General features: G+C 69.5%; 114 protein-coding genes (2 of these 114 cut by a window edge). 83 read left to right on the forward strand and 31 right to left on the reverse strand.

The window, feature by feature from the left end:
• On the forward strand, positions 1-265 hold the 3' portion of the coding sequence (locus ABZX12_RS09580; protein WP_355691507.1) for a DUF4265 domain-containing protein. 212 nt of this gene lie to the left of the window's left edge; the window shows 265 of its 477 coding nt (coding positions 213-477); its start codon lies beyond the left edge, outside the window; its stop codon occupies positions 263-265.
• 25 nt (positions 266-290) lie between these two features.
• On the forward strand, positions 291-569 hold the full coding sequence (locus tag ABZX12_RS09585) for a hypothetical protein (protein ID WP_355691509.1): 279 nt from the start codon (positions 291-293) through the stop codon (positions 567-569).
• Between the two features lie 32 nt (positions 570-601).
• On the opposite strand, the gene ABZX12_RS09590 is transcribed toward ABZX12_RS09585, so the two are convergent.
• Positions 602-2,257, reverse strand: coding sequence for a bifunctional 3'-5' exonuclease/DNA polymerase (locus ABZX12_RS09590; RefSeq protein ID WP_355691511.1), 1,656 nt, complete (start codon positions 2,255-2,257; stop codon positions 602-604).
• A 136-nt stretch (positions 2,258-2,393) separates the two neighbouring features.
• Between ABZX12_RS09590 and ABZX12_RS09595 the strand changes: the two genes are divergently transcribed.
• From ABZX12_RS09595 to ABZX12_RS09620, 6 genes are all read left to right on the forward strand, one after another.
• Complete coding sequence (locus ABZX12_RS09595) at positions 2,394-3,746, forward strand: PLP-dependent aminotransferase family protein (RefSeq protein ID WP_355691512.1); 1,353 nt, start codon at positions 2,394-2,396, stop codon at positions 3,744-3,746.
• A gap of 73 nt (positions 3,747-3,819) precedes the next feature.
• Positions 3,820-4,710: a pyridoxal 5'-phosphate synthase lyase subunit PdxS gene (gene pdxS, locus ABZX12_RS09600; RefSeq protein WP_355691513.1), complete on the forward strand. Its 891-nt coding sequence runs from the start codon at positions 3,820-3,822 to the stop codon at positions 4,708-4,710.
• Complete coding sequence (locus tag ABZX12_RS09605) at positions 4,707-5,273, forward strand: hypothetical protein (RefSeq protein WP_355691515.1); 567 nt, start codon at positions 4,707-4,709, stop codon at positions 5,271-5,273. The genes pdxS and ABZX12_RS09605 overlap by 4 nt, the downstream gene beginning before the upstream one ends.
• On the forward strand, positions 5,270-5,710 hold the full coding sequence (locus tag ABZX12_RS09610) for a hypothetical protein (RefSeq protein ID WP_355691519.1): 441 nt from the start codon (positions 5,270-5,272) through the stop codon (positions 5,708-5,710). Before ABZX12_RS09605 ends, ABZX12_RS09610 begins: the two co-directional genes overlap by 4 nt.
• Positions 5,707-6,318: a pyridoxal 5'-phosphate synthase glutaminase subunit PdxT gene (gene pdxT, locus ABZX12_RS09615; RefSeq protein ID WP_355691521.1), complete on the forward strand. Its 612-nt coding sequence runs from the start codon at positions 5,707-5,709 to the stop codon at positions 6,316-6,318. Before ABZX12_RS09610 ends, pdxT begins: the two co-directional genes overlap by 4 nt.
• A 43-nt stretch (positions 6,319-6,361) precedes the next feature.
• Positions 6,362-7,123 carry a YebC/PmpR family DNA-binding transcriptional regulator gene (locus ABZX12_RS09620; RefSeq protein ID WP_355691522.1) on the forward strand — a complete coding sequence of 254 codons (762 nt, stop codon included), beginning with the start codon at positions 6,362-6,364 and terminating at the stop codon, positions 7,121-7,123.
• 99 nt (positions 7,124-7,222) lie between these two features.
• On the opposite strand, the gene ABZX12_RS09625 is transcribed toward ABZX12_RS09620, so the two are convergent.
• From ABZX12_RS09625 to ABZX12_RS09685, 13 genes are all read right to left on the reverse strand, one after another.
• Positions 7,223-8,017, reverse strand: coding sequence for a hypothetical protein (locus ABZX12_RS09625; RefSeq protein WP_355691524.1), 795 nt, complete (start codon positions 8,015-8,017; stop codon positions 7,223-7,225).
• Between the two features lie 69 nt (positions 8,018-8,086).
• Complete coding sequence (locus tag ABZX12_RS09630) at positions 8,087-9,085, reverse strand: rhamnogalacturonan acetylesterase (protein ID WP_355691526.1); 999 nt, start codon at positions 9,083-9,085, stop codon at positions 8,087-8,089.
• A gap of 10 nt (positions 9,086-9,095) precedes the next feature.
• On the reverse strand, positions 9,096-11,756 hold the full coding sequence (locus ABZX12_RS09635; RefSeq protein ID WP_355691527.1) for a Tat pathway signal sequence domain protein: 2,661 nt from the start codon (positions 11,754-11,756) through the stop codon (positions 9,096-9,098).
• A 5-nt stretch (positions 11,757-11,761) separates the two neighbouring features.
• Positions 11,762-14,356 (reverse strand): Tat pathway signal sequence domain protein, encoded by a 2,595-nt coding sequence (locus ABZX12_RS09640; RefSeq protein WP_355691529.1) that lies wholly within the window; start codon positions 14,354-14,356, stop codon positions 11,762-11,764.
• Positions 14,353-15,252, reverse strand: coding sequence for a carbohydrate ABC transporter permease (locus ABZX12_RS09645; protein WP_355691531.1), 900 nt, complete (start codon positions 15,250-15,252; stop codon positions 14,353-14,355). The genes ABZX12_RS09640 and ABZX12_RS09645 overlap by 4 nt, the downstream gene beginning before the upstream one ends.
• A 13-nt stretch (positions 15,253-15,265) precedes the next feature.
• The gene (locus ABZX12_RS09650; protein ID WP_355691533.1) at positions 15,266-16,258 is read right to left on the reverse strand and encodes an ABC transporter permease subunit; all 993 of its coding nucleotides are present in this window, start codon (positions 16,256-16,258) and stop codon (positions 15,266-15,268) included.
• A 3-nt stretch (positions 16,259-16,261) separates the two neighbouring features.
• The gene (locus ABZX12_RS09655) at positions 16,262-17,809 is read right to left on the reverse strand and encodes an extracellular solute-binding protein (RefSeq protein ID WP_355691535.1); all 1,548 of its coding nucleotides are present in this window, start codon (positions 17,807-17,809) and stop codon (positions 16,262-16,264) included.
• A 10-nt stretch (positions 17,810-17,819) separates the two neighbouring features.
• Entirely contained in the window at positions 17,820-18,437 is a 618-nt protein-coding gene (locus ABZX12_RS09660; RefSeq protein ID WP_355691537.1) for a DUF624 domain-containing protein, read from the reverse strand.
• Between the two features lie 200 nt (positions 18,438-18,637).
• Positions 18,638-19,273 (reverse strand): DUF1961 family protein, encoded by a 636-nt coding sequence (locus tag ABZX12_RS09665; protein ID WP_355691539.1) that lies wholly within the window; start codon positions 19,271-19,273, stop codon positions 18,638-18,640.
• Complete coding sequence (locus ABZX12_RS09670; RefSeq protein WP_355691541.1) at positions 19,273-20,289, reverse strand: LacI family DNA-binding transcriptional regulator; 1,017 nt, start codon at positions 20,287-20,289, stop codon at positions 19,273-19,275. Before ABZX12_RS09670 ends, ABZX12_RS09665 begins: the two co-directional genes overlap by 1 nt.
• An 82-nt stretch (positions 20,290-20,371) precedes the next feature.
• A complete protein-coding gene (locus tag ABZX12_RS09675; RefSeq protein WP_355691543.1) occupies positions 20,372-21,271 on the reverse strand; it encodes an alpha/beta hydrolase in 900 nt (299 codons plus the stop codon).
• 106 nt (positions 21,272-21,377) lie between these two features.
• The gene (locus ABZX12_RS09680) at positions 21,378-21,764 is read right to left on the reverse strand and encodes a VOC family protein (RefSeq protein ID WP_355691545.1); all 387 of its coding nucleotides are present in this window, start codon (positions 21,762-21,764) and stop codon (positions 21,378-21,380) included.
• A 58-nt stretch (positions 21,765-21,822) separates the two neighbouring features.
• A complete protein-coding gene (locus ABZX12_RS09685; protein ID WP_355691547.1) occupies positions 21,823-22,095 on the reverse strand; it encodes a hypothetical protein in 273 nt (90 codons plus the stop codon).
• A gap of 176 nt (positions 22,096-22,271) precedes the next feature.
• Between ABZX12_RS09685 and ABZX12_RS09690 the strand changes: the two genes are divergently transcribed.
• The 13 genes from ABZX12_RS09690 (at position 22,272) to ABZX12_RS09750 (ending at position 37,164) form a co-directional block, all read left to right on the forward strand.
• Entirely contained in the window at positions 22,272-25,073 is a 2,802-nt protein-coding gene (locus ABZX12_RS09690) for a LuxR C-terminal-related transcriptional regulator (RefSeq protein WP_355691548.1), read from the forward strand.
• Positions 25,074-25,135: 62 nt separating this feature from the next.
• Positions 25,136-25,600: a hotdog fold domain-containing protein gene (locus ABZX12_RS09695; RefSeq protein WP_355691550.1), complete on the forward strand. Its 465-nt coding sequence runs from the start codon at positions 25,136-25,138 to the stop codon at positions 25,598-25,600.
• Between the two features lie 9 nt (positions 25,601-25,609).
• Positions 25,610-26,770, forward strand: coding sequence for a GNAT family N-acetyltransferase (locus ABZX12_RS09700; protein ID WP_355691552.1), 1,161 nt, complete (start codon positions 25,610-25,612; stop codon positions 26,768-26,770).
• Between the two features lie 73 nt (positions 26,771-26,843).
• A complete protein-coding gene (ruvC, locus tag ABZX12_RS09705) occupies positions 26,844-27,440 on the forward strand; it encodes a crossover junction endodeoxyribonuclease RuvC (RefSeq protein ID WP_355691554.1) in 597 nt (198 codons plus the stop codon).
• Between the two features lie 41 nt (positions 27,441-27,481).
• Positions 27,482-28,084, forward strand: coding sequence for a Holliday junction branch migration protein RuvA (ruvA, locus tag ABZX12_RS09710; RefSeq protein ID WP_355691556.1), 603 nt, complete (start codon positions 27,482-27,484; stop codon positions 28,082-28,084).
• A 3-nt stretch (positions 28,085-28,087) separates the two neighbouring features.
• Positions 28,088-29,140 (forward strand): Holliday junction branch migration DNA helicase RuvB, encoded by a 1,053-nt coding sequence (gene ruvB / locus ABZX12_RS09715; RefSeq protein ID WP_355691558.1) that lies wholly within the window; start codon positions 28,088-28,090, stop codon positions 29,138-29,140.
• A gap of 237 nt (positions 29,141-29,377) precedes the next feature.
• Complete coding sequence (gene yajC, locus ABZX12_RS09720; protein ID WP_355691559.1) at positions 29,378-29,872, forward strand: preprotein translocase subunit YajC; 495 nt, start codon at positions 29,378-29,380, stop codon at positions 29,870-29,872.
• An 87-nt stretch (positions 29,873-29,959) separates the two neighbouring features.
• On the forward strand, positions 29,960-31,717 hold the full coding sequence (gene secD / locus ABZX12_RS09725) for a protein translocase subunit SecD (protein ID WP_355691561.1): 1,758 nt from the start codon (positions 29,960-29,962) through the stop codon (positions 31,715-31,717).
• The gene (secF, locus tag ABZX12_RS09730) at positions 31,717-32,889 is read left to right on the forward strand and encodes a protein translocase subunit SecF (protein WP_355691563.1); all 1,173 of its coding nucleotides are present in this window, start codon (positions 31,717-31,719) and stop codon (positions 32,887-32,889) included. Before secD ends, secF begins: the two co-directional genes overlap by 1 nt.
• Entirely contained in the window at positions 32,889-33,428 is a 540-nt protein-coding gene (locus ABZX12_RS09735; RefSeq protein ID WP_355691564.1) for an adenine phosphoribosyltransferase, read from the forward strand. Before secF ends, ABZX12_RS09735 begins: the two co-directional genes overlap by 1 nt.
• A 305-nt stretch (positions 33,429-33,733) precedes the next feature.
• Positions 33,734-35,923: a bifunctional (p)ppGpp synthetase/guanosine-3',5'-bis(diphosphate) 3'-pyrophosphohydrolase gene (locus ABZX12_RS09740; RefSeq protein WP_355692834.1), complete on the forward strand. Its 2,190-nt coding sequence runs from the start codon at positions 33,734-33,736 to the stop codon at positions 35,921-35,923.
• Positions 35,924-35,926: 3 nt separating this feature from the next.
• Positions 35,927-36,169, forward strand: coding sequence for a hypothetical protein (locus tag ABZX12_RS09745; RefSeq protein ID WP_355691566.1), 243 nt, complete (start codon positions 35,927-35,929; stop codon positions 36,167-36,169).
• A gap of 47 nt (positions 36,170-36,216) precedes the next feature.
• Entirely contained in the window at positions 36,217-37,164 is a 948-nt protein-coding gene (locus tag ABZX12_RS09750) for a hypothetical protein (protein WP_355691568.1), read from the forward strand.
• Here ABZX12_RS09750 and ABZX12_RS09755 read toward each other — a convergent pair.
• Positions 37,154-37,900, reverse strand: a complete 747-nt coding sequence (locus ABZX12_RS09755; protein WP_355691570.1) for an alpha/beta hydrolase — start codon at positions 37,898-37,900, stop codon at positions 37,154-37,156. The two genes, ABZX12_RS09750 and ABZX12_RS09755, sit on opposite strands and share 11 nt — an antisense overlap.
• 175 nt (positions 37,901-38,075) lie before the next feature.
• Positions 38,076-38,975: a hypothetical protein gene (locus ABZX12_RS09760; RefSeq protein WP_355691572.1), complete on the reverse strand. Its 900-nt coding sequence runs from the start codon at positions 38,973-38,975 to the stop codon at positions 38,076-38,078.
• Positions 38,976-39,160: 185 nt separating this feature from the next.
• Between ABZX12_RS09760 and ABZX12_RS09765 the strand changes: the two genes are divergently transcribed.
• Positions 39,161-39,742 (forward strand): papain-like cysteine protease family protein, encoded by a 582-nt coding sequence (locus tag ABZX12_RS09765; protein WP_355691573.1) that lies wholly within the window; start codon positions 39,161-39,163, stop codon positions 39,740-39,742.
• 1 nt (position 39,743) lies between these two features.
• Positions 39,744-40,538, forward strand: a complete 795-nt coding sequence (locus ABZX12_RS09770; RefSeq protein WP_355691575.1) for a hypothetical protein — start codon at positions 39,744-39,746, stop codon at positions 40,536-40,538.
• Positions 40,539-40,665: 127 nt separating this feature from the next.
• Here ABZX12_RS09770 and ABZX12_RS09775 read toward each other — a convergent pair whose 3' ends face one another.
• Positions 40,666-41,826, reverse strand: coding sequence for a hypothetical protein (locus ABZX12_RS09775; RefSeq protein WP_355691577.1), 1,161 nt, complete (start codon positions 41,824-41,826; stop codon positions 40,666-40,668).
• 157 nt (positions 41,827-41,983) lie between these two features.
• A complete protein-coding gene (locus tag ABZX12_RS09780) occupies positions 41,984-42,847 on the reverse strand; it encodes a hypothetical protein (RefSeq protein ID WP_355691579.1) in 864 nt (287 codons plus the stop codon).
• A 69-nt stretch (positions 42,848-42,916) separates the two neighbouring features.
• Here ABZX12_RS09780 and ABZX12_RS09785 point away from each other — a divergent pair, with 69 nt between their 5' ends.
• A complete protein-coding gene (locus tag ABZX12_RS09785) occupies positions 42,917-43,591 on the forward strand; it encodes an HNH endonuclease family protein (protein ID WP_355691580.1) in 675 nt (224 codons plus the stop codon).
• 21 nt (positions 43,592-43,612) lie between these two features.
• On the opposite strand, the gene ABZX12_RS09790 is transcribed toward ABZX12_RS09785, so the two are convergent.
• On the reverse strand, positions 43,613-44,839 hold the full coding sequence (locus ABZX12_RS09790; RefSeq protein ID WP_355691582.1) for a DUF349 domain-containing protein: 1,227 nt from the start codon (positions 44,837-44,839) through the stop codon (positions 43,613-43,615).
• Positions 44,840-45,077: 238 nt separating this feature from the next.
• Between ABZX12_RS09790 and ABZX12_RS09795 the strand changes: the two genes are divergently transcribed.
• The 5 genes from ABZX12_RS09795 to ABZX12_RS09815 all read left to right on the forward strand — a co-directional run bounded on the left by ABZX12_RS09795 (position 45,078) and on the right by ABZX12_RS09815 (position 51,199).
• Positions 45,078-45,767 carry an MBL fold metallo-hydrolase gene (locus ABZX12_RS09795; RefSeq protein WP_355691583.1) on the forward strand — a complete coding sequence of 230 codons (690 nt, stop codon included), beginning with the start codon at positions 45,078-45,080 and terminating at the stop codon, positions 45,765-45,767.
• The gene (gene hisS, locus ABZX12_RS09800; protein WP_355691585.1) at positions 45,764-47,095 is read left to right on the forward strand and encodes a histidine--tRNA ligase; all 1,332 of its coding nucleotides are present in this window, start codon (positions 45,764-45,766) and stop codon (positions 47,093-47,095) included. The genes ABZX12_RS09795 and hisS overlap by 4 nt, the downstream gene beginning before the upstream one ends.
• Positions 47,092-48,870 (forward strand): aspartate--tRNA ligase, encoded by a 1,779-nt coding sequence (gene aspS / locus ABZX12_RS09805; protein ID WP_355691586.1) that lies wholly within the window; start codon positions 47,092-47,094, stop codon positions 48,868-48,870. The genes hisS and aspS overlap by 4 nt, the downstream gene beginning before the upstream one ends.
• 123 nt (positions 48,871-48,993) lie before the next feature.
• Positions 48,994-50,436: a DUF2252 domain-containing protein gene (locus ABZX12_RS09810; RefSeq protein ID WP_355691587.1), complete on the forward strand. Its 1,443-nt coding sequence runs from the start codon at positions 48,994-48,996 to the stop codon at positions 50,434-50,436.
• A gap of 34 nt (positions 50,437-50,470) precedes the next feature.
• Positions 50,471-51,199: an ion channel gene (locus tag ABZX12_RS09815; RefSeq protein ID WP_355691589.1), complete on the forward strand. Its 729-nt coding sequence runs from the start codon at positions 50,471-50,473 to the stop codon at positions 51,197-51,199.
• Here the strand turns inward: ABZX12_RS09815 and ABZX12_RS09820 are convergent.
• Together ABZX12_RS09820 and ABZX12_RS09825 are read right to left on the reverse strand one after the other, a co-directional pair.
• Entirely contained in the window at positions 51,193-52,095 is a 903-nt protein-coding gene (locus ABZX12_RS09820) for an MIP/aquaporin family protein (RefSeq protein WP_355691591.1), read from the reverse strand. The two genes, ABZX12_RS09815 and ABZX12_RS09820, sit on opposite strands and share 7 nt — an antisense overlap.
• Before the next feature lie 54 nt (positions 52,096-52,149).
• The gene (locus ABZX12_RS09825) at positions 52,150-53,496 is read right to left on the reverse strand and encodes a chloride channel protein (protein ID WP_355691593.1); all 1,347 of its coding nucleotides are present in this window, start codon (positions 53,494-53,496) and stop codon (positions 52,150-52,152) included.
• 116 nt (positions 53,497-53,612) lie between these two features.
• Between ABZX12_RS09825 and ABZX12_RS09830 the strand changes: the two genes are divergently transcribed.
• From ABZX12_RS09830 to ABZX12_RS09880, 11 genes are all read left to right on the forward strand, one after another.
• Positions 53,613-54,284: a GntR family transcriptional regulator gene (locus ABZX12_RS09830; protein ID WP_355691595.1), complete on the forward strand. Its 672-nt coding sequence runs from the start codon at positions 53,613-53,615 to the stop codon at positions 54,282-54,284.
• A gap of 234 nt (positions 54,285-54,518) precedes the next feature.
• Positions 54,519-56,183 carry an ABC transporter substrate-binding protein gene (locus tag ABZX12_RS09835; protein ID WP_355691596.1) on the forward strand — a complete coding sequence of 555 codons (1,665 nt, stop codon included), beginning with the start codon at positions 54,519-54,521 and terminating at the stop codon, positions 56,181-56,183.
• Positions 56,183-57,115: an ABC transporter permease gene (locus ABZX12_RS09840; protein WP_355691598.1), complete on the forward strand. Its 933-nt coding sequence runs from the start codon at positions 56,183-56,185 to the stop codon at positions 57,113-57,115. Before ABZX12_RS09835 ends, ABZX12_RS09840 begins: the two co-directional genes overlap by 1 nt.
• Positions 57,112-57,990, forward strand: a complete 879-nt coding sequence (locus ABZX12_RS09845) for an ABC transporter permease (protein ID WP_355691600.1) — start codon at positions 57,112-57,114, stop codon at positions 57,988-57,990. Before ABZX12_RS09840 ends, ABZX12_RS09845 begins: the two co-directional genes overlap by 4 nt.
• The gene (locus ABZX12_RS09850; protein WP_355691602.1) at positions 57,977-59,974 is read left to right on the forward strand and encodes a dipeptide ABC transporter ATP-binding protein; all 1,998 of its coding nucleotides are present in this window, start codon (positions 57,977-57,979) and stop codon (positions 59,972-59,974) included. The genes ABZX12_RS09845 and ABZX12_RS09850 overlap by 14 nt, the downstream gene beginning before the upstream one ends.
• A 3-nt stretch (positions 59,975-59,977) precedes the next feature.
• Positions 59,978-60,895 (forward strand): acetamidase/formamidase family protein, encoded by a 918-nt coding sequence (locus ABZX12_RS09855; protein WP_355691604.1) that lies wholly within the window; start codon positions 59,978-59,980, stop codon positions 60,893-60,895.
• Entirely contained in the window at positions 60,892-61,887 is a 996-nt protein-coding gene (locus ABZX12_RS09860) for an alpha/beta fold hydrolase (protein ID WP_355691606.1), read from the forward strand. The genes ABZX12_RS09855 and ABZX12_RS09860 overlap by 4 nt, the downstream gene beginning before the upstream one ends.
• Before the next feature lie 12 nt (positions 61,888-61,899).
• Positions 61,900-62,817, forward strand: coding sequence for a proline iminopeptidase-family hydrolase (locus ABZX12_RS09865; protein WP_355691608.1), 918 nt, complete (start codon positions 61,900-61,902; stop codon positions 62,815-62,817).
• A 20-nt stretch (positions 62,818-62,837) separates the two neighbouring features.
• Positions 62,838-63,266 carry an AraC family transcriptional regulator gene (locus ABZX12_RS09870; protein WP_355691609.1) on the forward strand — a complete coding sequence of 143 codons (429 nt, stop codon included), beginning with the start codon at positions 62,838-62,840 and terminating at the stop codon, positions 63,264-63,266.
• Positions 63,267-63,300: 34 nt separating this feature from the next.
• Positions 63,301-63,726, forward strand: coding sequence for a VOC family protein (locus tag ABZX12_RS09875; protein WP_355691611.1), 426 nt, complete (start codon positions 63,301-63,303; stop codon positions 63,724-63,726).
• Positions 63,727-63,738: 12 nt separating this feature from the next.
• Positions 63,739-64,092, forward strand: coding sequence for a GntR family transcriptional regulator (locus ABZX12_RS09880; protein WP_355691613.1), 354 nt, complete (start codon positions 63,739-63,741; stop codon positions 64,090-64,092).
• Here ABZX12_RS09880 and ABZX12_RS09885 read toward each other — a convergent pair.
• Positions 64,076-64,702 carry a class I SAM-dependent methyltransferase gene (locus ABZX12_RS09885; protein WP_355691615.1) on the reverse strand — a complete coding sequence of 209 codons (627 nt, stop codon included), beginning with the start codon at positions 64,700-64,702 and terminating at the stop codon, positions 64,076-64,078. The genes ABZX12_RS09880 and ABZX12_RS09885 overlap by 17 nt on opposite strands.
• Before the next feature lie 57 nt (positions 64,703-64,759).
• Here ABZX12_RS09885 and ABZX12_RS09890 point away from each other — a divergent pair, with 57 nt between their 5' ends.
• Both ABZX12_RS09890 and ABZX12_RS09895 read left to right on the forward strand, forming a co-directional pair.
• Complete coding sequence (locus ABZX12_RS09890) at positions 64,760-65,320, forward strand: hypothetical protein (protein ID WP_355691617.1); 561 nt, start codon at positions 64,760-64,762, stop codon at positions 65,318-65,320.
• A 77-nt stretch (positions 65,321-65,397) separates the two neighbouring features.
• Positions 65,398-67,419, forward strand: coding sequence for a GxGYxYP domain-containing protein (locus ABZX12_RS09895; RefSeq protein WP_355691619.1), 2,022 nt, complete (start codon positions 65,398-65,400; stop codon positions 67,417-67,419).
• A 51-nt stretch (positions 67,420-67,470) separates the two neighbouring features.
• Here ABZX12_RS09895 and ABZX12_RS09900 read toward each other — a convergent pair whose 3' ends face one another.
• Positions 67,471-68,073, reverse strand: coding sequence for a hypothetical protein (locus tag ABZX12_RS09900; RefSeq protein WP_355691621.1), 603 nt, complete (start codon positions 68,071-68,073; stop codon positions 67,471-67,473).
• 64 nt (positions 68,074-68,137) lie between these two features.
• Here ABZX12_RS09900 and ABZX12_RS09905 point away from each other — a divergent pair, with 64 nt between their 5' ends.
• The 4 genes from ABZX12_RS09905 to ABZX12_RS09920 all read left to right on the forward strand — a co-directional run bounded on the left by ABZX12_RS09905 (position 68,138) and on the right by ABZX12_RS09920 (position 72,617).
• A complete protein-coding gene (locus tag ABZX12_RS09905; protein ID WP_355691623.1) occupies positions 68,138-68,935 on the forward strand; it encodes a GNAT family N-acetyltransferase in 798 nt (265 codons plus the stop codon).
• A 54-nt stretch (positions 68,936-68,989) separates the two neighbouring features.
• On the forward strand, positions 68,990-71,668 hold the full coding sequence (locus ABZX12_RS09910; RefSeq protein WP_355691625.1) for an accessory Sec system translocase SecA2: 2,679 nt from the start codon (positions 68,990-68,992) through the stop codon (positions 71,666-71,668).
• Positions 71,669-71,738: 70 nt separating this feature from the next.
• Complete coding sequence (locus ABZX12_RS09915; RefSeq protein ID WP_355691627.1) at positions 71,739-72,368, forward strand: VC0807 family protein; 630 nt, start codon at positions 71,739-71,741, stop codon at positions 72,366-72,368.
• A complete protein-coding gene (locus ABZX12_RS09920; protein WP_355691629.1) occupies positions 72,369-72,617 on the forward strand; it encodes a hypothetical protein in 249 nt (82 codons plus the stop codon).
• Here ABZX12_RS09920 and ABZX12_RS09925 read toward each other — a convergent pair.
• Complete coding sequence (locus ABZX12_RS09925; protein WP_355691631.1) at positions 72,590-72,970, reverse strand: hypothetical protein; 381 nt, start codon at positions 72,968-72,970, stop codon at positions 72,590-72,592. The two genes, ABZX12_RS09920 and ABZX12_RS09925, sit on opposite strands and share 28 nt — an antisense overlap.
• Here ABZX12_RS09925 and ABZX12_RS09930 point away from each other — a divergent pair.
• The 13 genes from ABZX12_RS09930 (at position 72,957) to ABZX12_RS09990 (ending at position 86,903) form a co-directional block, all read left to right on the forward strand.
• Positions 72,957-73,547 (forward strand): hypothetical protein, encoded by a 591-nt coding sequence (locus tag ABZX12_RS09930; protein ID WP_355691633.1) that lies wholly within the window; start codon positions 72,957-72,959, stop codon positions 73,545-73,547. The genes ABZX12_RS09925 and ABZX12_RS09930 overlap by 14 nt on opposite strands.
• A gap of 50 nt (positions 73,548-73,597) precedes the next feature.
• A complete protein-coding gene (locus ABZX12_RS09935; RefSeq protein WP_355691635.1) occupies positions 73,598-75,034 on the forward strand; it encodes a replication-associated recombination protein A in 1,437 nt (478 codons plus the stop codon).
• Positions 75,035-75,117: 83 nt separating this feature from the next.
• On the forward strand, positions 75,118-75,867 hold the full coding sequence (locus ABZX12_RS09940; protein ID WP_355691637.1) for an excalibur calcium-binding domain-containing protein: 750 nt from the start codon (positions 75,118-75,120) through the stop codon (positions 75,865-75,867).
• A gap of 187 nt (positions 75,868-76,054) precedes the next feature.
• Positions 76,055-76,465, forward strand: coding sequence for a DUF948 domain-containing protein (locus tag ABZX12_RS09945; protein WP_167209706.1), 411 nt, complete (start codon positions 76,055-76,057; stop codon positions 76,463-76,465).
• Complete coding sequence (locus ABZX12_RS09950) at positions 76,462-76,698, forward strand: DUF6167 family protein (RefSeq protein ID WP_355691639.1); 237 nt, start codon at positions 76,462-76,464, stop codon at positions 76,696-76,698. Before ABZX12_RS09945 ends, ABZX12_RS09950 begins: the two co-directional genes overlap by 4 nt.
• A gap of 5 nt (positions 76,699-76,703) precedes the next feature.
• Positions 76,704-79,373, forward strand: coding sequence for an alanine--tRNA ligase (gene alaS, locus ABZX12_RS09955; RefSeq protein ID WP_355691641.1), 2,670 nt, complete (start codon positions 76,704-76,706; stop codon positions 79,371-79,373).
• Between the two features lie 24 nt (positions 79,374-79,397).
• On the forward strand, positions 79,398-79,856 hold the full coding sequence (gene ruvX / locus ABZX12_RS09960; protein WP_355691643.1) for a Holliday junction resolvase RuvX: 459 nt from the start codon (positions 79,398-79,400) through the stop codon (positions 79,854-79,856).
• On the forward strand, positions 79,853-81,046 hold the full coding sequence (mltG, locus tag ABZX12_RS09965; RefSeq protein ID WP_355691645.1) for an endolytic transglycosylase MltG: 1,194 nt from the start codon (positions 79,853-79,855) through the stop codon (positions 81,044-81,046). Before ruvX ends, mltG begins: the two co-directional genes overlap by 4 nt.
• Positions 81,019-81,870 carry a shikimate dehydrogenase gene (locus ABZX12_RS09970; RefSeq protein WP_355691647.1) on the forward strand — a complete coding sequence of 284 codons (852 nt, stop codon included), beginning with the start codon at positions 81,019-81,021 and terminating at the stop codon, positions 81,868-81,870. Before mltG ends, ABZX12_RS09970 begins: the two co-directional genes overlap by 28 nt.
• Entirely contained in the window at positions 81,857-83,437 is a 1,581-nt protein-coding gene (locus ABZX12_RS09975; protein WP_355691649.1) for an FAD-dependent oxidoreductase, read from the forward strand. The genes ABZX12_RS09970 and ABZX12_RS09975 overlap by 14 nt, the downstream gene beginning before the upstream one ends.
• Before the next feature lie 14 nt (positions 83,438-83,451).
• Positions 83,452-84,504 carry a DUF2330 domain-containing protein gene (locus ABZX12_RS09980; protein ID WP_355691651.1) on the forward strand — a complete coding sequence of 351 codons (1,053 nt, stop codon included), beginning with the start codon at positions 83,452-83,454 and terminating at the stop codon, positions 84,502-84,504.
• A 20-nt stretch (positions 84,505-84,524) separates the two neighbouring features.
• Complete coding sequence (locus ABZX12_RS09985) at positions 84,525-85,232, forward strand: A24 family peptidase (RefSeq protein ID WP_355691653.1); 708 nt, start codon at positions 84,525-84,527, stop codon at positions 85,230-85,232.
• A 90-nt stretch (positions 85,233-85,322) separates the two neighbouring features.
• Positions 85,323-86,903: an FAD-binding protein gene (locus tag ABZX12_RS09990; protein ID WP_355691655.1), complete on the forward strand. Its 1,581-nt coding sequence runs from the start codon at positions 85,323-85,325 to the stop codon at positions 86,901-86,903.
• Here the strand turns inward: ABZX12_RS09990 and ABZX12_RS09995 are convergent.
• Positions 86,888-88,015, reverse strand: a complete 1,128-nt coding sequence (locus tag ABZX12_RS09995) for an ADP-ribosylglycohydrolase family protein (protein WP_355691657.1) — start codon at positions 88,013-88,015, stop codon at positions 86,888-86,890. The genes ABZX12_RS09990 and ABZX12_RS09995 overlap by 16 nt on opposite strands.
• Positions 88,016-88,135: 120 nt before the next feature.
• Here ABZX12_RS09995 and ABZX12_RS10000 point away from each other — a divergent pair, with 120 nt between their 5' ends.
• The 7 genes from ABZX12_RS10000 to ABZX12_RS10030 are packed head-to-tail and all read left to right on the forward strand — an operon-like array spanning position 88,136 to position 93,002.
• On the forward strand, positions 88,136-88,336 hold the full coding sequence (locus ABZX12_RS10000) for a hypothetical protein (protein WP_355691658.1): 201 nt from the start codon (positions 88,136-88,138) through the stop codon (positions 88,334-88,336).
• A 50-nt stretch (positions 88,337-88,386) separates the two neighbouring features.
• Positions 88,387-88,653 (forward strand): type II toxin-antitoxin system Phd/YefM family antitoxin, encoded by a 267-nt coding sequence (locus ABZX12_RS10005; RefSeq protein WP_355691660.1) that lies wholly within the window; start codon positions 88,387-88,389, stop codon positions 88,651-88,653.
• Positions 88,650-89,057, forward strand: a complete 408-nt coding sequence (locus tag ABZX12_RS10010) for a type II toxin-antitoxin system VapC family toxin (protein ID WP_355691661.1) — start codon at positions 88,650-88,652, stop codon at positions 89,055-89,057. Before ABZX12_RS10005 ends, ABZX12_RS10010 begins: the two co-directional genes overlap by 4 nt.
• A 43-nt stretch (positions 89,058-89,100) precedes the next feature.
• Entirely contained in the window at positions 89,101-90,300 is a 1,200-nt protein-coding gene (gene aroC / locus ABZX12_RS10015; RefSeq protein ID WP_355691663.1) for a chorismate synthase, read from the forward strand.
• Positions 90,297-90,797 (forward strand): shikimate kinase, encoded by a 501-nt coding sequence (locus tag ABZX12_RS10020; protein WP_355691664.1) that lies wholly within the window; start codon positions 90,297-90,299, stop codon positions 90,795-90,797. The genes aroC and ABZX12_RS10020 overlap by 4 nt, the downstream gene beginning before the upstream one ends.
• Positions 90,794-91,885 carry a 3-dehydroquinate synthase gene (aroB, locus tag ABZX12_RS10025; protein ID WP_355691666.1) on the forward strand — a complete coding sequence of 364 codons (1,092 nt, stop codon included), beginning with the start codon at positions 90,794-90,796 and terminating at the stop codon, positions 91,883-91,885. Before ABZX12_RS10020 ends, aroB begins: the two co-directional genes overlap by 4 nt.
• Positions 91,886-91,916: 31 nt before the next feature.
• Positions 91,917-93,002 (forward strand): Gfo/Idh/MocA family oxidoreductase, encoded by a 1,086-nt coding sequence (locus ABZX12_RS10030; RefSeq protein WP_355691668.1) that lies wholly within the window; start codon positions 91,917-91,919, stop codon positions 93,000-93,002.
• On the opposite strand, the gene ABZX12_RS10035 is transcribed toward ABZX12_RS10030, so the two are convergent.
• The gene (locus tag ABZX12_RS10035; protein WP_355691670.1) at positions 92,999-93,130 is read right to left on the reverse strand and encodes a hypothetical protein; all 132 of its coding nucleotides are present in this window, start codon (positions 93,128-93,130) and stop codon (positions 92,999-93,001) included. The two genes, ABZX12_RS10030 and ABZX12_RS10035, sit on opposite strands and share 4 nt — an antisense overlap.
• Before the next feature lie 86 nt (positions 93,131-93,216).
• Between ABZX12_RS10035 and aroQ the strand changes: the two genes are divergently transcribed.
• Positions 93,217-93,654 (forward strand): type II 3-dehydroquinate dehydratase, encoded by a 438-nt coding sequence (gene aroQ / locus ABZX12_RS10040; RefSeq protein WP_355692836.1) that lies wholly within the window; start codon positions 93,217-93,219, stop codon positions 93,652-93,654.
• A gap of 74 nt (positions 93,655-93,728) precedes the next feature.
• Positions 93,729-94,430, forward strand: a complete 702-nt coding sequence (locus ABZX12_RS10045; RefSeq protein ID WP_355691672.1) for a response regulator transcription factor — start codon at positions 93,729-93,731, stop codon at positions 94,428-94,430.
• Here the strand turns inward: ABZX12_RS10045 and ABZX12_RS10050 are convergent.
• Together ABZX12_RS10050 and ABZX12_RS10055 are read right to left on the reverse strand one after the other, a co-directional pair.
• Entirely contained in the window at positions 94,427-95,035 is a 609-nt protein-coding gene (locus ABZX12_RS10050) for an NAD(P)H-binding protein (RefSeq protein ID WP_355691674.1), read from the reverse strand. The two genes, ABZX12_RS10045 and ABZX12_RS10050, sit on opposite strands and share 4 nt — an antisense overlap.
• A 2-nt stretch (positions 95,036-95,037) precedes the next feature.
• Positions 95,038-95,946: an EamA family transporter gene (locus ABZX12_RS10055; protein WP_355691675.1), complete on the reverse strand. Its 909-nt coding sequence runs from the start codon at positions 95,944-95,946 to the stop codon at positions 95,038-95,040.
• 75 nt (positions 95,947-96,021) lie between these two features.
• Between ABZX12_RS10055 and ABZX12_RS10060 the strand changes: the two genes are divergently transcribed.
• Positions 96,022-96,519 (forward strand): MarR family transcriptional regulator, encoded by a 498-nt coding sequence (locus ABZX12_RS10060; protein ID WP_355691676.1) that lies wholly within the window; start codon positions 96,022-96,024, stop codon positions 96,517-96,519.
• 13 nt (positions 96,520-96,532) lie between these two features.
• Here ABZX12_RS10060 and ABZX12_RS10065 read toward each other — a convergent pair whose 3' ends face one another.
• Positions 96,533-97,336 carry a hypothetical protein gene (locus ABZX12_RS10065; RefSeq protein WP_355691678.1) on the reverse strand — a complete coding sequence of 268 codons (804 nt, stop codon included), beginning with the start codon at positions 97,334-97,336 and terminating at the stop codon, positions 96,533-96,535.
• A gap of 239 nt (positions 97,337-97,575) precedes the next feature.
• Here ABZX12_RS10065 and efp point away from each other — a divergent pair, with 239 nt between their 5' ends.
• Entirely contained in the window at positions 97,576-98,139 is a 564-nt protein-coding gene (efp, locus tag ABZX12_RS10070; RefSeq protein ID WP_355691680.1) for an elongation factor P, read from the forward strand.
• Between the two features lie 33 nt (positions 98,140-98,172).
• On the forward strand, positions 98,173-98,583 hold the full coding sequence (gene nusB / locus ABZX12_RS10075) for a transcription antitermination factor NusB (protein WP_355691682.1): 411 nt from the start codon (positions 98,173-98,175) through the stop codon (positions 98,581-98,583).
• A gap of 229 nt (positions 98,584-98,812) precedes the next feature.
• On the opposite strand, the gene ABZX12_RS10080 is transcribed toward nusB, so the two are convergent.
• Entirely contained in the window at positions 98,813-99,328 is a 516-nt protein-coding gene (locus ABZX12_RS10080) for a transcriptional regulator (protein ID WP_355478378.1), read from the reverse strand.
• Positions 99,329-99,532: 204 nt separating this feature from the next.
• On the opposite strand from ABZX12_RS10080, the gene pyrR reads away from it, so the two are divergent.
• From pyrR to ABZX12_RS10125, 9 genes are all read left to right on the forward strand, one after another.
• Entirely contained in the window at positions 99,533-100,129 is a 597-nt protein-coding gene (gene pyrR, locus ABZX12_RS10085; protein WP_355691684.1) for a bifunctional pyr operon transcriptional regulator/uracil phosphoribosyltransferase PyrR, read from the forward strand.
• Positions 100,126-101,064 carry an aspartate carbamoyltransferase catalytic subunit gene (locus tag ABZX12_RS10090; protein ID WP_355691686.1) on the forward strand — a complete coding sequence of 313 codons (939 nt, stop codon included), beginning with the start codon at positions 100,126-100,128 and terminating at the stop codon, positions 101,062-101,064. The genes pyrR and ABZX12_RS10090 overlap by 4 nt, the downstream gene beginning before the upstream one ends.
• A gap of 76 nt (positions 101,065-101,140) precedes the next feature.
• Positions 101,141-102,466 (forward strand): dihydroorotase, encoded by a 1,326-nt coding sequence (locus ABZX12_RS10095; protein ID WP_355691688.1) that lies wholly within the window; start codon positions 101,141-101,143, stop codon positions 102,464-102,466.
• On the forward strand, positions 102,463-102,948 hold the full coding sequence (locus ABZX12_RS10100; RefSeq protein WP_355691689.1) for a hypothetical protein: 486 nt from the start codon (positions 102,463-102,465) through the stop codon (positions 102,946-102,948). The genes ABZX12_RS10095 and ABZX12_RS10100 overlap by 4 nt, the downstream gene beginning before the upstream one ends.
• The gene (carA, locus tag ABZX12_RS10105) at positions 102,945-104,066 is read left to right on the forward strand and encodes a glutamine-hydrolyzing carbamoyl-phosphate synthase small subunit (protein ID WP_355691691.1); all 1,122 of its coding nucleotides are present in this window, start codon (positions 102,945-102,947) and stop codon (positions 104,064-104,066) included. Before ABZX12_RS10100 ends, carA begins: the two co-directional genes overlap by 4 nt.
• A complete protein-coding gene (gene carB / locus ABZX12_RS10110; protein WP_355691693.1) occupies positions 104,066-107,368 on the forward strand; it encodes a carbamoyl-phosphate synthase large subunit in 3,303 nt (1,100 codons plus the stop codon). The genes carA and carB overlap by 1 nt, the downstream gene beginning before the upstream one ends.
• Positions 107,361-108,407 (forward strand): quinone-dependent dihydroorotate dehydrogenase, encoded by a 1,047-nt coding sequence (locus tag ABZX12_RS10115; protein ID WP_355691695.1) that lies wholly within the window; start codon positions 107,361-107,363, stop codon positions 108,405-108,407. Before carB ends, ABZX12_RS10115 begins: the two co-directional genes overlap by 8 nt.
• Entirely contained in the window at positions 108,404-109,267 is an 864-nt protein-coding gene (pyrF, locus tag ABZX12_RS10120; protein WP_355691697.1) for an orotidine-5'-phosphate decarboxylase, read from the forward strand. The genes ABZX12_RS10115 and pyrF overlap by 4 nt, the downstream gene beginning before the upstream one ends.
• 113 nt (positions 109,268-109,380) lie before the next feature.
• Complete coding sequence (locus ABZX12_RS10125) at positions 109,381-110,340, forward strand: DUF4037 domain-containing protein (protein WP_355691698.1); 960 nt, start codon at positions 109,381-109,383, stop codon at positions 110,338-110,340.
• Here the strand turns inward: ABZX12_RS10125 and ABZX12_RS10130 are convergent.
• Positions 110,310-111,173: a LysR family transcriptional regulator gene (locus tag ABZX12_RS10130; RefSeq protein WP_355691700.1), complete on the reverse strand. Its 864-nt coding sequence runs from the start codon at positions 111,171-111,173 to the stop codon at positions 110,310-110,312. The genes ABZX12_RS10125 and ABZX12_RS10130 overlap by 31 nt on opposite strands.
• A gap of 70 nt (positions 111,174-111,243) precedes the next feature.
• Between ABZX12_RS10130 and ABZX12_RS10135 the strand changes: the two genes are divergently transcribed.
• From ABZX12_RS10135 to ABZX12_RS10145, 3 genes are all read left to right on the forward strand, one after another.
• Positions 111,244-112,233, forward strand: coding sequence for an EamA family transporter (locus ABZX12_RS10135; protein ID WP_355691702.1), 990 nt, complete (start codon positions 111,244-111,246; stop codon positions 112,231-112,233).
• Positions 112,234-112,242: 9 nt separating this feature from the next.
• Positions 112,243-112,620, forward strand: coding sequence for a hypothetical protein (locus tag ABZX12_RS10140; protein ID WP_355691703.1), 378 nt, complete (start codon positions 112,243-112,245; stop codon positions 112,618-112,620).
• Positions 112,621-112,736: 116 nt separating this feature from the next.
• Positions 112,737-113,104, forward strand: partial view of a hypothetical protein gene (locus ABZX12_RS10145; protein WP_355691705.1) — the 5' portion only. 7 nt of this gene lie beyond the right edge of the window; only the first 368 of its 375 coding nucleotides appear in the window; the start codon lies at positions 112,737-112,739; its stop codon lies beyond the right edge, outside the window.

A 113,104-nucleotide genomic window follows, 5' to 3' on the forward strand; every position in this document is an offset into this window, starting at 1 on the left:
GGTCGCCGAGGTGCTCGCCGGATCCGGCCGCCGCGTGCTGCGCGCTCTGGTCGTCGAACCGGCCCTGGCGACGACCGCTCCCGAACTCCGGCGACACATCACCGAGGCGGGCCTACGCTCCGAATGGAGCGGCGACCGGCACGTGGCGATCGATGTCCCACCGCGGGTGGAGCCGTCGGCCCTGCTCGACTGCATGGAAGCCTGCGAGGCGGACGGCAACTTGCACTGGGAGTGGGCAGACGTCGAACCGTTCGCCGTCCGGTGAGCGAGGTCGAGTTCCCACGGATGAGGTGGGACGTGTTGGCCAGTACGACGACTTCGACTACCACGTGCATGTGTTGTACGACGATGCGGCCGTGCTGCCTGACCCGCCGGCGTCGGTGGGGTCGGTGCTTCTTCCGGGAGACGAGCTGGTTCGGCTGGTGAGGTTCGGGAACGTGCTGGACGCATTGCTCGACGACCATGGCGACGTTCATGCAGACGTATTCGTGGCGGACCCTCGTTGGCCTGAGGTGATGCGTCTGGCGGCGCTCGCATTGGCAGCCATGGTTCGGGCCGGCCGTCCTTGACCCAGCGCCTTCGTTCCGCCGCGCAACAGCGACTACTTCGCGTCGGCGTAGGTCTCGACGGTGGCGGTGGTGAAGGCGAAGTTGGTGGGGGTGGGGCCGAAGGTGAGGGTGCCGGCGAGGTCGCTGGCGTTCTGGATGGCGGTGGTGACCTGGTCGGCTTCTTCGGCGGGGCAGTGGACGATGACCTCGTCGTGCTGGAAGAAGACGAGCTCGGCCTTCAGCGGCACCAGCGACTGACGGAGGGCGGCGAGGAGCAGCAGGGCCCAGTCGGCGGCGCTGCCTTGGACTACGAAGTTTCGGGTGAAGCGACCGCGGGCGCGGGCGTGCCGTGGATCGGTGGTGGGAATCTCGGCGGACGGTCCTTCCAGCATGGCCTCGTCGAGAGGATGACCGCTCGGCGGGCAGGTGCGCCCCAGGTACGTCCGTACGAGCCGCCCCTCCTCACCCGCGCGCGCCGCGTCGTCGACGTATGCCACCGCCTGCGGGAACCGTTTGCGCAGCATGGCGAGATTCTTCAGGCCGTCGCCCGACGTCTGCCCGTAGATCGCGCCCAGCACGGCGATCTTCGCCTGCGCGCGGTCGCCGGAGAACGCCTGGTCCGACACGGCCTTGTAAAGGTCCCCGGGGTCCGCGGCGACCTCCATCAGGGCCCGGTCGCGGGAGATGGCGGCGAGCACCCGCGGCTCCAGCTGGGACGCGTCGGCCACGACGAGCCGCCACCCGGGGTCGGCGACCACCGCGCGGCGGATCACCTTCGGGATCTGCAGCCCGCCGCCGCCGTTGGTCACCCAACGACCCGAAACCGTGCCGCCGGGCAGGAACCCGGGCCGGAACCGCCCGTCGTGCACCCAGTCGTTCAGCCAGGTCCATCCGTTCGCCGTGTAGATCCGGTAGAGCTTCTTGTACTCCAGCAGCGGCGCGACCGCCGGATGGTCAAGGTGCTCGAGCTCCCACTTCCGCGTCGACTTCACCTGGTACCCGGCCTGCTTGAACGCCTTCAGTACGTCGGCCGGCAGTTCGGGCCGCACCCGGTGCCCGAACGCCGCGGAGATCTCGTCGGCGAGCTCGGTCAGCCGACGCGGCTCGCCCGAACCGGCGAACCGCTCGCCGAGCAGCTCGCTCAGCACCTCCCGATGCGCGTCCGCGCTCCACGGCAGCCCGGCCAGATCCATCTCGGCGGCGACCAGCATCGCCGACGACTCCGATGCCGTGAGCAACCGCATCCGGTCGGGGTGCTCGGCCAGGGCGTGCCGCCGGAGCTGGTCGGCGTACACCCGCAGGAGCGCCTCGAACGGCACCGGCTCGACGGCAATCTCGAACAGCGACGACTGCTCACCCGGTACGACGGCGCGCAGTGGCGGATCCGGCGGGACCGGGCGACCGCTGAGGCGCGCCCAGGCCGCGGCCGCGGAGCGTGGCTCGCCGAGACGCCCCTCGTGGCCGAGCAGGAGACCCTCCGAGTTCTCGATGTCGTAGCACCGCTCGACCCGCACACCGGCGGCGAGCAGCCGCGGGTAGACCTCCGCCGACGAACGCCACACCCACCGCGTGACCTGCGGCCGCGAGGCGACGGACGCGACCAGATCCGGCTCACGCAGGATCTCCCCAGCCGGCTGCCCGTCCGGATGCAGCGCGACGAGCATCGCCCCGCCGCCCTCCTCCGGAGCGATCAACCACCGTTCATCCACACCCCGAATCCTCACACCCACGACCGACAGTTCCACAGCCAGCACCTTGAGCCTCCACCGACCACTTCGGGCGTGCGAGATTGGTTGGCGGGTGCTCAAAGTCGGACGATGAGGCCAGTTGTGGGAGACTGGACTTATGTGGCGGGCCGGGGATCTGGACGGGGCGGACGGGACCAAGACCGAGCAGGTCGAGGGACTGGTGCTGCGGCGGATCGAGCGCGGCGATCTGTCGATCGGGTCGCGGTTGCCGTCGGAGCGGGTTCTGGCGGAGCGGCTCGAGGTGAGTCGAGTGACCGTCGTCCGCGCGCTGGAGAACCTGCGCCGCGACGGCGTACTGGAGACCAAGCGCGGCTCCGGGACAGTTGTACGGCCGCTGGACCGGCTGCTGGACCCGGTCGCGCCGGCGTCGACGGTGACAGCGGGGGACAGGCCCGTACTGGACTTGCGGTTCGCCACCACGGCCGCGCCGCATGACGTGGCCGAAGCAGCGGCACAGATCGTCCAGGACGGGCTGCCGCAGGCCATGGGAGGCGACGGGCCACCGCCGGGCGGCTCACAGGAGCTCCGCACCGCACTGGCTGAGCGTCTCACCGCAGAGGGTGTCCCGACCGAGCCGGAGCAGTTGACGCTTACAGTCGGCGCAGCAGCCGGTCTGAACGCCGCCCTGGCCGGACTGGACCTCGGACCGGGTGTAGCGATCACGGAGACCCCGACGTATCCGGCTGCCTTTGACTTGCTGCGAAAACACCGCCTGGACGTGGCCGGCTGGCCTGCCGGGGTCTGGGACACCGATCAGCTCGCGCACCTGTGCCGACGGCATCGGCCGAAGGTCATCTATCTACAGGCCGACAACCACAACCCCACAGGTCTCAGCCTGCCTGCGGACCGGCGGCAGGCGGTTGTGGAGATCGCACGCCGGTACGGCGCGGCGCTGATCAGTGACGAGACCATGCGCCCGTTGTGGCTGGCGGCGGGGGACCAGGCCGAGCCTCTGAGCCGATACCCCAGGACCGTGAGTGTGGGTTCGCTCTCCAAGACGGTCTGGGGTGGGCTGCGGGTCGGGTGGGTGCGGACTGGCAAGCAGTTGCGCCGGCGGATCAACACAGCGGCTCAGCTCAGCGTGGCCTCGCCCAGCGCGCTGGACGATCTGCTGGCCCGAGCCATCGTGCCGAAGCTCGACAAGGTGATCGGACGGCGGCGGACCAGGCTGCGGGCCAACCTGAACGCGCTGGAGACCGGACTCCGGACACTCGACGGTGTGGCCTGGCCCACTCCGACAGGCGGTATGACGCTGTGGCTGGAGCTGACCGAGACGCGGGCCCGCCGCGTCCTGGAGGCGGCCCGGGAGCAGGGGCTGCTGCTCGGCGCGGGCGACCTGTTCACGCCGGACGCCACCGACCGGCGGCACATCCGGATCCCGTTCACCGCCCCGCCGGCCACGCTCCGGCTCGTGGTGGCCCGGTTGGGGGAGGCGCTTCAGTCCACTTGATCCACGGTGGACTGAAGTTCGGTGCCCGGTACCTCCTAACCTGGACAGCGAGCCCCACGATCAGGAGGAAGAAGTGACCGAGAACCAGACCGGTACCGCCAAGGTGAAGCGCGGCATGGCCGAGATGCTCAAGGGCGGCGTGATCATGGACGTCGTGACCGCCGAGCAGGCCAAGATCGCCGAGGACGCCGGTGCGGTCGCGGTGATGGCGCTGGAGCGGGTCCCGGCCGACATCCGCGCCCAGGGCGGCGTCTCCCGGATGAGCGACCCGGACATGATCGACGGCATCATCAACGCCGTCTCGATCCCGGTGATGGCCAAGGCCCGGATCGGCCACTTCGTCGAGGCGCAGGTGCTGCAGAGCCTCGGTGTCGACTACATCGACGAGTCCGAGGTGCTCACGCCGGCCGACTACGCCAACCACATCGACAAGTGGCAGTTCACCGTGCCGTTCGTCTGCGGCGCGACCAACCTGGGCGAGGCGCTGCGCCGGATCACCGAGGGTGCGGCGATGATCCGCTCCAAGGGCGAGGCCGGCACCGGTGACGTCTCCAACGCGACCACCCACATGCGCCAGATCCGCCAGGAGATCCGCAAGCTGCAGAGCCTCCCCGAGGACGAGCTGTACGTCGCGGCGAAGGAGTTGCAGGCGCCGTACGAGCTGGTCAAGGAGGTCGCCGCGCTCGGCAAGCTGCCGGTCGTGCTGTTCACCGCGGGCGGGATCGCCACCCCGGCCGACGCCGCGATGATGATGCAGCTCGGCGCCGAGGGCGTGTTCGTCGGCTCCGGCATCTTCAAGTCCGGCAACCCGGCGCAGCGTGCCGAGGCGATCGTCAAGGCCACCACCTTCCACGACGACCCCGACGTGATCGCCAAGGTCTCGCGCGGTCTGGGTGAGGCGATGGTCGGCATCAACGTCGACGAGATCCCGCAGCCGCACCGTCTCGCCGAGCGCGGCTGGTGACGGAAGGCTTGCAGGCGGTCGACGAGCGGACCGCCCGGGAGCTGCGCGGCCTGGCTCGTGTCCTGGTCCGGTCCGGGTACGCCGACCACGCCGCGATCACGGCCGCGCTGACCGAGGCGGTGTCGGAGGACGCGCCGTCGATGGACGCGGCCGCGCTGGTGCCGCTGCTGATCGGTGAGGCGGTGATGGACCTCGACGAGGACGCCTCCGCCTGGCCGGCGACGACGGACACGGACCGCCTGGACGCCGTACTGGCCGAGCTGGAGTCGCTCGGCCTGGTCGTGGTCCGGTACACGTCGGACCACCACGCGGCCCGGCAGGCGCTGGAGTCCGCCGAGCAACCGCAGGGGCTGGTGTTCTTCACCGACACCGACGTCTGGCACGCGGTCGACTTCGGGATGCTGGAGCTGAAGCTCTGGCACCCGGACACTGCCAACGTCGCGCCCGGCGAGCCGTTGCTCGAGGACGTGCTCGCGCTGCTCCGGCACAACGACCTGCCGGCGACGTTCGACGAAGGCCGGATCGAGGTCACGCTGAACTGGCAACGGAGAGTGAACCTATGACCCGCCCGGTGGTCTTCGTCCAGCCGGGTTCGGTGGTGCAGCACGTCGAGTGGGAGACCATGCCGGACAAGTACATGCCGGTGAAGGTCTTCGGCGACTACGACGACGCGGTGAAGTACGCCGAGGAGACCTACGGCTACGTGTCGACTCTGGCCACGTTCCCCGAGGGGGTGGTCCCGCTGGTCGCGGACGTGGTCCCAGGCGATGTGGTGCACCAGGTTCGGTACCGCCTGCAGCCGTGGCAGGGCGTCGCCGTACCCCTCGAGTACGACGACCTGGACGCGGCCGTCGCCGCCGTACCGCCGGGAAGGACGACCACGGTTCAGCAGGTCCTGTGGCTCGGGCAGCCAGGTGCGGAGGGACGCAAGATGAGCGGCCCGAGCACGACGGTGACCGGGAGCGTCGACCGGGTGGAGACCGAAGGAGGAGCACGATGAGCGGGCCTGTGATCGGTGTGTTCGCCCTGCAGGGGAACGTGCGGGAGCACGTCGCGATGCTGCAGCAGGTCGGCGTCGAGGCGATTGCGGTACGGCGGCCCGCGGAGCTCGCCCGGGTCGACGCGATGGTGCTGCCGGGCGGCGAATCGACCACCATGGACAAGCTGGCCCGGGCGTTCGAGCTGTTCGAGCCGCTGCAGAAGCGGATCGCGGACGGGATGCCGGTGTTCGGCACCTGCGCCGGGATGATCATGCTCGCGAACGAGATCACCGGCGGGATCGAGGGCCAGGAGACGCTCGGCGGGCTCGACGTCACGGTCCGGCGGAACGCCTTCGGACGGCAGGTGGACTCGTTCGAGGCCGACCTGGAGTTTCCGTCGTTGGGAGGATGGCTCGACACGCCGTACCACGCGGTATTCATCCGCGCACCGTGGGTGGAGCGCGTCGGGCGGGACGTGGAGGTACTCTCGACAGTGAGGACGGGCCCCGCCGCGGGTAGGATCGTCGCGGTTCGCCACGACCGGCTGCTGGCCACGTCGTTCCATCCGGAGATGACCGGGGACGCCAGGCTGCACGGCTACTTCGCCGAGTTGGTCCGCGGCCTCTGAGTCATCTGCAGTCGGTAGCAGCGGTAGAAGGGTTGGGTTTGCCATGTCAGGCCACTCCAAGTGGGCCACCACGAAGCACAAGAAGGCCGTCATCGACGCGAAGCGCGGCAAGCTCTTCGCGAAGCTGATCAAGAACATCGAGGTGGCCGCCCGGATGGGCGGTGGCGACCCTGGCGGGAACCCGACCCTGTACGACGCCATCCAGAAGGCGAAGAAGTCCTCGGTCCCGAACGACAACATCGACCGCGCGGTCAAGCGCGGCTCCGGTGCCGAGGCCGGCGGCGCGGAGTACCAGACGATCATGTACGAGGGCTACGGCCCGAACGGCGTGGCGATGCTGGTCGAGTGCCTGACCGACAACCGGAACCGGGCCGCCGCGGACGTCCGGACGGCGATGTCGCGCAACGGCGGCTCGCTCGCCGACCCGAACTCGGTCGCGTACCTGTTCAACCGCAAGGGCGTGATCGTGCTGGCCAAGGACCAGGACGGGAAGTCGCTCAGCGAGGACGACGTGATGGAGGCCGTGCTCGAGGCCGGCGCCGAGGAGGTCAACGACCTGGGCGAGTCCTGGGAGGTCGTCACCGAGGCGACCGACCTGGTCCCGGCCCGGACCGCGCTGCAGGACGCCGGTATCGACTACGAGTCGGCCGACGTCCAGTTCGTCCCGTCGATGACGGTCGAGCTGGACGCCGACGGCGCCGGCAAGATCTTCCGCCTGATCGACGCCCTCGAGGACAGCGACGACGTCCAGAACGTCTACGCGAACTTCGACGTCTCGGACGAGATCATGGAAAACGTCGGCTGATCACGCACGTCGAAGTTCGCGCTTCGCGCAGTACTTGACTTCGTCTCCGACGAGGCAGACGTCTCCGACGAGATCATGGAAGCCGCCAACGCCTGACCCTCACATCCCGAGGGCCTTGCCGTCGATCACCTGAGCGGCCGGCGGGGCCTTCGGTGCGGTGACCTGGTCGTACTCGCTGAACGTCAGCGCGTCCTTGCTCGACGACTCCAGCCGGACCGGGCGTCCGGTGGCGGTGTCGACCCAGAGGGTGCCGTCGGTGTCGCGCAGTCCGATCGCGGTGACAGCGCCGATCGTCCGAGGTGCGGTCTTGCGAAGCGTGCCGGTCGGCTCGAACAGCGTGTCGAAGAATTTCGGCTTGCTGGCGAACGCGGCGAGATCGCCGAGGTCCTTGTCGGTCAGTGACGTCTTGATCCAGCGTCCGCCGACCAGGGCGATGACGGCGTCCGCGTCGGCCTTCGACTCGGTCTGCGCGCGCCAGAACTTGTCGCTGATCTTCAGGTAGGCCGTCTTGCCGAGCACGATCAGCGAGAACGGCGCCCCGTTGATACTCATCGTGCCCTGACCGCCGGTCTTCGCAAGCCGGATGTCCAGCACGATCCGGTCCCCGCCGTCGGACAGTGCCCCCTTCATGCGCACGCTGGTCGCGGCCTTCGCGGCGGCCTGCGTCTTGTCCAGGATCTTGCTCGCGGACAGTCCGGCGATGTCGCTCGTCGGCGTACCGGCCGGTGTCGTCGGCGGCGCCTTCGAGGACGGCGCGGCCGACGTTGCCGCCGGTGTGGGCGTCGGCGTGGCTCCCAATGCGTCGCTGGTTGCCGGGTCGGATCCCTTGCAACCAGCGAGAAGGACGACCAGGACGCCCACCATCGCGCCGGCCGTCGTACGACGTGTCACCATCTTGCTCCCCCTCCCGCACTCCCCGTGCAGATATTCAGGGAGATGCCGGGAGGGGGCGAAAAGTTGCGATCAGTTCCAGAAGCGGTCCTCCACCAGCTCCAGCCGGGCGAGCTCGTCCGCGACCAGCCCGGCGTAGACAGTGGCGCCGGAGTCCGACGTGTGGGTGTCGTCGCGCTTCTCCCGGGTCAGGTACAGCGCCTTGGCGTCCTCAGGGCCGAGGGCTTCGACGACGGCCTGTGTCCGGGCGGTGAGGTCGATGAGGCCGACCTGCTGGGCCGCCGCGACCGAGCGCATCTCGGCCGGCAGGTCGACGCCCAGACCGTTGACGATCAGGCCGGTCGAGTTGAGCTTCGTCCCGGTGAACCACCGCCGCACGATCGGCGTCACCAGCACCGGTGTCGCGCCGGCCGAGCGGATGCCGGCGACGATCTCGGTCAGGTTGGCCCGGTACTGCTCGGCGGTCGTCTGCTTGTCGTTGTGGCCGAACTGCACGAGTACGACGTCTCGCGGCCGGAGCTGCGGTCGCAGTGCCGCCCACATCGCCGGCTCGGCGAGGAAGGACACCGTGCTCTCACCGGACCCCGAGTGGTTGACCACCGACAGACCCTGCCCGAACCAGCTGGGCAGCCGTTGGCCCCAGCCCGTGTACGGCGCTGTCTCCTGGTCGGTGACCGTGGAGTCGCCGGCCAGGAACACCCGCCGGGTGCTGACCGGTGCCCGGGTCACGACCACGTTCACCGGAGCTGCCCCGGAGACCCGCAGGGTGAGGCCAGGCGTGCCCGGCCCGCCGAACCCGTTCTGCTGCCCCTCCGGATCCCGCACGTTGACCGTGAACCGCAGCACCGGCTCGGAGCTCCCCGACACCACCAGGCGCCGGGCCTCGGCAACCACGTCGACCGGCTCGTGCTCGCGACCGAACACCACCTTCACGTCGTAGTCGCCGGGCGGTACGTCGTACGTACAGACCATCGGAGCTGAGTCGGTGCACTCCGGCGGGACCGCTGCCGCGGCCGTCATCGGTTGTGCGCCGAGCGCCAGCACGACGCCCGCGGCGAGTAAACGCACCATGGCACCCATCTCACGGGTTCACGATCTGGTCGCCGACGAGTGCGAGGGTCTGAATTGCGGCGAGGCCGTAGAGGGCTGTGGTGTTGGTCGAGACCCATTTGGCGGCCTTGGTCGGGTTGAGGGTGGTGGACACGTCCTCCGCCGTCCACGGCAGGTTCGGCGCGTAGCCGTCGCCGGTGTAGAAGTCCTTCCACGCCCGGGCGGCCAAGTCGTCCCGGTCCAGCCGCACAGCGGCGTACGCCGTCAAGCGGGCATGGCCCTGCCGCAAGATCAGGTTGCCGAAGTACGCACCGCACTCCGCCGTCTGCTCGGCGCGAGTCGCGTTGAACAGCCGGCAGTACTGCAACCAGGCCGCCTCGAACGCGGGCATGTCGACCAGGTCGATCAGTTCGGCGCAGATCTCCACCTGGCCGAACATCGCACTCAGATGCGACACACTGACGATCTTCTCGGTCACCGGCGCGAACCGGCCGGTGTCCAGGTCGTAGAGCCCGCTGCCGGTGACGAACCCGTTCGGCATCGCACCGATCGTCTCCATCGTCCCGAGCAGCTTGGCCTTCGCCACGGCCGCCTTCGGCCCTTGACGCTCCCACTCGGTCAGCCAGGCTGCCGCCAGACCGCTCCAGTCCGTGCCGAGCCCGATGGACAACGCATGCGGGTCAGGCGTGTACGGCTCGGTCCGGATCTTTCGCAGCGGATCCAGCACCAGGAACGTCTTGTCCGAGTCGACCAGCTCCGACAGCAGGTCGCCCGTACGCTCGTCAGCCGTCAGGTAGTAGTAGAACCGCCGGTAGACCGCTGTACTGATCCGCTGCTGCTTCGCGCTGTCTGCCCAGTGCTGTACGCCGTGGCGCGTGCCCAGACCGGCCCACTGACCCAGGTGGTAGACGTCGACCTCACCAGTGTGCCGAGTCATCGCCTCCGCGAACCGGAAGATGTCGGCCCGTCCGGAACGCAGGAACGCGTACCAGAGCCACAGGTCCGGTGACAGCTCCGAGTTGTCCCACGCGTACCCGCCCACGTCGTACCGCCACACCAGCCGGTCCTCGTCGAACGTGTGCATGATGTCGCCGTAGTCCCAGAACCCGTACCAGTGCCGCGACTCGACCTGTCCGCGGTAGTAGTCGAACAGGAAGTCCAGGTGGTCCTCGATGGACTTCTTCGCCGGTACGGACCTGTCCACCGGGGTGAACAGCCCGCCGAACACCCGAGTGCTCACCAGTTGATCCACCGGGTTGATCAGCTGCGGGGGAGTCCGGACCTGGTCGGCCAGGTCACCCAGCCGGGCGGCCGACGGCGTTGCCTCCAGCGCCCAGAACGTCAGCTCCGACGTCCGGGCGATCCCGTACGGCGTCCCGAACGCGGGCTCGTAGTCCTCGTAGGTGATGTTCAGCCCTTCGAGCTGCTCCGGGTACGTGTCCTGGCCCATGCCGTCGTGGTAGAACCGCGTGTCCATCGCCCCGGCCGCCGGCGACCACAACCACACGGTCACCTCGGCTTCCTCGGTCGCGGCGTTCCGGATGTCGAGCTGGGTGGGATGCCGTTGCCAGAAGTCCCTGAGTCCAAAGGCGAATCCGCCGCTGACCCCACCGACGTACCCGAGTCCGGAGGCGCGCTTGCCCTGGTCGACGGAGATCCAGCCGTAGCCCTTCTTCGTGCGTTTGCGGACCGTGAACCCGTCCGCGGTCAACTGGCTCAGCGAGTAGTCGCCCCACTCGGGGATGTACTGCAGCCGGGTCGTCACCCGCTGGTCCCAGGTGGCCGGATCGGGCAGCTTGGTCCCGGCGATCTGCGCGGCGCGGACGGCGGCACCTGGGTCGCGTCGTAGCCCGGTGATGCCCTTCACGGCCTCGGACACCGCCCCGTGTCCTTCGCCGACGAACCGGACGTGCCGGTCGTACGCCGCGTCGCGCATCGGCACCGAGAACCGCACGCCGAGGCCGGCGACGTAGTCCTTCTGCCCGTCGCGGTCGTAGACGAACGTGTGCACCATGCGCACGTTCTCCGCACCTGCCACGAAGTACAGCCGGACCGAGAACGGCAACCAGGTCTGGCCTCTGCGCGACTTGTGCCGGCCCTCGACCTTCACCACCGCGCGCACCGGACCGGCCTGCTCGACGGTGACGTTGTGGATGTCGCTCTCGTACTGCTCCCGGACGGCGCCGCCGATCTCGTCCTCGGCGATCTTGTCCTGTTTCAGGTTGACCAGCACACCCTTGTGGGCGATCAACACGTCACCACGCCAGATCTGGCTGACCACTTCCGAGCCGCTCTTGCGGATGCGGGTGCGGATCACTCCGGTGTCGACGTCGACGAACAGCTTCTCGTCCTTGACGGTGACGGGCCGCGCGGGCGCGGTCGCCGTACCGGGGCCGAGTGTGTACGACTCGGCGGGTGCGTCCACCGCGATGGCGTGTGCGCTCCACTTGAGCGAGCCGTCGGGCCAGTAGGCGGTCGGCCAGCTCTGCAGTGGTACGTCGGCGCCGTCGGCGGACTTGAGGGCGAAGGACTGGTTCGCCGGTACGACGCCTTTCGGCCACGGCGTACCCCAGGTGGTGACAGCCGCTGTGGTGGGCTTGCCTTCGAGCCAGCTGAGTTTGACCTCAGACACTTCGGCAGCCGCGGCCGGTTGGATGTTGTCGAGCAGGGACACCGCAGGTACTGCGGCCATACCCGCTAGGACCGTACGTCGGGAGACCTCCATGCTGCTCCACCTCTGTCATTCTTGGTGTCAGGTCTGTGTTCCGGGATCAGGGACAGGTTCTGGATCGCTGCCAGCGCGTACTGGGACGCGCCGTTGGTGCTGATGAACGCGGCCTCGTCGACCGGCATCAGGGCGCCGTCGACCGGAGTGGTCCGCCACTCGGCCTCGCGTTGCAGGGCGTTGCGGTTGAGCTGATCGCCTTCGTCGACGAAGAACTTGCGCCAGGCCAGCTGGGCCAGCTCTGTGTCACCGGTGCGCGCGGCGGCGTACGCGGCGAGCCGGCTGTGGGCCTGGACGAGGGAGATGCCTTGTAGCGGTTGGCCGACGGCCGCGGCCTGCTCCTCGGGCGAGAGCAGGTACAGCCGGCAGTAGTCGAGCCATGCTTTCTCGAACCCGGGTACGTCGAGGTCCAGGTCGATCAGCTCGGAACAGATCTCCGGCAGCCCGAAGAGTGAGGACAGGTGCGAAACGGCGATGCCTCGGCGGCTGGTGTCGAGCCGGCCGGTGGTGAGGTCCAGCCGTGCGTTGCCGGTCAGGAAGCCGAAGTGCAGGGCGGCGATGTCGGTCATCGTTCCGACCAGCCGGGCACGGGCGCGCTCGTCTCCGTGCCGCTCCCAGCGCGTCAGCCATGCGGCGGCCAGCGCGCCCCAGTCGACACCCAGCTCGATGGACAGTGCACGCGGGTCGGGGGAGTAGACGTCCGGCCGCACCTTCCGCTGCGGGTCGACAGCCAGGAACGCGTCTTCGATGGACACCAGTTCGTCCATCAGGTCGCCGGTCCGCTCGTCTGCGGTCAGGTAGTAGTAGAAGCGCCGGTAGATCGCGCTGGAGATCCGCACCTGCTTGCAGCTACAGCCCCAGTGCTGCACGTTGTGCCGCGACCCGAGGCCTTTCCAGCGACCCAGGTGATGCACGTCGACCTCACCGGTGTGCCGCGTCATCGCCTCGGCGAAGCGGAACACATCAGCGCGGCCGGTCCGGAGGTACTGGTACCAGAGCCACAGGTCCGGTGAGAGCTCGGAGTTGTCCCAGGCGTATCCACCAACGTCGTAACGCCACGTGTGCCGGTCTCGGTCGTAGGTGTGCATGACGTCGCCGTAGTCCCAGAACCCGTACCAGCGGCGCTGCTCGCGCTGACCGACGTAGTACTGGAAGAGGAAGTTCAGGCGCGCCTCGATGTCCTGATGGTCCGCTGTGGGCAGACTCCAGGTGCCGAACACACCTGCCTCCAGCAGACGCGCCGGGGCGACGGTGAGCAGTCCGGGGGAGTTGAGCAGCGCTACGTGCTCTGACAGTTCCTCTGCCGACGGAGTGGTGTTGTGGACGCGCAGGGTCAGCTCATGCGTGCGGGCGATGCCGTGCGCGTTGCCGAAGCCTGGCTCGTAGTCCTCGTAGGTGATCTCGAGCCCTTCGAGCTGCTCCGGGTACGTGTCCTGGTCCATGCCGTCGTGCCAGTAGCGCACGTCCATGGCCGGCGCGCTGGGCGACCACATCCACACGGTGGCCGTCGCCGTCGCCGTGGCCGCGTTGCGGATGTCGAGACGGGTCGGATGCAGTTTCCAGAAGTCGCGCAGTCCGAAGCCCAGCCCGCCGCTGACGCCGCCGACGTACCCGTAGCCCGGGGCTCTGGTGCCCGACGGGATGGTGACCCACGCGTGTCCTTCGCCGGTGCGCTTCCTGAGGGTGAAGCCGTCCGCGCTGGTCTGGTCGAGTGTGTAGTCGTTCCACTGCGGGACGAGGTGCAGGCGGTCGGCCACCTCCGGATTCGGAATCGCTTCGACGGCGCGGCCGGCGACCTGCGTACGGCGTACCTCCTCGCCCGGATCGCGGCGCAGACCGGTCAGGCCGCGCACCGCCTCGGTGAGGAAACCGGACGGACCGGCAAGCCGGATGTGGCGGTTGTGCGGCTCGTCGCTCATCACCACGTCCGCGCTGAGTCCCAGGCCGGCCAGGAAGTCGCGGTCCGGATCGCCGTCCCAGACGAAGCTGTGCACCACCCGTACGTCGCTCGCGCCGGCGTAGAAGTACAGGCGCACCGAGAACGGCAGCCAGTCGCCGTGCTTGCCCTCCAGCCGGATGACGGCGCGCACCGGGCCGTCCTGCTCGACAATGAGATTGTCGACAATCGCCGTGGTCTGCTGCCTGGCCCGGCTCGCGTCGTCGTCCGGCGCGTCCTGCCGCAGGCTGACCAGCCGGACGTCGCGGACGATCTCCCGACCATTGTCGACAATCGACGCGATCAGGCCGGGCTTCCGCACCGTCCAGGTGACCGCACCGGTCGTCACCCGCACCTCGTCGCCGGCCCGCTCGACGTGCACCGGCGCCGCCGGCTCGGCGGGTTCGCCCACGACGAGCTCGTACGACGACTCCGGGCGATCGGACGGCCCGATCGCGTGCGCGGACCATTTGACCGAGCCGTCCGGCCACGTCGCAGTCGTCCAGCTCTGTACCGGCGTACCGTCGGCCACCGCGAACCGGGTGCCGTCGGCAACTGTACCGCGCGGCCAGGGGACGCCCCACGTGACGCCTTGTCCACAAGGGGTCTCGAGCCATTGCAGGGTCGTCATTCCTTCACCGATCCGATCAGCACGCCCTTCGCGAAGTGCTTCTGCAGGAACGGGTAGAAGAAGAGGATCGGCAGCGTCGCGACCACGACCACGGCGAACTTCAGGCCCTGCTCCGGGAACGTGACCGTCTCCAGCTGCTGCAACACGTTCGCGGAGTCCGCGTTCGCCGCGGTCAGCTGCCGGACGATCATCTGCAGCGTCCACTTCTTGCTGTCGTCGATGTAGAGAAGTGGCGACATGTAGTCGTTCCAGATCCCGACCGCGTAGAACAGCGAGAACGTCGCGATGATCGGCTTCGACAACGGCAGCACGATCCGCAGGAACACGTTCAGCTCGTTGCAGCCGTCGATCCGGGCCGCCTCCTCGAGCGCCTCCGGCAGCTCCTGGAAGAAGCTCTTCACCACGATCAGGTAGAACGGGTTGATCGCCAGCGGCAGGATCAGCGCCCAGTAGCTGTCCAGCAGCCCGAGATCCCGCACCACGAGGTACGTCGGGATCATTCCGCCGCTGAACACCAGCGTGAAGATCACCAGGTTCAGCACCAGCGCGCGCCCCGGCAGGAACCGCTTCGCGAGCGGGTAGGCCATGGTCAGTGTCAGGAGCAGCTGGATCACCGTGCCGACCGCGGTCACCGCGACCGTGGTCAGCAACGCGCGGACGAACGTGTCGGTCGAGAAGATGTAGTGGTAGGTGTCGGTGACGAACTTGTGCGGCCACAGGAAGAACGGCCGCGAGCTGATCTCGGACTCGGTCGCGAACGACCCGGCCAGCACGTAGAGCAGCGGCAGCACCGTCACCAGGGCCAGTGCGGTCAGCACCACGACGTTCAGGACGTCGAACACGCGACTGCCGACCGAGTCGTAGTACCGGACTCGCTGCTTCATGACGGGTTTCATCGTGGTCCTCCTCTCAGAACAGACCGCGCTGGCCCATGCGCTTGGCCAGCAGGTTGGAGCCGAAGATCAGCACGACGCCGACCACGCCCTTGAACAGGCCGACGGCCGTCGCATAGCTGAACGAGCCCTGGGTGATGCCGATGTAGTAGACGAACGTGTCGAACACGTCCGCGACGTCGCGGTTCAGCGACGTGGTCATCAGCCAGATCTGCTCGAACCCGGAGTCCATCAGGTGCCCGGACGTGAGGATCGCCATCACCACGATCGTCGGCCGGATCGCCGGCAGCGTGATGTGCCAGAACTGCCGCCACCGGCCGGCGCCGTCCACCCGGGCGGCCTCGTACAGCTGCGAGTCCACCCCGGCCAGCGCGGCCAGGTAGATGATCGTTCCCCAGCCGGTCTGCTTCCAGAGCAGCTGCAGCACGATCAGCGGCCGGAACCAGCCCGCCTGCGCGACGTAGTCGGTCTTCTGCCCGCCGACGATCCCGTGGATCCAGTTCGCGATCACGCCGAAGTCCACCGAGAACAACAGGTAGGTGAGCGAGGCGACGATTGTCCACGACAGGAAGTGCGGAATGTAGACAAGCGACTGCACGGACCGCTTCAGGACGTTGACCCGCAGCTCGTTCAGCAGCAGCGCGACCACGATCGGCGCCGGGAAGACGAAGACGATTGTCAACAATGCGAGCAGCAGAGTGTTGAACAGCAGCCGGCCGAAGTCCGGTCCGGTGAACAGCTCCTGGAAGTGCTTCAGCCCGACCCACTCGCTGCCGGAGTAGCCGAGGAACGGCACATAGTCCTTGAACGCGATCGTCAGCCCGTACATCGGCAGGTACTTGAAGACCACGAAGTACACGAGACCGGGCAGCAGCAACAGGTAGAGCCAGCGGTAGCGGAACAGGTCCCGGGGAAGGTTCCGGGCACGGCGGGTGCGCCTGGCGGCGGGCGCCGGCCGCGAGGAATCCGCGGCCGGCTGCACCACCTCGGGGACGAGGTCGGTCGCCATCCGTCAGCCGCCGGCCTTGGCGGACAGGTCGTTGACCTCCTTGACGATGTCCGTGCCGCCGCTGTCGTACCAGCGCTTGATCTGCGCCTTCAGCTGCTCCTCGGTGATCGCTCCGGACAGGTACTTGATCCGCGCGTCCGGGATGATCGTGTCCAGCGTCTGACCCTTCGCCACCGCGGTCGGCGCGATGATGCTGAGCGCCGGGTTGAACACCGCGGTCTTCAGGTCCTCGTTCATCAGCACGTCGAACTTCTCCCGCATCGCCCGGCTGGCCTCGTCGTTCGGCCGCAGCGCGTACGCACCGAGTCCGACCGAGGCCCGGGTCCCGAGCTGGATGAAGGCCTTGTCGACGTCGTTCTGGATCGCCTTCACCTTCGGGTCGTCCTGGTTGAGCGGTACGGCGTACTGCCCGTCGACCTTGAAGTTGCGGCCCTCGATCCCGTTCGTCAGCAGGATCGAGCCGTCCTTCGACTCCAGCTTGTCGAGCGTCTGCAGGACCTGGTCGAGCTGCTCCTCGGTGCGCACGTGCTGCTTGGAGATCGCCATCACCATGTTGTAACCAGTGAACGGATACGAGTGCTTCTCGCCGTCCGGGCCCGTCAGGTTGCCGACCAGGGTGACCTTGTCGAAGTCCTTCGGGTTCTTCTCCTTGAACAGGTCGAGCAGCTGGGTGGCCCGCACGTTCACGTCGATGATCATGCCGCCCTTGCCCTGCACGAACGGGTCGTTCCAGTTCGCGCTGTCGAGCGTCGCGAAGTCCGGGTTCACCAGGCCTTCCTTCACCCAGCCGCGCAGCCACTCGTTGGCCTTCAGGAACTCCGGGGTGTCGAAGCCCGGGACCAGCTTGCCGTCCCGCTCACCCCATCCGTTCGGTGCGCCGAACCACGTCTCCACCACGTCGTACGGGCTGGCGCTCGCGTAGTTGCCGGGCCACTTCGGGATGATCAGGCCGTAGGTGTCCTTCTTGCCGTTGCCGTCCGGGTCCTTCTCGGTGAACGCCTTCGCGATGGCGTAGAGGTCGTCGGTGGTCTGCGGCTCCTTCAGACCCAGCTTGGCCAGCCAGTCCTTGCGGATCACGATGCCCGAGCGCAGCAGCGGGCGAACCCGGTAGATGCCGTACGTCTTGCCGTTGGTCTGCGAGTTCTTCGCGGTCTGCTCGTTCGACGGCTTCAGGTTCGGGTACTTGTCGAGCTTGCCGGTCAGGTCCCAGAACGCGCCCGCCTCGGCCGCCTTCACGAACGAGGGGCTCTTCTCGTTCACCACCATCACGTCCGGGATCTTGTCCGACGCGAGCGTGACGTTCGACTTGTCGCCGTACTCCGCGTTCGGCACCCAGGTGACCTTGAGCTTCTTGCCGATCAGTTTCTCGACCGCCTGCTGCAGTTCGCCGTTCGGATCCGGTGCGGTGCCGAACAGCGGCGCCATCACGGTCAGCTCGTTACTGGCGGCCTCGCCGCCCTTGTCGTCGCCGCCGCCGGAGCAGGCGGAGGCAGCGAGCAGTGCCGTCGTGACGGCGGCGACGGCGATCCGCCGTCGGGAGAAGATGGTCATCGGTTCCCTTTCAGTTACCACTCGGGTGCAGGCGCGCGTCGTTCTCGGCGAAGAAGCGCAGGCAGAGCCAGGTGTCGAGCTGGATCCAGGCGCCGCCGGCCAGCACGAACCCGAACACCGGGAACTTCACTGACACGAAGGCGACGGACACCGCGACGAACAGCAGGACCAGGGACGACGCCGGCCGCGCGAGCGCGACCAGCGATGCCTTGGGCAACACCATGCGGATCCCGAGGTCGTAGTGCACGGCCATCGGGAGCGCGTAGGCGGCGATCAGCCCGAGTGCGACGAGTGCCGCGAGGCTGGCCAGGCGGGGGAGTGCGGCCCCGAGCGCGGCGAAGTACAGGTAGTTGCCTACGAGAACTACAGCGATCGCGATCAGGGGCAGTACCACGAGCGTGCCGCGCCGGAACTCCCGGCGGAACGCGGTACGGAAGGCAGGAAAGGCGTGAAACGATTCATCGGATGACCTGCGTCTGGCGAGCGAATATGCCGCGAGCGTGGCCGGTCCGATACCCAGAGCAACGCCGCCGGCCAGGGTGAAGAGGATCCACAGGGCGTTCAGCTTGATCACCCAAAGGACCTCGTCCGCAGCGCCGTACAGCCTCACGGCCCAGCCTGTGTCCATGCCGGTTCCTGCCTTGTTTCGGGGCGAAAAGTGATGTGACCGTATGGTTGAATCGTCTCAATGTCAACAGTTCGGAAAGCGTTTGTCAGAGACTGGTCACCGCGTTGCGTCCACCCGCAGTAGGGTTCTCTGCCCATGTGTCGGCGGAGAGTCCCAACGCCCGGGGACAACCACCGGCGTTGGGGAGGGGGCAATGGGGGTCAGGGGCTGGTTACGCGGAGGTTGGCGTATTCGCCGATCAGCGGCGCCATCTGCCGGAAGCCGAGCTTGCCGCCGGACAGCGGGTGCTCGTCGAGCCACGTGAAGCTGACCAGGTCGTTGATCGCGAACGTGATCTCGCCTTGCTGCACGGTGAGACGCAGCCGGTACGGGCCGTCGGCGTCGGCGACGTCCGGGATCGGGTCGGCGCCCTGCGCGACGAGCTGGAAGCCGTAGCTCTTGCGCAGGTTGCAGGTGTGGAAGGCGCGCTCGGCCGGCCAGCGCCGGCGGAAGTACGAGACGTGGTACGTGTCGAGGTCGCCGTGGTGGTACTGCTCGTACGGCCCGGTCCGCGGCCGCAGCTCGAACAGGTCTTCGCCCTGCCGGCCCTTCGCGTGGAAGAACAGGATGCACAGACCGGGCTCGCGGATCGGCCAGAAGTCCCACTCGACGGTGATGTCCGGCGGGAACTCCTCCGGGCACCACAGCACGACGTTCGCGTCCTGGCCGTCGTCCGCGGGCCGTACGCTCTCCAGCCGCAGCCGCCCGAGCGGGTACGACGTCGCGCCGTCGCCTTCGAGCCGGAAACCTTCGAGATCGGCCGGCGAGGCGAGCGGATTCTCGTACAGCACCGTCATCAGCGGCGGCGCTTGAAGTCGCTGGACTCACGCACGATGAGGTCCGGCTGGAAGATCACCTGACGATGCCGGTGCCGCTCGGCCGACTCGACCTCTTCCTGCAGCAACTCCATCGCGGACCGCCCGAGCAGCTCGGCCGGCTGCCGCACCGACGACAGCGGTACGGCGGCGGCGCGGGCGAAGTCGATGTCGTCGTACCCGACGATCGCCATGTCGCGCGGCACCCGCAGACCGGCCACCGCCATCCCCTGCAGGAACCCGAGCGCCAGCAGGTCGTTGGCGAGGAACGCCGCAGTCGGACGGGACCGCGCCGGGAGCGCGGCGATCTGCTCGCCGATCGCTCGACCTTCGACGACACCCATCACGTCGACCTCGTGGTACTGCAGCTCGACGTCGTCGGCTTCTGCCACGACGGCCGTGATGCCGTCCTTGCGATCGGCAACTTGTTGCATCGTGAACGGCCCGCCGATGAAGGCGATCCGGCGATGGCCGGCCTCGATCAGGTGGTTCCCCGCGAGGCGTCCGCCGAGCTGGTCGTCGACCGAGACCGAGCAGAGGCCGCGGTCCGCCGTACGGTCGACGAGCACCACCGGCGTACCGCGGTCGACCAGCGCGGTGAGCCGCGGATCGGTGCTGTCGAACGGCGTGATCAGGATGCCCATCACGCGTTGCTGCTCGAGCTGGTCGAGGTGATGACCTTCGCGCACCGGGTCGGTCTTGCTGTTGCACAACATCACCACGGTGTCGTGCTCGTACGCCAGCGCCTCGGCGCCCTCCGCGAGATCGGTGAAGAACGGGTTCGTCACGTCGAGCACCACCAGCCCCACCGTCCGGCTCTTCCCCGCCCGCAGATGCCGGGCCGCCTCGTTGCGCACGAAGCCGAGCGCGTCGATACTCGCCTGCACCCGCTGCCGCGTCGCCGGCGCCACGATCGCAGGCCGGTTCAAGAAGTTGCTGACCGTCCCCACCGAAACCCCGGCTTGCCGCGCAACCTCCTTGATGCTGGGCGTCCCCATCATCCCCCGTCCAGCAGCGTCATTCGGTCCACCGCAGTCTATCCCGGGAATTGAATCGTCAAAATCCAGCCGTCCCCGAGCGTTACGTGTCGGCTGCCGTCGCGACGTCGAGGACTGCTCGGGCGAACGATCGAGGGTCTTCCTGGGGCGGATTGTGGCCGATGCCGGGGAGTTCGCGTCGGTCGAAGCCGCCGGTGAAGAGTGGTTCCTCGAGGGTCGAGTCGTCGGGGCCCAGACCGTCGGCGAGCGCGTCGAGTACGACGGCCGGCACGGTGATCTCGGGTGTGGTCGCCAGCAGTTCCTCGAGGTGGTCGTAGCGCGGGTCGCCGGGTGCCATGCCGCGACGGTGCCGATAGGAATGAATGACGGTCGCGACGAAGTCCGGATTGTGCAGGCTGGGTGCGCTGGCGGTGAAGGCAGTCGCTGCGCCTTCCCAGGTCGGCGACCATTGCCGCCACAGGAGCCCGCACAGCTCGTCCGTGTATCGCTCCAGTCCGGCACGGCCGCGTTCGGTGAGGAAGTAGTGGGTGTACCAGGCAGCACTCTCGGCTGCGGGAGGCGCGGGCTCGTTCGATCGGGCGATGTCCTGGACGTTGTACCCGCCGACAGTCACCAGGCCGACGACCCGCTCGGGCGCGACGGCGGCGGCGATGCAGGCGGCCCGGCCACCCCAGTCGAAGCCGCCCACGACGGCGCGTTTGATCTCGAGCGCGTCGAGAAGATCCAGCAGATCTTGGCCGAGCGCGCCTTGCTGCCCGGAGCGCATGACGTCTTCGCTGCGGTACCGGGTCGGCCCGTACCCGCGCAGATACGGCACCACCACCCGCATCCCCGCCTCGACGAGCACCGGCACCACGTCGTCGTAGCAACGAACGTCGTACGGGAAGCCATGCAGCAGTACGGCGGTAGGCCCGCCACCCGATCCGGCCGACTCATAGGCGATGTTCAGCACCGGTGTCGACGCAGTCCCCGACTGATCCATCAAGCTCTCCTTGCTTGCAGGCCTGGCCCCTTGACCATGGGGTCCGGCGGGTCGTTGTGGTCGAGACGATGCTCGCAGCTGCGAGGGATCGTGTTGTGCAGCTGGCTCAGGCTGTTGGCGGAGTGCCGTCTGCTGTGTAGAGACCTTTCGAGAGGTCGACGAGTACCAGAACGTTGCCGAATGGGTCCTGTACGACGACGACGCGGCCGACCGGGATGTCTGCCGGGGCACTCAGGACGGTACCGCCAGCTGCCGTGAACGTCGCGACCGCGGCCTGGACGTCGTCGACCAGCCAGTTCGGCTCGTACGAGAGGTGCTCGGTCAGCACCAGTTCACTGTCGCCATCGGGTAGCTCGAGACCCGCTTGGCCGACCGCGTCGTTGCGCCACTTCACCCGATGGCCGAGCCCGTCGACGTAGAACCGAATCCCCTCGTCAAGGCTCGGCACCGGGACCTGTACCGCATCCACGCGCCGCAGAAGTCCGTTGTTCATACCCCAGCGTCTCCCAGACCAGGGTCCGTGGTGCGGCCTTGACGAGGGCGGCCAGTGATCAAACGTTCGACGTCGGCTGGTTCCTCCTGCGCAGCCGGGTGGCGGCGGCGAAGCCCGCGACGCCGACGGCGATCCCGCCGAGCGTTCCGGCGCCGATCTGCGCCAGGTCGAAGTTGTCGTCGTCGCTGGTGGGAGGGGATGCCGGCCGTCCGATCCCACCAGGTTCGGGCTTGTTGATGGCGTCTGCCGGTGCGGCGACGGCCAGCGGTAGGCCGGCGATGCCGATGATGGCGGCGACGGCGGCGAGTCTGGCGAAATGCTTGGCAGCCATGCGAATCCACTCCTCGGTTGGTTGGCTGTGCCAATGACTGTTCGCGATAAGGAGCGCCGCCGGCATCGGGCATCCACTACCGGATCTGCTGTCGTTCGCCTTATGCCGCTGCTTTTGGGATCGATCCCGTCTTATTGGAGTTATGGCCACGCTGCGGTGAGGGCGCATGATGGGGTATGGCCGACTTGCTGGTCGGGCGCGGGGGCGAGGCTGCGGTACTGCGGGAACTGATCGGAGGACTGCCGGAGCGCTCGGCAGCCGTGGTGGTTCGGGGTGAGGCGGGCATCGGTAAGACCGTGCTCGTCCGGTCGATCCTGGACGGGCAGTCCGCGAGCGGTTCACGGATCCTCCGCGGCGCCTGCGCGCCGATGTCCGGTTCGATCGCCTACAGCGGCCTCGGCGCCGCGATGGCAGCCGCGCTCAGCCGATCCGAGACACCACCCGAGTTCCCGTCCGCCGCGGCGGCACGAGCCTGGTCGATACAGACCCTCACCGACGTACTGGACACCGACGCGAGCCAGGGCACAGTGCTACTGGTTGAGGACGTCCACTGGGCAGACTGGTCGACGCTCGACTTCCTTGCCCACCTGACGCGCAACCTGCCGGATCGCCGGTTGCTGGTGTTGCTGACTTGGCGCGACGAGACCGCTCAACCCGATCGCTTGACCTGGCTCGGGGAAATCCTTCGAACTCCGGCTGTCGTCGATCTGCCGTTGCGCCGGCTGACCGAGCGGGAGACGTCGCAGCAAGTGCACGCTCTCCGACCCACTTGTACGGCGGAGACGGTCGCTGCCGTGTACCGGCTCAGCGCGGGCAACCCGTACCTGACCCTCGAACTCGTTCGCGGTGATCTGGCAGTACCGGCATCGTTGCGCCAACTCCTGCTTGCACGTCTGCAAGTGCTTTCGCCGGCGGCCTGTGCTGTGGTCGCGGCCACCGGCACGCTGGCTCGAGCGCTTGATGACGATGATCTGCTGGCGGCGGCGGGTGGTGCCGCAGACGCTGCCGACGCTGTACGCGAGGCGTGTGAGTCCGGGCTGGTGATCCGTGACCCCGTGGTCGGCTGCGTCGCGCGGCACCCGGTGGTCGCCGAGGTCGCTTATCACCAACTGCTGTCCGCAGAACGCCGGGACCTGCATGCGCGACTGGCGAATGACTTGGCCGGCCGCGTTCGCAGAGACGCAGCGGCATCGGAGATCGCCGAGGTCGCTGAGCAGTTCCACCGCGCGAACGAGCGCGACGCTGCGTTCAGTTGGGCCCTGACCGCGGCGCGGGCCGCCGAGAAGGAGTGTGCGTTCGCGGAGGCCGGTCACTGGTTCGCCGTCGCTTCGTCCCTCTGGCGGCCGTCGGAGCTGGCTGCCGACCGGGCACCTCAGCGCCTGGTGCTAGCCGAGAGGGCAGCCTCGCTGCTGAGCGGCGCCAGCCGGCATGAGGAAGCGCTCGCGTTGCTCGACGCAGCGGTCACCGAGGCCGACGACGAGGTGGGTACGCTCGGGGCCTTGCTAATGCGTGGCAGGCTGCGCTCGCTGGTCGACGACCTTGCGGGAGCGATGGTGGACATCGAGCGGGCACGGCGGCTGGTGCCGGCAGATGACGACCGAGCGCTCGGCCAGGTTTGCATCGCGCACGCCCTGATGCTGAGCTCCTATGCCCGTCCGGCCGAGGAGATGGAAGCGGCCCAAGCGGCGCTGCGGCACGCGACGCGGGCCGGCGACACCCGGACGATCGGCCAGGCGCGGAGGGAAATCGGAGCAGTTGCCGCCAACGAAGGCCGGATCGACGAGGCGCTCGACGAGACCCTGGCGGCGCTGGAGATCGCTCGTGAACTCGCCGAGCCGGAGGATCTGGCGGTGGCGGCGATGTCGCTTACGTATGTGCACGGGCTTCGCGGCGACTCCGATCAGGTGCTGAGAGTCGTGGACACGGTCCAATCCGAGCTACGGCGTCTGATGGTCGACGAGCACTGGGCTGAGGGCATCCTCGAGAACAATGCGGTCTGCGAGCTCTATGTCACTGGTCGGTGGGATGAAGCGCTGAACAGGGATGACAGCAAGGGACGGCCGCCGTCCGGACCGGCGTTCAAGGACACCGCTCTGGCCCGGATCCATCTGGACCGAGGGAACCTGCGCATGGTTGTCGACCTGCTGCGCGGACAGGAACTGCTCGCGGTGGACGACCAGCCCATGATGAAGCGCGATTATGCGGGGGTCATGGCCCAACTGCGCCTGGCACAGCAGCGTCCACACGACGCCTTGGCCTATGTGCTGGATGCGGCCGAGCTGAGCCACGACACCGAAGACGAACTCGTGGCCGACGAGTTGCTACGGGTCGGTCTCGAAGCAGCGGTCGCAGCGCACTCGCCCGACGATTTCGATCGACTCGTGGCTCTCCTTGGGCGGGCGGTATCCGGGTTCGGCGCGGCGGCGGTGGCGGCCATCGTTGACGGCGAGCGGTCGCGGATCCGTGGTGCGCCCGATCCCGAGCCGTGGCTCACCGCCGCGCAGGAATGGGCGGTACTTGGTCGGCCGTACTGGGAGGCGCAAGCCCGAGTGCGAGCCGCGGAGGCGCTGCTGGCTCGGCGCGGGCAAGCCGGCAACCGAGGCCGCGCGACGGCCGAGCTGGAAGCGGCCAGACAGATCGCCGAGCAACTCGGTGCGGCGCCGTTGCTCGGGCGGATTCAGGAGTTGGCGAAGGTCGCCCGGATCCATCTCGACGACTCGGTGACCGAACACCACCAGCAGCCCGCGAGCGACACAGACCCTCACCCATTGCTGACCGAGCGGGAGCGGCAGGTGCTCGCTCTGGTCGTGGCCGGACAGACGAACCGCGAGATCGGGGACGCGCTCTACATGAGCCCCAAGACCGCCAGCGTGCACGTCACACACATCCTCGGAAAGCTCGGCGTACGAACCCGCGTCCAGGCCGCCGCCGAGGCAATCCGGCTCGGCCTCGACGACAACCCGGTACCACCCGCCTGAGGACTGCTGCGAGCCCCCAGAACCTCTTCACAGCTGATGTGACTCGTGAGTAACATGACGGCATGACTCAGGTGTTGGGGTTGTGGGAGCGGTTGCGTGGGGTGCCTGGTGGGGAGCGGGTGTTTTCTTGGGGGTTCACCTGGAAGGCGCCTTACTTCCGGTCGGTGCGGCCTCGGTTCGTGCAGGTGAGTCCCAACTACGCGGCCTTGAGATTGCCCAAGCGGCGGGCGGTGCTGAATCACATCGGGACCGTGCATGCGATTGCCGTGTGCAACGGTCTGGAGGCGGCGATGGGGGCGTTGGCCGAGGCGACCGTGCCGGCGGGGAAGCGCTGGCTGCCGAAGGGGATGGAGGTCGCGTACCTCGCCAAGTCGACGTCGGATCTGACCTGCTCGGCGGAGACGGATCCCGCAACCTGGACCGCGGGGCCGGACGTGCCGGTGCGGGTCAAGGCGACGCGTGACGACGGGACGGTGGTCGTCGAGGGGACGATTTATCTCTGGGTGACGGACAAGAAGTCGACGTAGGGTCGCCCCGTGACTGAGCTGCGGGTGGTGGAGGTTGCCGAGGAGTATCTGGACTCGGTGTTCGAGGTGCGGACGCGGTCGTTCGGGCCGGGCGGTGACAAGGACGAGTGGAAGAAGTCGGCGCGGGAGTTCATCGCGGACGGGCGTTATCTCGGAGTCGTCGACGGTGACGAGCTGGTCGCGGCGGCGCGGATCTGGCCGCTGGAGCAGTGGTGGGGCGGGCGACGGGTGGCCAACGGCGGTGTGGCCGGTGTGGTCGTCGCGCCGGAGTACCGCGGGCGCGGCGTCGGCAGTCTGTTGATGCGCGCCGTGCTCGATCGTTGCGCCGAGAAGGGCTATCCGCTGACCTCGTTGTATCCGGCGACGACGGTGCTGTACCGGCGCCTGGGGTACGAGTTCGCGGGCAGCCGGCACCTGTACACCTTCCAGGCGGCCGATCTGCGGACCCTGGGCGGCAACGGTACGGCGGTGCGCAAGGCAGGTCGTGACGATGCCGACCTGTTCCTCGAGCTGGCCGGGAAGGTGCACGAAGCGCGGCGTTCGAACGGTCCGCTGGTCTGGCCCCGCGTGCAGGTCGAGTCCTGGCTGGAGGACGAGAACAGCTTCGCGTACGTCGCCAAGGACGGCTTCGTCGTCTACAAGTGGTCCGACCGCGAGCTCGCCGTCGAGGAGCTCATCGCCGGTTCCGAGGAGACCGCTCGCGCGCTCTGGGCCACCGTCGGCTCGGGTGCGTCGATCGCGAAGACCGTGGAGGCGTGCTGCCCGCCCTTCGACGCGATCCATCTGATGGCCGAGCACGAGGCCACCGGCAAGTCCTGGCAGAACCGCTGGATGCTCCGGCTCGTCGACGCTCCGGCGGCCTTGGCCGGACGAGGCTTTCCCGACGGCGTCCTACTCGAGGCGGACCTGCGGATCGACGACCCCGAACTGCCCGTCAACACCGGGGACTGGCATCTCTCGGTCGGCAACGGAGCGGCTCGGCTCACGGCCGCTCAGCCGTCGAGCGACGCGCTGCGACTCGGCCCGCGAGGACTTGCCGCGCTGTACGCCGGTACGCCGCTGGCAACGCTGCGCGGAGCCGGGCTGGCCGCCGGGGGAGCGGCGCCCGCCGACTCGGCGTTCGACGCGGCCTTCGGCGGACCCGCGCCGTACATGCTCGACGACTTCTGAGCCTCGGCGCGCCGATTTCCAAAGGCCCGTCGCCTCCGTCTAGGGTTGTCGAACAAACGTTCGGAGGTGGTCCATGCGGGTGCTCGGCGTCGACCCGGGACTGACCCGGTGCGGCCTCGGCGTCGTCGAAGGGACGCCGGGGAAGCCGCCGGCGCTGGTGGCCGTCGGGGTGATCCGGACGCCGGCCGACCTGGATGTGGCCAAGCGGCTCGTGCGGATCGAGGAGGAGCTCGACGAGTGGATCGCCCGGCACCAGCCGGACGCGGTCGCGGTCGAGCGGGTGTTCGCCCAGCACAACGTCCGGACGGTGATGGGGACGGCGCAGGCCTCGGGGATCGCGATGGTGGTCGCGGCGCGCCGCGGTCTGCCGGTCGCGCTGCACACGCCGAGCGAGGTGAAGGCCGCGGTCACCGGATCGGGCCGCGCGGACAAGGAGCAGGTGACCACGATGGTCACCCGGATCCTCAAGCTCAGCGAGCGGCCGACGCCCGCGGACGCCGCCGACGCGCTCGCGCTGGCGATCTGCCAGGTGTGGCGCGGCGGGGTGGCGAGCAAGTTGCAGCAGGCGGCCACGAGCCGGATCAACCTCGAGGCGGCGGCGCAGGCGCAGTCGCGGCTGCAGGTGGCGCGGCTGCGGGCCGCGGTGGCCGCTCAGCAGGGCAAGCGGTGATCAAGCAGTGAGCGCGACGTGAGCAGGCTTGGAGGCTGGCGATGATCGCCTTTGTACGGGGCCCGGTGGCGGCCGTCGGAGTGGACAGTGCCGTCGTCGAGGTCGGGGGAGTGGGCCTGCTCGTGTACTGCGACCCGGGCACGCTGGCCGGGTTGCGACCGGGGCAGGAGGCCCGGATCTCCACGTCGATGGTGGTCCGTGAGGACTCGCTGACGCTGTACGGATTCGCGGACGACGATGCGAAGACCACCTTCGAGCTGCTGCAGACCGCGTCCGGGGTCGGGCCGAAGCTGGCCCAGGCGGCGCTCGCGGTGCTGAGCCCCGACCAGCTGCGCCAGGCGGTCGCGACCGAGGACCTCGCCGTCCTGGTGAAGGTTCCGGGCATCGGCAAGAAAGGCGCCCAGCGGATCGTGCTGGAGCTGAAGGACAAGATCGGCGCGCCGTCGAAGACGGTTACCGGCCGGCCGCTGCAGACGCAGGAGGCATGGCGCGACCAGGTGCACGCCGGTCTGGTCGGTCTCGGCTGGTCCGCCCGCGACGCCGAGGACGCCGTCACCGCCGTGTCCCCGCTGGCCGCCGACAACCCGAACCCGTCCGTTCCCGACCTGCTGCGTGCCGCGCTGCGCGTGCTCTCCAAGGCGTAAGAGATGGAAGACAACGTCCGGCCCCTCGTCTCCGCGGACGCGGTGGATCTCGAGGAGCGCAAGATCGAGTCCGCGCTCCGGCCGCGCACGCTCGCCGAGTTCGGCGGGCAGCGACGGGTCAGCGAACAGCTCGAGCTGGTGCTGCACGCGGCCCGCGGCCGCAACCGCGCGCCCGACCACGTGCTCCTGTCGGGTCCGCCCGGGCTGGGCAAGACCACGCTGGCGATGATCATCGCCAGCGAGATGTCCGCGCCGCTGCGGGTGACGAGCGGTCCGGCGATCCAGCACGCCGGCGACCTGGCCGCGATCCTGTCCGGGCTGAGCGAGGGCGAAGTCCTGTTCCTGGACGAGATCCACCGGATGTCCCGGCCCGCCGAAGAGCTGCTCTACATGGCGATGGAGGACTTCCGGGTCGACGTGATCGTCGGCAAGGGCCCGGGCGCCACGGCGATCCCGCTGGAGATCCCGCCGTTCACGCTGGTCGGCGCGACCACCCGGGCCGGTCTGCTGCCGGGACCGTTGCGTGACCGGTTCGGGTTCACCGGTCACCTGGAGTTCTACGAGGCGGCCGAGCTGGAGAAGATCGTGAACCGGTCGGCCGCGCTGCTGGAGGTCGACATCACGCCCGAGGGCGCGACCGAGATCGCGTCCCGGTCCCGGGGGACACCGCGGATCGCGAACCGGCTGCTGCGCCGGGTCCGCGACTACGCCGAGGTCCGGGCGGACGGCATCGTCACGCTCGCGCTGTCCAAGGCGGCCCTGGATCTGTACGAGGTGGACAAGATGGGCCTGGACCGGCTGGACCGCTCGGTTCTGGACGCGTTGTGCCGCCGGTTCGGCGGCGGGCCGGTGGGTCTTTCGACGCTCGCGGTTGCGGTCGGCGAGGAACGTGAGACCGTGGAGGAAGTAGCGGAACCTTTTCTGGTCCGGTCGGGCTATCTGGCCCGTACGCCGCGCGGTCGCGTCGCCACGCCCGCGGCCTGGCGGCACATCGGGCTGAAGGTACCGAAGGGCGCGACGTTCGCGGACACGCTCTTCGACACCGACGAGGACTGAGGAGTTCGGCTCCAACTGAACAAGAGCGGAGTCCGGGGAACACCGACCGGCGCCGGAACGTAGACACTGCGTGACGTCGACGTGGTGAGTAACTCAAACGTGACCCGGTGTCATGAGGTAGTTGTTGACGCTCAGGGTTAGACTCCCCGGTGGCCTGACCTCCAGGCCGTCCGCTCCGACCTGCGCGTTCGTGCAGGGCACTCCGACAACCGACCCGACGAAGGATTCTGAGACCCGATGCAACTCCTCGCCGTACCGATGGCCTCCTCCGGGGGCGGTGGCATCACGCTGCTGCTGCCGCTGATCCTGATCGTCGGAATGATCTGGTTCATGAGCCGGACGCAGAAGAAGCAGCGCCAGCGCCAGGCCGACACGGTCGCCGCGCTCACGCCCGGCACCAAGGTGATCACCACCAGCGGCCTGGTCGGCATCGTCGAGGAGACGGACGACGACTACGTGACGCTGGAGATCTCCGAAGGCGTGCTGGTCCAGGTGGTCAAGGCCGCGATCGGCCGGGTGATCCCGGACGAGGACGCCGCCGCCGACGAGGTCGAGGCGCCCGTGGCCGCCGACGAGGCCCCGGCCGCCACGACGGCCACCACGACGGTGGTCACCGACGAGGCCGACGACGCTGCGAAGGTCGACGTACCGGACGCGGGCAAGGCCGGTGAGAAGGCCGACGGCAAGGTGCAGGACGCCCCGAAGCTGCCGCCGACGCACACCGAGAACTGATCTCCTTCCCCACAACGGCCTGCGGCGCGGCGTTCGGCGTCCACCAGACGGTGCGGCGCGCCCAGAAGTACAAAGGTTGAAACTGACGTGGCAACGACTTCGACATCCCGCCCCGGGCGGAGCCTGATCGGCCTGCTGGTCGTCGTGGTTCTGCTGTTCGGGATCATGGCGCTGACCCAGACCTGGAAGCCCAAGCTCGGGCTGGACCTCCGGGGCGGCACCACCATCACGCTGACCGCCAGCACGATCGACGGCAGCGGCAAGGTGACCGCCGAGCAGCTGAACGAGGCGAAGAACATCATCGGCCAGCGGGTCAACGGTGCGGGTGTCGCCGAGTCCGACATCACCACCTCCGGGGCGAACCACATCAACGTGGCCGTCCCGGGCGCCACGAAGGAATCCCTGGTGTCGCAGGTCGGCCAGACCGCCTTGCTGTACTTCCGGATCGTGTACGACGCGCAGGCCGCGGCGCCGCAGCCGACGCCGTCGACCACCCCGTCGACGACGCCGAAGCCGAGCACCACGCCGAAGGCGACCACGACGCCGAAGCCCAGTGCCACGATCAAGCCGAGCGCCACGCCCAGCTCGCCGAAGGGCCGGGCCTGGAGCAGCGCGCTCGGTGAGGCGACGCCGACGCCGACCCCCAAGGCCAGTACGACGCCGACCGCCAAGCCCAGCAGCACACCGAGCGCGACGCCGTCGACGCCTGCCGCCGGAGGCGACCCGCTGAACTACACGCCGGACGCGGCCACGCAGGCGGCGTTCGCGACCTTCAAGTGCGGTGACAAGCAGGTCGACGACCCGAACAAGCCGATCTTCTCCTGTGACCGCGAGGGCACCTACAAGTACCTGCTCGGCCCGGCGATCATGAAGGGCACCGACCTGTCGGACGCCTCCGCCGGGATCCCGCAGAACGGCCTGCAGTGGCAGGTGAACCTGAAGTTCACCGGCGAGGGCGGCGACAAGTTCCTGAAGGCGACCACCGCGATCTCGAAGCGCGGCCAGGGCCAGAACCTGTTCGCGATCGTGCTCGACGGCGAGACCATCTCGACGCCGAGCGTGGAGAACCCGATCCCGGGCGGCCAGGCGCAGATCACCGGTACCTTCACCGAGGCCGAGGCCCGGGACCTGGCGAACGTGCTGAAGTACGGCGCGCTGCCGGTCAAGTTCGACATCTCCTCGGTCGAGACGGTGTCGCCGCAGCTCGGCGGCGACCAGCTCTCCGCGGGCATCTGGGCCGGTATCGCCGGTCTGGCGCTCGTCGTCGTGTTCTGCTTCCTGTACTACCGCGGTCTCGGCATCGTCGTGGTGTTGTCGCTCGTGGCCGCCGGCGTCCTCACCGGAGCGCTGGTGATCCTGCTCGGCAAGGCGATCGGGTTCACGCTGACGCTGGCCGGTATCGCCGGTCTGATCGTGGCCGTCGGTATCACCGCGGACTCGTTCATCATCTACTTCGAACGACTCCGCGACGAGGTCCGTGAGGGCCGCAGCCTGCGGTCGTCGGTGGAGACCGGCTGGGCCCGGGCCAAGCACACGATCATCGCGGCCGACTCGATCTCGCTGCTCGCCGCGCTGGTGCTGTACGTGCTGGCGATCGGCAGCGTCCGGGGCTTCGCGTTCACGCTCGGCCTGACCACGCTGATCGACCTGGTCGTGGTGTTCCTGTTCACCAAGCCGCTGGTCACGCTGCTCGCCCGGACCGACTTCTTCGGCCACGGGCACAAGCTGTCCGGACTCGATCCGGAGCATCTGGGCGTCGAACGACTGCCCGGACAGACGAAACCGTCGGCCCGGCGGCCGCGGAAGACGCCGTCGACGCGCAAGCCGGTCGGAGGGGAGGTCTGATGTCGAAGCTCGGACAGATCGGTGCCAAGCTGCACCGCGGCGAGGTCTCCTACGACTTCGTCGGTCACCGCAAGTTCTGGTTCAGCCTCTCGGCGGTGCTGGTCATCATCTCGCTGGCCGGCCTGTTCGCCCGCGGCCTGGCGCTCGGGATCGAGTTCAAGGGCGGCGTCGAGTACGAGGCGAAGGTCAAGGTCACCGACAGCACGGTGCAGGACTTCGGCGACGCCGTGAAGGCGACCAACGCCAAGGACCTCGGCGACCCGGTCGTCACCACGATCAACAACGAGAAGGTCCGGGTCCAGACCAAGCCGCTGGCCCAGAACGACATCGGCGTCGTCCGCGCGGCGATCGCCAAGGAGGCCGGGATCCCGGCCGACCAGGTCACCTCGCAGCAGATCGGCGCCTCCTGGGGCAAGCAGATCGCCGACAAGGCGATCCTGGCGCTGGCGGTGTTCCTCGGCCTGGTCTTCTTCGTGATCTGGCTGTACTTCCGGGAACCCAAGGCCTCGATGGCGGCGATCATCGCGCTGGTGCACGACGTCACGATCACGGTCGGCGTGTACGCGATCATCGGTTTCGACGTCACGCCGGCGACCGTGATCGGCGTTCTGACGATCCTCGGTTACTCGCTGTACGACACCGTCGTGGTGTTCGACAAGGTCCGCGAGAACACCCGCGGTATCACCGGGTCGAACCGCTACACCTACTCGGACGCGACCAATCTCGCCGTCAACCAGACCGTGGTCCGCTCGATCAACACCACGGTCACCGCGCTGCTGCCGGTAGGCGCGATCCTGGTCGTCGGTACGTGGGTGCTCGGCACCGGCCCGCTCAAGGACCTGTCGCTGGCGCTGTTCGTCGGTATCGCCGTCGGCGCGTACTCGTCGATCTTCATCGCGCCCTCGCTGCTCGCGGTCTTCAAGGAGCGTGAGCCGGGCATGCAGGCGCTGCGCAAGCGGGTCACCGCGAAGAAGGCGCAGGTCGCCGCCGCGGCCGCCCCGGTGGCCGTGCCGGCAACTGCCGGGGCGGCGCGGTCCGCCGTCCAGGACACGCCGCGGAAGGCGGACCGGGCGACCGGTGCGGTGCCGACGCCGTCGTCGCGGCCGATGAAGGCGGCTGCCGCGGGCCGGCCGCAGCCGACGCGCAAGCCGCGGTCGAAGCGCGGTAAGTGATGCGGTCGCTCGAGCAGGTTCTCACCGACGGCATTCGCGACATCCCGGACTACCCGCAGGCGGGGGTGGTGTTCAAGGACATCACCCCGCTGCTGGCCGACCACACCGGCTTCACCCAGGTGGTGGAGGCGCTGGCGACGGCCGGCAAGGACGGCGACGGCGCCCCGGTGGTCGACAAGGTGGTCGGGATCGAGGCCCGCGGCTTCATCCTGGCCGCGCCGGTCGCGCTCGCGCTCGGCGCCGGGTTCGTGCCGGTGCGGAAGAAGGGCAAGTTGCCGGCGGCGACGTACGAGGAGTCGTACGCGCTGGAGTACGGCGAGGCCACGATCGAGGTGCACCAGGACGCGTTCGCTCCCGGTGACCGCGTGCTGGTCATCGACGACGTCCTGGCCACCGGCGGCACCGTCGAGGCCTGCCTGCGGCTGATCCGGCGCTGCGGCGCCGAGGTCCTCGGGACGGCGGTCCTGCTCGAACTCTCCTTCCTCCCGGGCCGCAAACGCCTCGAGGGCGAGAGCGTCAGCGCCCTCGTGACGGTCTGAATTCGGGCAAACTCTCCGTCGCCGCGAGCTCACCCGGCGTGTTGTCCACAGGCGGTTCGGCCTGGTTGGACGCGGGCCTCTAGACTGGTGCTCTGTCGGCGGAGGGACACAACGTGGGCGAAGACCCGGCGATGACATCTGCGGTACCGAACGCTGTACCGCAGGAGCCTCCGCGCGCGCCGTCACCGGTGCGCCCGGCGCCGGTGCCCCAGCCGCCCGCGACCCAGCCGCCGCGGATCGCCCCGGCCCGGGTCCGTGCCCGGCTCGCCCGCCTCGGCGGCACCCGGCACCCGAACCGGGCGCCGATGCTCGAGCCGCTGTTCCGGGTGGTCCGCGCAACCCACCCGAAGGCCGATCTCGGCATGATCGAGCGCGCCTACCGGACCGCGGAGAAGTACCACACCGGCCAGATGCGCAAGAGCGGCGACGCCTACATCACGCATCCGCTCGCCGTCGCCACCATCCTCGCCGAGCTCGGTATGACCGCGACCACGCTGTGCGCCGCGCTGCTGCACGACACCGTCGAGGACACGCCGTACACGGTGGAGGAGCTGACCCGCGACTTCGGCGAAGAGATCGCCATGCTCGTCGATGGCGTCACCAAGCTGGACAAGGTACGCTACGGCGAGTCGGCGCAGGCCGAGACCATCCGCAAGATGGTCGTCGCGATGTCCAAGGACATCCGGGTGCTGGTGATCAAGCTGTCCGACCGGCTGCACAACATGCGCACGCTCGGCTCGCTGCGCCAGGAGAAGCAGGAGCGGATCGCCCGCGAGACGCTGGAGATCTACGCCCCGCTGGCCCACCGGCTCGGTATGAACACGATCAAGTGGGAGCTCGAGGACCTGGCCTTCTCGACCCTGCACCCGAAGGTGTACGACGAGATCGTCCGGCTGGTCGCCGAGCGCGCACCGTCCCGCGACGAGTACCTGGCGACCGTGATCGACCAGGTGCACGAGGACCTGCGCTCGGCGAAGGTGAAGGCCACCGTCACCGGCCGCCCGAAGCACTACTACTCGATCTACCAGAAGATGATCGTCCGCGGCCGCGAGTTCGGGGACATCTACGACCTGGTCGGCATCCGGGTCCTGGTCGAGTCGGTCCGCGACTGCTACGCGGCGCTCGGCATCATGCACGCGCGGTGGAACCCGGTCCCCGGCCGGTTCAAGGACTACATCGCGATGCCGAAGTTCAACATGTACCAGTCGCTGCACACCACCGTGATCGGCCCGCAGGGCAAGCCGGTGGAGCTGCAGATCCGCTCGTTCGCGATGCACCGCCGCGCGGAGTACGGCATCGCCGCGCACTGGAAGTACAAGGAGGACCCCACCTCCGTCGCGCCGGCCGCGCCGAGCACCGACATCGGCGGGCCGAACGACATGCCCTGGGTGCGGCAGCTGGTCGACTGGCAGCGGGAGACCTCCGACCCGTCGGAGTTCCTCGACTCGCTGCGGTTCGAGATCAACAATGCCGAGGTCTACGTCTTCACCCCGCGCGGTGACGTGATGTCGCTGCCGACCGGATCGTCCCCGGTCGACTTCGCCTATGCCGTGCACACCGAGGTGGGGCACCGCTGCATCGGCGCCCGGGTCAACGGGCGGCTGGTGCCGCTGGAGAGCACCCTGGAGAACGGCGACGTCGTCGAGGTGTTCACCTCGAAGGCGCAGGGCGCGGGGCCGTCGCGCGACTGGTTGACGTTCGTCAAGAGCCCGCGCGCGCGGAACAAGATCAAGCACTGGTTCTCCAAGGAGCGCCGCGACGAGGCGATCGAGCACGGCAAGGACGCGATCGCGAAGCAGCTCCGCAAGGAAGGTCTGCCGCTGCAGCGCCTGCTGTCGCACGAGACCCTGACCGCGGTCGCGAACTCGCTGCGCTACCCGGACGTGACCGGGCTGTATGCCGCCGTCGGCGAGCAGCACGTGAGCGCGCAGGCCGTCGTCCGGCGCCTCATCGAGACGTACGGCGGTGAGGAGGGCGCGGCCGAGGACCTGGCCGAGGGCCTGCGGCTGCCGCAGACCCGCGAGCGCCGGAAGCGGACCGCGCGCGGCGACGCCGGTGTCATCGTCAAGGGCGCGACCGACGTGCTGTCGAAGCTGGCCCGGTGCTGTACACCAGTGCCCGGCGACGAGATCATCGGCTGGATCACCCGCGGCGCAGGCGTCTCGGTGCACCGCGCCGACTGCGCGAACGTGGAGAACCTGAAGACCCAGCCCGAGCGGATCGTCGAGGTCGAGTGGGCGCCGACCGCCCAGTCCGTCTTCCTGGTCGCGATCCAGGTCGAGGCACTGGACCGGGCGCGGCTGTTGTCGGACATCACCCGGGTGCTGTCGGACTATCACGTGAACATCCTGTCCGCGGCGCTGACCACCACCCGCGATCGGATCGCCAAGTCCCGCTTCACCTTCGAAATGGGCGACCCCACCCACCTCGGTCACGTCCTGAAGGCAGTCCGCTCGGTCGAGGGCGTCTTCGACGTCTACCGCGTCACGCAGTAGGCCGTGGGGGACTGGTTCGGCCGGCGGACCGCGGCTGCGGCTGTCGAGCTGGCCAGGACCCGGTTCGAGCGCGGGTTCGCGTTGCTGGTGCGCAATTCGCGGATCGGGTCGGGCAACGACGGCTTCGACCTGGACGAGCTGCCGTGGTCGGCCGAGGGGGAGGACGAGGGGGAGGACGAGCAGGCGTTCTGCTCCGGCGGATGCGGCGTTCGTACGGTGCCCGGACCACGGGTTGTTCCTGGGTGATTACACGGATTGCCGGCTCTGTTTGTGAGGGCGGGCAGACTGCGGGTATGAGCGGTTTCGGGCGGCGTGGGTTGTTGCTTGCCGGCGTGGGGATGCTGGCCGGCTGCAGCGCGTCGTCGGGCAAGCAGGCGAGTGGTACGTCGGTGCCGTCAGGCACCGGCTCGTCGGCGGGCACGCCCAGCGCCCGGACGCCGACCACCCCGACGTCGAGCACCCCAACGCCGAGCGGCCCGTCGAGTGCTCCGGCGTCAGAGACGCCGCGGGAGATTGTGCTTCCGAGGGTGCGGTCCTGGGCGCCTGGTCCCGGGGAGCTCGAGCCTGCGGCGAAGCGGGCGGCGGTCGCGGCGGTGGTTGAGCTGCTGCGGTCCCGCGACACCCGCGGTGTGGTGGAGGTGATCGACGCGCAGTACGGCGGGATCCTGAGCGACACCGCCAGCGTGCTCGTGCCGTGCCGCAGCTTCACGCTCGCGGACAGCCGAGTGGTCACCGGCGGCACAACCGTCGACGTACGGCTCACCAAGACGCAGGGGACCTGGAGGGTGACCGCGATGCATCCCGCACAGCCGGGAAAGGCGACGACGCAGCTGTCGCCAGCCGCGCGACAGGTGCTGAGCAATGCGCGGATCGCGCTACCACCCGCCTCGGCCGCGGACATCCGCTCCGGTCAGGTCCACGAGAGCGTGCTGGCCGCGATGCTCGAGCTCGCCGGGACGTACCGGATCGACGTCAGCGTGATCCGCTCCGGCCATCCGATCAACGTGTTCGGCACCGACCGCCCGAGCGACCATCCGCGCGGCCGCGCCTTCGACACCTGGCAGATCGACGGCCGCGCGGTCGTCGACCCCGCGACGCCGCGCGCACTGGTCACGTCGTACATGCGCGCCACAGAGTCGCTCGGCTCCTACAACGTCGGCGGCCCGTACCAACTCCCCGGTCCGGCGTACTTCTCCGACCGCACCCACCACGACCACATCCACGCCGGCTTCAGGACCTGACCGGGCGCCGGCTCAGGTGCCGGACGAAGAACCGGGCCGCGTCGTCACCCGCGAACTTCGGGACGCCTGTGTGGCCGCCCATATTCGCCTGCAGCGTCTTCTCTTGGGATCCGAAGGCATCGAACAGGTCGAGAGCGTGCTGACGGTCGTTGCCCTCGTCGTCCCATTGCAGCAGGACGTGCAGGGGAACGGTGATGCGCCGGGCCTCGTCGAACATGCCCTCGGGGACGTAACTCCCGGCGAAGAAGCCGGCGGCAGCGATCCGCGGCTCGACAACGGCCAGCCGGATGCCGACGGCAAGGACTCCTCCGGAGTACCCGACTGGGCCGCCGACCTCGGGCAGTGACAGGAGGGCGTCCAGGGCCGCCTGCCACTCGGGGACCGCCTGCTCGACCAGCGGGAAGATCAGCCGGTCGACGATCTCGCCGACCGGCTCGCCGGTCGCCAGCGCCTGCCGCAGGTCGGCACGGGCCTGCTCGACGTCAGCGAGTCGAGGGCGGTCGCCGCTCCCGGGGAGCTCGATGGTCGCCGTGGCGAAGCCGAGCTGCGCGCACTGGCGGGCCCGGTCCATCAGCCGCGGATACATCTTCCGCAGTCCGCCGGGGTGGCCGAGCAGGATCAGGGGGAGCGGAGCGGAGCTGGACCCGGGTACCCAGAGGATGCCCGGTACGTCGTCGAGAGTGAATTCGCGCTCGACGACGCCGTCGTCGAGGTGCCGTTCGGAGGTGAAGTCCATGGGTCGTGCCTTTCGGGAGTGCTCGTGAACGGCGCTCCCGGACGACCTATCGCCCGACCGTGACCTCAGAGAGGAGCACCCATGTCGATGCGTTCACGGGTATCACCTCCTGCTTCGGTCGCACGGCCTCCGGAAGCGTAGCAGCGGCCGTGGCCGGCGACCACGGCATTACCAGTCAGTCCCACTCCCACTCGATGCCGACCGTGCCCGGGTCGGCCGACGCCTCGAGGACGTGGACGCGGCCGTCGGGGGTGAGCATCAGCTCGCGGTGGACGAGATTCGGGCCGGAGGTGTGGCAGCGGCGGATCTCGTGGACGCGGACCGGGAGCGCGGCGCGGTCGAACTGCACCTCCAGCACGTAGTGCATCCCGCCCCACTCGCTGAACCGCTGGTACTCGGTCGCCGGCAACCCGGAGCGGTCCTCGACCTCGTAGTGCACGACGGCCGTCTCACCGACCGCGAGGACCCGGTCGAGCAGCAGCTCGCCCAGCAGCGCGCCGGCCTCGGGGGAGCGCGCGATCCGGCCGGTCCGGCAGCCACTCAGCGCCCGGAGCGTGAGCTGCTCGGCATCGCAGCCCGGCTCACCCTGGTGCGCGATGATGAGTCGGTCCACCGGCTGCACGGCGACCACGCTCTGGGTCACGCGCCGCAGGTGCGCGCTCCGATCCGGGTCGAGCCGGACCTCCTCGAGAACGGTCACGTTGCGCAGCCTGCCGTGGGCGTCGCGGCGGAGCCTGTCCAGCAGCCGGGTGAGGGCCTCGGCGTAGTCGACCACGGCGTACGGCTGCAGCGTCGCCGACGGATCGGTCCGGGACGGCGGGATCCGGACGGTGAGCCAGCCGGGCGGAACCTCCAGCAGGTCCTCGAGCGCCGTCACGATCGCCAGCGAGTCCTCGCGCGGCACCCGCCGGCCGCTCTGCCAGGTGCTCAGAGTGGCGACCCCGACGTTCAGCCCGCGGTCGGCGAGATGGGTGCGGATCCGGTTCAGGGCCAGGCCGCGCCGGGCGATCGCCTGCCGCAGCGCGTCCGCGAACGGCGCCTCCGGCGTCACCACCGGGACAGTGGAATCGATCATGTCCACCCTCCTTTGGGGAAGTGTAAACATTCACAGCACGGTCCGGCACTGGTTCGTCACCCGCTGTTCACGCGGAACTGCCGTTCACACCGCCGTCCGGCCCGCGTCCCAAGTCCTTGCCGCGCGGCGGCGACGTCTCGACGATGGACTCCGCCCACCCCGCAGTACCTCGTGAAGGAGGACTCATGCGCAGGCTCCGCCCCAGCCGCACCTGGTCGTTGCTCCTGGCCACGATCCTCGGCCTGGCGACGCTGGCACCGCTCGCCCCGCCGGCCTCGGCCGCCCCCGGCAGCTACTACCTGAACGTCACCGGCCAGGCCCAGCAGAAGTCGAACTGGTGCTGGGCCGCGAGCGGCAACAGCATCGCCGCGTTCTACGGACGCTCCTACTCGCAGAACCAGTTCTGCAACATGGCCTTCGGGTACGCCGTGAACGCGACCTGCCCGAACAACCAGGCGACGCTCGCGAACGACCAGCGCGCGTTCCGCACGATCGGGATCAGCGCCGGCAGCTACGTCTCGTCCACGCTCAGCTTCAGCACGCTCGTCACCGAGATCGCCGCCGGCCGGCCGGTGATGACCCGGATCGGCTGGACGTCGGGCGGCGGTCACATGATGGACATCATCGGGTACGACGCCTCCGACTCGACGATCGAGTACTACAACCCGTGGCCGGACGACCCCCGGTACAACTACTCGACCTACAACTGGTACCGGTCCAACTCGCAGTTCACGTGGACGCACTCCCTGTACCGGATCGGAGCCTGACATGCGCCGCCCGAAGCACCTCCTGCTCCGCTGCGCCGCCGTCCTCGCGGCCGGTCTCGCGTTCTCGTTCGCGGCCTCCGGCCCGGCCGGCGCGGCGGGTCCGCAGCCGGTGTCGCCGAACGAGTTGTCCAAGGCAACTGATGCCGCCAGGTCGTCGGACGCGCTGAGCCTGCTGGGCAAGGCCGGTGGTACGGCGAAGGCCGCGGCGAGCGTCGCGCGGGACACGCACCCGATCTACGCGCTCGACCCGGCCTTCGTCCGCGACGCGTCGGCGCCCGTGGCAACGTTCTGGTACGCGGCAACCAGTGCCGTACAGGGCGGCCGGACGCTGACCGTCTTCACCGCACCAGACGACCAGGGCGCCTGGCATGCTGTCAATGTGGCCTCCGGCAACACCGAGGCCCGCATGGTGTCCGCCGCGGCCGGCGCCCTCGTGTTCACCGAACCCCAGATCGGCGCCTGGTACGCCGTTTCCGGAACCCAGGTGCGGCCGCTCAACCAGTCGGCCGTCAAGTCGATCGGCGCCAAGCCGATCACGACCACCGCCTACCAAGAACTGGTTGCCCACCGCTACGCCGACAAGCTCCCCGGCACCCAGTACAACGAGTCCGGCACGGCCGGCGGCTACGACACCACTGCCTCGACCACTGCCTCGACCACCGCCTCAGCCACTGCCTCGACCACCGCCTCGACCACTGTCCCGTCCACGAACCACCACGTCGCCGCGGTCGCCGCGGCGGCCGGCATCCTCGCCTTGGTTCTCCTCCTGCTGGCCCGCCGCCGGTACAACGACTGACCGTCGGTACCTGGGCCGATCCCGCCGCCCCGGACTGGTCGCCACCCGGGCACCATGTCCCCGCCGGGGCGCGCACCACCCGGTTCACCGACCATCGGTGGACCGGGTGGTTGGGAGCGAGCGTCGGTCAGGAGATGAGGTTCTGCTCCGTCACGAACGAATGCTCGCCGGTCTCGTCCTTCCAGTAGACGAGGGTCGGCGAGGTGGTGCCGTTCGTCGGCCCCGACGTCTCGAGCGCTTTGCGCGTCGTGCGGGCGGACTCGATGAGCGAATGGAACTCGCTCATGATCTTCCGCTCGCTCTCCATCGTCGCCGTGAAAGCGTCCTTGAGCTTCGCGAGCTCTTTCTCGAGCGTGGCGCCCTCGCCGCCCGGGAGGTTACGTGTCGCCCAGTTCATGTCCTGGAGCTTCGCCTCGCGCTGACCGATCTCGTCCTTGAGCCCTCGTGAGCGGTCCTGCAACTGCTGCCAGAACACGATCCCGTCGTCGATGACCGCCTTCAGGTGTTCCATCGACGAGGTGACCGATTTCGGGTTCTCCTGCATGTCGACACAGACCCGGAGGTAGGAGACCCGGAGCTCCACGAACGAGGCGAGCATCGCGCTGTGGGCGTCGTAGTTCGCCTGCTGAACCTCTCTGAGGTCATCACCGTTCGTGGCGCTGCGCGCTTCGACAAGGCGTCGGAACCTGGCGGCCAGTGCTCGCACGTCGCGTTCCGCGAGCGCGAGGCGCACAAGCATGTCGTTCGAGAAGGAGCCTTCGAGGCTGTACTGCCGGTAGACGTCGTCGACGGTCCTGGAGGCGGCGAGCAGCTCGCCTGCGTGCGTCGCCTCGCTCCGGGCGATCGCCTTGTCCAACGCGCTCTTGATGGTGTCGAGCTTCCGGTCGACCTGCTTGAACTGCTGCATCATCACTGCCGTGTTGAGCGCCAGAACCGCGAGGATCGGCGCCACGACCGGAAGTGAGCTCGCCACGGCGATGAACGGCGCCTGTGCCACGATCCCACCGGCTCCCATCACAGCGCTGCCGACGCCGTTGCCGACGGTCATCAGCGTGGCGGGGTTCGCGGTCGCCATGAAGAGCGTCGACGAGAACGCTGCCGACAGCGCGGTCGCACCCGTCGCCGCGCCTGCGACGGCCAACGACAGCGCACCTTGCGGAGAGACGGCCCGCGCGTCCGGGACGTAGTTCCCCGTGGCCAGATAGCCCTCGCGGAGGCTGGAGATCATCAACTCTCGCAGCTTGCCCTGGAACTCGAAGACGGCGAGCTCCGCTCCCTCCTTGCCCAAGCGCCGAACCTGGACCTCTTGAGGCACTTCTTCAGGCGTATCCACAACTCCCCCTCCAGGCCTCGCCCGCACGGCGACACCATCCACCCCACCCTCGGACCGCTGCGACTTTATCCCAGTCCGCTCGCCCGCTCATACCCGTCGATGTCGTCGCGTCTCACCACCGACGCGGTAGGCGTGGTTCCTGGCAGAGGAAGCTGCCGACGGCGAGTTCCAAGGCTGGGTACGAGCCCCACAGGTCGGTGCGCCGCACGGAGATCACCTGCCAGCCGAGACCTTCGAGCTCGGTGCGGCGGGTTTCGTCCTTCAGCTGTTGCCTGGTCGACGAGTGCCAGGCGTCGCTGTCGTACTCCAGCCCGAGCCGCCGGCCGTCCACCGGCCGATCCGGATACCCGAGGTCGAGCCGGTAGGTGCGCGTCGGTCCGTTGACCGGCACCTGCAGCTTCGGCCGGCCGAAGCCGGCGTCGATCAACCGGAGCCGCAGCCAGGACTCGCCCGGGGACGCCGCGCGCCGGTCGGCCCAGCGCAGCACCTCCTGGCTCTGTCGATAGCCCGACTGCCGTTCGTGGGCCACCGATGCGGCGCGGAGGGCCCAGAGGTCGGCTTTGCCGGTGCGGAGGAACGCGTCGACGGCGGAGAGCGCGAAGGGCCTCGGGAGTCGCATCGCGAGTTGGACGGCGCTCGCGATCGGGCTCAGGACTCGCAGGCCGTGCACCTCGACGGTGTCGGCGGCCGTGCGCGTCCACTGGGCTTCCACGAGCTCGGCAGGCCCGAGCGCGGTCGTGTCTATGCCGTGCAGCCAAGCGGCGGCCGCGCCGCACACGACCGCCTCCGGAGGGGTCAGCAGGCGAAGCGCGTTCGCCCGCAGTTGCTGCGAGTCCGGCACGCGGTGGTCGACGTACACGCCCTTCATCACCGGGCGGATGTCACCAAGACCGAGCAACCACTCGAGCTTTCGCCCCACCTGGTAAGGCCGGAAGGGGAGACCGCAGAAGTAGTACGGGAAGTCCGCAGAAAGCATCCGGACAGGATCTCCGAAACCCCGCGATCCTGCCGGACGTTGTCCACAGCCTTGCCCTAAGGTCGCCTGATGCGCCCGCTGCTCGCCGCCCTTGCAGTCCTGTTTCTGACCGCCTGCACGCTCCCGGTGGAAGGCACCGAATCGACACCGGCCCCGCCCACCACCGGTACGGCGAAGCTGATCACCGCCGAGCTGGCCAAGGTACGAGTCGTCCCGAACCGCCCGAAGGTCCCTGGCTACCAACGCGACCGGTTCGGCCAGACCTGGTCGGACAACCACGCCGGCGTCGGGGGCCACAACGGCTGCGACACCCGCAACGACATGCTGGCCGCACGCCTGACGGCCGTTCAGTATCGCGGCCACACCAAGTGCGTGGTCACCGCCGGGGTCCTGACCTCCGACCCGTACACCGGCCACCGCATCGAGTTCCGCAAGGCCGACGCGTCCAAGCTCCAGATCGACCACATCTACCCACTGGCCCGCGCCTGGGACATGGGCGCATCCACCTGGCCCACCCAACGCCGGGTCGACTTCGCCAACGACGAGGCCGCCAACCTCCTGGTGGTGGACGGCTCCGCCAACGCCTCCAAGAGCGACGAGGGCCCAGGGGAGTGGCTCCCCCTCAACCGCACCTACCGGTGCACCTACGTCCTCGAGTACCTCCGGGTGGCCGCCAAGTACACCCTGCCGATCACCACCACCGAGGCCTCCACCGCCAGGTCCATCACCCACACCTGCCCGTGACGGCTGCGTGGGTTCGGTTGCTCAGCTGAAGTCGGAGAGCGCGTTCTGGGCCTGGGTCAGCCATTCACGGCGGGCGGCGATGGCTTCGCGGGCTTCGGTGGCCTTGCGGGTGTTGCCCTGGGACTCGAACTTGGCCGCCTGCTTCTCCAGGTCCGCGATCAGCGACTGGAGCTGCTTGACGGTCGCCTCGGCGCGGGCGCGTGCCTCGGGGTTGGAGCGGTTCCAGACCTCGTCCTCGGCGGCCTTCACGGCCTGCTCGACAGCCCGCAGGCGCCCGTCGACGGCGCGCATCGAGTCGCGCGGCACCTTGCCGATCTGGTCCCAGCGGTCCAGGTAGTCGCGGAGCTGTTCGCGGGCGACCCGCGCGTCCTCGACCGGGAGGATGGTCTCGATCTCGGTCAGCAGCGCTTCCTTGGCCCGCAGGTTCTCCACCTGCTCGGCGTTCTCCTCCGCCTGGACGGCGTCCCGCGCGCCGAAGAACTGGTCCTGCGCCGCCCGGAACCGGGCCCACAGCTTGTCGTCGACCTCGCGCGGCGCCGGCCCGGCGGCCTTCCACTGCCGCATCAGGTCCCGGAACCGCCCGGACGTCGGGCCCCACTCGGTCGACGAGGCCAGCGTCTCCGCCTCGGCCGCGAGCCGGTCCTTCACCACGGCGGCCTCCTCGCGCTTGGAGGACAGCTCGGCGAAGTGCTGCTTGCGGTGCCGCGTGTACGTCGTGCGCGCGGAGGAGAAGCGGTGCCACAGCTCGTCGTCCGACGACTTGTCGAGCCGGGGGAGTGCCTTCCACTCGTCGAGCAGCTCGCGCAGCCGCGTCACGCCGTGCCGCCAGTCGGTGCCGGCAGCGATCGTCTCGGCCTCGGTGGCGATCTTGGTCTTCGCGGAGCGGGCTTCCTCGACCTTCGCGGCCCGCTCGGCCTTGCGCCGCTCGCGCTGCTGCGCGACCAGCGGGGTGAGCGCCTCGAGCCGCGCGTGCAGGCCGTCCAGGTCGCCGACCGCCTGGGCGTCCTCGATCGCGCCGGTCACCTTCTTGACCGCGGCGCGGGCGTCGTCGGGGGACACCGTGCCCGCCTGGACGCGCTGCTCCAGCAGTTCCACCTCGAACGCCAGCGCGTCGTACCGGCGGGTGTAGAAGGCGAGCGCCTCCTCGGGGTTCGCGTCCGGCCACTGGCCGACCGCCCGTTCACCGTCCTTCGTCCGTACGAAGACCGTTCCGTCCTCGGCTACCCGGCCCCAGTTCTCTCCGGCCACAACTCGCCCCTTCCGGCGGTATGCACTGCGCTCGTGCCCATTCTGGTCAGTCCCCGGTCCAACCGTGCGAACAGGGCCCCGCCTGGGCGCGTCGAGCTGCCTTCTCGACGCTTATCCCTGAACAATCACAAACTCCCAGCTCAGGCGCAACGGTGTTGCGTCACAATCCGGTTCGATCTCGGCGATTGCCGACCGGTAGCCTTGGTGGGTCCCGATCTCAGGTCCAGGAAGGTCAGTCGTGCTCATCGCCGGGTTCCCCGCGGGGTCGTGGGGTACGAACTGCTACGTCGTCGCCACCGGCCAGGGCGCGGAGTGCCTCGTGATCGACCCGGGCATGGACGCCGCCCCGGGCGTCGAGCAGGTGGTCCGGGAAAACAAGCTCAAACCGGTCGCCGTGCTGCTCACGCACGGTCACATCGATCACATGTTCTCGGTCCTCCCGGTCTGCGGGACGTACGACGCGACCGCGTGGATCCACCCCGACGACCGGCACCTGCTGGCCGACCCGATGGCCGGGATCAGCCCGGAGACGGCGCGGATGCTGCTCGGCGGCAACCACGCGTTCGCCGAGCCGGACGACGTCGCCGAGCTGAAGGACGGGCAGTCCCTGGAGCTCGCGGGCCTGGACCTCACCGTCGACCACGCCCCGGGCCACACCCGCGGGTCGGTCACGTTCACCACGCCGTACGACGGGCCGGAGGACGTGCCCGCGGTGCTGTTCTCCGGTGACGTGTTGTTCGCCGGGTCGATCGGCCGGACGGATCTGCCTGGGGGCGACCATCCGGCGATGCTGCATACCTTGGCCACCAAGATCCTGCCGATGCGCGACGAGATCGTCGTCCTGCCGGGTCATGGTGGCCAGACCACGATCGGCCGGGAGAAGGCGACTAACCCCTACTTGCAGGACCTGGAGATTCCCGAATTATGAGCAAGGTGACCCCGCTGAGTGGGTTCCCCGAATTCCTTCCGCAGGACCGGATCGTCGAGCAGGAGTTCCTCGACGTGATCCGGGAGACGTTCGAGCTGCACGGATTCGCGTCGATCGAGACCCGCGCGGTCGAGCCGGTCGAGCGCTTGTCCAACCAGGGCGAGGACGCGGACAAGGAGATCTACGGCGTCCGGCGGCTCGCGGCCGGCGCCGACGAGGACGCGGCTCTCGGGCTGCACTTCGACCTGACCGTGCCGTTCGCCCGCTACGTCCTGGAGCACAGCGGCAAACTGGTGTTCCCGTTCCGGCGCTACCAGATCCAGAAGGTGTGGCGCGGCGAGCGTCCGCAGGAGGGCCGGTACCGCGAGTTCACCCAGGCGGACATCGACATCATCGACAGCGGCGAGCTGCCGTTCCACTACGAGGTGGAGCTGCCGCTGGTGATCGCGGACGCGTTCCGGAAGCTGCCGATCCCGCCGTTCCGGATCCAGGTGAACACCCGGCAGATCCCGGAGGGCTTCTACCGCGGCTTCGGCATCGAGGACGTCACCGGCACGCTCCGGATCGTCGACAAGCTGGACAAGATCGGCCCGGACAAGGTGACCGAGCTGCTGACCGCCGCGGGCCTGTCCGCCGAGACCGCCAAGCAGGTCCTGCGGCTCGCGGAGATCTCGTCGACGGACGCGTCGTTCGCGGACCAGGTGCGGGCGCTCGGGGTGCAGCACGAGATCCTCGACGAGGGACTCGAGCGGCTGTCGCAGATCATGAACGCCGCCAACGAGCACGCGCCGGGGCTGCTGGTCGCGGACCTGAAGATCGCGCGCGGACTGGACTACTACACCGGCACCGTCTACGAGACGCAGCTGATCGGCGACGAGGGGTACGGGTCGATCTGCTCCGGCGGGCGGTACGACTCGCTCGCCTCGGACGGCAAGACGACGTACCCCGGGGTCGGGATCTCGATCGGGGTGTCGCGGCTCGTGCACCGGTTGATCAGCAAGGGTTTGCTGACGGCCAGCCGCCGGACGCCGACCGCTGTGCTGATCGCGCTGAACTCCGAGGAGGACCGGGCCGAGGCCATGCGGACCGCCGTCGCCCTGCGGGCCCGGGGGATCGCGGTCGAGGTGGCGCCGGCCGCGGCCAAGTTCGGCAAGCAGATCAAGTTCGCGGATCGGCGCGGGATCCCGTTCGTCTGGTTCAGCACCGACAACGGTCCTGAGGTGAAGGACATCCGCAGCGGTGAGCAGGTGCCGGCCGACGCCGCGACCTGGACTCCGCCGGCACAGGACCTACGACCAAGCATCAACACGCACAAGGAGAACTCGTGATCCGTACCCATTCCGCAGGCTCGTTGCGTGCCGAGCACGCCGGGCAGACGGTGATTCTGGCGGGCTGGGTGGCGCGGCGACGCGATCACGGCGGCGTGGCGTTCATCGACCTGCGCGACTCGTCCGGCACGGTCCAGGTCGTGATCCGCGACGAGGAGGCCGCGCACGGCCTGCGATCGGAGTACTGCCTGAAGATCGTCGGCGAGGTGTCGCCGCGCCCCGAGGGCAACGCGAACCCGAACCTGCCGACCGGCGAGATCGAGATCATCGCCAGCGAGGTCGAGGTGCTGAACGAGGCGGCCCCGCTGCCGTTCCCGGTCGAGGAGCACCACGCGACCCCGGTGAACGAGGAGATCCGGCTCAAGTACCGCTACCTCGACCTGCGCCGCCAGGGTCCGGGCACGGCGCTGCGCCTGCGCAGCCAGGTGAACAAGGCCGCCCGCGACGTGCTGGCCGCGCACGACTTCGTCGAGATCGAGACGCCGACGCTGACCCGGTCGACGCCGGAAGGCGCCCGCGACTTCGTGGTGCCGGCCCGCCTGCAGCCGGGCAGCTGGTATGCGCTGCCGCAGTCGCCGCAGTTGTTCAAGCAGCTGCTGATGGTGGCCGGTATGGAGCGGTACTACCAGATCGCCCGCTGCTACCGCGACGAGGACTTCCGCGCCGACCGGCAGCCCGAGTTCACCCAGCTCGACATCGAGATGAGCTTCGTCGACCAGGACGACGTCATCGCGCTGTCCGAGGAGATCCTGACCGCGCTGTGGAAGCTCGTCGGGTACGACGTGCAGACGCCGATCCCGCGGATGACGTACGGCGAGGCGATGGCGCGGTTCGGCTCCGACAAGCCGGACCTGCGGATGGGCCTCGAGCTCGTCGAGTGCACCGAGTACTTCAAGAACACGCCGTTCCGGGTGTTCCAGGCGCCGTACGTCGGTGCGGTCGTGATGCCGGGCGGCGCCGACCAGCCGCGCAAGCAGCTCGACGCGTGGCAGGAGTGGGCCAAGCAGCGCGGCGCCCGCGGCCTGGCGTACGTGCTCGTCGGGCAGGACGGCGAGCTCGGGGGACCGGTCGCCAAGAACCTGTCCGAGGAGGAGCGCGCGGGGATCGCCGACCACGTCGGCGCGAAGCCGGGCGACTGCATCTTCTTCGCCGCGGGCCCGATCAAGACGTCGCGGGCGCTGCTCGGCGCCGCCCGCCTGGAGATCGGCCGTCGCGGCGGTCTGATCGACGAGTCGGCCTGGTCGTTCGTCTGGGTCGTGGACGCGCCGCTGTTCGAGCCGGCCGACGACGCGACGGCGGCCGGTGACGTCGCGGTCGGCTCCGGTGCGTGGACCGCCGTGCACCATGCGTTCACGTCGCCGAAGCCGGACTCGCTGGAGACGTTCGACACCGACCCGGGCTCGGCGCTGGCGTACGCGTACGACATCGTCTGCAACGGCAACGAGATCGGCGGCGGCTCGATCCGTATCCACCGCGAGGACGTGCAGAAGCGCGTCTTCAAGGTGATGGGCCTCAGCGACGAGGAGGCGACCGAGAAGTTCGGGTTCCTGCTCGACGCGTTCAAGTTCGGCGCGCCGCCGCACGGCGGGATCGCGTTCGGCTGGGACCGGATCACCGCGCTGCTGGCCGGTACCGAGTCGATCCGCGACGTGATCGCGTTCCCGAAGTCCGGCGGCGGGTTCGACCCGCTGACCTCGGCGCCGGCGCCGATCACGCCGGAGCAGCGCAAGGAAGCCGGTGTCGACGCGAAGCCCGAGGAGAAGAAGGCGGAATAGGCCGCAGCTGTGCCGGCCGGGCCCTGTGGCCCGGCCGGTCCGGTCATCCGGGTGGGGTGATTCCCGGCGACCCCGTCTCAGGTGTCATCGAAGAGCGAGGGACACCAGGGGAGGGTGACTCAGGTGACACCAACTAGGAGCGTTTCGCACCCGAACATCGAAGAACGCCGGGCCCGGGGCAAGGCGGCGCGAGAGCTGGTGCCACGCTCCAGCCACAGCGCCTGGAAGCCGGCCGCTGACCGGCCCGACCCGGTCGGTCTGCTCGAGGAGCAGAACACGACCCGCGAACCCGACCTGGTCCCGGTCCGGCACGGGCGGATGCTGGCGTCGCCGTTCACCTTCTACCGCGGCGCGGCCAAGATCATGGCCGCCGACCTGGACGGCACACCGACGGCCGGTCTCGACGTCCAGCTGTGCGGTGACGCGCACCTGTCGAACTTCGGGGCGTTCGCCTCGCCCGAACGTCATCTGCTGTTCGATCTGAACGACTTCGACGAGACCCTGCCCGGGCCGTTCGAGTACGACGTCAAGCGGATGGCGGCCAGTTTCACCATCGCGGCGCACAACAACGGCTTCAGCGCGGCGGACGCCCGCGCGGTGACGCTGAGGTCGGCGGCGTCGTACCGGAAGGCGATGGCCGACTTCGCGCAGATGGGCACGCTGGACATCTGGTACGCGCGGATGGACGAGCAGGACCTGATGGCCGCGATGCGCAAGGCCGCGGCCAAGGTCGGCAAGCACCCGAAGCGGGCGAAGCTGGCCGAGCGGGCCGAGGCCACGGGCGTGAAAGCGCTCGAGAAGGCCCACTCGCGGGACAGTCTGCAGGCGTTGTCGAAGCTCGGCGAGCTGGTCGACGGACGGTACCGGATCGTCAGCCGGCCGCCGATCGTGGTGCCGATGCGGGAGCTGCAGAGCACCTACGGCCTGTCCGGCGACGAGGTCGAGCGGGCACTCCACGAGCAGTTCCGTGCCTACCGTGGCACGCTGCGCGATGATCAGCGCCAACTGCTGGAGCGGTTCGAGTTGGTCGACGTCGCCCGCAAGGTGGTCGGGGTCGGGAGCGTCGGGACCCGGGCGTTCATCGGTCTGCTGCAGGGCCGCGACCAGGGTGATCCGCTCTTCCTGCAGGTCAAGGAGGCCACGAGGTCCGTCCTGGAGGACCATCTGCCGCGGAGCCGGTACAAACAGCACGGCGAGCGGGTTGTCTACGGCCAGCGGATGATGCAGGCCGCCAGCGACATCTTCCTCGGGTGGACCAAGGGTCTCGACGTCGAACGGCACTTCTACTGGCGGCAACTGCGCGACATGAAGGGCTCGGCCGATGTCGAGGCGATGATCCCGGCCGGTCTCACCCTGTACGCCCGGATCTGCGGGTGGACCCTGGCCCGGGCGCACGCCCGCTCGGGCGATCCGGTCGCGCTGCATGCCTATCTGGGAAAGCGTGACGAGTTCGAGCAGGCGATCGCCGATTTCTCCCAGAGCTACGCCGACCAGAACGAGCAGGACTACCAGGCCTTCGCCGCTGCGGTTCGATCCGGGCGGATCCAGGCGGTCGAAGGCGTCTGAGGACCGTCTGAGTACTGTCTGAGTGCTGAGTGTGATGGCGGACAGCCCCGACCACCAGGTACGGCGATCACGACGCCGCGCCAGACCGCTCCGCGACGTCTTCGGCTCGCCTGACAGTTACGGCCTGGTGCTCCTGCTCATCCTGGTCACCTACACCGTCTCGGCCACGCTCACGGCGACCTGGGCGTTGTCGCTGGTGCTGTTCGTGCAGATCGCGACCATCTGGACGACGCTGCAGGCCTCGCAGGCCCGGCGCCGTCTTCGCGTTGTCGCCAGTGCCGTCCTGCTCGCCTCGACCGGTGTCGCGCTCCTGCATCTGTTCGTCCCTGACGGGCCGTCCGGCAGCGGTCTCATCGCGGTGACCTGCGGCCTGCTGTACCTGATCGCGCCCGGCGTCATCGTCCGGCACCTGGTGCTGCGCCCGACCGTGGACTTCGAGACCCTGCTGGGGGCGATCGCCGCCTACCTGATGCTCGGGATGGCGTTCGCGTTCTCCTACCGGGCCTTGGGAGTCCTGCAGGACGGTTCGTTCTTCGGTCCCCAAGGGGAGGGCAACATCTCCCAGGACCTGTTCTTCTCGTTCACGACGCTGACCACAACGGGCTACGGCAATCTGGTGCCGGCGAGGAACCCGGGCCAGAGCCTCGCCGTCGGCGAGATGGTGCTCGGCCAGTTGTTCCTGGTGACGGCCGTGGCCAAGGTCGTGAACGCCGTCCAGCCCGGCCGGGGCCGGCGGCGCCCGCCCGGCGACGACGCTCAGTGATCGCGTGACCCGGGATCCTGCGCGTCGGCGCGCGGCTGCGTCCCGGTCCGCCACTCCACACCGAGCGTGCCCTGCGCGGCCGCCATCCCGCTCCGGCCGCCGCCACGGCCCCGGAGTACATAGGCCAGACCGACGGCGACGACGGCGCCCGCGGTGGGGCCGACCAGATACGCCCACCACGCGGTCCAGTCGTTGAGCACCAGGGCCGGTCCGAGAGAGCGCGCCGGGTTCATCGACGCGCCGCTGACAGCCGATCCCCACAACCCGGCCAACGCGATGTAGCTGCCCACTCCGAGCGCAGCGAACGGTCCGATCTGCTGGGCACCGGAGGCGGTTCCCAGGATCACGCTCACGAGTCCGGTGGTCAGCACGATCTCCCACAGCATCGCCGTGGTCCCCGAGATCCCCGAACCGGGCAGGGTCAGCCCTGCGCTGCCCTGTTTGCCGATCAGGGCGACCAGGAGGAGCGTGGCGAGTCCGGCGCCCACGAACTGGGCGACGATGTACGCCGGGACCCGCTTCCACGGGAAGTCGCCGCGGAGCGCGAACGCCACACTGACCGCGGGGTTCAGGTGCGCCCCGGACACCGCGCCCATGAACAGGATGATCGCCGCCACCATCAGCGCCGGCGACACCACGCGCGCGCCGTACGGAACCGCGTCGCCGCCGAAGCGCGCATTGACCATGCCGCCGCCGACCGCGACGAGGACCAGGAAGAACGTGCCGAGCAGTTCGGAGAACAACCGCCGGCCCTCGTAACTCCCGTCCCAGAAGTCGAACTCGTGGGCCACCGAGTTCGGCACCCCGAAGGATCGCAGCGCGACCTCGACGTGCGTTCTCCCGCCGACGCGACTCTGCGTCGCGGGCGCGACCTCCCCATCCGGACTGCCGGCCATCTCGCACCTCTTTCCGACGAGCGCCAGCATCCCTAGCGGCACGCCCGAACGGCATCACCCCTCCGGGGTGATCGTGCGGCGTGCCGAGAGCATCAGCGTGCTGATGTAGGCCACGACCACCGACACGATGACGAGCGGCGCGACCCCGCCGCCGGCCCGGGTGATCAGCAGAGCGAGCACGATCGCGGACAGCGGCAGTCTCAGGACGGCGACGACACAGGCCCCGATCAGGACGCCGACGGCCGGCGTCTGCGCGAATCCGGGGAGATCCGCTGCCAGCAGGCCGCCGACCAGCGCGAGGAAGATGGCGGGGAACGTCGGACCGCCACGCGCGGCGCCCAGCGACACGCCCCACGCCAGCGCCTTGGCCACCAGGAGCAGCGCGATCGTGCCCTGCGAGACGGTCGCAGCGTCCTTGAGGGTTGCGGACATCTCGTCCTGGCCCGAGAACAGCACCGCGTTGGCGGTCTGCCCGCTGATCTCGGCGAAGGCGACGGCCAGCAGGCCGACCACCAGGGCGGCGGCCGGAATCAGCAGGAACGGGCGCCGTGTGACCAGCGAGCGCGTGTACCGGGCCAGCGTCATGACCGCGAAGACTCCGGCAGCGGCCACCAGGGCCAGCGGGACCGTCCAGAGGAAGTCGACGAATCGCGGGATCGGGTACGCCGGGAGCGTCAGCGGCGGCAGCGCGAACGCGTTGGTGCTCAGGCCGGTCAGATGACCGATCCCGACGAAGACCAGGGAGCCGATGCCGGACGCGAGCAGACCCGGCAGCAGGATCAGCGGCAGCGTCGGACCACCGAGGCCCGCAGCCTCGATGATGATCACCGCGCCGATGACCGGCGAGCCGAAGATCGTCGCCAGCGCGGCGAACCCGCCCGCCGCGGCGAGGATGAGCTTGGCCTGGTCAGGGACGGGTCGCCGCGCCCGGTCCGCCAGGAACAACGCCACTCCGCCCCCCAAGGCGATCAGGGGCGCCTCCGGTCCGAGGACCAGTCCCAGACCGACCGTGGCGACGGCGGCCAGAATCACGCCGGGCAGTTCGGCAGGAGTGGTCGGCGCGCCGGTCTTCAGCCCCTCGGACGGTTCGTGGCCGCCGTGGCCGGGCAGTCGCACGATGGCGAACGCGATCACCAGTCCGGCCACCGCGAGCACCGGCAGCGGCCACCACCAGGGAGCCGAGTCGAAGCCGAGAGCCTTCGGCAGGTCGGTGTACACCGCCTCCTGCAACCAGTGGGTGGCTTCGAGGAAGCCCCACGACGCGAGCGACACGGCGACGCCGACCAGCGCCGACACGACCAGCAGACCGCGGTACTGCCGGCTTCGCATCAGCACCTGCGGATCGGCGGACCGGCCGCCGGTCGTCGGCTCCCCGCCCGCCTGCTCACTCGCCTGACTCATCGCCCGCCCACCCCCTGCGACGCAGCCTCCCCTCGCACCACCATGCGCGCCGCAGACAGCACCCCACAACCCCTGCAAGGCGTCCTCGCGCAACTGCTTCGTATACGATCAACCGGGTGACCACGGACTCGGTGCTCGTCGGAGACGGCCACCGGCCGTTGCGGGATGTGGTGGCCTCGGAACTACGACGGCTCATCCTGGACGGCTCGCTGGAACCCGGTGAACGCCTGGTTGAGGACCGGTTGGCTCAGCAACTGGGTGTCTCCCGTAACCCGATCCGGGAAGCGATGCGCGTCCTGGAGGCCGAAGGTTTCCTGGACGTCGTGTCGAGGCGGGGTGCCTTCGTCGCCACTCTGTCGGCCCAGCAGGCCGAGGAACTGTTCCAGGTGCGGCTGGCGCTCGAGCCGCTCGGCGCGCGCCTCGCCGCCTCGGCCACGAAGCCCGGCGGTGCGCTGATCGCCCGTGCATGGGCGATTCTGGATCTGGTCCGCGACTCCGGTCCGGAGCAGGATCTGGACACCCTGTCCACGCTGCACACCGAGTTGCACTCATTGATCTTCGAGATGACCGGGAACGACTATTTGATCGCGCTCGCGATCCCGATGGTCAAGCGCGGCCAATGGCTGCTGCGGCAGAGCGCACCGTTGCAGAACCCCTCGGCCTGGGCTGAGCACCACGGTCTGATCGAGGCCATCGCCGCCGGTGACCCGGAGCTGGCCGAGGCCGCCGCACGGCACCACGTGCTCAGCGTCCGCAACGCGCTCCGTCCGCACCTCCAGCAGGACTGATACCGAACGGTATACGAGTGCGAGCTTCGGCTACCGGAGTTCTTCCGGCCGCAGCCCTGTCCTGCCCGCCATCCTGGCGTTCTGTTCGCCGTGATCCCGTTCTTTTACGGCCGGTTGAGGCTGTGAACCCACTGAAGACGAAATCACCTGGTGCCAGTCGCGAAACACGGGCGTAGCACAAACCGTATACAACATACGGAAGAGCTTGCCGTTCCTGCCCGAGGAGCACGTCTCATGGATCTCACCCCTGCCAGCACCGCCTCTTCGTCGTTGTCCCGCCGCCGGCTGCTCGGCTGGGGCGGCGGACTCGCGGCCGCCATCGGCCTCGCGCCGGCACTGACCGCGTGCGGCGACAGCACGGCCGCGACGTCGACCGTCTCGTCGGCCGGCGGCGGCACCCTCACGATGGGGATCAACGCCACTCCGGACACTCTCGACCCGGGCGCCACAGGTCTCGCGCTGACGCTGCTGATCTCGTTCGCCCTGTTCGACCCGCTCGTGTACTGGCTGCCCGACGGCAAGGGCGGCAGCGCCTTCCACCCGGGCCTGGCCGAGTCGTGGACGATCTCGCCGGACGCCTCCGTGTACACGTTCAAGCTGCGCAAGGGCGTGACGTTCCACGACGGGACTCCGTTCGACGCGAAGGCCGTCAAAGCGACGTACGACCATGTCGTCGACCCGCGGACCAAGTCCAAGAGCGGCCTCGGTGCGCTCGGGCCGTACAAAGAGACGAAGATCCTCGACGACTACACCGTGCAGATCGTGTTCACCGCACCGAACGCGTCGTTCCTGCACCAGCAGGCGGCCGGCAACTTCGGCATCTCCTCGCCCACCGCGCTGGCGAAGTACGGGCCGACGGGATTCGGTAACAACCCGGTCGGGACCGGGCCGTTCAGCTTCGAGAGCTATCAGGCCGGCAGTCGCCTCACGCTGCTGAAGAACCCGAAGTACACCTGGGGCCCGAAGGCGCTCGGCGACGGACCGGCCAAGCTGGACAAGCTGGTGTTCCGGATCGTCACCGACGACAGCGGCCGCTACAACGCCTTGCAGAGCGGGCAGTTGCAGATCGCGATGAACCTGCCGCCGAACAACATCTCCGCCGCGGCGAAGTCCGGCAAGTACGAGCAGCTGCTGGTGCCCTCGATCGGTACGCCGCTGGGGATGCCGATCAACGTGACGAAGCCGCCCACCGACGACCCGCTGGTGCGCCAGGCGATCATGTATGCCGTCGACCAGGACGCGCTGGTGAAGAACGTGCTGTACGACGTCTACAAGCCCGCGCACAACGTCCTCACCCCGATCACGCCGGGCTACAGCGAGGCCGCGAGCAAGACCTACAGCTACGACCCGGACAAGGCCGGGCAGCTGCTCGACCAGGCCGGCTGGAAGGCGGGCGACGGTGGCACCCGGACCAAGAACGGGCAGAAGCTGAACCTGGAGATCATCCTGTTCAGCGGCGGCGGGCTCGAGCTGCCGACCCAATTCGTCGTGTCGCAGCTGCAGAAGGTGGGCTTCAGCGCGAACACCAGCGTGCAGCCCTTCGCGACCGCGCAGGCCAGCTTCAACTCCGGTGTGCACAACCTCGGTTCGTTCGGCTACTACGGCGCGGACCCGTACCTACTGAACATCTGGGTCAACTCGAACGCGATCAAGTCCGGGTTCAACTGGTCGCACTACGCCAACCCGGCGATCGACAAGCTGATCGCCGACGCGAACTCGACGGCCGCCGACGCGACCCGCAACAGCCTCTACGAACAGGTTGGCGGCATCCTGATGCGGGACTCGATGTACCTGCCGCTGTGGGACGTGGCAGGCGCCTTCACGCTGTCTCCCAAGGTGAAGAACCTGCACCAGACCCTCAACGGCTACCTGGCGTTCCACAGCGCCACCGTCGGCTGATGGCGCTGTTCGTGCTGCGCCGGCTCGGCGCCGCCGTACCGGTCGTCATCGGCATCACCCTGATCGCGTTCGTGCTCGTCCACGTCGTACCGGGTGATCCGGCGAAGGTGATCCTGTACGGCGCCAACGCCTCGCCGGAGCAGATCGCCGCGTTGCGTCAGCAGCTGGGTCTCGACGATCCGTGGTGGCGGCAGTACGCCGACTTCGCGGTCCAGTTGCTGCACGGCAACCTGGGTACGTCGTTCCTCACCCAGAACTCGGTGGCCTACGAGTTGTTGTCCCGCGCGCCCAGCACGGTGGTTCTGACCGCGGCGTCGATGCTCGTGGCGGTGCTGGTCGGTGTACCGCTCGGGCTGGTCGCGGGGATGCGGCCGGGGTCGGTCCTCGACGCGGTGGCGCGGGCTGTCTCGTTCGCCGGGGTGGCCGTGCCGTACTTCTTCCTGGCGCTCCTGCTCGTCCTGCTGTTCAGCGTGAAGCTGCAGCTGCTGTCCGCGATCGACGACGGCACCGCGAAGAGCCTGATACTGCCTGCTGTCTCGCTCGGCTGGGGGTACGCGGCGATCCTGACTCGGCTGGTCCGGGGCCGGGTGATCGAGGAGATGCGAAGCGACTACGTGAAGTCGGCCCGGGCGCGGGGGAGCGGGGAGTGGCGTGTTCTTTTGCGGCATGTGCTGCGGAACTCGTCGGTGCCTGCGGTGACCACGATCGGCCTGCAGTTCGGCAACATCCTGACTGGTGCGGCGATCACCGAGGTGATCTTCGGCCGGGCCGGACTGGGGAGCTTCCTGGCCACCTCGATCACCAGCAAGAACATCCCGGTCGTGCAGGGGGCGGTGGTGGTGATCGGCCTCGCGTACGTCCTGATCAACCTGGTGGTGGATCTGATCGTCGGCGCCGTCGACCCGCGCACCCGTCAGGAGGCCGCCGCATGAGCCGCGTGAAATGGCTCCCGCTGGGGCTGGCGCTCCTGCTGGTGTTCCTGTTGCTCGTCGCGCCGGGCGTCCTCACGCACGTCGACCCGGTGGCGACCGGCGACGCCCATCTCGAGGGCCCGAGCGGCAGCCACTGGTTCGGAACGGATCTGCTCGGCCGGGATGTCTACAGCCGGACCGTGTACGGCGCTCGTCCGGTGCTGCTCGCCAGCTTCCTCGGCGTGCTGCTCGCGACTGCGTCCGGGGTGGCGATCGGTGTGCTGGGCGGCGTCGCGCCACGGTGGCTCAACGCCGTGGTCATGCGGCTGGTGGACGTCTTCCTGGCGCTGCCGGTGCTGCTCATCGCGCTGATCCTGATCGCCACCGCGGGGTCGGGAGTCCGCAGCATCGTTCTGGCGATCGGGATTGCGTTCACGCCCGGATTCGCGCGCGTGGTCGAGTCCTCGGTTCGCCGGCTGCGCAAGGCGGAGTACGTCGAAGCCGCCCGGGTGTTCGGCTCGACCGCCCTGCGGACCTCGTGGCGGCACCTCCTGCCCAACCTGCTGACCGAAGTCGTCGTGCTGGGCAGCAGCGCGATCGGCTGGGGCGTACTGACGGCGACCACGCTGAGCTTCCTCGGCCTCGGGGTGAAGCTGCCGGCACCCGACTGGGGCAGCGACCTGGCTGCGGGCGCCACCAACCTGGCGGATGCCTGGTGGCTGTCGACGTTCCCCGGCCTGGCCATCATGGCGACCATCCTGCTCGCGAACTTCTCCGGCGACCACCTGATGCGGCTGCTCGATCCGCGAGCCGGGATCCGGCTCGGACGCAGCTTCCGCCGGCTCGCCACCCAGCTCTCCCGTCCTGGAGGTGACACCGCGCATGAGCCTGCTTGAGGTGACCGGCCTGCGGACCGCGATCGACACACCACGAGGCCGGATCCATCCGGTCGACGGGGTCAGCTTCGCCGTCGAGGCGGGCCAGACCCTGGGGGTGGTCGGCGAGTCCGGTTCCGGCAAGACGATGACCGGGATGTCGATCATGCGGCTGCTGCCGCCCGGTGGTGCGATCACGGGCGGCTCGGTCCGGCTGGCCGGCGAGGAGCTGACCACGCTGGACGAACCGGCGATGCGCCGGCTCCGCGGCAGCCGGATCGCGATGATCTTCCAGGACCCGCTGACCTCGTTGAACCCGGTCCGTACGATCGGCAGCCAGCTGCGCGAGGCCTACCGGATCCACGTCGACGGCAGCCGGGCCGCCGCCACGGCCCGCGCCACCGAGGTCCTCGGACTGGTCGGGATGCCGCGGCCCCGCGAGCGGCTCGACGACTACCCGCACCAGCTCTCCGGCGGGATGCGGCAGCGCGTGATGATCGCGCTCGGCCTGATGTGCGACCCGAAGCTGCTGATCGCCGACGAGCCGACCACCGCGCTCGACGTCTCGATCCAGGCCCAGATCCTGACGCTGATCGACGACCTGAAGTCGCAGCTGTCGATGGGGGTCCTGCTGATCACCCACGACATGGGTGTGATCGCCGAGTACGCCGATCGGGTCGCCGTCATGTACGGCGGCCAGGTCGTCGAGCAGGCGCCGGTCCGGGAGCTGTTCGAGGCGCCGCGGCACCGGTACACGCAGGCGCTGCTGGCCGCGATGCCGACCCTGGAACTCGACCGGAACGCGCAGCTCGCCACGATCCCGGGCGCCCCGCCGACGCTGCTGGACCTCGCGCCGGGGTGCCGGTTCGCGCCGCGATGCGCCTTCGCGCAGGACGACTGCCGGGCGACCGACCCTGCCTTGACGGGCAACGAGCACGCACACACCTGTTGCCATCCGGCCGACGGCGGGCTGGTGTCGACCGGTACCGCCCGCGGGCCCGCGCGGGAGCCGCGGGGAGCGGACTCGCTGGTGCAACTGTCCGACGTGCACAAGCGGTTCAGGGTGCGGGCGAACCGCTCCGTGCAGGCGGTCGGCGGTGTGACCCTCACCATCGCGGCCGGCGAGACCCTCGGCATCGTGGGGGAGTCGGGCTGCGGCAAGACCACCCTCGGGCGGATGCTCGTCGGTCTGGAGCGGCCGAGCGACGGATCGGTCAGCTTCGACGGCCGGGATCTGTCGGCACAGACGCGGGCCGGATTCCGGAGGCGGCGGCGCGATCTGCAGATGATGTTCCAGGACTCGGCGGCCGCGCTCGATCCGCGCATGACCGTCGCCGCGCTGATCGCGGAACCCCTGGTGGCGCAAGGCGTCGGTACCCGGCGAGAGCGCCGTCATACGGTCGCCGAACTCCTCGACGCCGTCGGCCTGCCGCCGGACGCGGCGGAACGGTACCCGCACGAGTTCTCCGGTGGTCAGCGGCAACGGATCGCGATGGCCAGGGCGCTGGCGCTGCGGCCGAAGGTGATCGTCGCGGACGAGCCCGTCTCCGCGCTGGACGTGTCGGTCCAGGCTCAGATCCTGAATCTGATGAGGTCCCTGCAGCAGCGGTTCGGGCTCACGTACGTCGTGATCTCGCACGACCTGTCGCTGCTGAAGTACCTGGCCGACCGGATCGGGGTCATGTACCTCGGCCGGCTCGTCGAACTCGGGCCCGGCGAGGAGGTCTACAGCGCGCCCCGCCACCCGTACACGGCGGGGCTGATCAACGCGATCCCCGTGCCGGACACGGCCCGCGCCCGGCACGGCGCACAGCGGTCGACGGGTCTCGGCGGAGAGTTGCCGTCGGCGATCGATCCACCGAGCGGCTGCCATTTCCGAACCCGTTGCCCGCTCGCGACCGAGCGCTGCGGCGCGGAGGTTCCGGTACTGCAGACAGATGAGGGCCCGCACGCCGTCGCCTGTCACCATCCCCTGACCACCCACGTCCTGACGCCGGCGAGGTAGACCATGGACCACAAGCTGGATGCCACCCCCGAGACCACCGTGGACGTGTTCAGCGCCGAACATGCCCCGGTGCTGACGATCGATCCCGGCGACACCGTGATCGTCCATTCGCTGGACGCGTCGGGGTATCTCACGCCGCAGACCACGCCCGGTGAGCAGCAGCCGAGAATGTTCGCCGAGGCACGCGGTCATTGCCTGACCGGGCCGATCGCGGTCCGCGGCGCCGAGCCCGGAGACGTACTGGCGATCACGCTGGAAACCCTCGTCCCGGACCCCTGGGGCTGGACCGTCGCCGGAGCCTTGAAATCGCCGATCACCGAGCGTCTGGGCGTCACCGACCAACCGTCCTGGCTGCTCTGGGACCTGGACCCCGACGCCGCCACCGGCACCTGCAACGGCGGATTCACCCGGGCGCTCGCGCCGTTCCTCGGCGTCATCGGTGTAGTGCCGGAGGCGACCGGTGAGCACTCGACGATCCCGCCGCGCGCCGTCAGCGGCGGCAACATCGACTGCAAGGAACTGGTCGCCGGGTCGTCGCTCTACCTGCCGGTCGCGGTCGCCGGCGCCCTTCTGAGCGTCGGCGACGGTCACGCCGCGCGGGGCGACGGAGAGGTCGGCGGGACGGCGATCGAGTGCCCGATGACGACCACGCTGACTGTAGACGTGGTGCCGGATCGGCCGATCGGGTCGATCCACGCGGAGTCGCCGGCCGGCCGGATCACCTTCGGGTTCGACGCCGATCTGAACGTCGCGACCGGCGATGCCCTGGACGCGATGGTGCGCTGGATGCAGGTCGTCCTCGACGTGGACAAGAGCACCGCCCTGGCCCTTGCCAGCACCGCTGTCGACCTACGCGTCACCCAGGTCGCCAATCAGACCTGGGGCGTGCACGCACTGCTCCCGGCCGGCGTCCTCGCATGACGACCGGTGTCTTCGCGCTCGGAGACCTGCCCGTGGAGCGCGGCGGGGTGATCCGCGACGCGAAGCTCAGCTGGCGGACGTACGGGACGTTGTCACCGGCGCGGGACAACGTCGTCGTCTACCCGTGCAGCTACGGCGCGACGCACCAGACGCAGGACTGGCTGATCGGCCGGGACGGCGTACTGGACCCGGATCGATGGTTCGTGGTGATTCCGAACATGTTCAGCAACGGCCTGTCCTCGAGCGCGTCGACGGACCCCGGGTTTCCGCCGCTCGTGACGATGGCCGACAACGTCCGGGCGCAGTACCGGCTGCTCACCGAGCAGTTCGGGGTCACCCGGGTCGCGGCAGCGTACGGGTTCTCGATGGGCGCCGGTCAGGCGTACCACTGGGCCGCTCTCTACCCGGACTTCGTCGAGCGTGCGATCGTCGTCTGCGGTAGTGCCCGGACGTCCGTGCACAACCGGGTCTTCCTCTCCGGGCTGCTGCGGATCCTCGAAGCTGCTCCCGAGTGCGACGGCCGCGGGCGGTTCAGCGCGGAGCCGGTCGCCGCCAAGCGTGCCTTCGCCCACGTGTACGCCGGGTGGGGCCTGAGCCAGGACTTCTACCGGGCCGGGCTGTTCGAGTCGGTTCTCGGGGCGCCGGATCTCGACACGTACCTGCAGACCGATTGGGTCGACCGCTTCGCCGAGGGGGCCGCGGCGGACCAGTACGCGCAGGCGCTGACCTGGCTCGCCGCGGACATCAGCACGTCGTACGACGGCGACCTGCCCGCGGCGCTCGGCGCGATCACGGCGCGCGTCCTGCTGATGCCGTCGGCGACCGACCTGTACTTCCGGACCGCGGACAACGAGCTGGAACTGGCGTCGCTGCGGAAGGCCGAGCTGGTGGAGATCCCGAGCATCTGGGGACATCGAGCGGGCGCACCGCGCGGCATCCCGGCCGAGCTGGACTTCCTGCGATGGCACGTGCGGGACTGGCTCGAGAACTGAAGGGACCTGTCGATGAGCTACGAAATCCTGCCGCCGGCCCGTGAAGGGCGTGTGCCGTTCTCCGAGGGCCAGACCTGGTACCGGATCACCGGGAACCTCGAGTCCGGCGTCACTCCGCTGGTGGTCGCGCACGGCGGTCCCGGAGCGACGCATCAGTACCTGCTGTCGTTGACCGCGTTCGCGGATCCCGACGGTCCGGCGCGGCCGGTGATCCACTACGACCAGCTCGGCTGCGGGAACTCGACGCATCTGCCCGGCGCGGATCCGTCGTACTGGACCGTCGACCTGTTCCTCGCCGAGCTCGACAACCTGCTCGGTCACCTCGGCGTCGCGGACGACTACCACCTGCTCGGTCAGTCGTGGGGCGGAATGCTGGCAGCGGAGCACGCGGTACGCCGCCCCGCCGGGCTGAAACGGCTCGTCATCTCGAACTCGCCGGCCTCTATGCCGTTGTGGAGCGAGGCTGCGGCAGGACTGCGCGCCGACCTGCCACCCGGTGTCGACACGACGCTCCGGATCCACGAGGACGCGCGGACGACGGACTCACCGGAGTACGCCGCCGCGATGAAGGTGTTCTACGACCGGCACGTCTGCCGAGTGGTGCCGAACCCGCCCGAGGTGGCCGCGGCGTTCGCGTCGATCGAGAAGAATCCGACCGTCTACCACACGATGAACGGGCCGAGCGAGTTCCACGTGGTCGGGAGTCTGCGGAGCTGGTCTGTCGTGGACCGCCTGCCGCGGATCGACGTGCCGGTGCTGGTGATCTCGGGCGCGTACGACGAAGCTCAGCCGGTCTGCGTCGCGCCGTACGCGGAGCTGATCCCCGGCGCCCGCTGGGAGGTCTTCGAGAAGTCCAGCCACCTGCCGAACGTCGAGGAGCCGGACCGCTACGTCGCCGTGGTCGAGTCCTTCCTCCGCGGCGGACGCTGAGGGACGGCTACCCTCGGACTGTGTCTTCTGCCGTGCCGGTCGAGCTGCTCCCGCACCTGCGGCGGGCGCGAGATGTTGCTGACCGCAACTATGCCGAGCCGCTCGACCTGGCCGCGCTGGCGGCCGCGGCCGGTGTCTCGAAGTACCACTTCCTGCGGTGCTTCGCGGCGACGTACGGCGAGACGCCGATGCAGTACGTGACGCGGCGGCGGATCGAGCGCGCGACCGATCTGCTCCGGGCGACCAACCTGACCGTGACCGAGGTCTGCGGGCTGGTCGGGTACAGCAGCCTCGGGTCGTTCTCGCAGCGGTTCACCGAGCTGGTCGGGATGCCGCCGACGCAGTACCAGCGGACCCGGGGCGGCGCGCGGATCCCTGGCTGTTTCGTGTTCATGCTCGGACTGAATTCCGCAATTCCGGAGAAGCCGGCCGGGGAGTCCGGGGCCTAACGTCGTACCGACGCCGGATCTCCAGGAGGAACTTGTGATCACCAACATCAGCCTGATCAGCGTGTTCGTCGACGACATCGACGAGGCGCTGGCGTTCTACACCGGCAAGCTCGGGTTCGTGCTGAACAGCGATGTGAAGCTGCCCGGCTTCCGCTGGTGCACGGTGCACCACGCCGATCATCCCGAGCTGGAGCTGCAGCTCGCGCTGCCGGGTCCGCCGCTCGACGAGGAGTCCACGGCGGCGGTCAAGCGGATGATGGCGAAGGGCACGATGCACGGGTTCGGCATCGCCACCGACGACTGCCGCAAGACGTTCGCCGAGCTGACGGCCAAGGGGGTCGAGTACATCCAGGAGCCGTCGGACCGGCCGTACGGCGTGGAGGCGGTGCTGCGGGACAACTCGGGGAACTGGCTCGTCCTGGTGGAGCAGCGGCCGTACACGGCGGAGGACTTCACCTGAGATGCTGACCGGATGGACATCACAGTCGATCCGGTCGGGCTGACACCGCCCTACGAGCAGGTCCGCTCGCAGATCGAGGCGCTGATCCGGGCCGGCGAACTGGCCCGCGGGACCCGGCTGCCGACCGTACGCCAGTTGTCGCTCGACCTCGGGCTGGCGGTGAACACCGTTGCCCGCGCCTACAAGGAGCTGGAAGCCGACCAGCTGGTCGAGACCCGGGGCCGCAACGGCACCTTCGTCCTGGCCTCGCGCAGCCAGATCAACGACGCGGCCACCCACACTGCCGCCGCCAGCTTCGCCCGCACCGCCCGCGAAGCCGGCCTGTCCCTGGCGGAAGCCACCCAGATCCTCAACCAAGCCTGGTAGCCACCACGTCGCCGCCTTGCCGCGAGACGACGTAGAGACCGGCGCGCTCCAGTTCGGCCTGCAGCGCTTCGGGGCGCAGGTGGCGGCGGTGGGGGAGATACCAGATGCTGTCGAGGTGGACCGCGTCGGCGGTCGGGGCAGTGGTCTTCTGGTAGCAGATGCCGGTCGTGGCGTCGTACCGGAAGTCGTCCTCGTAGAAGCGGTTCGGGTCGTACATGGCGGTCGAGAGGATGTAGCGGCCGTTCGGTTTCAGGCGGTCGTGTACGGCCGCGAGGACGCGGGAGCGGTCCGCGTCCGTGACGATCGACTGGAGACAGTAGCTGTCGAGCACCATGTCGTACTGCTTGGTCGTCGCAGGCATGGCGCAGACGTCCTGTACGGCGAAGTTGACGTCCAGGCCGCGTTCCCGCGCGAAACGCCGGGCCAGCCGGATCGCTTCGGGGATCAGGTCGATCGCGTCGACGCGGAAGCCGCGTTCGAGGAAGGCCCGGTTCGGGAAGACCTCGAAGTCGCCGGTGCGGTCCTCCTCGAAGAGGTCGTTCCACTGGGTCAGGCCTTCGCGTTCGACTCGCCGGTAAGCCGCCAGGTGCTCGGGGTGGTAGTACCGCACCCCGCTTACTATGGCTCGCCGCCGGACGGCGGGCCAGTCGTTTTGGAGGGCGGGCGGATGAGCGAGGAGACCGAGTCGGCGCGGAGCCGCGCAGCCGAGGACGCGGCTGAGAACGCCGCTGTGGAAGCTGCCTACCGGCTCCGGGAGGACGCCGAGGAGACGACGTCCGATCCGGCGGTCCAGCAGGAGTGGATCCGGCAGTCCAACCTGATCTACGGCGGCCTCGGCGCCGCCGGGCTGGTCGTCGTACAACCGTTCCTGACCACGTCCCCACTCGACCTGACCGCGACGATCTGCGTGGTCGCCTTCGCCGTCTCGATCCCGCTGCTCGCGGCCCTCCTGGTCCTGAACAGCCAGGAAGCGTTCCGCCGCCAGGTGACCAGCTCCCGGCTGGTCAGCGTCGCCAAGACCCTGGCGGAGGGCTCCGCCTTCGTAGGCCTCACCGCAGCCTTCTGGCACATCTCCCTCCCCGCCGGCATCACCTTCCTGGCCGCCGGCATCTTCGCCGTCGGCGTCCACTCCGCCGGCTACACCAAGCTCGAGTACGACGGCTCCTTCCGCTCCCGCTTCACCCGTCGCAAGGCGTCTGACGGAAACGATTCCAGAAGTCTGGGCTGAGGTATGTACACGCTCTCCTGGGGTTGCTAGATTCCGGGCTGATTTGACATCGATGTCAACCTCAGGGAGTGGTCGCGATGGTTTCGAGACGTACGTTCCTGGCGGGTGGCGGCGCGGTGGCGGCCGGTGGGTTCGGGGTGGTCCCGATGCTCGCGGGCGAAGCACACGCCGCAGTTTCATCGACGTCCGGCAGCCCCGCTCGGCTGCTGCCGGTGTTCAACCGCCCAAGGCACCTGGATTACGGCGACGTCAGCAAACTCAGCGGGGGAGATCAGACCCTGCTGACAACGTTGCAAGGCATCGTCAACCGTACTGAGCCGGAGTTGTACTTCATCTACGACACCGGAACCGAGAGCGTGCCGGACGCCCGCTGGCTGTCCGACATGCGCCTGCCGAAGAAGGAGTACCAGAACCCGCTCGACCTGGTCGCGAAGTACCGCGGCCGGATCCGCGGCGCGATCGTGCACGACCCGGCCGTACCGGACTCGCTGAACGTGGCGACGACGCTCGCCGGCCTCGAGAACGCGGTCGTCGCCGACGCCGACCAGGCCAAGGCCCACGGGCTGCGGATCGTGAAGGACCTGCGCGGGATGTTCGACGACGACCGCGTGAAGACGTACCGCTGGCAGCTCGACAACCTGTTCGGCAAGGTCACGCACAAGCTGCTCGCCGGCCTCCCGCCGACCCGCGTGGTCGACGTCGAGGGCGTCCAGTGGCTGGAGATCGCCCGCGAGACCCAGCAGATCCGCGACTCGTCGAACCGCGGCACGTACAACCTGGACGTCTCCGCCAAGCTCGGCAAGGAAGCCGTCTACGTCCGGTTCGCCGACTCGTTCACCGACGACGGCTGGGGCGCCTCGGTCCGGCACGTGGTGGTGACGGCCAACGGCGCCGAGATCGCCCGCTTCGAGCCGAACAGCCCGGAGGAGGCGCCGTACCTGTTCGACGGCTCGCACTCGTCGATCGGCGGCGAGGCCAACCGCTTCGCCGACGGCGGCAACTACTGGATCTACCGCTTCGAACCGCCAGCGGGTACGACGTCCCTCATCGTCACCGTGGAGATGTGGAACCAGTACCTGGTGTCCGCGACCGACACGTCGCCGACCCGTGTCGAGCCGTTCCCGTACTTCCGCGACTACGTGGTGGCGACCAAGGCCCTGGTGAGTTGGCTGCCGCCGGGTGGTGCGACGGGCGACCTGCTCATCGAGCACTACGCGAAGTACCCGACGCTGGCGCCGTACATGGGCTGGTTCGCGAACGACGTCTCCGGTGAGTGGGACGGCGTCGATCTCGCGAGCAAGGGCGGTTCGCCGGTGGTCGCGGCCGACTTCTACATGAACGGCACCGTGCACGCCGGCACCGCGGACCCGATCTCCGACAAGCCCCGGCCGATCCGGCGCATCGACAAGCCGAAGAACAAGGTCTACGTGACGCTGACCTTCGGCGAGGGCGACAACATCCAGTACTGCCAGCGCCGGCTGCGGGAGATCTGGGACGACCCGAAGCGCGGCCAGGTGCCGACCAACTGGACGATCAGCCCGCTGCTGGCCGAGTCGGGCCCCAACATCTACAGCTACTTCCAGCGCACCGCGACCGCGAACGACCTGCTGGTCTGCGGCCCGTCCGGCGGCGGGTACACGTACCCCGCCTCGTGGAAGCCCGACGAGCTCACGGAGTACCTGAAGATGACCGGCTCGTTCATGCGCCGGACCGCGCTGGACGTGATCTACGCGTACAGCGGCCGCGAGAACAACACCTGGGTCCCGCTGTCCAAGGAGATCGCCGAGGGGTTCGCCGAGTACACGCCGACCAAAGGGATCATGCAGACCTGGGATGGCGATCCGCTCACCGTCCGGCAGGGCGGCATCCCGATCACCGGCGGCTGGGGCGCGCCCGGCAAGGCGGCGGAGTTCAAGGCTGCGCTGGACCGGCGGATCGCGGACTGGGACGGTGCGAGCCCGCTGTTCGTGTCGGGCCTGATCGGCGCCTGGTCGTGGACGCCGTCCGACATGGCCGAACTCGGGCCGCTGCTCACCGATCCGTACGAGCTGATCCTCGCGAACAGCTTCTACGACCTGCTCAACCGAGTGCTTCCCTAGGCCGGGAGGCGCGGCCGCCCGGGTGGGATCGGGCGGCCGCTGGGAGGGCGGTCACCAGTGGTGGGCGACGTCCACCACGAGCCGGGAGGCCGAGCCCGGCCCCGCGAGCGTGAAGACCCGGAACGGGAGCCGGGCGCGGACGCCCAGCCCGATCGTCGTCTGACCCTCGAAGCTCCCGGCGAACGCAACCTGCCGGAACGTGCCGTACCCGGTCACGTTCGCCAGTTCGCGCCGGTTCGCCGGTGCGTACGTCGTCGTGCCCGACGTGCTGTACGACGGTGCGCGCACGACCACCTGCAGACGGGCGCTGCCGCGCAACGGCACCGCGAAGCCGGATCCGTCCTGGCGCACGGTGCCGACGTACCGGACGTCGTACCCGGCCGCGCGGCCCTTCAGGTCGATGACGAGCCGGTCGAAGCACGCGTGCCGGCCGGTGCGGACGTTCGTCAGCGGGGACTGCACCATCCGGCTGTTGGCCTCGGGCAACGATCCCCAGCCCGTCGGGCAGGAGACGGACGCGGAGGTGGCCTGGGCGGCGGTTCGGGGGGCGGCGGACGATCCGGCGACGGACGGGACCGCGAAGGCCGCGGCCGGGACTGCCAGCAGTGCGACCGCGGTGAGGATCGCCTTGGGGGTGATGTGGTGCATTCTCATGGTGTCCCCCCTTCAAGGACTTACTCGTTGGACGCCCGAAGGCCCTGGTTGGTTGACTTCGCAGATGACGCCTGACGAACTTCTCGACGTGTTCCACCGCCGGATCCGGCTGCCGGACGCGGATGCGATCCCCGGCTGGAAACAGGAGCACGAGGGTCTGGTCCATCGGTCGTACGTCGAGGGGCCGGACGGGGCCGGTTTCGTGGAGGCCCCGCGCGGCCTCGGGGACGATCCGGACGCGGTGATCGCGCGGGAGGTGGCGTTCTTCCGGGAGCGCGGCCTGCCGTTCGAGTGGAAGACGTACGCGTACGACGAGCCGGCCGACCTCGGTGAGCGGCTGGTTCGTGCGGGGTTCGTGCCGGGGGATCCGGAGACGCTGATCCTCGGCGAGGTGGACCGGATCCTGGAGCGGCCGTCGGCGTTGCCGTCGAAGGTCCGGCTGCGCGAGGCCGACGGGCCGCAGGACTACCAGCGGATCGCCGAACTCACCCACAGCCTGTGGGACAGCGGGCTGGCGCGGATCGTGGAGCAGTTGCAGGGTGAGGCGCGGATGTTCCCGGACCGGCTGTCGGTCTTCCTGGTCGAAGACGCGCTGAAAGGTGCGCAAGGCTCGGCCGTCTCCGCCGCGTGGGTGCGGTTCCACCCGGGGACCGGGTTCGCCAGTCTGTGGGGCGGCGGCACCCTGCCGCAGTGGCGGCGTCAGGGCCTGTATTCGGCTCTGCTCGTGCACCGCGCGCGGCTGGCGAAGGACCGTGGCTACGAGTTCCTCCGGGTCGACGCCTCCGAGGACTCCCGCCCGATCCTCCAGAAACTCGGCCTGCACGCGGTCACCCGAACCACGCCGTACGAATGGACGCCGTAACACACCGGACCTGACGCGCGGAACGACCGGCCGAGGCTGTACGTTGCCTGCATCATGGCCCTGAAAATCGCTTCCCGCTTCCGCCGGCTGCTGCAGCGCCCCGGCTCGATCGATCTCGGCCCGTACGAACGGCTCACCCAGCTGGTCGGCGAGGCGGAGGAATCGGTCCTCTCCCTGACCGACGAAGAGCTCACCGAGGCGGTCGCGGAGCTGCGGACCACCGGCGGGCTGCACGAGGACGAGCAGATCGAGTTCCTCGCGCTGGCGCGGGACGCGGGCAAGCGGGCGATCGGCGAGCGCGCGTTCGACGGCCAGGTCGTCGGCGCGCTCGCGATGCTGCAGGGCCGGATCGTCGAGATGGCCACCGGTGAGGGCAAGACGCTGGCCGGCGCGATCGCCGCGGCCGGGTATGCCGTCGGCGGTCGTCGGGTCCACGTGCTGGCGGTCAACGACTACCTGGCCAAGCGCGACGCCGAGTGGATGGGCCCGGTGTACGAGCTGCTCGGCGTCACCGTGTCGCACGTCGGCCAGGCGTCCACTCCGCAGGAGCGCCGCGAGGCGTACCAGGCGGAGGTCTGCTATGTCCCGGTCAGCGAGATCGGCTTCGACGTGCTGCGGGACCGTCTCGTCACCGACGTGGCGGACCGGGTCACCGTCGAGCCGGACGTGGCGCTCGTCGACGAGGCCGACTCGGTGCTGATCGACGAGGCCCGGGTGCCGATGGTGCTGGCCGGCGCGACCCGCAACGAGGCCCTCGACGACGACGTCGTCCAGCTGGTCCGGACGCTGCGCGCGGGTGTCGACTACGAGATCGACGGCGACGGCCGCACCGTGGCCCTCACCGACCGCGGCACGGACAAGGTCGAGTCGGCCCTCGGCGAACGCGCAGCCGCAGCAGCAACCGAGCCGGCGACCGAGACAGCTGAGGCAGCCGAGGCAGTCGAGGCAGTTGAGGCCGACGAGACAGCTGAGGCCGACGAGGCAGCTGAGGCCGACGAGGCAGCTGAAGGCGACGAGCCGGCTGAGGACGTGGACGGCGAGGCTGAGGTTGCGGCCGAGCCCGAGCGTCCGAAGTACAACCTGTACGACGACGAGAACCTCGACCGGCTGACCCAGATCAACGTCGCGCTGCACGCCGAGGTGCTGCTGCGCAAGGACGTCGACTACCTGGTCCGCGACGGCAAGGTCAGCCTGATCAACAACAACCGCGGCCGGATCGCGAAGCTGCAGCGCTGGCCCGACGGTCTGCAGGCCGCCGTCGAGGCGAAGGAAGCGGTGCCGGTCAGCGACTCCGGCGAGGTGCTCGACAGCATCACCGTGCAGGCGCTGATCAAGCGTTACAAGTCGCTGTGCGGCATGACCGGTACGGCCGTCGTGGTCGGGGAGTCGCTGCAGGAGTTCTACGACGTCGAGGTCGCCGTCGTCCCGCCGAACAAGCCGAACATCCGCAAGGACGACCCGGACCGGCTGTACCTGACCGTCGCCCAGAAGAACGAGGCACTGGTCAAGCACATCGGCGAGGTGCACGAGACCGGCCGGCCGATCCTGATCGGGACGCACAGCGTCGAGGAGTCCGAGCAGCTCAGCGACCAGCTCGCGGCGGCCGATATCGAGCACGTCGTCCTGAACGCGAAGAACGACGCCGAGGAGGCGGCGATCATCGCGGAGGCCGGCGTGCCGGGCACGGTGACCGTGTCGACCCAGATGGCCGGCCGCGGTACCGACATCCGGCTCGGCGGCAAGGACGAGACGCACGACAAGGACAAGGCCATCGAGCTCGGCGGCCTGTACGTGATCGGTACCGGTCTGCACGCGTCGCGACGGCTGGACGACCAGCTGCGCGGTCGCGCCGGGCGGCAGGGCGACCCGGGCGGATCGCTGTTCTTCGCGTCGCTCGCCGACGAGCTGGTGACGCGGTACTCGGTCTCGTCCGGTCTCCGGCCGCACCCGGACGAGACCGGGCGACTGACCGACCGCAAGTCGATCGGGATGCTGGAGCACGCGCAGCGGGTCGCGGACGGAGCCAATGCCGAGCTGCACCGGACCACGTGGCAGTACAACCGGCTGACGGGGCAGCAGCGCGCGATCCTGCTCGAGACCCGCGAGAAGGTGCTGACCGAGGATCTGGCCGCGACCGAGCTGGCCGAGCGTGCCAAGGAGCGGTACGACGAGCTGGTCGACGAGGTCGGCGAGGACGTGGTGAAGAGCGCGGCGCGGCGGATCGCGCTGCGGCACCTGGACCGGCGCTGGACCGACCACCTGGCCTACCTCGCGGACCTGCGCGAGGGCATCCACCTGCGCTCGCTGGCCGGCGGCATCGTGCACCTGAAGCCGATCGACGAGTTCAACAAGTCGGCGATCGCGTCGTTCGACACGCTGATCGAGGACGCCTGGAAGGACGCGGCCGAGACGTTCGCGGACGCCGAGATCGGCTCCGACGGCCTGAACGAGGAGGCCAGCGGGATCCCGCGGCCGACCGCGACCTGGACGTACCTGGTCAACGACAACCCGTTCGGCACCGAGGCCGACCGGATCCTCGGCCGCCTCCGGAACGCGATCAAGCCGGAGTCGGGCGCCGAGCCCGAGGAGATCCTCGCCGAGGAGTTCGACGCGGACGAGCTCCCCGAGGAACTGCGCGACCTCGACGACGAGGACCTCCCCGAGGAGCTCCGCGGGGCCGAAAGCGACGATGACGACGCTGACGACGACGAGGCTGCGAAGAAGAAGGACTGAGACTTTGGTCTAGGGGTGAACAGCCGTCGGCTCGATGCCGGCCGGCGGCAGCCTCGGCGAAGCTCGCTGCATGCCCACGCACAGAGGCCCCTGGCTGCTCGTCGTCGACATCGCCCTCCCGCTCGCGCTGTTCTACGGTCTCAAGGCGCTCGGAGCGAGTGACCTGACCGCACTGGTCGTCGGTGTGGTCCCAGGGCTGATCAGTTCGGCGGTCTCGCTGGCGCGCACCCGGCGTACCGACCTGCTCGGGATGGCCGTGGTGATCAGCATGGCGGCGAGCACGGTCGTCGCGGTGATGGGTGGGGACGCACGCCTGCTGCTGGTCCGCAACGCGTGGATCAGCCTGCCGTTCGCGGGCATCACCTTGTGGTCGCTGCGGCACCCGCAACCGATGACGTACGTCGTGACCCGGGCGCTGTTCGCGCGCCGGGCCGCGGTGCTGGACCGGCTCTGGGAGACGAACGCGCGGTTCCGCGACGCGTGGAAGTGGATCACGGTGTGGTGGGGGATCGCCACGATCATCGACGGGATCGTGCGCGTCGTGGTGGCCTACACGCTCCCGATCTCCGTGGTCCCGGCGACCGACCCGGTGATCACCGTCGCGACGATCGTCGTCCTGCAGGTCCCGACGCTGGTCCTGCTGCGACGCAGCGGAACATGGCACCTCGTGTTCGCCCCTCGGCGTCCTACAGTCGGGTAGGTGACCGACTACGTTACGCAAGACCGCATGCGTGAACTGCTCGACTCCGGCGAGGCGACGCCGATGCTCGCGGAGATGGAGGTCGGTCCGACCTGGTACGCCGGGCGCTGGTGGTACATCCCGGTCGAGGCGGCGGAGGACGCCGACTACCAGCCGGCCGACCCGGAGAAGTCCGAGCGGTTCGACCGGCTCAAACGCCGCGCGGAGGCGGTCGAGCGAGTTCAGGCCGAGCTGGACGGCCGGCAGTGATCCCGCGGGCCGAACGGCGGGAACCCACCCGGGACGAGCTGGCCGCCGCCCAGCAGGTGGTGGACCTGTTCGCCGCTGAGGCCCTTCTGGCCCTCGATCGGTACGAGCGGTCGTACCCGGCGCGGGCGAGCGACCAGGCGCGCAGAACCGCGGACCGGCTCGCGTATTGGTGGCTCCGGCTGGACCTGGACGACGTACGCCTGGATCCGGAGGGGTCCGACGCCGAACAGATCCTGGCCGCGGCGGCCGATCTGTCGCGACCCCGACAACCAATGGGGACTCAGTCTCGAGGAGGCGTCCGCCCAGGCGGTCAACCGGGCCGCGACGGACGGCCGGACGATGCCGACCACCACCGTCGCAGACCTCCGCAAGGAGTTCGAGGACGCGTACGGCGGGCGAGCGGCTGTGCCTGCCCGCGACGACGAGTGGCTCGGGCAGTCCCTGACCCGGCTGGGCCGCGCCTGCGTGCTGCGGGACGTGATCGCCGAGGGGGCGCAGGTCAGGGTCAGTGAGCCGCTGCGGCGGGCTGCCGACGACCTGGTCCGCCAGGGGCAGCAGTTCATGGACGATCGCCGTTACCTCGCCCGGAAGCAGGAGGCGCCGATCGACCGGCGTCCGACGCTCCTTCGGCAGGCGAGGATCACCGGGGCGTTCTTCGCCTACAGCGCGGGAGTGGGGCTGACCGGTGCGCCGCTCTGGGCCGAGGTGGCGATGCGGGTGCCGGCGATCGCGCTGTACGTCAAAGGAACCACCGATGCCTGGCGGGACCACGACCAGGCTGTCGCGACCCGGCTCGATCCCGCGCAGGCCCAACTGCGTTCCGTACGCAAGGGCATCGCCGATTCGCTCGACACCCCGCCGCCGGCGACTCGCCGTGACGCCCGCAGCCTTCGCAGCTCGCACAACCGACCCGGCGGGCCCAGCCGGTAGCCGCGTCGCCGGATGGGAGATCTGTCGGCGGGCCTGGTTAGGCTTCTGGCGTGAGTGATGGGTTGTTCGATCTTCCTGGTGCGCCGGCGCCTGCCCGCGGTGGCGGCAGTCTGGCGGACATGGACCACACGGCGGCGCCGCTGGCGGTGCGGATGCGGCCGCGGAGCCTCGACGAGCTGGTCGGTCAGCAGCACCTGCTGGCGCCGGGCTCGCCGTTGCGGCGGCTCGTGGAGGGCGACCAGCCGATGTCGCTGCTGCTGTGGGGTCCCCCGGGGACCGGGAAGACCACGATCGCGGCGGTCGTGTCGCATCAGACCAACCGGAAGTTCGTCGAGCTGTCGGCGGTCACCGCGGGGGTGAAGGACGTGCGGCAGGTGATCGACGGCGCGCGCCGGGACCTGTCCCGCGCATCCGGCGCGGTCGAGACCGTGCTGTTCATCGACGAGGTCCATCGCTTCACCAAGGCCCAGCAGGACGCGTTGCTTCCCGGTGTGGAGAACCGCTGGGTCACCCTGGTCGCGGCCACGACCGAGAACCCCTTCTTCAGCGTCATCTCACCGCTGCTGTCCCGCAGTCTGCTGCTCACGCTCGAGTCGCTCACGGACGACGACATCTCCACCCTGCTCGACCGCGCGCTCGTCGACGAACGCGGGCTGGACGACGAGTTCGAGCTCGCGGCCGACGCCCGCGACCACCTGCTCCGGATGGCCGGCGGCGACGCCCGCCGCGCCCTCACCTACCTGGAGGCCGCGGCCGGCGGAGCCCGCGCCAAGCACGAGCAAGCGCTGAAGTACGCCTCGGCCGAGCAGGACGAGCAGGACGAGCCGGCCGAGCAGGACACTGCCGAGCGGGCGGTGATCGATCTCGTCACGTTGGAGACGGCCGTCGACCGGGCCGCCGTGCGGTACGACCGGGCCGGAGACCAGCACTACGACGTGGCATCGGCGCTGATCAAGTCGATCCGGGGATCCGACGTCGACGCCGCGATGCACTACCTGGCCCGGATGATCGAGGCGGGGGAGGACCCGCGGTTCATCGCCCGCCGGCTGGTGATCTCGGCCAGCGAGGACATCGGCATGGGCGACCCGACCGCGCTCGGCGTCGCCGTCGCGGCCGCGGAGGCGGTCCAGCTGATCGGGATGCCGGAAGCCCGCATCAACCTCGCGCAGGCGGTCGTCGCGCTCGCGCTCGCGCCCAAGTCCAACGCCGTGATCACGGCCGTCGACGCCGCGATCGCGGACGTGAAGGCCGGCAAGGTCGGCCCGGTGCCGCCGCATCTGCGGGACGCGCACTACGCCGGCGCGAAGAAGCTCGGCCACGGCTCGTCGTACCAGTACTCGCACGACGACCCGCGCGGCATCGTCCCGCAGCAGTACGCGCCGGACGTGATCGACGGCACCGACTACTACAAGCCCACCCGCCGCGGCGGCGAGGCGTCGTACGCCGACCGGGTGGCGGCGATCCGGAAGATCCTGCGGGACCGTTAGCGAGTCACCACACACCGTGAGCTTCGATTGAAGCGTATGAATTGGGTAGGCTGCCTCTCGGCCTGGGGGTGAAGGGTTTTCTCGTGAGGCAGTTCCGCCTAGGTCGACATGCACGGAAGTTCGGAGCACGGCACAGCCGTCGGCAGCTACCGCTCCTGAAGCTCGGCGTTCTCGCGGCAGTCGTGGTCGCGGCCGCCGGCGCCTGGTTCTTCGTCCCGACCGGATCGCACAACACCGCCGAGTCGCAGCCGCCGTCCTCTGTCGGCGCCTCGACCCCGCCGGACGGCCGGTCGGAAGGTACGTCGCGGTCGAGCGCCCGGCCGTCGCTCCCGGTCGGCAAACCCCTGCAAGCCGGTACGCCGTGGAGCACGGCCTGGACCCCGGCCACCCCGTGGACAGCGGCCGCGCCGGACAGCTCGACCGCCGGTACGACGACGCCCGGCTCTCCGACCGGGACGACCGGCACCCCGAGCGACCCGGCGACGACAACCCCGACCACCGGCACGACGGGAACCCCGGCGGCGCCGACGACCGCCGCTGCCACGGGCACTCCGTCCACAGGTACCCCGGCAACGGCCGCCCCGAGCACCACCAGCGCCACGCCGAGCACCACCCCGACCACCCCGGCCGTGCCGAGCACGAGCCCGCCGACGTCCGGTACGACGACCGCCACCCCGTCGGCGACCCCGAGCAGCACCCCGGCCGTGGTCTACAAGAACTGCGCCGAGGTCCGCGCCGCCGGCAAGGCGCCGCTGTACCGCGGCGACCCCGGCTACACCGCGGCCCTGGACCGCAACGGCGACGGAATCGCCTGCGAGAACGGGAACTCCTAGGAACTCGCACGTCCCCGGTGCTGCGGTTTGGTGGGGGACTGTGATGTGAGGGATGGTGTCCTGGAGCGGAGTGTGACAGCGCCGCGCGATAAGGTCAGGCGGTCCACAGTGACGCGGAGAGTCGCGCAGAGTCGCGGAGAGTTCGCGTCAGGTCGCATGAGGTCGCTACGGAAGGTGGATCGTTTCCATGAGCGTCGGTGAAGTCGCGGGGCTGATAGCCGCCTGCGCGCTGCTCATCCTGGTGGGTCTGCTGGCCTATCCGATCCTGAAGCTCGGCAAGGTGTTCGACGAGACCCGGATCATGGTGAAGGGCGTCTCCGACTCCAGTGTCCCGCTGCTCGGCGAGGTGACCACCACGGTGGCGACCACCAACGCCCAGCTGGCGAAGGTGGACACGATCACCGACAACGCCACCACCGTGACCACCAACGCGGCCGCGCTGATGTCGCTGTTCTCGGCCACCGCCGGCGGCCCGCTGGTGAAGGCGGCCGCGTTCACGTACGGCGTACGGCGGGCACTCGGTGAGCAACAGCGCAAGGACGTCGCCAAGCGCGTCAAGGACGAGATGAAGGCCGAGCGGAAGGCACGGAAGCGGTGAAGCGGATCTTCTGGCTGATCGTCGGGATCGCCGTCGGCGTCTACGCCGTCACCCGGCTGAAGAAGCGCGCTCAGATCCTCGCGCCGGAGAGCGTCCAGGAGTCCGCGGCCAAGCTGGCCGCCGCGGTCCGGCACTTCGGCGACCAGGTCCGCGAGGGCATGGCCGAGCGGGAGACCGAGCTGCGCGACGCGCTGGGCATCGAGAACACCAACGATCGTGAGGACTACCGGTAACACCCATGGAAACCAGTGAGATCAGGCGGCGGTTCCTGCAGTACTTCGAGGACCGCGGCCACACCGTGGTGCCGAGCGCGCCGCTGCCGTCGCCGGACCCGAACCTGCTGTTCAACGTCGCCGGCATGGCCCAGTTCGTGCCGTACTTCGTCGGCCAGCAGACCCCGCCGTACCCGCGGGCGACCAGCGTGCAGAAGTGCGTGCGGACCCTCGACATCGACGAGGTCGGCAAGACCACCCGGCACGGCACGTTCTTCCAGATGAACGGGAACTTCTCCTTCGGCGACTACTTCAAGGACAAGGCCATCGAGTACGCCTGGGAGCTGGTCACCAAGCCCCAGAACGAGGGCGGCTACGGGTTCGACGAGTCGGTCCTCTACGCCTCGGTGTACTACGAGGACGACGAGGCGATCGACATCTGGAAGCGGGTCGCCGGCCTGCCCGACGACCGGATCGTCCGGCTCGGCATGAAGGACAACTTCTGGTCGATGGGCATCCCCGGCCCGTGCGGCCCGTGCTCGGAGATCCTGATCGACCGCGGCCCCGAGTTCGGCGCCGACCGGGACTGGGAGGCGGGCGACCGCTACCTGGAGTTCTGGAACCTGGTCTTCATGCAGAACATCCGCGGTGAGGGCGGCGGCAAGGACGGCTACCCGATCCTCGGCGAGCTGCCGAAGAAGAACATCGACACCGGTCTCGGCCTGGAGCGGGTGGCCTACCTGCTGCAGGGCGTCGACAACATGTACGAGATCGACGAGATCTACCCGGTGATCGAGAAGGCGACCGAGCTGACCGGCCGCAAGTACGGCGCGGTGCACGAGGACGACGTCCGGTTCCGGGTCGTCGCGGACCACGTCCGCAGCGCGCTGATGCTGATCGGCGACGGCGTCACGCCGGGCAACGAGCAGGGCGGGTATGTACTCCGCCGCCTGCTGCGCCGGGCGATCCGCTCGATGCGCCTGCTCGGCTACGAGGACCCGAGCCTGGTCGAGCTGCTCCCGGTGAGCCTGGAGCAGATGCAGAAGTCGTACCCGGAGCTGGTCACCGACTTCGGCCGGATCAGCCAGGTCGCGTACGCCGAGGAGGAGGCGTTCCGCCGCACCCTCACGGCCGGTACGACGATCTTCGACGTCGCCGTCAAGGCGACCAAGGAGAGCGGCGCGCACCAACTGGAGGGTGCGAAGGCGTTCCAGCTGCACGACACGTACGGCTTCCCGATCGACCTGACGATCGAGATGGCGGCCGAGCAGGGCCTGAACGTCGACACCGAGGGCTTCCGCTCGCTGATGAAGGAGCAGCGCGAGCGGGCCAAGGCCGACGCGCGCGCGAAGAAGGCCGGCCACGCGGACACGTCGGGCTACCGGGAGCTGCGGGAGAAGGGCGTCACCGAGTTCACCGGGTACCAAGAGCTCTCGTCGGACTCGCAGGTCCGCGGGCTGCTCCGGGACGGCGCGGTCGCGCAGTTCGCCGAGCAGGGCGAGACCGTCGAGGTCGTGCTCGAGAAGACCCCGTTCTACGCCGAGTCCGGCGGCCAGATCGCCGACGAGGGCCTGATCACCGGTGACGGCCTGAAGCTGAAGGTGCTCGACGTGCAGCGGCCGGTCAAGGGCCTGATCGTGCACAAGGTCGAGATCCTCGAGGGCGTCCTGCGTCCGGGCGAGGACGTGCACGCGGCCGTCGACCACGAGTGGCGGGTCTCGGCCTGCCAGGCGCACTCCGGCACGCACGTCGTGCACGCCGCGCTGCGCCAGGTGCTCGGCCCGAACGCGCTGCAGAGCGGTTCGTACAACAAGCCCGGCTATCTGCGACTCGACTTCGCATGGTCGTCGGCGCTGGACGCGGCGACCCGGTCGGAGATCGAGGAGGTCGCGAACCTCGCGGTCCGGCAGGACCTCCCGGTGTCGGCGCAGTACATGTCGCTGCCCGAGGCCCGGGAATGGGGTGCGCTGGCGCTGTTCGGCGAGACGTACGACGAGCAGGTCCGCGTGGTCGAGATCGGCGGGCCGTGGTCGCGTGAGCTCTGCGGCGGCACGCACGTGAAGCACTCGTCGCAGGTCGGCGCGCTGACCGTCACCGGCGAGTCGTCGGTCGGCGCCGGGGTCCGGCGGATCGAGGCGTTCGTCGGCATGGAGGCGCTGCACTACCTCGGCCGCGAGCGGGCGCTGGTCCGGCTGCTGAGCGAGAACCTGAAGGCCCGTCCGGAGGAGTTGCCCGCCAAGGTCGCCGACCTGGCCGAGCGGCTGCGGGTGGCCGAGAAGGAGCTCGAACGGGTCCGCGCCGCGCGGGTGCTGGAGGCCGCGGCCGAGCTCGCGAAGGACCCGAAGGACGTCTTCGGCGTCCAGTACGTCGGCCACCGCGCACCCGACGGCGTCAACGGCGGCGACCTGCGCAAGCTGGCGCTGGACGTCCGCGGCCGGATGGGCAACGACAAGCCGGCCGTTGTCGCCGTGCTGAGCGTGAACGACGGCAAGCCCGGCGTGGTGATCGCGCTCAACGACACCGCTCGCGAGTGGCGGCTGAAGGCCGGCGACCTCGTCCGGGTCGCGGCCGAGAAGCTCGGCGGCCGGGGCGGCGGCAAGGACGATGTCGCGCAGGGTGGCGGCACGGACGCGGCCGGTGCCGACGACGCGCTGAGCGCCGTCGAGCACGCCATCGGTCACCAGGTGACCGGCTGAGAGACGGCTGAAAGAGATGGCCAGATGAGACGTGGCGTGCGGATCGCGCTGGACATCGGGGACGCCCGGATCGGCGTCGCCAGCAGCGATCCACACGGGATCTTGGCGACGCCTGTGGAGACCGTCCGGCGTGGTCCCGGCGATCTGGATAGGATCGCGGCACTCGCCGCCGAACTGGAGGCGTTCGAGATCGTGGTCGGGCTGCCGCGTTCCCTGTCCGGGGGCGAGGGGCCGGCCGCGGTGAAGATCCGGGAGACGGCGGAGCAGGTGCGGGACAAGGTGCACGAGAAGGACACCGGAACGACGGTGCGGCTGGTGGACGAGCGGTTCACCACCGTCACCGCCGAGCGGATGTTGCGGGAACGGGGAAAGAAGGGCTCGAAGCGACGGGCCGTGGTCGACCAGGCCGCGGCGGTCGTGATTCTCCAGCACGCGCTCGACCTCGAGCGCGAGACCGGCAACCCACCCGGGAGGCCCCTGTGAACGGACCGTCGGTAGACGAACACACCAGCGAGGGCGAGGACCTCGGCAGCGGGCTCGGGCTGCGCGCCGAGTCCCGCGTGGAGCGGCGCGCCAACCGGCGCCGCGCCCGCGGCCGGCGCGCGTTCGGCTGCTTCGCCGGCCTGGTCTCGCTGCTCGTCGTCGGTGCCCTGGTGGCCGGCGCGGTGGTCGGCTTCGGCAAGGGTAAGGACGCGCTCGAGGGGCTGTTCTCCGCGCCCGACTACGAGGGCGCCGGCACCGGCACGGTGGTCGTCGAGATCAGCAAGGGCCAGGCGACCGCGTCGATCGCCGACACCCTGGAGAAGAAGGAGGTCGTGAAGAGCGCCCGCGCCTTCGAGCGGGTGGCCCGCGACGACCCGCGCTCACTGCAGATCCAGGCGGCGACGTACACGCTGCGCAAGCACATGTCGGCCAAGGCCGCACTGGATCTGATGCTGAACACGGCCGAGTCGGTCAGGGTGGCCCGCATCAGTGTCCCGCCCGGCAAGACCAAGGCCGAGGTCGCGCTGATCCTGCAGGGCTCGAAGCTCAAGCTGCCGGCCGGCGCCGCCGCGGGCGCGATCGCCAAGCCGGCCACGCTCGGCCTCCCGGCATACGCGCACAACAACGTCGAGGGCTTCCTGGCCCCAGGGACGTACGACGTGCCGAAGAACGCCACCGCGACCACGATGCTCAAGCTGATGACCGCGGAGTACGCGAAGAACGCGGCCTCGCTGGACCTGGTGAACACGGCGTCGCGGAAGAAGCTCGACCCGTACCAGGCGGTCATCGTGGCCAGCATCATCGGCGCGGAGACGAACAAGCCGCAGGACTACGCCAAGGTCGCCCGGGTGATCTACAACCGGCTGGCGGCCGGGATGAAGCTGCAGATGGACTCGACGGTGCACTACGTGGTCGGCAAGGACGGCGGCGTCTACACCACGCCCGAGCAGCGCCGGACGGACTCGCCTTACAACACCTACCTGTACAAGGGTCTGCCGCCGACGCCGATCAACTCGCCGACCCGGGACGAACTGCGGGCCGCGATCAACCCGGCCCAGGGCTCCTGGCTGTACTTCACGCTGATCAACCTCGACACCGGTGAGACCGCCTTCGCGAACTCGGCCGAGGAGCACGAGGTGAACGTGAAGAAGTTCCAGACCTGGTGCCAGGCGCACAAGGGCCGGTGCTGATGACGCGGTGCGCGGTGCTCGGTTCGCCGATCGCGCACTCGCTGTCGCCGGCGATGCACCGGGCCGCGTACGCCGCCCTCGGCCTGGACTGGCGGTACGACGCGTACGAGGTGGAGGAAGCCGAGCTCGCCGGTTTCGTGGCGGGCCTCGGTCAGGACGTCCGTGGGCTGTCGCTGACGATGCCTTTGAAACGCGTTGCGCTCGACCTCGTGGACACGGTGGACCCGGTCGCGGAGCTGATCGGCGCGGCGAACACGATGCTGCTCGAGCCGGACGGATCTCGGTCGGCGCACAACACCGACGTACCGGGGCTGGTGAACGCGTTCGCCGAGCGCGGCATCACCGCCGCGGACTCCGCGGTCGTGCTGGGCGGCGGAGCGACGGCAGCCTCGACCCTGGCCGCGCTGCGCGGTCTGCGGGTCAGCGAGGTCACCCTCGTCGTCCGTGACGTCGCCAAGGCCGAGCGCCTGCGCGACCTGGCCGCGGAGCTCGGGCTCCGGACGGCGGTCGCGGACTTCTCGCAGGTCGAGCAGATCGGCGGCTTCGACCTGTGCGTGTCGACACTGCCCGGCGGCGCGGCCGACCCGTGGGCCGAGCACTTCGCCGGCGTCGCGCCGGTGGTGTTCGACGTGGCTTACCACCCGTGGCCGACCCGGCTCGCGATCGCGGCGCACCGGGTCGGTACGGAGTTGTTGAACGGACTTGATCTGCTCGTGCATCAGGCGACCCTCCAGGTGGAGATGATGACGGGTAGGTCGCCGGCTCCTCTGGCGGCCATGAGGGCTGCCGCGCGTGAGGAGCTCGGGGATCGTGAGCCTGCTTGACCGTCGCACCGTTCTGAAAGCCGGCGGCGCCGTTTGGGTCGGCGGAGCCGTGGGCACAGTGGCCGGCTGCGGCGACTCGACGAACGACACCGGAGGTACGGCGAGCCCGTCGCAGACCCCGAGCGCCACCCGTTCGACGACAGCTCCGCCGAGCACCAATTCTTCCGCGACGCCGAGCACAACCCCGAGCACGACACCGGGCGGCAGCCCCGGCACGTCGGCGCCGACGCAGACGGCGGCCGGGCCGAACTGGAACACCTTCGCCAGGTCACTGAAGGGCCGCCTCTACCTGCCCTCCACCTCGGGGTACGCCGCCGCGCACCAGCTCTTCAACCCCCGCTGGGACAGCGTCCGCCCGACTGCGGTGGTGAAGGCGGCGAACCCGGCCGACGTGCAGAAGGCGATCGACTTCGCCCGCACCAACAAGCTCGTCCTCGTCGCGAAGAGCGGCGGCCACTCGTACGTCGGCGCGTCGACGATCGCCAACGGCCTGCAGCTCGACGTCGGCGGCCTGAAGACCATGAGCTACGCGAACGGGGTCCTCACGGTCGGCGCCGGAGCCCGCCTGTACGACGTCCACGCGTTCCTCGACCGCTACGGCCGGTCGCTGCCGACCGGCACCTGCCCGACCGTCGGCGTGGCCGGCCTGACCCTCGGCGGCGGGATGGGGATCCACACGAGGACCTACGGTCTGACCTGTGACCGGGTCGTGTCGATGGGTGTGGTCACCGCGGACGGCAAGGCGCACACCGTCAGCGCCGGCTCCGAGCCCGAGCTGTTCGCCGCGCTGCGCGGCAGCGGCGGCGGCAACCTGGGGGTGGTGACGTCGTTCCAGTTCGCCACGATCCCGGCGACGAGGCTCGGGTTCTTCCGGCTGACCTGGCCGGAGTCGCAGGCCGCGGCCGTCGTCCGTGGTTGGCAGAGGTTCGCCCAGAGCGCTCCCACCACGGTCTGGGGCAACCTGCACATCGATGCCAAGAGCAACGGAACGCTGTTGGTCCGGGTGCTCGGCGTGTCCACGACCGGCGACGCGACCGCGGCGGCCGCGCAACTGGAGTCGTTCGTCGGCGCGAAGGCGTCCGCGCGGACACTGTCGGTCAAGTCGCACCTGGAAGCGGTCAAGTACCTCGGCGGCGGTACGACGAGTCCGCGCCAGGGATTCCTCGCCGGTTCCGACGTGCTCAAGGGCCCGATGGACGCCGCGACGATCACCGGGCTCCTCGGCGTGGTGAAGTCCGCCGCACGGGCCGGGACTCCGGCGTCGGCGATCCTCGACCCGCTCGGCGGACAGGCCGCGAAGACGCCGGCCGGCGGATCGTCGTGGCCGTGGCGGAGCGCCCTGGCCGTCATCCAGTGGTACTCCTCGGCGCAGAACACTGGCGCGCAGACCTTCATCGCGAACGGTCACCGGGCCGTGCGCGGGTTCTCCGCCGGCGGCTACGTGAACTACGTCGAGACCGGCCGGGCGGTCAGTTCGTACTACGGCGCGAGCGCGGCGAAACTGGATGCCGCGAAGAAGAAGTACGACCCGTCGAACTTCTTCCACACGCCGTACACCTTCGGCTAGCTAGTGTTCGGCCCGTGAAGCTCTGGCGGGTGGTCGCGGGTGTGCTGGCTGTCGGGTTCGTCGCGGCCGGGGTGACTCCGGCCTGGGCGTGCGCCTGCGGCGGGTACCTGCCGGACGCGCAGTCGGCGGCCCGGGCGTACGGCGAGAACGCGCTCGTGCAGCACTCGGGCGGCACCGAGCAGATCACGCTCTCGATGGCGGTGCGCGGCGCGTCGAAGAAGGCGGCCTGGATCATGCCGGTCCCGGCGGCCGCGACGGTGGAACTCGGCGAGGACGACGACCTGTTCTACCGGCTCGACCAGGCGACCAGGCCGAAGCGCGTGGTGAAGAAGACGTACTGGCCGTTCCGTGATCTCGGGATCATGGGCAGCGGTCGCGGAGACTCGGCCGGTGCCCCCGCGCCCGGAGCCGGGGTGAGCGTCAAGGAGCAGATGCTGCTCGGGCCGTTCGCGGTCACCCGGCTGTCCGGGTCGAGCGGGGCGGCGGTCACGGACTGGCTGCGCACGAACGGGTACGTCGTCCCGGCGACCCTGGCCGCGAACCTCACGCCGTACCTGACCGAGAAGTGGGAGATTGTCGCGGTGAAGCTCGCGCCGAAGCGGGACGGCGAGAGCCTGTCCGGGCGGACGCCGCCGCTGCGGCTGACCTTCGCGTCGGACCGGATCGTGTACCCGATGCGGCTGAGCAAGGGCGCGACCACGACGCAGACGGTGACGGTGTACGTCGCGGCGGAGCACCGGGTGGACGCGACGAAGGTGCCGGACGCCGCGGTCACTCCTGAGCTGCTGTTCGCCGGCCGGGTCGAGATGGAGGCGCTGCCGAAGCCGGCCGACTTCCTGACCGCGTACACCGCGACATACCGCGAGCCGGGCCGGATCACCGACGACTTCACGTTCACCCGGGCCGCGAACGACGACGAGTACCAGCGGATCACCTACGTCACCCGCAACGAGGGGTTCTGGAGCACCGTCGCGGTGCTGTTCGGCTTCGTGCTGCTGCTCGGCATCGGCGCCGTGGTGCTCGCGCGGGTGCTGGCCCGGCGGGCGGCCGCGCGCGCCGGCCGGTAGATCGTCTAGGGTCGTCGATCGTGCCGGCTGACAACGCGTTGCTCGCTGCCGGGATCGGCGTGGTCGTCTGTGGTTCCGTGGCGGCCGTGCTCGGTCCCTGGCTGATGCGCCGCATTCCCGAGCCGGAGCTGGACGAGGGTGAGACGAAGGTGCCGTACGCGGCACTGGCCGGTCCGCGCGCGGCGTACTGGTGCGGCGGACTGGCTGCGGTCGCCGGCGGCTTGCTCGGCCTGTTCCTCGGTCTGGATGCGGTGCTGCCGACGTGGCTCGTGCTGGCGGTGGCGGGCGCGATCCTCGGCTACATCGACGCGCGGACGCGGTTCCTGCCGTCGGTGATCATCTGGCCGACGTACGCGGTCGTCGGCGCCGGACTCGTGGCCGCGGCGGCGGCGACGGGGGAGTGGGGATCGTTGCGCCGGGCAGCGATCGCGGGAGCGATCGGGTTCGCGGTGTTCTACGTGCTGTGGTTCGCGTTCCCGCGCGGTGTCGGGTTCGGCGACGTGCGGTTGTCGGGGCTGCTCGGGCTTGCGCTCGGCTGGCTCGGCTGGGGCGAGTTCGCATCCGGGTTGTACGGCGGGTTCTTCCTCGGCTCGATCGTCGGGATCGTGCTGATCGCGACCCGCGTGATGACCCGCAAACAGATGGTCCCGTTCGGGCCGTTCATGCTCGCCGGGGCGCTGGCCGGTGTGCTGCTGGGTGCGCCGCTGGAGCGGCTGTACGCCGGATAGCGGAGTACCGGACTCAGCCAGATGGTTGATGTGCGGACACCGCCTGCCTTCCTAGGGTCGAAGCATTCGAACTCTCGGGAGGGAAACTCAATGCCAGTCAGTCGTCGCGGTCTCCTGGCCGGAACCGCTGTCGCGGGTGCCGCGCTCGCCATCCCTGGTACGGCGTCGGCGGCGCCGGTCGTCGTGGGTGACACGATCGGTCCGGACGACGCGCGGTACCAGGACCTGGTGCTGCGCGGCCAGAACCGCCGGTTCGTCGCGAAACCCGACTACGCGCGGGTGATCAGGTCGACCGAGGACGCGGTCGCGGCCGTGCAGGAGGCGGTCCGGAGCGGGAAGCGGATCGCGGTGCGCGGTGGCGGGCACTGCTTCGAGGACTTCGTCGACAGCGGCGACGTCGAGGTGCTGCTCGACCTGTCGACGTCCGACGCCGTGACGTGGGACCCGCGGTACCGCGCCTTCTCGATCGGCGCGGGCGCGACGCTCGAGACCGTCTACAAGGCCCTCTTCTACGGCTGGGGTGTCACGGTGCCGGGCGGCGGGTGCCTGAGCGTCGGCGTCGGCGGCCATTTCGCCGGGGGCGGCTACGGACCGTTGTCCAGGAAGTACGGGTCGGTCGTCGACCATCTCTACGGGGTGGAGATCGTCGTCGTCGACGCTCGTGGACGGGCGCGGTCCGTCGTCGCCACGCGGGACAACGCGCACCGCGACCTGTGGTGGGCGCACACCGGTGGCGGCGGCGGGAACTTCGGCGTCGTCACCCGGTACCTGATGCGGACCGCCGGCGCGTCCGGCCGGTCACCGGCCGACTCGTTGCCCAAGGCACCGGCCGCGTTGCGGTCCAGCCTGCTGCTCTACGACTGGAAGACGATGACCCAGGCCGGGGTCCTGCGCACGGTGCGGAACTGGTTCACGTTCTTCGAGCAGCACAACACCCCCGACTCGCCGTATGCGACGCTCTACGCGCCGTTCATCCTGACGCACTCGTCGGCGGGCCAGTTCCTGCTGTCCACGCAGATCGACGCGGCCGCGCCGGACGCGGCCGGACTGATGAACGCGTTCAACGCCGCGATGGTCGCCGGCGTGGACCCGAAGCCGCAGGTGATCGATGTCGGCGAGGGAGCGTTCCTGCACACCACGATGGAGCGGTCGATCGCGGAGACGCCGTCACCCGGCCGCGGGAAGTACAAGGCCGGCTACCTGAAGAAGGGGTACACCGACGAGCAGATCCTCGCCATGTACCACGGGCTCACGGACACGACGTACAGCGGGCCGGAGTCCTCGGTGCTGCTGATCCCGTACGGCGGCAAGGTGAACACGGTGCCGTCCGGCGCGACCGCCGCCGCGCAGCGGGACGTGGTCGCCAAGATGGTGCTGAGCGCGTCGTGGTCCGCAGCGGCCGACGACGGCAAGCACATCGGGTGGGCGCGGAAGGTGTACGCCGACATCTACCGCGGCACGGGCGGCGTCCCGGTGCCGGACGCAATCAACGCCGGGTCGTACATCAACTACCCGGACGTGGACCTGGCGGATCCGGCGTACAACACGTCCGGGGTGCCGTGGCACGACCTGTACTACCTGGGGAACTACCTGCGGCTGCAGCAGATCAAGGCGAAGTGGGATCCGCGCAACGTGTTCCAGCACAAACTCTCGATTCAGCCGCCCGGGTAGCGGTTCGTCCACGCGGTGTACGGCCCGTAGTCGCCGTGCAGCCGCTTGCCTTGGGTGAACTCCAGCGCGAAGTCGTCGGCAATCTGGAGGATGACCGGACGTCCCTCGACGGTGAAGACGAGCTCGGCGGGCAGCGCCGTCTCGCCGTGGAGGGCACCGAGGATGTTCCCGCAGATCGCGCCGGTCGAGTCGCTGTCGCCCGAATGCGTGACGGCCAGCGCGAGTGCGTCGAGGAACTGCTCGGGCTCGGGGTAGGACAGGGCAGCGAAGACGGCGATCGCGAGCGCCTCCTCGGCGACCCACCCGCCACCGAGACGCTCGACCGTGACCGGTCCGGCCGGTGCTGTCGCCGCGAGGTGCCTGGCGAGCGCGAGCGCCGTGCTGGTCTCCTCGTGGCCCTCGTGCTGGACGAGGAGGCTGGTGGCGCGGGTGATCGCCTCGTCGAGGCTCGCTCCGGCGCACAGCTCGCGGATGATCACTGCCAGTGCGCCGGACGCGAGCTTGCCGGTCGGGTGGCCGTGCGTGTACCCGGCGGCGGTCGCGGCCGAGTCGAAGATCCAGTCGGCCGGGAAGTAGTCGGGCAGCAGCCCGAACGGCGCGACCCGCATGACGCCGCCGCAGCCTTTCGAGTCGTTGACGGCCTGGTCGCCGTACTGCGGGATGCGCGGCTCGCCCTTGCGGGCCTCGGTCAACGCGGTCAGGCAGGTGTTGCCCGGCGCGCGGCGGGCGTACAGCCACTGCTCGCCCAGCAGCCAGCCGTCGGGCTCGCCGGTCGGTCCCGGGAGATTCTGGGTGTCCAGCCACCGGTCGTACGCGTGCTGGACGACCGCCACGGTGAAGCCGAGCCCGCGGTCGGTCCGTACGCTCGCCCGGATCAGGCCTTCCATCGTGAACAGCGTCATCTGGGTGTCGTCGGTGATCGTGCCCGGCGGCCAGCCGGGCCCGCCGTCGACGAACGTCCGCACGCGGTCCGGGTGCTTCGCGACGATCGACCGACCGTCCTCGAACTCGACCGGTCCGCCGAGCGCATCCCCGATCGCACCGCCCAGCAGGCACCCACGCACCCGCGCCCGCCACGTCTCCTCAGCCCCTCGAGTCATGCCCTGCGTCATGCCAGGACCCTATAGAGGGGTGGTGCCAGCGCTACCCCAGGACGGGTTCCAGGGCCAGTTCGTGCGGCGCTTCTGGCTTCTACGGTCGTTGTATCAGCAGATCGTTCGAAGGAGCGCAGGATGACCACCGCATTCCGTCGTACCGCCGGGCGCCTGGCCGTGGCGGCCCTCGCCACAGCCGCCCTCACGGGCGCCGCGATCGCCGGCGGTCAGGCAGCGACGGCCAGCACCAGCTGCCAGGACTCCCCGATCGCCAAGACGTTCAACGCGGTCCTCGCGGTCCGCACCGGCCCGACCCAGGAGAACCAGGCCTGCGGCTGAGTTTGGAAAATTCTGTCCAGTCTGTCTAGACTGTTTCACGAGGTGATGGGATGACGGTTACGGCTGGACAGTGGCAACTGCAGGAAGCAAAACAGCACTTCAGTGAGCTGATTCGCGCGGTCCAGACCAGCGGTCCGCAGATCGTCACCAAGCACGGGCAGCAAGTCGCTGTGGTGCTCGACATCGTGGACTATCGGCGGATGATCGGGGTGGACCTGGTGGACGACTTCAAGAGTTTCCTGGCCTCGGCGCCAGAGGTGAGCGATCTGGAGATCGAGCGGTCGACGGAGCCAGTGCGGCAGGTGGACGTCGAATGAAGTTTCTGCTCGACACGAATGTCGTGTCGGAGCTGCGCAAGAAGTCCCCGAACTCGGGTGTGGTCGACTGGCTCAAGTCGGTCAGATCGGCCCAGCTGTATCTGAGCGTTCTCGTGGTCGGAGAGATCAAGCAGGGTGTCGAGCGGCTCGCGACCAGGGATCCGAAGCAGGCGGCTGCGCTCGACGACTGGCGGCAGCGACTCGTCAGTGGCTATTCGGACCGGATCGTCCCGGTGTCCCTGGAGGTCGCCGAGGCGTGGGGCCGGCTGAACGCGAGCGAACCGCTCCCGCTGGCCGACGGGTTGATGGCAGCAACCGCGCTCGTGCACGACTGGACCCTCGTCACTCGCAACACCAAAGATGTCGAGCGGACCGGCGCGCGGCTGCTCAATCCCTTCGGCTGAGACCGCTGTCCGGAGGGCGAGTGCGGCGTGGAAGAATTGCCGCATGCTGCGCTGGCTCACCGCCGGCGAGTCGCACGGACAAGCGCTCGTCGCCGTACTCGAAGGTCTTCCCGCAGGCGTTGAGGTCACCACGGACGACGTGGCCGACGCCCTGGCTCGTCGTCGGCTGGGCTACGGCCGCGGCGCCCGGATGAAGTTCGAGCGGGACGAGGTGACGTTCGTCGGCGGGTTCCGGCACGGGCTGACGCTCGGCAGCCCGGTCGCGATCCAGGTCGGGAACACCGAGTGGCCCAAGTGGCAGCAGGTGATGAGCGCCGACCCGGTGGACGCCGAGACGCTCGAGGGCCTGGCCCGGAACGCGCCGCTGACCCGGCCGCGGCCCGGTCACGCCGACCTGGCCGGCATGCAGAAGTACGGGTTCGACGAGGCCCGCCCGGTGCTCGAGCGGGCCAGTGCCCGCGAGACCGCGGCCCGGGTCGCGCTGGGCGAGGTCGCGGCCCGCTTCCTCCGCCAGGCGTACGGCGTGACGATCGTCAGTCACGTCGTCGAGCTCGGCACCGTGAAGGCGCCGTACGGCGTGATCCCGGCGTACTCCGACGTCGCCAGGCTGGACGCGGACCCGGTGCGCTGCCTGGACCCGGACGCGAGCAAGCAGATGGTCGCGGAGATCGACGCCGCACAGAAGGCCGGCGACACGCTCGGCGGCGTCGTCGAGGTCGTCGTCGACGGGCTGCCGCCTGGCCTCGGCAGCTACGTGCACTGGGACCGCCGCCTCGACTCCAAGCTGGCCGGTGCGCTGATGGGCATCCAGGCGATCAAGGGCGTCGAGCTCGGCGACGGCTTCGAGCTGGCCCGGACGCCGGGTTCCCAGGCGCACGACGAGATCGTCGCCGAGGGCGGTGAGGTACGGCGGACCAGCGGCCGCTCGGGCGGTACCGAGGGCGGCATGAGCACCGGTGAGACGCTCCGGGTGCGGGCCGCGATGAAGCCGATCGCGACCGTTCCGCGGGCGCTGCGCACGATCGACACCGCCACCGGCGAGGCTGCCGCGGCGCACCACCAGCGCTCGGACGTCTGCGCCGTGCCGGCGGCCGGCATCGTCGCCGAGGCGATGGTCGCGCTGGTGCTGGCCGAGGTGTCGCTGGAGAAGTTCGGCGGCGACTCGGTCGCGGAGACCGCGCGCAACCACCAGTCCTACCTCGCGAACCTGCCGGCCACGATCACCCCGCGGGAGTGGGAGTGAGCCCCGTCGTCGTCCTGGTCGGCCCGCCCGGCTCGGGCAAGTCCACGATCGCGGCCCTGCTGGCCGGGCGGCTGGAAGCCACGCATCGCGACACCGACACCGACGTCGAAGCCGGCGCGGGCAAGCCGATCTCGGAGATCTTCGTCGACGAGGGCGAACCGCATTTCCGCGCGCTGGAGCGGGCCGCGATCGTCGCCGCACTGCAGAACGACGGCGAGGTGCTGTCGCTCGGCGGCGGCGCGATCCTGGACCCCGCGACCCGGGCGGACCTGGCCGGGCACACCGTGGTCTTCCTCGACGTCAGCCTCGGCGAGGCGTCCAAGCGCGTCGGGCTGAGCGTCGCCCGCCCGCTCCTGCTCGGCAACGTTCGCACCCAGCTGCGCAACCTGATGGAAGCCCGGCGGCCGTTGTACGCCGAGGTCGCCAAGCTGACCGTGATGACGGACGGCAAGACCCCGGACCAGATCGCCGACGAGATCCTGGGGCAGCTCCCGTGAGCGCGCGGATCCGCGTCCAGGCGGCCGCCCCGTACGACGTCGTGATCGGCAACAACCTGCTCGGCGAACTGCCCGGCCTGCTGGGCGAGGGCGTGCAGCGGGTGGCGGTGATCCACCCGCGCGCACTGCGCGAGACCGGCGACGCGATCCGCGACGACCTGACCGGGTCGGGCTTCACCGCGCACGCGATCGAGATCCCGGACGCCGAGGAGGCCAAGACCGCCGAGGTGCTGGCGTACTGCTGGTCGGTCCTCGGCCAGGCCGGCTTCACCCGGTCGGACGCGATCGTGAGCGTCGGCGGCGGGACGACGACCGACCTCGCCGGTTTCGTCGCGGCCACCTGGCTGCGCGGCGTCAAGGTCGTGCACATCCCGACCACCCTGCTCGGCATGGTCGACGCGGCGGTCGGCGGCAAGACCGGGATCAACACCGCCGAGGGCAAGAACCTGGTCGGCGCGTTCTGGGAGCCGGCCGGGGTGCTGTGCGACCTGGCCGCGCTGGAGACGCTGCCGGTCAACGACTACGTCAGCGGGCTCGCCGAGGTCGTGAAGTGCGGCTTCATCGCCGACCCGGTGATCCTCGACCTGGTCGAGAAGGACCCGTCCGGCGCGACGAGTCCGTCGTACACCGCGACCGAGGAGCTGATCGCCCGGTCGATCCAGGTCAAGGCCGACACGGTGGGGGCGGATCTCCGCGAGCGGACGACGACGGCCGGCGGCCGGATCGGGCGCGAGGCGCTGAACTACGGGCATACGCTCGGCCACGCGATCGAGCGCGTCGAGCGGTACAAGTGGCGCCACGGCGCCGCGATCAGCATCGGCATGGTGTTCGTCGCCGAGCTGGCCCGTGCGGCCGGCCGGCTCGACGACGCGACCGCCGACCGGCACCGCGCCGTCCTGGAGTCGCTCGGCCTCCCGGTCAGCTACCGCGCCGACGCCTGGCCGCATCTGCAGGACGCGATGAAGCTCGACAAGAAGACCCGCGCCGACCGGCTCCGCTTCGTCGTCCTCGACGCGCTGGCGAAGCCGACCATCCTCGAGGCTCCCGACCCGAGCCTTCTGGTCGCGGCGTACGGCGAGATCAGTTAGGGTTCTGGAAACGCCTCGGAAAGGGCTTTCCATGATTGACCGCAAGCACCGGATCGCGATCGTCGGGACCGGTGGGATCGCCGGGTCGCACGCTCGAGCCGTCGCCGCGCTTCCGGCCCGGGCCGAGCTGGTCGCGGCCGTCGACGTCGATCCGGACCAGGCGAAGGAGTTCGCCGCCCAGTGGAACATCCCGGCGACCTACCCGAGCCTGACCGATCTGCTCGCGGCCGAGCAAGTCGACCTGGTCCACCTGTGTACCCCGCCGAACTCGCACGTCCCGCTGGCTGCCGAGTGCCTCGCTGCGGATGTCGACGTGTACCTGGAGAAGCCGCCGACGCTGTCGCTGGACGAGTTCGACGCGCTGGCGGCGGCGGAGGAGAAGTCCGCGGCGCAGGTCGCGTGCGTGTTCCAGCACCGGTTCGGATCCGGCGCGGTCCGGCTGCGCGAACTGCTCGCCGACGGTGTCCTCGGCCGTCCCTTGGTTGCCCTGTGCAACACCGTCTGGTACCGCGACGACGCGTACTTCGCGGTGCCGTGGCGCGGCACGTTCGACGTCGAGGGCGGCGGCCCGACGATGGGGCACGGCATCCACCAGTACGACCTGCTGCTGTCGGTCCTCGGCCCGTGGGAGAAGGTGACCGCGCTCGCCGCCCGGCAGGCACGACCGACGCAGACCGAGGACGTATCGATGGCACTCGTGACGTTCGAGAACGGTGCGGTCGCGTCGATCGTGAACTCGCTGGTGTCCGCCCGGCAGACGTCGCAGCTGCGGTTCGACTGCGAGAACGCGACCGTCGAGCTGGAGCACCTGTACGGGTACGAGAACCCGGACTGGACGATCACGCCGGCGCCGGGTCACGAGGCCGTCGCGGACGCCTGGTCGGCCGATCTGCCCGACGTCGCGAGCGGTCACACCGCGCAGCTCGCCGCGATCCTCGACGCCAAGGCCGCGGGGGAGCCGACGCCGGTGACGCTGGCGGAGGCGCGCAACACGCTCGAACTCGCAGCGGCCATCTACGCATCCGCGTTCACCGACAAGCCGATCCGTCGCGATGACCTCGGCCACGGTACGCCGTACGCGCACCGCATGGGCGGCCCCGGCGCACCCTGGACCTAAAGCTCAGGAGGCAGATCCCGGCTGTGCAGGATGTCCAGCCGGGACACGGCCCGGGTGACGACGACGTACAGCCGGTTGAGACCGTGCGCCTCCGCCGCGACGATGTCGGCCGGCTCGACGACGATCACCTGGTCGCACTCGAGTCACTTCACGAGGCTTGCCGGGCCGAAACCGCCTTCGGCGGGCTGCCGCTAGGGTGAGTGCTGTGACGGATGTGAGCAGGCGGGTGCTGGTACTGAACGGGCCGAACCTCGGGCGGCTGGGGTCGCGGGAGCCGGAGAAGTACGGTACGACGACCTTCGCCGAGCTGGTCGGGGTGTGCGAGAAGACCGGCGTCGAGCTCGGGCTCGAGGTCGAGGTGCGGCAGACCGACGACGAGGCCGAACTGGTCGGCTGGCTGCACGAGGCGGCCGACGGCCGGACACCGGTCGTCCTCAATCCGGCCGCGTTCACCCACTACTCGTACTCGCTGCGGGACGCGATCGCGCAGCGGACCGCTCCGCTGATCGAGATCCACCTGACCAACCCCGCCACCCGCGAGGACTTCCGGCACACCAGCGTCGTCGCCGGGGTCGCCACCGGCACCATCGCCGGCTTCGGCCTCGACTCCTACCGTCTCGCCCTCCGCGCGCTCACCACGCTCGATTCGTAACCGATCTGCCCTTTCGGGCATCAGGTAGGTGTGGGCAGCACGATCGGGAGGGCAACGACGACTTGGGGGTTCGTATGACACAACACCACGGGCAACATCCCGGGCACCTCCGTGGGGAGAACCGGATTCCGGTCTGGGTGAAGGCGCTCGACCCGCTCTCGCAGTTCGGGCTGGTGCACACGCTGCGGCAGCGCCCGGAGATCAACCTGATCGGCGACGCCGATCTGCCGGCTCTCTTGCCGGCGCCGGCCGGACAGCGCACCGCTCCGCCAGTGGTCGCGCTGGTCGCCGTCGACGCGCTGGACGCCGGCGCCGTGCAGGTACTGCGGTCGGTGACGCAGCGGGGCTTCCGCCGGACCGTGCTGATCGGCAGCTCGATCGACGACGAGGCGCTGATGATCGCGGTCGAGCAGGGGGTCTCCGGCGTACTGCGACGTACCGAGGCGACCGCCGACCGCATAATGCATCTGGTGCAGGCTGCCGCCGCGGGTGACGGCAGCCTGCCATCGGACCTGCTGGGACGATTGCTCGGTCAGGTGTCGCGCATACAGCGGCAGGTGCCGGCGCCGCGCGGGCTGACCCGCACCGGTCTGTCCGACCGGGAGACGCAAGTACTGCGACTCGTTGCGGACGGCAAGGACACGCAGGAGATCGCGCGCGAGCTGTCCTACTCGGAGCGCACGGTCAAGAACGTCCTGCACGACGTCACCAGCCGCCTGCAACTCAGAAACCGCTCCCACGCCGTCGCGTACGCACTGCGCGAAGGCTTGATCTAGTAGCCAACCGTGAAGCGCTGTCTGATGTGCTGAGCCTGCTCCGCCTCGTCGACCAGCGCGACGGCGAAGTCCTCGACCGAGATGGAGGACTCGCCGGCCGCATCGGTCACGAGGTGGTCGTAGCCCTTGCGGTACCGCCCGGTGCGCGTACCAGGCTCCAGCAGGGCCGGCGGACTCACATACGTCCAGTCCAACGCCTCAGCTGACCGCACCAGCGCGTATTGCGCGGCGCATGCCCGGGCGATCGGCAACAGCGCTGCCGGGAATTCCGGGGACTCCATGAGCGTCAGCTCGCTCCCCGGCACGATCAGGCTTGCTGCACCGCCTACCAGAACCAGCCGCACGCCACTGCCGCGCAGTCCGATCAGCAGGGACTTGGCCGTGTCCACGAGCTCACCTTCCCTCCCGTCCTGCGGCCGGGTCGCGCTGATGACGACGTCGTGCCCAGCACTCAAGCGCGCCACGTCCTCCGGGTTGGATGCATCACCGCGCAGGTGATCCGGGCCGGACCGGCTGACGCTGGTGACGCTGTGACCGCGGGCGGTTGCCTCGGCGACAACCCGGCTTCCGACAGAGCCCGTCGCTCCCCACACGAGGATCCGCATTCTCAGCACCCCTCTCCGGCCGGGACGAGGACCCGTGTCTCGACGACCGGCTTCTTCGGTGTGCGGCGGATCTGTGCGGTGACCAGCGCCGCGAGCACGATCAGACCGCCGACGGCCTGCGGCGCGGTGAGGTGCTGAGCGAGGACCAGCCAGCCGACGGTCGTGGCGACTACCGGGCTGAGTAGGCCGAGGAACGTGACCTCGGTCGGGACGAGTTCCCGGAGTCCGCGGAACCACAGCGCATACGCGACCGCCGAACCGAACAGTGCCAGGTACGAGTAGCCGGCAAGGTTCCGCAGCGTGAAGGACGGGAGCGCGCCTTCGACCAGGAAGGTCAATGGCAGCAGCACCAGCCCACCGGCGACCAGTTGCCACCCGGTTGTGGCCAGCAGGGGAGCGGGTGATGTCCAGCGCTTGCTCAATACGACGCCGAACGCCATGACGACCGCACCGCCGGCAGCCGCGAGCACGCCCCAGGTGTCGAGTCGTGCCGTCGCGCGGAGCACCAGCAGGCCGACTCCGAACACGCCTGCGATCGCAGTGAGGACCGTGCGCAAGGAGAGGCGCTGCCGGAGCAGGCCCGCGGACAGCAGCGCGACCAGCAGCGGCTGGATCGCTCCGACCGTCGCCGCCACACCACCCGGCAGCCGATACGCGCCGACGAACAGCAGGGCGTTGAAGGCGCCGATGTTGAGCGTGCCCAGGACGAGTGAGCGCCACCACCAGTTGCCGCGCGGCAGGACCCGGGTGATCGCGACGAGCAGGAGCCCGGCCGGTAACGCGCGCAGCAGCGCGGCCAGCAGTGGGCGATGCGGCGGGAGGAACTCGGTGGTGACCACGTAGGTGGTGCCCCAGAGCATCGGCGCGATCGCCGTGGTCAGCAGTAGGAAGAATCGTCGATTGCTTAGCACTAAGATAAAGTATCTCAGTGCTAAGTAACTTTCAAGTCTCTCATCGCTAAGCAATCTTGGCGGTAGGCTGGCCCCATGGCAGATCACGTCGACCTGGTGCTCGAGCAGTGGCGTGCGCGGCGGCCCGACCTGGACCCGTCGCCGATGGGCATCATCGGGCGGATGAGCCGGCTCAGCGCGCTGTTCGATGCCGAGCTGCGGCGGAACTTCGCGAAGCACGACCTGGACCGTGCGTCGTTCGACGTCCTGGCGACCCTGCGGCGCAGCAACGCCGAGCACAGCCTGACGCCGGCCGGTCTGATGCACTCGTCGATGGTCACGTCCGGGGCGATCAGTCAGCGGCTGGACCGGCTGGAGTCCCGCGGCCTCGTCACCCGGGCGCCGAGCGAGACCGACCGCCGCGGCGTCCTGGTCACCCTGACGCCCGAGGGCCTCGAGCTGATCGACAAGGTGCTGCCGACCCACATCGACACCGAGTCGCAGTTGCTCGCGGGCCTCTCGCAGACCGAGCGCGATCAGCTGGCAGACCTGCTGCGCGCACTGCTCGAGTCGCTCGGCGACCGGCGCGACTGACCGGCGTCCCGCGTTACTGGGCCGGGGGAGGAGTCGCGCGCGGCGGGTTGCTGACGGTCTGCCAGAGCTCGTCGATGTCGGAGCGGTCGTCGGCGTCGGGCTTGTCGACCCAGCCGCTGGCCCAGACGTTCTCGTCGCGGTCGTCCAGGTTGAAGATCGACTCCGCGAAGGCGGCGGAACCGACGTACCGGCCCTCGTCCTGGTCGGGCTCGTCGAGCAGATCCGCGTTCGGCCGCGGAGCCGTCGGCGGGGCGACCAGGTCGCGCGCGTACTTCTGCGCCTCCAGAATCCCCAGCTCACGCTCGTCGCTGAGCAGCCGGATCGCGCCGACCTCGTTGCCTGCGGTCATCAACTCGCGCACCCTGGCGTCGAGGTCCTGCCTCGGCGTCGGCAGGTTGTTCTGCTGCGGCCGGTGCGCCGGCGGCTGGTAAGGCCCCGGCTGGTACGGCGCAGGGTTGTACTGCAGCGGGTACTGCGGCTGGGCGGGCGTGGCCCATTCGCCAGGGCGAGGCGCCTGCCGGCCGCTTTGCATGAGCTGCTGCAGAGCGGCCGCAGCCTGCTGGCTGCCCTGCGGGTTTCCGGCCTGCACCGGGAACGTCGGGCTCGGCGCCGGAGGCGGTCCGCCCGGGCCGGCGGCCTGAGTGAACTGGCCCTGGATCTGCACCGGCTGGCTGCCGGCCTGCTGCGCCTGGATCCGCTCGATCAGCGCCTGCATCCGCGCGTTCGGCTGACCGTTGCCGCGGGTGGCCTGCTGCCGCGCCTTGGAGATCAGGCTGACCACGATCATCACCACGACGAAGATCACGAACCCCGTCATCGCCGTCCTCCTGCGCGTCTGTGCACGGTTTGGAGCCCCAGCCTAAGGCCGGCCCGGTCCAGCGAATCGGAGGAATGCAGTGCTGACCGCTACAATCACGTGTGAGAGTGCGTCCGAGGCCCCATCGCCTACTGCGCGGCACTCGGCACGGCACCTCGCCGCACCGAGCACCTGCTCGCTACGGCGCTGGGGCCTCGGACGCACTCTGACCGCTGATCGATCTCGAAGGGCTTACCCGCGTGGCAACGACGAACGACCTCAAGAACGGCATGGTGCTCGACCTGGACGGGCAGCTGTGGTCCGTCGTGTGGTTCCAGCATCACAAGCCGGGCAAGGGCGGCGCCGTCGTCCGGACCAAGCTGAAGAACGTGCTGTCCGGCAAGGTGGTGGACAAGACCTTCAACGCCGACGTCAAGGTCGAGGTGGCCACGGTCGACAAGCGTGACATGACGTACCTGTACAACGACGGTTCGTCCTACGTCTTCATGGACAAGTCGACGTACGAGCAGACCAACATCCAGCCCGACGTGGTCGGGGACGCCGCGCACTTCCTGCTGGAGAACCAGGACGCCATCGTCGCGGTGCACGACGACCTCCCGCTGTATGTCGAGCTGCCGGCCTCGGTCGAGCTCCTGGTCGAGTACACCGAGCCGGGCCTGCAGGGCGACCGGTCGACCGGCGGCACCAAGCCGGCCAAGCTGGAGACCGGCTACACGATCCAGGTCCCGCTCTTCCTGACCACCGGCGAGAAGGTCAAGGTCGACACCCGGACCGGGGACTACCTCGGCCGCGTCACCTCCTGATCGCTGACTAACCAAGGGAAGCGACAACAGAAGATGTCTGCCCGGAGCAAGGCCCGCAAGCGCGCGCTCGACGTGCTGTTCGAGTCGGAGGTCAGGGGGTTGCCGGTCGGCGGCACCCTGGCCGACCGGGTGGCCGACAACGACCCGCCGGTGAACGAGTTCACCGTGGCGCTGGTCGAGGGCGTCGCGAAACACATCGAGCAGATCGACGAGCTGCTCGAGACCCATTCGGTGGGCTGGTCGCTGGACCGGATGCCGGCCGTCGACCGGAACATCCTGCGGATCGGCGCCTACGAGCTCCTGTACGACGACCAGGTGCCGGACGTGGTCGCGGTGAGCGAGGCGGTCGCGCTGGCGCGGGACCTGTCGACCGACGAGTCTCCGACGTTCGTCAACGGACTGCTGGCCAGACTGCTGCAGTTGAAGCCCACACTGGGCGTCTGAGCAAGAGGAAGCGAGGGGGGCGAGCCCTCTGTAGTTGTCAGGCCCGGTGACCGTCTCGGTACGGTCCCGGGCCGCCGTTGCGTCCCCGTTCTGCGGCCGGTGAGGTGGTCCCTGCCGCGTGGTTACTGCGGTTGTCGCGGTTGCTGCTCTGTTCGGTCAGCTGAAGGAAGGCGGGCGGCCGCGGGCCAGCTGCTACAAGCCCCGACCGTCTGGTGCCTTCGTTCAGGCGTCAGGCTCCGGCGGCCTCGGGCGACTCCTCGACCTCGCCCTTCGCCTCCGGGTTCAGCACACCCCAGGAGATGAAGCGCTCGGTGAGCGTCGTCGGCGACTCGTCGTAGATGACCGCCAGCGTCCGCATGTCGTCCTGACGGATCGACAGCACCTTGCCGTTGTAGTCCCCGCGCTGAGCCTGGATCGTGGCCGCGTACCGCGTCAGCGGGCCGGCCTCGCTCGCGTCGAGGTGTTGCAGGGCCTCCAGGTCGAGGATCAACCGGGGAGGAGCGGCAGCCGCGGCGGCCGCGCTGGCGGACCCAGGAAGCAGTTCACGGATCGGCACGCCGTAGAAATCGGCGAGCTCCGCGAGCTTCTGGACCGTGACGGCTCGATCGCCGCGCTCGTACGAGCCGACGACGACCGCCTTCCAGCGACCCTTGGACTTCTCTTCCACGCCATGCAGCGACAGTCCTTGCTGCTGGCGGATGGCGCGCAACTTGCCACCCAGTGTCTTCGCGTATTCGCTAGGCACGCTGGTTCTTCCCTCCGACTAGTTCGTCATGTCCGGCCCGCCGGAACGGGCCGGTAAGGTGAACCCCCCTCGGTTACACAGAGTAACAATATTCTGGGGTGCGGGCCAGCGTCAAGACGGCGTGTCACATCCGATACCATGTCAAGCGGTCCGAACGTCCTTTAAAGACCCGTCCAGAGAGGCGGGAAAGGAGGAACGGTAGCGATGAGCCCTGCCCAGAGTGCAGAGCAGCACCAGGCCGAGCAGCCGCCGAAGCGCAGCGGTCGCGAGGTCCTGGACGCTTCCGACATTTCCCGGGCACTGACCCGGATCGCCCATGAAATCCTCGAGCGGAACCGCGGCGCCGACCCGGTCGTCCTGCTCGGCATCCCGCGCCGCGGCGTCCCGCTGGCGCGGCGCGTCTCGGCCAGGATCCAGGCCGTCGAGGGGCAGAGCGTACCGACAGGGTCACTCGACGTGACGATGTACCGCGACGACATCGGCCTCAAACCGCCGCGCGGCCTGGAGCACACCGACATCCCGGCGGACGGGATCGACGGCAAGGTCGTGGTGCTCGTCGACGACGTGCTGTTCTCCGGCCGCACGATCCGTGCGGCCCTCGACGCGCTCGGCGACCTCGGCCGCCCGCGCGCGGTGCAGCTCGCCGTCCTGGTGGACCGCGGCCACCGCGAGCTGCCGATCCGCGCCGACTACGTGGGCAAGAACCTGCCGACCTCGCTGGTCGAGCGGGTCACCGTTCATCTCGACGAGTTCGACGGCGAGGACGCGGTCCTGATCGCGGACAAGGGGGCACAGGCATGAAGCACCTGCTGAGCGCGGGCGACCTGAGCCGCGACGAGGCGCAGCTGATCCTCGACACGGCCGAGGAGATGCGCTCGCTCGCCGACCGGCCGATCAAGAAGCTGCCCGCGCTGCGCGGGCGGACCGTGGTGAACCTGTTCTTCGAGGACTCCACCCGGACCCGGATCTCGTTCGAGGCGGCCGCCAAGCGGCTGTCCGCGGACGTGATCAACTTCTCCGCGAAGGGGTCGAGCCTGAGCAAGGGCGAGAGCCTCAAGGACACCGCGCTGACGCTGCAGGCGATGGGCGCGGACGGGGTCGTCTGCCGGCACGGCTCGTCCGGCGCGCCGCACCTGCTGGCCACGTCGGGCTGGATGACCGGCTCGGTGGTGAACGCCGGCGACGGCACCCACGAGCACCCGACCCAGGCACTGCTCGACGCGTTCACCATGCGCCGCCACCTCGGCGCGCTGGACGGCCGCCGGATCACGATCGTCGGCGACGTCCTGCACTCCCGGGTCGCCCGGTCGAACGTGCTGCTGCTCTCGACGCTCGGCGCCGACGTGACCGTGGTCGCCCCGCCGACGCTGCTGCCGGTCGACATGAGCACCTGGCCGTGCGTCACGTCGTACGACTTCGACTCGGTGCTGCCCAAGAGCGACGCGGTGATGATGCTGCGGGTGCAGCGGGAGCGGATGAACGACGCGTTCTTCCCGAGCGCCCGGGAGTACACCCGGCGCTACGGCCTGGACAAGAACCGGATGGCGCAACTGCCGGACGAGGCGATCGTGCTGCACCCCGGCCCGATGAACCGCGGGATGGAGATCAGCGCCGAGGTCGCCGACTCGACCCGCTCGGTGATCGTCGAGCAGGTCACCAACGGCGTCGCGATCCGGATGGCCGTCCTGTACCTGCTGCTTTCTGGAACGAACGAGACCGAGGAGCCCACGGCGTGAGCGAGCGTAGCGAGGTCACCATTCAACACAGCCCCCGTCGCGCCTCATCGGCGCCCGGAGCGAAGCGAGGACGTCGATGAGCTCTTACCTGATCACCGGCGCGAGCATCGTTGGCGGTGAGGTGGCGGACCTGCTGATCGACAACGGCGAGATCGTTGCCGTCGGCACCGGCCTGGAGGCGCCGGCGGACGCCACCACGATCGACGCCGCGGGCCTGGTCGCGCTGCCCGGGCTGGTCGACCTGCACACGCACCTGCGCGAGCCCGGCCGGGAGGACGCCGAGACGGTGTTCACCGGCACCCGGGCCGCCGCGAAGGGCGGTTTCACCGCGGTCTTCGCGATGGCCAACACCGACCCGGTCGCCGACACCGCCGGCGTCGTCGAGCAGGTCTGGCGCCTCGGCCGCGACGCCGGGTACGCCGACGTGTACCCGATCGGCGCGGTCACCGTCGGCCGCAAGGGCACGCAACTCGCGGAGCTCGGCGCGATGGCGGACTCCGCCGCCCGGGTCCGGGTGTTCTCCGACGACGGCGACTGCGTCTGGGACGCCGCGCTGATGCGCCGCGCGCTGGAGTACGTGAAGGCGTTCGACGGGGTGATCGCCCAACACGCGCAGGAGCCGCGGCTCACCCAGGGCGCGCAGATGAACGAGGGCGCGCTGTCCGGCGTCCTCGGCCTGACCGGCTGGCCGAGTGTCGCCGAGGAGGCGATCATCGCCCGCGACATCCTGCTGAACGCGCACGTCGGGTCGAAGCTGCACATCTGCCACCTGTCGACCAAGGGCTCGGTGGAGATCGTCCGGGCCGCCAAGCGCCGCGGCCTCGAGGTGACCGCCGAGGTCACGCCGCACCACCTGCTGCTGACCGAGGACCTGGCTGCCTCGTACAACCCGGTCTACAAGGTGAACCCGCCGCTGCGCACCAAGGCGGACGTCGAGGCCGTCCGTGAGGGGCTGGCCGACGGCACGATCGACATCGTCGCCACCGACCACGCGCCGCACCCGGTCGAGGACAAGGACTGCGAGTGGAGCGCCGCGGCGTTCGGGATGACCGGGCTGGAGACGGCGCTGAGCGTCGTACAGCACGCGATGATCGACACCAAGCTGCTCACCTGGGCCGATGTCGCCGACCGGATGAGCTACGCGCCGGCCGCGATCGGTCAGGCCGCCGACCACGGCCGCCCGTTGGAAGCCGGCGCGCCCGCGAACGTCGTGCTGTACGACCCCCGGGTCGAGCGCACCGTCGTACCCGACGAGTCGGTGTCGCTGTCGCGGAACACGCCGTTCGAGGCAATGACGCTGCCCGGCAAGGTGGTGGCGACGTTCCTGCGGGGTACGCCGACCGTCCTGGACGGTGAGCTCACGACCGGGGCGGTGGGGCGGGGAGGGAATTCAACTCGGTGAAGGCCTTCCTGGGCATTCTCGGCACGCTGGTGGTGCTGGCGGCTGCCTACTTCGGTATGTACCGCGGTTGGCGCAACCGCCAGTCCCGGCAGGCTGACCTGGCGCCCTTGCCCACGGCGCCAGAGGACTCGACACGCGGCGTCGAAGGTGTGTACGTCGCCACGACGACCGCCGGCGACTGGATGGACCGGATCGCCGTGCACGAACTGGGCGTCCGCGCGACCGCGGACCTGGCCGTCAGTGAGGCCGGCCTGATCTTCCACCGGCAGGGCGCGGCGGATGTCTTCATCCCCGCGGACCGGCTGACCGGGGTCCGGACCGACCGTGGCATCGCCGGCAAGGTGACCGCGGAGAAGTCCGGCCTGCTCGTGGTCACCTGGACCCACGACGGACGTGAGCTCGACACCGGGTTCCGTCCGCGCCGTAAGGCCGACACCGCCGCCCTGACCGCATCCATCTCGACCTTGATCGGAGCATCATGAGCCAGCCAGCACTGCTGGTCCTGGAAGACGGCCGGTCGTTCGCCGGCACGTCGTACGGAGCGACCGGATCCACCTTCGGCGAGGCGGTGTTCACCACCGGGATGACCGGGTACCAGGAGACACTGACCGACCCGTCGTACCACCGGCAGATCGTCACCCAGACGGCGCCGCACATCGGCAACACCGGGATCAACGACGAGGACGACGAGTCGCAGAAGATCTGGGTCGCCGGGTACGTCGTGCGCGACCCGGCCCGGGTCCCGTCGAACTGGCGCGCCACGCGCTCGCTCGACGACCAGCTGAAGGGCCAGGGGGTCGTCGGGATCTCCGGTATCGACACCCGCGCGCTGACCCGCCACCTGCGGGAGCGCGGCGCGATGCGCGCCGGGATCTCCACCGAGGTCCTGGACCCGGCCGAGCTGCTCGCGAGGGTGCTCGAGCAACCGCCGATGGTCGGCGCCGACCTGGCCTCGGAGGTGACGACGTTCGAGCCGTACGTCGTGCCGGCCGAGGGGGAGAAGCGCTTCACGGTGGTCGCGCTCGACCTGGGGATCAAGTCGATGACGCCGAAGCGGATGTCCGAGCGCGGCATCGAGGTGCACGTGCTGCCGGCCACCGCGACCGTCGAGGAGGTGCTCGCGGTGAACCCGGACGGCATCTTCATGAGCAACGGCCCGGGTGACCCGGAGACCACCGAGCACCCGACCACGCTGCTGAAGCAGCTGCTCGAGCAGGACAAGCCCTACTTCGGGATCTGCTTCGGCAACCAGGTGTTCGGGCGGGCGCTCGGGCTCGGCACGTTCAAGCTGAAGTACGGGCACCGCGGCATCAACCAGCCGGTGCTCGACCGGGCCACCGGCAAGGTCGAGATCACCGCGCAGAACCACGGGTTCGCGGTCGACGCGCCGATCGAGGAGACGGTCGAGACGCCGTACGGGACCGCCGAGGTGTCGCACGTCTCGCTCAACGACAACGTCGTCGAAGGGTTGAAGCTCACCGGTAAGGACGGCCGCGTGCTCGCCTTCTCGGTCCAGTACCACCCCGAGGCGGCGGCCGGCCCGCACGACTCGGCGTACCTGTTCGACCGGTTCGTCGAACTGATGGAAGGACGGAACTGATGCCGCGCCGTACAGACATCGATTCGGTCCTGGTGATCGGATCCGGCCCGATCGTGATCGGCCAGGCCTGCGAGTTCGACTACTCCGGGACCCAGGCCTGCCGGGTGCTCAAGGAGGAGGGGTTCCGGGTCGTCCTGGTGAACTCCAACCCGGCCACGATCATGACCGACCCGGAGTTCGCCGACGCCACCTACGTCGAGCCGATCACCCCGGAGTACGTCGAGAAGGTGATCGAGAAGGAGCGCCCGAACGCGCTGCTCGCCACCCTCGGCGGCCAGACCGCGCTGAACGCGGCGATCGCCCTGCACGACAACGGCGTGCTGGACAAGTACGGCGTCGAGCTGATCGGCGCGTCCGTCGACGCCATCCAGCGCGGTGAGAACCGGGAGTCCTTCAAGCAGATCGTCGAGAAGCTCGGCGCGTCGGTGGCCCGGTCGGAGATCTGCCACTCGCTCGATGACGTGATGGCCGCCGCGGCCAAGCTCGGGTACCCGCTGGTCGTCCGGCCGTCGTTCACGATGGGCGGTGTCGGCTCCGGGATGGCCTACGACGAGGCGGACCTGCGCCGGATCGCCGGGGCCGGGCTGCACGCGTCGCCGACGACGGAGGTCCTGATCGAGGAGTCGATCCTCGGCTGGAAGGAGTACGAGCTGGAGGTGATGCGCGACAAGGCCGACAACGTCGTGATCATCTGCTCGATCGAGAACGTCGACCCGATGGGCGTGCACACCGGCGACTCGGTCACGGTCGCGCCGGCGATGACGCTGACCGACCGCGAGTACCAGGTGATGCGGGACCTGGCCATCGGCATCATCCGCGAGGTCGGCGTCGACACCGGCGGCTGCAACATCCAGTTCGCGGTGAACCCGGCCGACGGCCGGCTGATCGTGATCGAGATGAACCCGCGGGTGTCCCGCTCGTCCGCGCTGGCGTCGAAGGCGACCGGGTTCCCGATCGCGAAGATCGCGGCGAAGGTCGCGATCGGCTACACGCTCGACGAGATCCCGAACGACATCACCAAGCAGACCCCGGCAAGCTTCGAGCCGACGCTGGACTACGTGGTGGTGAAGGTGCCGCGGTTCGCGTTCGAGAAGTTCCCGGCCGCGGACGCCACGCTGACCACGCACATGAAGAGCGTCGGCGAGGCGATGGCGATCGGCCGCAACTACACCGAGGCGCTGCAGAAGGCACTGCGCTCGCTGGAGAAGCCGGAGGCCCGGTTCTCCTGGGCCGGGCAGCCCGCGTCGGAGCTGGAGCCGTTGCTCGAAGCCATCAAGACGCCGCAGGACGGCCGGCTCCGGATCGTCATGGACGCGATCCGGGCGGGGGCGACGCCGGAGCAGATCTTCGAGGCGACGCGCATCGATCCCTGGTTCGTGGACCAGCTGTACCTGATCCACGAGACCGCCCTGCAGGTGGCGGCCGCGCCGCGACTGACGCCCGACGTGATCAAGCTGGCCAAGCGGCACGGGTTCTCCGACCTGCAGCTGGCCGAGATCCGCGGGCTGACCGAGGACGTCGTCCGCGGTGTCCGGCAGGCACTCGGCATCCGGCCGGTCTACAAGACCGTCGACACCTGTGCGGCCGAGTTCAAGGCCGAGACGCCGTACCACTACTCGTCGTACGACGAGGAGACCGAGGTCGCGCCGCGCGAGACCCCGGCCGTGCTGATCCTCGGCTCCGGGCCGAACCGGATCGGGCAGGGCATCGAGTTCGACTACTCGTGCGTGCACGCGTCGATGGCGCTGCGCGAGGCCGGCTACTGCACGATCATGGTCAACTGCAACCCGGAGACGGTCTCGACCGACTACGACACCTCCGACCGGCTGTACTTCGAGCCGCTCACCTGTGAGGACGTGCTCGAGATCGTGTACGCCGAGCTGCAGGCCGGGCCGGTCGCGGGCGTGATCGTCCAGCTCGGCGGCCAGACGCCGCTCGGGCTGGCGCAGCGGCTCGCGGACGCCGGCGTACCGATCGTCGGGACGTCGCCGGAGGCGATCCACCTGGCCGAGGAGCGGGGCGCGTTCGGCAAGGTGCTCGCGGACGCGAAGCTGCCGGCGCCGAAGCACGGGACGGCGCTGTCGGCCGGGGAGGCGCACCAGGTCGCCGGCGAGATCGGGTTCCCGGTCCTCGTCCGGCCGTCGTACGTGCTCGGCGGTCGCGGCATGGAGATCGTCTACAGCTCGGCCGAGCTGACCGCCGCGCTGGAGCGGCTCGGCGGCGACGGGGCGTTCGAGCACCCGGTGCTGATCGACCGGTTCCTGGACGACGCGGTGGAGATCGACGTCGACGGGCTGTTCGACGGCGACGAACTGTTCCTCGGCGGCGTGATGGAGCACATCGAGGAGGCCGGGGTGCACTCCGGTGACTCGTCGTGCGCGCTGCCGCCGATCACGCTCGGGAACGCGGACATCGAGAACATCCGCAGGTCCACCGAGGCGATCGCCCGCGGCGTCGGTGTCCGCGGCCTGCTGAACGTCCAGTACGCGCTCGCCGGCGACGTGCTGTACGTGCTGGAGGCGAACCCGCGGGCGTCCCGGACGGTGCCGTTCGTGTCGAAGGCGACCGCGACGCCGCTGGCGAAGGCGGCCGCCCGGGTGATGCTCGGCGCCACGATCGCCGAGCTGCGTGCCGAGGGTCTGCTGCCGGCGACCGGCGACGGCGGCACGCTGCCGCCGACCACGCCGATCGCGGTCAAGGAGGCCGTGATGCCGTTCAACCGGTTCCGGACCATCGACGGTTCGTCGGTCGACACGGTGCTCGGGCCGGAGATGAAGTCGACCGGCGAGGTGATGGGCGTCGACGACACCTTCGGTACGGCGTTCGCGAAGTCGCAGGCGGCGGCCTCGCAGCCGCTGCCCGGCGCCGGCAAGGTGTTCGTCTCGGTCGCGAACCGGGACAAGCGGCACATGATCTTCCCGGTCAAGCGGCTGGCGGATCTCGGCTTCCAGATCTATGCGACCGAGGGGACGGCCGACGTCCTGCGCCGCAACGGGGTCGAGGCGGTCACGGTCCGCAAGAGCAGCCAGGGCCCGGGCCCGAACGGTGAGCCGACGATCGTCCAGATGGTCCAGGACGGCGAGCTGAACCTGATCGTCAACACGCCGATCGGGATCACCCAGGGCGGCTCGCCGCGTCTGGACGGCTACGAGATCCGCAGCGCGGCCGTCGCCCGCAACATCCCGTGCATCACCACGGTCCAGGGCCTCGCCGCCGCGGTCCAGGGCATCGAGGCGCAGCGCGCCGGCGACATCGGCGTTCGGTCCCTGCAGGACTGGGTCCCGAGGATCCGCGGTGTCTGACCGCTCGATGTACGAGCGCCTTGTCCGGCCGGTCCTGTACCGGCTGGGCAAGGGCGACGCGGAGGTCGCGCACGAGCAGACGCTCGCCGCCCTCCGCCTGCTCGGCCGCATCCCCGGCGCTCCCCGCGCCGGGGCCCGGCTGTACGGCGCGCCCGCGCCGCGCACGGTCTTCGGCGTCCGCTTCCCCTCGCCGGTGGGGCTCGCCGCCGGGATGGACAAGAACGGGATCGCACTGCGCGCCTGGCCGGCCATCGGCTTCGGCTTCGTGGAGGTCGGCACGGTCACGGCGCACCCGCAGCCCGGCAACGAGAAACCGCGGCTGTTCCGCCTCGTCGAGCACGAGGCGGTCATCAACCGCATGGGCTTCAACAACCTCGGCAGCGAGGCACTGGCCGCGCGGCTGGCGGCGTACGGCGACCTCGGCTACCCGCTGGGCATCTCGATCGGGAAGTCGAAGGTGACGCCCCTGGAGGAGGCGGTCGAGGACTATGTGACCTCCCTGCGCCGCCTCTACCGGTACGGCGACTACTTCGCGGTCAACGTGTCGTCGCCGAACACCCCCGGCCTGCGCTCGCTGCAGGACGCCGGCCACCTCCGCGAACTGCTGACCGCGCTGCACACCGAAGCCGCGGAGCTGACCGTCGCGGGCCTCGAGCCGAAGCCGATCCTGGTGAAGATCGCTCCGGACCTGACCACGTCGGCGATCGACGAGCTGCTCCAGGTCTGCACCGACACCGGCGTCGCCGGCATCATCGCCACCAACACCACCATCGGCCGCCCAGGCGTCGAGACTCACCCGCTCGCCGGCGAGGCGGGCGGTCTGTCGGGCCGCCCGCTCGCGGAGACGGCGGCCAAGGTGGTGGCCCACATCCACAGCCAGACCGGGGGAGCGCTGCCCGTCATCGGTGTCGGCGGGATCGTCGAACCGTCGGACGCGATCCGCCTCTTCGACGCCGGCGCGAGCCTCGTCCAGGTCTACTCCGGACTCATCTACAAAGGCCCCGGCCTGATCCGCCGGATCAACAGGAGCTTGCCATGAGCAACCAACCCTTGGGGAGCGACATGCGTAACAAGCCGTTCGGCGCCCGGCTGCGCGCCGCCATGGACGCCCGCGGCCCGCTGTGCGTCGGCATCGACCCGCACCAGCATCTCCTGGACGCCTGGGGCCTGCCCGACACCGCGGAGGGGCTCGCTTCCTTCACGTACGGCGTCGTCGACGCGCTCGCCGACCGGGTCGCGGTGTTCAAGCCGCAGTCCGCGTTCTTCGAGCGTTTCGGGTCGGCCGGGGTCGCCGTCCTCGAGCAGGCGACGATCCGGCTCCGCGAGGCCGGGGCGCTGGTGATCATCGACGCGAAGCGCGGCGACATCGGTACGACGATGGCGGGCTACGCGGCGGCGTACCTGGCCGAGAAGGGCCCGCTGGCCTGTGACGCGCTGACGGTCAGCCCGTACCTCGGGTTCGGCTCGCTGCAGCCGGCGATCGACGAAGCGCGGGAAGCCGGAGCAGGACTGTTCGTGCTCGCCCTGACCTCGAACCCGGAAGGCCCGCAGTTCCAGTCCGCGCGCACCGCGGCCGGGTCGACGGTCGCCGGTGCGGTCCTCGACGGGCTGCGCGAACTGAACGCCGGCGTCGAGGGCCTGGGCTCGTTCGGCGCGGTCGTTGGCGCGACCATCAGCTCGACCGACGAGAACCTGGACATCAACGGCCCGCTGCTCGCCCCCGGCCTCGGCGCCCAGGGCGGCACGGCCGAGGGCCTGGCGAAGGTGTTCGGTCCGGCGCTGCGCAACGTCGTCCCGTCCAGCTCGCGCGAGATCCTCGGCGCGGGCCCGAGCGCGACCGGTCTGCAGGACGCGGCCGACCGGGCGAATGCGGCGTACCGGACGGTCCTCGGCTACTGACAAACAGCCGGTAAAACTGATAAGATCTGAATCAGCAAATCCCGCGAAGTAATTTCGCGGGATTTCCTGATTGTTCTTGAATTTCCGTTCGGTCAGCTGCGATCTTTTGTCGCATGTCCGGTCTGGAGATCTGTGAGCGGTTCTATTCCGAGGTCGTCCGGCCCTTGGTCGGCGTGCCGCACAGTGCGGCGTTGCTGGGGCGAGGGTCGGAGGTTCTGGGGTTCGACGACGAGATGTCGACGGACCACAACTGCGAAGCCCGGGTCCTGTTGTTCGTCGAGGACGGTGTGGAGCTCCGGGTGGAGGTGCCCGAGACCTTCGCGGGGCGGCCCACCTGGGTGGAAGTACACACCGTGCGCGAATACTTCCGGCAGCAGTTCGGTTTCGACGTCGACAGTGAATTGACGCCGGGAGACTGGCTGACGTTTCCCGAGTCGATTCTGCGGCAGCACACCGCGGGTGGCGTGTTCCACGACGACCTCGGTCTGGAGGCGGTCCGCGATCGGCTCGCGTACTACCCGGACGATGTCTGGCGCTATCTGATGATCGCCGGCTGGTGGCGTGTGCATCCCGAGATGAACCTCGTCGGCCGCTCCGGGTACGTCGGGGACGAGCTCGGGTCGGCGTTGATCGGCGCCCGGCTCGTCGAGGACCTGATGCGGTTGTGCTTCCTGATGGAGCGCACCTACGCGCCGTACTCCAAATGGTTCGGCACGGCGTTCGGCCGGCTGTCCTGCGGTCCGGCGATGACGCCGCTGCTGCGCGCGGTCGGGCAGGCCGAGACCTGGCAGCAGCGCGACGCGGCGTTGCAGGCGGCCTATCGGGCTGCCGGTGAGCTGCACAACCGGATCGGCATCAGCGAGCCGCTGGAGTTCGGCATGGAGCGGTTGTTCGGCCGGCCGTTCGACACCGTGTGGGGCGACTACATCGGTGCACTGGCCGCCGGGATCAAGGACCCTGAGGTGCTCCGGCTGCTCGAACACTGGCCGGTCGGCGGGATCGACCGCGTCCGCGACCTGCTGTGGAAGGCTGACGACCGCCGTCAGCTTCTCGGGCTGCTCGACTCGCGGTAGAGCGCGGTCAGCAGGTCGACGGCGGCCTGGGTGGCCGGGTGCGGGTCCTCGCGATGCCAGATCAGGTGGACGTCGACCGGCGGCGCGTCCCGCACCGGCCGGTAGACGACGCCGTCGCGGCGGTACTGCGTCGTGGTCGCCTGCGGCGTGAGCCCGGCGCGGCGCCCCGACGAGATCGCGGCGAGCCAGTCGTCCACGTCCTGGGTGAGCTCGATCTCCGGCCGCGCGTCGTCCGGCCACAGGTCGGCCGTGGTGCTTCCGGTCCGGCGGTCGATGACGATGGTGCGGTCCCGGAGCTGGTCGAGCGTCAGCGACCGCTTGCGCGCCAGCGGGTCGTCAGCGGGCAGGGCGCAGTACCGAGGTTCCCGGGTGAGCAGGACGTGGGCGAAGCGGCCGAGCTCCAGGTGGCTGCGGACCACCGCGAGATCGCACAGCCCCTCGGCGAGACCGCCGGTCGCGGTGTTGGTGCGGATCAGCTGCAGCTCGACGCCGGGGTGCTCGGTCGCCCAGCGGCGCTGGAACTCGCGGGTCCGGCTGCCGAACGCCGACCACGCATGACCGACCCGCAGCCGCGTATGGCCGCTTGTCGCCTCACTCACCAGCTCGTCGAGCTCGGCGAGGATGTGCCGCGCCCGGACGAGCACCCGCACACCGGCCGCGGTCGGGGTCAGCGAACGGCTGGTCCGGTGCAGCAGGCGGACGCCGAGCTCACGCTCCAGGGCCAGCAGATTGCGCGACACCGCCGCCTGGGAGATCCCCAGCTCGATCGCGGCGTCGGTGAACGTGCCCGAGTCGACGATCTCGACCAGGCACCGCAGCTGCCGGATATCCATGACTCCAGCGTATAGATCGGCGGTCGCATGCATTTTGCGAACGGCGGCGTCCGGCGGACGCTCGGTGATCGTGAGGCGCGAACGGTTGACCGGTGTGGTGATGATGCTCGGCAGCGGGCTGTCGACGCAGGTGGGTGCGTCGGTGGCGGCGCTGGCGTTCCCGGTGATCGGCCCGGCGGGCGTGGTGGCGATCCGGCAGTGGGTCGCGGCGATCGCTCTGCTCGCGGTCGGGCGCCCGCGGCTCCGGTCGATCACCCGCCGCCAATGGCGCCCGGTCGTCGGTCTGGCGATGGTCTTCGCAGTGATGAACCTGTCGCTGTACACCGCCATCGACAGGGTCGGACTCGGCCTCGCAGTCACGCTCGAGTTCCTCGGACCGCTCGCCGTCGCGTTGCTGGGCTCTCGGCGCATGGTGGATCTGGTGTGCGCGTTGGCCGCCGCCCCCGCAGTGGTCCTGCTGACCCGCCCGCAGGCGACGACGGACTACCTGGGCGTCGGCCTGGGCTTGCTCGCGGCAACGTGTTGGGCGTTCTACATCCTGCTCAACCGGAAGGTCGGCCGAGAGTTGCCGGGCGCAACAGGTTCGGCCGCGGCGGCCGCGCTGTCGGGTCTCGCGTACGTCCCGGTCGGGGTCGTCGTACTGCTGCATCACCCGCCGACGCTCGCCGCGGCGTCGTACGCGCTGGTGGCCGGGCTGCTCTCGTCGGCCGTGCCGTTCCTCGTCGACCTGCTGACGCTCCGGCGCGTGCCGGCCCAGTTCTTCGGCGTGTTCATGAGCGTGAACCCGGTGCTCGCGGCTCTGGTCGGGCTGGTGGTTCTGGGGCAGCGGCTCGCGATCGTCGACTGGGCGGCGATCCTGGTGATCGTGTCGGCGAACGCGGTCGCGATCACCGTCGCCAGACCTGAAGTCCACTCGAACGACGGCGACGCGCCACATCACAACCCGGTTCCAGTCGCCGGGTGCGACGTTCTTCACGGCGCGCCGGAGCTCGCGTTGACCCCGGTGTTCGGAAAGGTGTCGGCGGACGGGGAGCCACGGACTTCCCGCGCGACACAGTGAAGGAACACGATGCGGAAGCTGGCAGCCCTCGCGGCCGTTGTGACGATGAGTGTTGGCGCCCTGACGGCCTGCTCGGGTGGCGACTACTGCGCGGACCTGAAGGGGTACGTCGACTCGTCGAAGGACCTGGACATCAAGGACTCCGACGCCGTCGGCAAGATGCTGGACCAGGCGAAGAAGGTGTCGAAGTCGGCGCCGAAGGACCTGCAGGACGACTGGAAGACCGTCATCGACTACGCCGAGAAGGCGCAGGACGCCAAGGGCGACACGAACAAGCTGGTGGAGCTGGCGAAGTCCGACGGCGACAAGATCAAGCCCGCCATGGACGCGATCACCAAGCAGGCGAAGGACACCTGCAAGATCGACCTGCCGGGCGCCGGCAACTGACGCGGTCCTGACCCGAGGCCGACGTGACCTGGTGGGACGGCTCTGCCCGTTCCGTCCCACCAGCCCGGAACGTCTTCGTTTCCGATGATGTGGTCACTCCCGGTAGCGTGAGCCCGATGAAGCGTTCTCTCGCCATCCTCGCGACCGTGGCCGCCGGTGCCGGTGTGCTGACCGCCTGCACCGACGAGCAGGCGTACTGCGTCGATCTCGCCAAGTACGCCGCCAAGGCGGTCGACGTCGACCCCCAGAAGCCGGTCGACTACGTGAAGATCCTGGACGACGCGAAGAAGCTCCAGGAGTCCGCGCCGCAGGACGTGCAGGACGACTGGGGTGTCGTCGTGAGCTTCGCCGAGAAGGCGCAGAAGGCCGGCACGGACGCGGCGAAGCTGGCCGAGCTCAGCAAGCAGACCGGCGGCGTGATGACGGCGTACAAGAACATCTCCAGCCAGGCGAAGGACAGCTGCAAGGTCGACCTCCCGGCACT

It is taken from the genome of Kribbella sp. NPDC003505 (genome assembly GCF_040610875.1).
Classification (GTDB): Bacteria; Actinomycetota; Actinomycetes; order Propionibacteriales; family Kribbellaceae; genus Kribbella.

Bases quoted from the DNA above. Each gene is read 5' to 3' on its own strand.
- ABZX12_RS09595 (WP_355691512.1), top strand. From the start codon at position 2,394: ATGTGGCGGGCCGGGGATCTGGACGGGGCGGACGGGACCAAGACCGAG.
- ABZX12_RS09610 (WP_355691519.1), top strand. From the start codon at position 5,270: ATGACCCGCCCGGTGGTCTTCGTCCAGCCGGGTTCGGTGGTGCAGCAC.
- pdxT (WP_355691521.1), top strand. From the start codon at position 5,707: ATGAGCGGGCCTGTGATCGGTGTGTTCGCCCTGCAGGGGAACGTGCGG.
- ABZX12_RS09620 (WP_355691522.1), top strand. From the start codon at position 6,362: ATGTCAGGCCACTCCAAGTGGGCCACCACGAAGCACAAGAAGGCCGTC.
- ABZX12_RS09625 (WP_355691524.1), bottom strand. From the start codon at position 8,017: ATGGTGACACGTCGTACGACGGCCGGCGCGATGGTGGGCGTCCTGGTC.
- ABZX12_RS09630 (WP_355691526.1), bottom strand. From the start codon at position 9,085: ATGGTGCGTTTACTCGCCGCGGGCGTCGTGCTGGCGCTCGGCGCACAA.
- ABZX12_RS09635 (WP_355691527.1), bottom strand. From the start codon at position 11,756: ATGGCCGCAGTACCTGCGGTGTCCCTGCTCGACAACATCCAACCGGCC.
- ABZX12_RS09640 (WP_355691529.1), bottom strand. From the start codon at position 14,356: ATGACGACCCTGCAATGGCTCGAGACCCCTTGTGGACAAGGCGTCACG.
- ABZX12_RS09645 (WP_355691531.1), bottom strand. From the start codon at position 15,252: ATGAAACCCGTCATGAAGCAGCGAGTCCGGTACTACGACTCGGTCGGC.
- ABZX12_RS09650 (WP_355691533.1), bottom strand. From the start codon at position 16,258: ATGGCGACCGACCTCGTCCCCGAGGTGGTGCAGCCGGCCGCGGATTCC.
- ABZX12_RS09655 (WP_355691535.1), bottom strand. From the start codon at position 17,809: ATGACCATCTTCTCCCGACGGCGGATCGCCGTCGCCGCCGTCACGACG.
- ABZX12_RS09660 (WP_355691537.1), bottom strand. From the start codon at position 18,437: ATGGACACAGGCTGGGCCGTGAGGCTGTACGGCGCTGCGGACGAGGTC.
- ABZX12_RS09665 (WP_355691539.1), bottom strand. From the start codon at position 19,273: ATGACGGTGCTGTACGAGAATCCGCTCGCCTCGCCGGCCGATCTCGAA.
- ABZX12_RS09670 (WP_355691541.1), bottom strand. From the start codon at position 20,289: ATGGGGACGCCCAGCATCAAGGAGGTTGCGCGGCAAGCCGGGGTTTCG.
- ABZX12_RS09675 (WP_355691543.1), bottom strand. From the start codon at position 21,271: ATGGATCAGTCGGGGACTGCGTCGACACCGGTGCTGAACATCGCCTAT.
- ABZX12_RS09680 (WP_355691545.1), bottom strand. From the start codon at position 21,764: ATGAACAACGGACTTCTGCGGCGCGTGGATGCGGTACAGGTCCCGGTG.
- ABZX12_RS09685 (WP_355691547.1), bottom strand. From the start codon at position 22,095: ATGGCTGCCAAGCATTTCGCCAGACTCGCCGCCGTCGCCGCCATCATC.
- ABZX12_RS09690 (WP_355691548.1), top strand. From the start codon at position 22,272: ATGGCCGACTTGCTGGTCGGGCGCGGGGGCGAGGCTGCGGTACTGCGG.
- ABZX12_RS09695 (WP_355691550.1), top strand. From the start codon at position 25,136: ATGACTCAGGTGTTGGGGTTGTGGGAGCGGTTGCGTGGGGTGCCTGGT.
- ruvC (WP_355691554.1), top strand. From the start codon at position 26,844: ATGCGGGTGCTCGGCGTCGACCCGGGACTGACCCGGTGCGGCCTCGGC.
- ruvA (WP_355691556.1), top strand. From the start codon at position 27,482: ATGATCGCCTTTGTACGGGGCCCGGTGGCGGCCGTCGGAGTGGACAGT.
- ruvB (WP_355691558.1), top strand. From the start codon at position 28,088: ATGGAAGACAACGTCCGGCCCCTCGTCTCCGCGGACGCGGTGGATCTC.
- yajC (WP_355691559.1), top strand. From the start codon at position 29,378: ATGCAACTCCTCGCCGTACCGATGGCCTCCTCCGGGGGCGGTGGCATC.
- secF (WP_355691563.1), top strand. From the start codon at position 31,717: ATGTCGAAGCTCGGACAGATCGGTGCCAAGCTGCACCGCGGCGAGGTC.
- ABZX12_RS09735 (WP_355691564.1), top strand. From the start codon at position 32,889: ATGCGGTCGCTCGAGCAGGTTCTCACCGACGGCATTCGCGACATCCCG.
- ABZX12_RS09740 (WP_355692834.1), top strand. From the start codon at position 33,734: ATGCTCGAGCCGCTGTTCCGGGTGGTCCGCGCAACCCACCCGAAGGCC.
- ABZX12_RS09750 (WP_355691568.1), top strand. From the start codon at position 36,217: ATGAGCGGTTTCGGGCGGCGTGGGTTGTTGCTTGCCGGCGTGGGGATG.
- ABZX12_RS09755 (WP_355691570.1), bottom strand. From the start codon at position 37,900: ATGGACTTCACCTCCGAACGGCACCTCGACGACGGCGTCGTCGAGCGC.
- ABZX12_RS09760 (WP_355691572.1), bottom strand. From the start codon at position 38,975: ATGATCGATTCCACTGTCCCGGTGGTGACGCCGGAGGCGCCGTTCGCG.
- ABZX12_RS09765 (WP_355691573.1), top strand. From the start codon at position 39,161: ATGCGCAGGCTCCGCCCCAGCCGCACCTGGTCGTTGCTCCTGGCCACG.
- ABZX12_RS09770 (WP_355691575.1), top strand. From the start codon at position 39,744: ATGCGCCGCCCGAAGCACCTCCTGCTCCGCTGCGCCGCCGTCCTCGCG.
- ABZX12_RS09780 (WP_355691579.1), bottom strand. From the start codon at position 42,847: ATGCTTTCTGCGGACTTCCCGTACTACTTCTGCGGTCTCCCCTTCCGG.
- ABZX12_RS09785 (WP_355691580.1), top strand. From the start codon at position 42,917: ATGCGCCCGCTGCTCGCCGCCCTTGCAGTCCTGTTTCTGACCGCCTGC.
- hisS (WP_355691585.1), top strand. From the start codon at position 45,764: ATGAGCAAGGTGACCCCGCTGAGTGGGTTCCCCGAATTCCTTCCGCAG.
- ABZX12_RS09815 (WP_355691589.1), top strand. From the start codon at position 50,471: ATGGCGGACAGCCCCGACCACCAGGTACGGCGATCACGACGCCGCGCC.
- ABZX12_RS09820 (WP_355691591.1), bottom strand. From the start codon at position 52,095: ATGGCCGGCAGTCCGGATGGGGAGGTCGCGCCCGCGACGCAGAGTCGC.
- ABZX12_RS09825 (WP_355691593.1), bottom strand. From the start codon at position 53,496: ATGAGTCAGGCGAGTGAGCAGGCGGGCGGGGAGCCGACGACCGGCGGC.
- ABZX12_RS09835 (WP_355691596.1), top strand. From the start codon at position 54,519: ATGGATCTCACCCCTGCCAGCACCGCCTCTTCGTCGTTGTCCCGCCGC.
- ABZX12_RS09840 (WP_355691598.1), top strand. From the start codon at position 56,183: ATGGCGCTGTTCGTGCTGCGCCGGCTCGGCGCCGCCGTACCGGTCGTC.
- ABZX12_RS09845 (WP_355691600.1), top strand. From the start codon at position 57,112: ATGAGCCGCGTGAAATGGCTCCCGCTGGGGCTGGCGCTCCTGCTGGTG.
- ABZX12_RS09850 (WP_355691602.1), top strand. From the start codon at position 57,977: ATGAGCCTGCTTGAGGTGACCGGCCTGCGGACCGCGATCGACACACCA.
- ABZX12_RS09855 (WP_355691604.1), top strand. From the start codon at position 59,978: ATGGACCACAAGCTGGATGCCACCCCCGAGACCACCGTGGACGTGTTC.
- ABZX12_RS09860 (WP_355691606.1), top strand. From the start codon at position 60,892: ATGACGACCGGTGTCTTCGCGCTCGGAGACCTGCCCGTGGAGCGCGGC.
- ABZX12_RS09865 (WP_355691608.1), top strand. From the start codon at position 61,900: ATGAGCTACGAAATCCTGCCGCCGGCCCGTGAAGGGCGTGTGCCGTTC.
- ABZX12_RS09880 (WP_355691613.1), top strand. From the start codon at position 63,739: ATGGACATCACAGTCGATCCGGTCGGGCTGACACCGCCCTACGAGCAG.
- ABZX12_RS09890 (WP_355691617.1), top strand. From the start codon at position 64,760: ATGAGCGAGGAGACCGAGTCGGCGCGGAGCCGCGCAGCCGAGGACGCG.
- ABZX12_RS09895 (WP_355691619.1), top strand. From the start codon at position 65,398: ATGGTTTCGAGACGTACGTTCCTGGCGGGTGGCGGCGCGGTGGCGGCC.
- ABZX12_RS09900 (WP_355691621.1), bottom strand. From the start codon at position 68,073: ATGAGAATGCACCACATCACCCCCAAGGCGATCCTCACCGCGGTCGCA.
- ABZX12_RS09905 (WP_355691623.1), top strand. From the start codon at position 68,138: ATGACGCCTGACGAACTTCTCGACGTGTTCCACCGCCGGATCCGGCTG.
- ABZX12_RS09910 (WP_355691625.1), top strand. From the start codon at position 68,990: ATGGCCCTGAAAATCGCTTCCCGCTTCCGCCGGCTGCTGCAGCGCCCC.
- ABZX12_RS09915 (WP_355691627.1), top strand. From the start codon at position 71,739: ATGCCCACGCACAGAGGCCCCTGGCTGCTCGTCGTCGACATCGCCCTC.
- ABZX12_RS09930 (WP_355691633.1), top strand. From the start codon at position 72,957: ATGCCGACCACCACCGTCGCAGACCTCCGCAAGGAGTTCGAGGACGCG.
- ABZX12_RS09945 (WP_167209706.1), top strand. From the start codon at position 76,055: ATGAGCGTCGGTGAAGTCGCGGGGCTGATAGCCGCCTGCGCGCTGCTC.
- alaS (WP_355691641.1), top strand. From the start codon at position 76,704: ATGGAAACCAGTGAGATCAGGCGGCGGTTCCTGCAGTACTTCGAGGAC.
- ruvX (WP_355691643.1), top strand. From the start codon at position 79,398: ATGAGACGTGGCGTGCGGATCGCGCTGGACATCGGGGACGCCCGGATC.
- ABZX12_RS09990 (WP_355691655.1), top strand. From the start codon at position 85,323: ATGCCAGTCAGTCGTCGCGGTCTCCTGGCCGGAACCGCTGTCGCGGGT.
- ABZX12_RS09995 (WP_355691657.1), bottom strand. From the start codon at position 88,015: ATGACGCAGGGCATGACTCGAGGGGCTGAGGAGACGTGGCGGGCGCGG.
- ABZX12_RS10000 (WP_355691658.1), top strand. From the start codon at position 88,136: ATGACCACCGCATTCCGTCGTACCGCCGGGCGCCTGGCCGTGGCGGCC.
- ABZX12_RS10005 (WP_355691660.1), top strand. From the start codon at position 88,387: ATGACGGTTACGGCTGGACAGTGGCAACTGCAGGAAGCAAAACAGCAC.
- ABZX12_RS10010 (WP_355691661.1), top strand. From the start codon at position 88,650: ATGAAGTTTCTGCTCGACACGAATGTCGTGTCGGAGCTGCGCAAGAAG.
- aroC (WP_355691663.1), top strand. From the start codon at position 89,101: ATGCTGCGCTGGCTCACCGCCGGCGAGTCGCACGGACAAGCGCTCGTC.
- ABZX12_RS10030 (WP_355691668.1), top strand. From the start codon at position 91,917: ATGATTGACCGCAAGCACCGGATCGCGATCGTCGGGACCGGTGGGATC.
- ABZX12_RS10045 (WP_355691672.1), top strand. From the start codon at position 93,729: ATGACACAACACCACGGGCAACATCCCGGGCACCTCCGTGGGGAGAAC.
- ABZX12_RS10050 (WP_355691674.1), bottom strand. From the start codon at position 95,035: ATGCGGATCCTCGTGTGGGGAGCGACGGGCTCTGTCGGAAGCCGGGTT.
- ABZX12_RS10060 (WP_355691676.1), top strand. From the start codon at position 96,022: ATGGCAGATCACGTCGACCTGGTGCTCGAGCAGTGGCGTGCGCGGCGG.
- ABZX12_RS10065 (WP_355691678.1), bottom strand. From the start codon at position 97,336: ATGACGGGGTTCGTGATCTTCGTCGTGGTGATGATCGTGGTCAGCCTG.
- nusB (WP_355691682.1), top strand. From the start codon at position 98,173: ATGTCTGCCCGGAGCAAGGCCCGCAAGCGCGCGCTCGACGTGCTGTTC.
- pyrR (WP_355691684.1), top strand. From the start codon at position 99,533: ATGAGCCCTGCCCAGAGTGCAGAGCAGCACCAGGCCGAGCAGCCGCCG.
- ABZX12_RS10090 (WP_355691686.1), top strand. From the start codon at position 100,126: ATGAAGCACCTGCTGAGCGCGGGCGACCTGAGCCGCGACGAGGCGCAG.
- ABZX12_RS10095 (WP_355691688.1), top strand. From the start codon at position 101,141: ATGAGCTCTTACCTGATCACCGGCGCGAGCATCGTTGGCGGTGAGGTG.
- carA (WP_355691691.1), top strand. From the start codon at position 102,945: ATGAGCCAGCCAGCACTGCTGGTCCTGGAAGACGGCCGGTCGTTCGCC.
- carB (WP_355691693.1), top strand. From the start codon at position 104,066: ATGCCGCGCCGTACAGACATCGATTCGGTCCTGGTGATCGGATCCGGC.
- pyrF (WP_355691697.1), top strand. From the start codon at position 108,404: ATGAGCAACCAACCCTTGGGGAGCGACATGCGTAACAAGCCGTTCGGC.
- ABZX12_RS10125 (WP_355691698.1), top strand. From the start codon at position 109,381: ATGTCCGGTCTGGAGATCTGTGAGCGGTTCTATTCCGAGGTCGTCCGG.
- ABZX12_RS10130 (WP_355691700.1), bottom strand. From the start codon at position 111,173: ATGGATATCCGGCAGCTGCGGTGCCTGGTCGAGATCGTCGACTCGGGC.
- ABZX12_RS10140 (WP_355691703.1), top strand. From the start codon at position 112,243: ATGCGGAAGCTGGCAGCCCTCGCGGCCGTTGTGACGATGAGTGTTGGC.